Genomic DNA, 112,706 nt, shown 5'->3' with positions numbered 1-112,706 from the left:
TGGCGGCTGACCATCGCCACAGTCATCGAGGCGGCCTGGGAAATCGTCGAAAACTCCGAAGCGGTGATCGAACGCTATCGTTCGGTGACCATCTCGCTGGATTATTACGGCGACAGCGTGATCAACGCGGTGGCGGATATCCTTGCCATGGTAGTGGGGTTCTTTCTCGCCCGCGTCTTGCCGATCTGGGCTTCGGTCGCGCTGATCGTGGTGTTCGAGGCGGCGACGATGTGGATTATCCGCGATGGCCTGCTTTTGAACATCCTGATGCTTGTTTCGCCGCTGGATGCGGTCAAGGAATGGCAGGCGGGCGGGTGATCAGCCCTGCGCCACCTCTGCGCTGATCCGGCGCAACAGGATCAGCGCAATCGCCGCCGTCACCACCGTGACCACGGCGATCACCTGAAAGAACCCCCGTTCGCCCAGACCCGCCAGCAACTGGCCAAGCAGCACAGGGGATGAAATCCCCCCCACCAGCCCGGCGGCTATGATCGTCGGCGTCACGCGCGGGTCATCCCCCATAAGGCGCGATGCGGTGACGAAGAAGCCCGGAAAGAACAGCCCGGCAAAAGCCCCCATCGCAATGAAGAACGGCACCGCAGGCAGGATCGTGGCAGCAACGGCGCAAAGCGCGGCCCCGGCCATGGCCCCGGTGTAAATCGCAAAGGGTGGCAGGACATGCGCCGTAAACACCAGTGCGGTCCGTGCGATCAGGAAGGCCACAAAGAACCCCGACAGCGCCCGTGCCGCTGTCTCTTCGCTTGCGCCCGTGGCAATCAATGCGGTCGGCCCCAGCCCGATCAGGCAAGCCTCCACCCCGATGCAGACCACACCAAAGAACAACAGCCCCAGTCGCACACGATAGGGCTTTGATGCCGCTGCCGTCGCGCCTTCTTCGGCCCGCCCCGAAGTTCCCGCTGCCAGCCAGATCACCGCACACAGCCCCGCCACGATGGCAAAGCAAAGATGCGGGTTCGAACCCAATGCCACAAAGATCAACGGCGCGGCAATCGCGCCAACGGCGAACATCGCGTTCAGCAGGCTCACCATCGATGGCCCTTTCACGCCAAAGGCGCGCAGCACGCGCGGATTGAACACCACCGTGGAAATCCCGTATCCGGTGCCAAATATCACCGATCCCACCAGCGTCGGCACCCAGCCGAACCCCGCCGCGATCAGCGCCGATCCCACCACCATTGCCCCCAGCGCATGGCGCGGGGTGATGGCGCGGCCGCGAAAGAACATCACCGCGACGCCCACCGCCGACCCTATCCACAAGGCAGAGATCAGCCACCCCGCCTGCGCCACCGTCAGCCCGAATTCCCGCGCAAAGGCGGGCAGGGCTGGGCCATAAAGCGACTGCCCCGCCCCCATCAGCGTGAAGGTCGTGACCCCGGCAAAAAGCAGCGCGGCATGGGTGCGAATAAGGCTGTTCAATTTCGTCTCACGGAAAAGGGTGCGCGTCGGGTGTCCCCCGCCCATGCGGCACTGTCAACCGCCCGCCGCGCCTGTCACCCGCGAAACCCCGACGCCACGTCAGTGCTGCACAAACCCGCCGCCGCATGGCACGGTGCGCCGAAAGCAGGAGCCGTGACATGACCGATATCTTCATCCTCTCAGGTGCCCGCACCGCCATTGGCAGCTTTGGCGGTTCCCTTGCCAGCATGGCCCCCATCGACCTTGCCATGATCGCTGCCAAGGCCGCCCTGTCGCGTGCAGGGTTGGAGGGGGCGGCGATCGGCACCACAGTTTTTGGCCATGTCATCAATACAGAACCCCGCGACATGTATCTGTCGCGTGTGGCCGCCATGCAGGCAGGCGTGCCGGAAACCGTGCCGGCGATGAACGTCAACCGCCTGTGCGGGTCTGGCGTGCAGGCCGTGGTATCGGGCGTCCAGGCCCTCCTTGCTGGCGATGCGGACACCGCCCTTGTCGGCGGCGCAGAATGCATGAGCCGGTCGCCACATACCCTGCCTGTCGCCCGCTTTGGCCAGAAGATGGGCGATACCCGTGCCATCGACATGATGACCGGCGCTCTGACCTGCCCCTTCGGGACGGGCCATATGGGCGTGACAGCGGAAAATGTGGCTGCTGCACATGGCATCAGCCGCGCAGATCAGGATGAATTCGCGCTGGAAAGCCAGCACCGTGCCGCGCGGGCGCTGGCGGAGGGGTGGTTTAGAGATGAAATCACCCCGGTCGAGGTTGCCTCACGCAAGGGGCCAGTGATGTTTGACCGCGATGAACATCCCAAGGCCACCACGCCGGAGGCGCTGGCCGCCCTGAAACCCGTATTCCAAAAGGACGGCACCGTGACCGCAGGCAATGCCAGTGGCATCAACGATGGTGCCGCTGCGCTGATCCTGTCGCGTGGCAAGCGTGACGGCGCGCGCGCCCGTATCCTTGGCTATGCCGTCGCGGGGGTTGATCCACGCGTCATGGGCCTTGGCCCGATCCCCGCCACGCAGGCACTTTGTGCCAAGCTGGGTATGCGGCCGCAGGATTTTGACCTAGTGGAATCGAATGAGGCCTTCGCCGCGCAGGCCATCGCCGTGACCCGTGCGCTGGGCCTTGATCCCGCAAGGGTGAACCCCGCAGGCGGGGCCATTGCGTTGGGCCATCCGGTGGGGGCGACCGGGGCGATCCTTGTCGTCAAGGCGCTGCACGCGCTGGAACGCTTGGGCCTGTCGACCGCGTTGATTACCATGTGCATCGGCGGTGGGCAGGGCATCAGTCTTGCCATCGAACGGGTTTAACCCTCACCGCAACCGAATACGCGCCCGCGCAGACCGCCCCTCGGCATCGATCACCGAAAGGGTCAGGAATCCCAATCCGTCAAGCGGCAACACCACCGCGCGGCTGCGCTCGGCCGTGACCATCGGCCTGCCATCCGCCAGCCAGGTAAATGGTGCGGTTCCGCCCTCGACCCGCACCAGCACACCTTCGGGCAGACGCTCCACCTCGGCGCCGTCGGGTGGAAAAGCGACCGCGGGCGCGTCTGCCGCTACCGCAAAGGCCGCGCTGCGCGACCTGAAGCGTTGCAGTGGCAGGGGCAATTGGGCATTCGCTACCAAAAGCGTCTCAGGCGGGGCAGGGGGCTGCGGGGCCAGCGTCGGTTTCAGCCGCGCGAAGGCCTGAAACAGCACGGGCGCCGCAAGGTCCGCGCCAAACACCCCCGGCACCGGCGTGCCATCTGGCCGCCCCAGCCAGACGCCCACAACATGCCGCCCGTCGAACCCGATGGCCCAGGCATCGCGGTGCCCGTAACTCGTTCCGGTCTTATAGGCCAAACGGTTCTCTGGCGCCCCCGGCGGCGGGGCCAGCCCACCCAGAATATCGGCCACCTGCCATGCCGCCACGCTCGACACGACCCGCGCGCCTTCGTCGCTGTCACCATCCGCCCGCCACCGCAGAGGAAGTGCAACACCTCCCCGCGCCAGCGTCGCGTAGAGCTGCACCATATCCTGTAAACTGATCCCGATCCCCCCCAGCGCGATGGCCAGCCCGGGCTGACCTGCAGGCAGCCGATACCCGATCTTCGCCTGATCCATCGCCACCAGCAGCCGTGCCGGACCCATCGCCTCGGTCAGTTGCACGACCGGGATATTCAGCGACATCTGAAGCGCCTGCCGCACCCGAACCGTACCGCGATACTGCCGGTCAAAGTTCTGCGGCGCATAGGTGCCGAACCGTGTCGGGCGGTCCTCCATCATGGTTTCCGGATGGGCCAGCCCCTCATCAAAGGCCAGCCCATAGACCAGCGGTTTCAGCGTTGATCCCGGCGACCGCAGCGCCTGCGTCATGTCCACGAACCCCTGCCGCGCATCGGCCCGGAACGCCGCCGACCCGACCGAGGCAAGGATTTCCCCCGTCGCGTGATCGGCGACCACCATCGCAACCTGCAACCGCTCGCCCTGATGCTGTACTGTGTCCGCCGCCAGCACCTCCAGCGCGACCTGCACCCCCTTGTCGATGGTCAGCCGATGCACCTGCGCGCCCGGCGCATCAACGCGCGCGCGGTCGGCCAGATGTGGCGCGATGGCGGGAACGGCCCTTCGCGCCACGGGCACGCCCTCGCCGCGCGCTGCCTGCGCCTGTTCGGCGTCGATGATGCCCTTCGCCACTGCCCGCGCCAGCACCCGATCCCGCGCGTCCGCCGCGCGATCCCGGTGGCGGTCCGGCCTGCGGCTTTCGGGGCTTTGCGGGATGGCCACCAGCAGCGCCGCCTCGGCCGGGGTAAGCCGCCAGGGTTCCTTGCCGAAATAGGCCAGCGTCGCCGCGCGCAGCCCTTCGATGTTGCCGCCATAGGGGGCCAGTTGCAGATACAGCCCCAGAATCTGAGCCTTGGTCAGCCGCCGTTCCAGCGCCAGCGCCACCCGCATCTGCCGCAGTTTGCCGTCCAGCCGCCCGGTGCCGCTTTCCTCAAGCAAGCGCGCGACCTGCATTGTCAGGGTGGACCCGCCCGACACCACGCCGCCGTTCCACACCGCCTGTGCCACCGCCCGCGCAAGGGCCCGCGCATCCACCCCGTCGTGATCCATGAACCGCCCGTCTTCATAGGCGATCAGCATGGCGATGAACAAAGGGTCCGCCGCATCCGGCGACAAGGCCAGCCGCCAGCGCCCATCCGCTACCGTATAGGCGCGCAGCAATTCGCCGTCGCGGTCTTCGACCAGCACCGATGTTTCCGGCACCAGTGGCGGCAACACCGTTGCCGCCACCCAATTGTCAAATCCGTCGCGTGCCGTGGCGGCAAGGAACAACCCGGCCGCTAGCGCGAAAACGGCCCGTGCGCCGATCACCGCGTCACTCCGTCACGACGACCCGGCCCGTTTCGCCCACCGCGCGGAAATCGGGGCGATACATGTCCTCGACCGACGGCGCAGGATGGTGGAACGAACCCGGCGATACCGCCCGCACGATATAGGCCAGCCGGAAGGGTTGATTGTCCATCCGGTCCACAGCGGCAAGGAAACGGTCTTGCCGATATTCCGCATGGGCCACGACATCCAACACGTCCAATCCCTCCAGCGCGGGCAGGGTGCCGCCGGTCATCAGGTTGGGGTTGTCGATCTCGAACCCGGCGGGCAGGGGATCGTTCACCATCAGCCGCGCTTCGCCACGGGCGAAGGGCGTCACCTCCAGCACCGCGATCATTCGCGTTCCGGTGGGCACCGAGCCGGGGTCAATCGCGCTGCCATCCATCGCCAGATAGCGCCGCGCAATTGCATAGCCGTTGCCCGACGCGGGTTCCGCAACCTCAGGCACGCCAAAGGTGGTGACAGTCAACGTCGTATCCGACCCGCCATTGGCGACCGCCACCGGGGCCGCCCCAAGCATCCGCATTTGCACAAGCGGCCCAGCGGCAGGCTGGCCGTCGATGGTCACACCCCCTGCATCGGGCGCGTCGATCAGCGCATTGGCCGCCAGCAGCGCCCATGTGCTTTCCTGTGTCGACAATGGCCCCGAAGTTGCGATCCGGTTTGTCAGCGCCTCACGATCCACGGCATTCGACCCAGCCTCCACCGCCAGTGTCAGCACCGCCGCTGCATCGCGGTAGGTGGTGCCGTAATCGGCGCGGAACAGCTGTTCCGTCTCGACTGTTGTTGCCTGCAACAGGGTGCCCGCCCGCGCGAACATCGCATCCGCCCGCGCCTGTTCGCCGTAAGCCGCAAGCGCCGCGCCGAGCTGTGCCATGGCTGTGGGCGTAGCAAAGGCATCGCCCTTCACATCGGCATAATAGCGCAGGTCACCAATCGCCGCTGCGCCTTCGCGTGCCAGCACCATCAGGGAATAAGCCAGCGCCTCACCGCCAAGGTCGAAATCGGGCGCGAAGTTCACCTGATTGCGCAGGTTGTCCAGCGCCATCCGCATCGCCCGATCCGGCACATCAAAGCCGCGCGCCTTGGCGCGTGACAGGAAGTCGGTCACAAAGGCATCCAGCCACAGGTCACCCGATCCCGGCCCCCACAGGCCAAATCCTCCTTCGCTGCCCTGATTGGTCAGGATCTCAGCCACCGCTTCCTGCACACGGCCCCGCACATCATCCGACCATGGCAGGTCCATCGCTTGCGCGACCTGATCGAAATACAGAAGCGGCATCGCTTTCGATGTCATCTGTTCCGTGCAGCCATAGGGATAGCGGTCCAGCGCCGCCAATATCCCCGGCGCGTTTAGCCGCGCCACAGGCCCGATAGCCAGCGTCGCACGCGCGCCGGGCGCATAGCCCGCCAGCACGGCATCATCAAAGCTGAAGACCTGCCCGGCTGCCAGATCAAAGCGCGACACCTTTACCACCTCGGGGTCGCCCCGTTGCACGGGCAGGGCGAGCGTCTTGGTCAGCACCTTTCCGTCCGGTGTGGTCAAGTTGACGGCAATCTCCTGCACGCCTTCCGCCCCCGCCGTGACCGGCACGGCGATGATCTGCTTGCCCTTCTCGGCCAGATCAATCGTTGCGGGAACATCACCCAGCGTCACGCCGTTGCCGGAAACTGCCAGCCCCATTGTGCCGAAAGGCCCCGTCGCATGGACAATCTCCAGCAGCACCCGGCTGTCATCCCCTGGCGACATGAAGCGCGGCAGGGATGCCGTCACCATCACCGGATCGCGCACCAGCACATCGGCACTGGCTTGCCCCACCCCGGTTTTCGACCAGACCACCGCCATCACCTTCACGCTGCCGTTGAAGGCGGGCAGGGTGAATTCCGTCCGGGCATAGCCATCAGCCCCCACTTCTACCGGCCCGGTGAAATAGGCGACCAGTTCCTCTGTCGGCGGCGGCGCTTGCAGCCGTGCCTGTGCGCCTGCATCACCGCCCGACCTGACGGTTCCTTCGGCCCCGTTCAGCCCGTCAATCAGCCGACCATAAATGTCGCGGATACCCACGCCCAGCTTGCGCTGGCCAAAGTAATGCACCTGCGGATCGGGCGGCGTGAAGGCGGTCAGGTTCAGGATTCCCTGATCGACCGCCGCGATGGTGACATAGGCCTTCTCCCCGGCCACAACGCCGTCCACCTTCACCGCAACGGGCAGCACCCCGCGTGGATCGGCTTCTGTTGCCACTTCTACAATAGCCGAAAGCGCCCGCGCCCCCGGATCAACGCCCGCATGTGCCAACCCCAGTGCCCGCGCCGGATTGCGCCCCGCCGCAACGTCCATAGGCCGCAGGACGGATGCCGTTACATAGACGCCCGCACCCCAATCATCGGTGACCGGCAGATCGATGACATTCTCGCCCTCCACCACATCCACTGCCTGCATGGCGACGAGACGGTTGGACAGCACCATCACCACCGCCTTGCCCGCAAAGCGCGGCACCAGCCGCAGCTTGGCGGTATCGCCCGCCGCATAGGCGGCTTTGTCCAGCGAAAGCTCCAGCGTATCGGGTGTAGATGCGGCATCCGCTGCCGCAAACCATCCCGCAGCAAAGGGAACCGTTGTCGCCGCCGTGCCATCCGTCTGCGTCACCGCAAGCTCATATTCACCCCATTTCACTGGCACCGCGATTTCGGTCGGCGTATCCAGTGCCACCTCGCCCTCGGCCACCCTTTCCCGCCGCGTGACGGGTTCCCACATCCAGTTGCCAAAGCTTTGATACCATTGATAGGTCGTCTCGACCCGCACCAGTTCCCAGCGCGAGGTTATTGCCGTGGCTTTGCCATCCGGCCCAATACCCGCCAGTGAAAAGCGAGCCTCGCCATTCTCGGCCACCACGCCATCGAACATCGGCTTCACGCCGATCATCGCGGTTGCGGGGGCCAGCGGCACCGTGGTCACCCGCTCTACCGGGCGACCTGATCCTTCGGCCACGCGCAACGCGATCCGCGCCTCCAACGGGCGGCCCGCGTCGCCCACATCGGGCAGCACCACAGCCACCGCCGCCAGCCCAGCCGCATCGGTGCGGGCGGGATCAAGGCTTTGCATCGCGCCATTGAAAGGCTCGTCATGGCGGCCAAAGAGGTAGCCATCCCAGCCAGCAAGGCTGTCAGCCGCGCGCACGGATACCTCGCCCTCAATGGCCAGATCTGCCCCCGGCGCGCCGAACAAGTAGCGCGCAGCGACGTTCATCTCGGCCACTTCGCCCGTACGCAGGGCATCTGGCACTGTCACATCAAAATCAATCCGTTCCGGCAGGAAATCCTCGACCAGAAAGGTCGTCTTGGCCAAGGGCGGGGCGTCCACATCGGCCAGCACCTCCAGACGCCACACGCCACGCGGAGCAGATCCCAGGATTTGCTGGCTGAACACATAGCCACCGCCCCAGTCATTGACCGACATCCGCGCATGTTCCACCCCATCGGGGCGCTTGACCACGGCGGTCAGGGGAAGCCCTTCAATCGCCGCCGCCCCGCTGTCGCGGGTCAGGGCCGTGGCATAGACGGTCTCTCCGGCACGATAGGCACCGCGATCAGTGGTCAGAAACACATCCACCGGCGGTGCAGCCTCGCGTCCCTCCACCCCGCGATCGGACAGATCGAACTCCGGGTCGTTCAGCGACAGAAAGGCAATGTCGGCGTCGCCCTCACGTGCGATCACCAGCGCAGGCGCAGCCCCGCCGACACCGCGCGCCAACCCGGCGTCAAAGCGGGCATAGCCCTGATCATCCGTCGTGGCGCTGTCTAGAACCTCATTCCCGTTCGACAGCAGATCGACCGTCACGCCCGCCTTCGCCGCGGCAGTGCCAAGGCCGCGCACAAAGACATGCAGGCCGTCCACCCCGGACAAAGTGGTGATCCCCAGATCGGAAACCGTGAACCACTGCCATCCGGCCGGCACCTCCCACGGCTGTTCCCCCGGAACGGACGCGCGCAGCGCGTAAACGCCCGCCGGTTGCCCCGCCAAGGCCTCTTCCATCGGCAGGCGGGTGGTCACATCGCGGTTGACCTCCATCCCCACCGTCGCGCTGCCTTTCCAGACTTCGGTTCCTGTCTGTGTGCTGAAATCGGCTTCCTGCCATTCCGCCATCGGGGATGACAGATAGCCGTTCTGGAACGCACGGATCAGGTTGCGGTCGGTTACGCGATACAGTGTCAGATCTAGTGCTTCAGTATTCACCGTTTCAACCGGCAGCGCCGCCCCGCCTGCCTTGGGCAGGACATAGGCCCGCCCCGGAAAACGCACGCCGGGATTGCGATCCCGGATATAGGAGGTGATGTCGACCGACGCGCCCAGAACCTGCCCATCCGCCGCAGGCAGGCCTTCCCGGAAGGTCACCGTCGCGCGCTGACCATGGGTCAGCCCTTCAACGCAGATATCGCGGAATTGCGCGCTGACTGTCAGGCCGGGATCATCCAGTTGCACGAAACTGGCGTAATCCACGCCTTTGCCTGCCAGATCCTCGGAAAAAGTCGCGCAAAGGCGCGGGCGGGCACTGTCGGATTCCACCCGGTTTTCGACGATGCGAAAGCCGTACTTTCCAGCAGCATCGGCCAGATAAACCGCCGTATCATCCCGTGATTGCAGGGATTGCGCCAACCGCAGCGCGCGCACCGTATCGCTGCCGCGATCAAGCCGTTCCAGAGCCTGCCCCATATAGACAAGGATTGTGTGGCGCTCTGGCGCGCTTTCGGCGCGCAAATAGGCATTCACAGCAGCAAAATAGGACCGCTCGCGATAACTGCGTTGATCAGGGCCCTCGGACTCGCCCGCCGCCAGCAACAGCCGGGCATATTCCGCCCAATCCCCCGCCGCATCCGTCAAGTTGATCGCCGCGCCGACATAGCGCGACGCGGTGTCGAAATCCCCCGACATCTCGGCATCCATAGCCGCCGCCATCAGATCAGGCGCGGTCCAGTCGCCGGTCATGTGATCGCCCGCAAGACCTGCCGCCTGCTGGGTTACCGAAGACAGTTCCCAATCCTGCACAAAGCCGATCTCGCCACGCCGCAGCCTTGCCCGATCAGCCGCACCATCGGCGGCACGCAGCACATAGGCCGAAATCGCCCCGGCATAAGGCGCGCCTTCGCCCGGCCCGGCCTTCAGAAAACAGCTTCCGTTCCGCCCGTTGAAAGTAAACGCCTCGCAGCTTGTATTGGCCAGACAGGCCCGTTCGCAGGCCTCTAGCGTGGTGTCAAAGGCTGATGCGAAATCGCCTCCCGGCAGGTCCATGTCCTGCGACAGAACCAGCCGTTTCGATGGCACAAGGTCCTGTGCCAAGGCGGGGATGCTGGAAAATGACAGAAGGGCGGAAATCAGAAGGGCATGGATACGCATGACGGCACCGTGGTTGGCTGGAACGCGTCCGATGCTGGCATGTCCACCTACCGGCTGGCAATGAGTCGTCCGGTTTCCACCGCCGTTTACCGCTGGTTTACCGACCTCGCAGATGCTGGCCAAAGGACCAGCAGGGAATCGCATAGGCCATGACATCGGCAGAAAGACTGGCTCAGGAACGCCGCGCCCGTATGGCGGCGGAGCGGCATCTGGAATGGAAAAGCCGCGAACTCGCCGCGGCCAATGAAAAGCTGGCCTTGCAGGCGCGCGCGCTTTCAGACCTCGTGGTCGAAGAACGCCAATCTGCCCGTGCCGCCCGGTCTGAGGCCGCACGATTGAAGGGGCAGAACGAACGCTATGTCGGCGATCTGGATCGCGCCCACACCACGGCCGTCATGGCCGAGCGCCGCCTTCGCACTTCGATCGACATCATTCGCGACGGCTTCGCCGTCTTTGATGCGGAGAACCGGCTTCTTTTGGCGAACCGCGCCTGGATGCATCCTTTTGCAGAAGGTGCCATCTCGCCCGGCATGGCCTATCGTGACCTGCTGGCCACCGTCGCGCCGCTGTTGCGGCTGGATCAGGAGGTTGACCTCTGGATCGACGCGATGTGTGACCGCATCGCCGGGGATGACATCCCGCCCGTGGAACTTTCCCTTCAATCGGGCCGCTGGATCCGGCTTGAGGATCGGCGCGCCCGCGACGGTGACCGCGTCTGCCTGGCTATCGACATTACAGCCGAAATGCGCCTGCGCGCGGCGGTTGAGGCGATCCCCGATGGATTCGTGATCTTTGACAGCCAGGATCGCCTGATCATGTGCAATCAGCGCTACCGTGATCTGTATGCGCTGTCACATGAACTGATCCGCCCGGGAATACGGTTCGAAGACCTGCTTCGTTCAAGCCTTGGCAACGGCCTGCATGCCGATGCCCTTGGTCGGGAAGAAGCGTGGATCACGGAACGACTGGCGGAGTATCGCGCTGCGTCGGGCGCGGTGGAGCAGCGCTTTACCGATGGCCGCTGGATCCGTGCGCAGGATCACATCACCCCCGATGGCGGCCGTGTCGGTTTGCGCAGCGACATCACCCCCGAACGCGGTGCACAGGAAACCCTGCTTGCTGCCCGCGCCGCGGCCGAGGCTGCAAACCGCGCCAAATCCGCCTTCCTTGCCAACATGAGCCATGAAATCCGCACGCCCATGAACGGCGTCGTCGGCATGGCCGAACTGCTGTGCGGCACCGACCTGACCGAAGAACAGCGCCTGTTTGCCGAAACCATCCGTTCCTCAGGCGAGGCGCTGCTGACGATCATCAACGACATTCTGGACTATTCCAAGATCGAGGCCGGTCATCTGGCATTGCGCCCGGAACCCTTTGATCTTGAGCGTTTGATCCACGAAACGGCCATCCTATTGCAGCCGCAGGCCCGCGCGAAGGGGATCGAACTGCTGACGGATTATGACATGTTCCTGCCAACCCGGCTTGTGGGCGATCCGGGCAGGTTGCGGCAGGTGCTGACCAATCTGATGGGCAATGCGGTGAAGTTCACCCAAACGGGTCATGTCCTTGTACGTGTCGTTGGGATTCAGCCTTTTGATGGCACGGCCCGGCTGCACGTCACGGTGGAAGATACCGGCATCGGCATTGCAACCGAACAGTTGGAACGCATCTTTGACGAATTCACCCAGGTCGATGATGCCGCCAACCGCCGGTACGAAGGCACCGGGCTGGGCCTTGCCATCACCCGCCGCTTGATCACGCGGATGGAAGGGGAGATGTGGGTGGAAAGCGAACCGGGCAGCGGGTCCTGTTTCGGTTTTGCGCTGACCTTGCCCGTGGCGGAAGAGGCGCTTCCGGCCCGAGTGCCCACCAGCCTGCGCCGCCTGCTGCTTTGTGCCGGAAATCCGACCAACCGTACGATCATTGAACGCCAACTGTCCCCGTTCGGCATAGACCTGACCGCCTGCCGCAGCGGGGATGAGGCGCTGGATCGTGCCCTGTCCGGTGTGGATGCCGCCATCCTCGTGGATCACGGAGCGGACAGTCTGGACGGCCTTGCCCTGTGTCGGGCCCTTGCGCATAGGGGCGCGGCACAGCCGCGGATCCTGATGGTCACGCCCGACCACCTGCCCGAGGCCGAGGCCGCAAGGCAGGCGGGTATCCTGCACGAAATCCTTGTCAAACCTGTACTGCGGGCCGATCTGTACCGCGCCCTGACGCGGCAGACGGGCAGCACGATCCCGCTTGCGGCAACCGCATCGCCAGCAACCCGCCGCATGCGCGTGCTGGCCGCCGAAGACAATAAGACCAACCAGCTTGTCCTTGCCAAGATGGTGCGCGACCTGGATCTTGATCTGCGCTTTGCCGACAATGGCCGTCAGGCAGTGGATGTCTGGCAGGACTTCCATCCTGACCTGATCTTCATGGATATCTCTATGCCCGAACTGGACGGCTGCGCCGCATCAAGCGAAATTCGCAGCATCGAGAGCGGGCGCGCCAGGGTGCCGATCATCGCCCTGACTGCGCATGCGATGGAAGATGACAGCGTTCGGTTTCTTGCCGCCGGGATTGACCGCCACCTGACCAAACCATTGCGCAAATCCGCGCTGGTGGAGGTGCTTTTGCATTTCTGCCCGCCTGATGCCGTGCTTGGCCCTGTCGCTGCACAAAGCACCGCAGCCTGACCGGTGTTTCAGGCGGCGACCTCTGCCACCTGATCGCGCAGAAACACCATCCGGTCGACCGTAGACCGGTCCGGCGCAAAGGCATAACCGCCGGTGTCAAATCCGCGCAGATCATCGGCATTGGTCAGTCGATGTTCAGCGATGAACCGCGCCATCGCGCCCCGGGCCTTTTTGGCAAAGAAGGAAATCACCTTTGCCTCTGCCCCACGCCCTTCCAGGAAGACAGGCGTGATTACCCGAATTTTCAACGCCTTGGCGTCCACCGCCCCAAAGTATTCCTGCGAGGCACAGTTCACAAGAATATCCGTTCCCGCTTCGGCCGCTGCGGCGTTCAGCGCCCGCGCGATCCGGTTGCCCCACCAGGCGTAAAGATCGGCGCCTTTGGGGTTTGCCAGCTTGCTGCCCATTTCCAACCGGTAGGGCTGTATCAAATCCAGCGGGCGCAGCAGACCGTAAAGGCCAGACAGGATCCGCAACCGATCCTGTGCCCAGCGCAGCGCATCTGCATCCAGCGACCGCGCTTCCAGTCCGGCATAGGTATCCCCGTCAAAGCAAAACGCCGCAGGCTTCACCGCCGCGGTATCGGGTTTGGCCGAAAAGGCAGCGAACCGTTCCGCGTTCAGTTTGGCCAGCGGTTCGGAAATCGCCATCAGCTTGCGCAGATCGGCCACGCTCAGCCCGCGCGCGATCCGCGCCAGCTTTGCGGCATCGGCGGCAAAGACAGGCTGTGTGGGCTCCAGACCCGCAGGCAGGGCGCGGGGTTCTTCATCCAGCCGTTTCGCGGGGGAAATCACGGTCAACATTGCAGGCTCCTTTACCGAACCATCTAGTTTTGCTCACGCCTCGCGCAAGACATCCAGAAACGCCTGCCCGAACCGTTCAACCTTCTGCTCACCCATGCCTTGAATCCGTTCCAGATCGGATAGGCTGGCAGGTCGCCGTTCGGCGATCAACCGAAGGGTGGAGTGTGTCACGGACAGAAACTTCCCCGTCCCATCTTCGCCCCGCGACAGCGCCAGTTGCGCGTCGGCCAGTCGGTCGAATACTTGCCCGGCAGGCCGCCCGGCAAGCCGCATCCGTTGCGGGTGCAGAATTTCAGCTGCGCCGTTGATCACCTCTAGGAAGGCGGCACCATAGCTTTCCAGCTTTTTCGCCCCCACCCCGGTGATCCCGGCCATCCCATCCAGATCGGCAGGGCGTTTTTCGGCCATCTCGATCAGGGTGCGGTCTGGAAAGATCACATAGGCAGGCACGCCCGCCGCCTCGGCCAGCGCACGGCGCTTGGCCTTCAGGGCCGACAGAAGCGGCGCATCCTCATCGGCCACCAGCGCCCGCACGGCCACCCGTGGCTGAGCCGAGGTGATGGTATCCCGGCGCAGGGTGATGCTTTCCTCCCCCCGCAAGATCGGCCGCGCGGCATCGGTCATCCGCAGCGCGCCATGGCGTTCCGTATCCGGGCGCACCAGATCGCGGCCCATCATTTGCCGGAACACCGCTCCCCATGCGGCCTTGGTCAGATCGCGCCCGACGGCAAAGGTCGGCAACTTGTCATGCCCGCGTTCGCGAACCTTTTCCGTCGCGCTGCCGGTCAGGATGTCGATCAGATGCCCTGCGCCGAACCATTCCCCCGTCCGAAGGATGGCCGACAAGGCCTTTCGCACCGCCTCAGTCGCGTCGAATAGGTCGGCCGGGCGGTCGCAGAGATCGCAATTGCCGCAGGGCGCGGCAGTTTCGCCAAAATAGCCCAGCAGAACCTGACGGCGGCATTTCATCGCCTCGGCCAACCCCAGCAGCGCATTCAGCCGCGCGTGATCGGCGGCCTTGCGGTCGGGTGGGGCAAGGCCTTCGTCAATCTGGCTGCGGCGCAGGCGAATGTCGTCCGGGCCATATAGCGTCATGGTTTCCGCCGCCGCGCCATCGCGGCCTGCGCGACCAATCTCCTGATAATACCCCTCGATCGACTTGGGCAGGTCGGCATGGGCGACCCAGCGGATATCGGGTTTGTCGATCCCCATCCCGAAGGCCACGGTCGCGACCACAATCAGCCCATCCTCGCGCTGAAAGCGCATCTCGACCTGTCGGCGCTCGTCCGGGTCCATCCCACCGTGATAGAAGCAAGCGGCATGCCCCTCTTCGCGCAGGGCCTGTGCCAGCGTTTCGGTCTTGGCCCGCGTGGCGCAGTAGACAATCCCCGATTGCCCCTTTCGCGCAGCGGCAAAACGCAACACTTGCGTACGAGGATTGTCCTTTACCGCAAAGGCAAGGTGGATGTTGGGCCTGTCGAAACCGCGCAGAAAGGTTTCCGGCATCATTCCGTCGAAGAGGCGCGTCACAATTTCGGCCCGCGTTTCCTCATCTGCGGTGGCTGTGAATGCAGCCAACGGTACTCCCAGACTGCGCCGCAACTCGCCGATGCGCAGGTAATCAGGGCGGAAGTCATGGCCCCACTGGCTTACGCAATGCGCTTCATCCACGGCGATCAGGGTGGTTTTGATCCGCCGTAGCATCGGCAGGGTGGCGGCAGAGGCTAAGCGTTCCGGCGCCATGTACAAAAGTTTCAGCCGGCCTTCATCCAGCGCGGCGAAAACCTCTTCCGTCTCGGACTCGGTATTTCCGGATGTCAGGGCCCCCGCTTCAACCCCCGCTTCGCGCAGGGACCGGACCTGATCCCGCATCAGCGCGATCAAGGGGGAGATCACGACCGTAACCCCGTCACGGCACAGGGCGGGCAGTTGAAAGCACAGCGACTTGCCGCCACCCGTGGGCATGATCGCCAACGTGTTCCGCCCGGCGAGAACGGCATCCACAATCTCTTCTTGGCCGGGGCGAAAGCCCGGAAAGCCAAAGATCGATTGAAGAAGCGTCTGCGGTTCAGTCATGGGCCCGGAATCATCAAGCGGCGGGCCAAGGATCGCCCGCGCGCGGTTTACGCAATATCAAGATCAGACGAAGGCCGAGGCGTTGTTGATCAGGATGATCCGCAGCGCATAAACCCCAATCAGCACAACCAGCGGCGCAAGATCCAGCCCGCCCATCTGCGGCAGAACCGACCGGACGCGGGAATAGATCGGCTCCAGGATGCGGTTCAAACCATCCCAAATCTGGGCCACAATCGGCTGGCGCAGGTTAAGCACCTGAAAATTGATCAGCCAGCTCATGATGATATGGGCCAGGATGATCCATTGGGCGATATCCAGGATCAGAAGCAGAATTTGCAGGATCGAGGTCATTCCGGGGCCTCCGCATACTATGGGTTGTGTGCAGAGGTAGCGGCTGGATCGCAAAAGGGCAACGGCCTTCCGCAGCGTTGTGGGTTGACCTTGGCTGTTGCACGGGGCAACCGGGGCCAAGACAGGAGAGTGACCCATGTATCCTTTCTTCCGCATGGCAAAAGAGTTGTGGAAGTTCCGCAACGCGCCGCAGTTGCCGCTGCTGGGCACCCATGTCAGCACGCATCGTTGCTGGCCATGGGATCTTGACCCCTGGGTCGAACTGAACAATGGCCGCACGCTCACGATCTATGACCTTGGGCGCATTCCGCTTGGGATCAGGACCGGATTGAAAGCTGTTCTGCAGGCAAATCGCTGGGGCCTGACGGTGGCGGGAAACACTGTCCGCTATCGTCGCCGCATCCGCGCCTTTGATGTGGTCACGATGCACAGCCGCTGTGTCGGCTGGGATCATCGCTTTCTTTATCTGGAACAGTCGATGTGGAAGGGTGATGACTGCACCAGCCACATGATTTTGCGGTCGGCCATCACATCGCCCGATGGGATCATCGCACCCGAACGCGTGCTTGCCGCGCTGGGCCAGCCCACCGAAAGCCCACCCTTGCCCGCGTTTGTGCAAGCCTGGATCACAGCCGAAGCTACCCGGCCCTGGCCCCCAAATCGCTGATTTATCCCACGGCCATGCAAAGGCTTGGCTTGCGTGACGGGCCATTTCACGATTGACTCTGCGCAAAGACCGCAGGGCAGGGGGCAGGGATGGCAACGGCAGTCAGCGCGAAACGGCGCATCTGGGGTTGGTTCTTTTTCGATTGGGCCAGCCAGCCCTATAACACACTGTTGCTGACCTTCATCTTCGGCCCCTATTTTGCCGAAATCGCCCGTGGCTATTACATGGGCGAGGGCCTGGATGCCGAGGCCGCGGGTGCCGCCGCACAGGCCTATTGGGGTGCCGGGCTTGCCATCGCGTCCGTTGTCGTGGCGATCATCGCTCCGCTCTTGGGTGCGATTGCCGACAGTACGGGTCGTCGGCTGATCTGGGTCTGGTTCTTTTCCGCCTTCTACATCTTTGGCTCTTACGCGCTGTGGTACATCGCGCCGGGCGGCGACAACCTGTTCTGGGCGGTGCTGTTCTTTGGCCTTGGCTTCATCGGGATGGAGTTTGCCACCATCTTCACCAACGCCCTGATGCCCAGTCTGGGTGACCATGACGATCTTGGCGCTGTCAGCGGAAGTGGTTTTGCCTTTGGCTATCTGGGTGGCGTGCTGGCCTTGGCGATCATGCTGGCATTGTTTGCCGAAAACAGTGCGACAGGAAAAACCCTGATCGGGATTGATCCGCTTTTCGGGCTGGATCCCGAGGCACGAGAAGGCACCCGCGCCGTCGGCCCATTCACGGCGATCTGGTATCTGGTTTTCATGATCCCGTTCTTTCTTTGGGTGAAGGAACCGCATACCGAACGCCGCCCGCTGAACTTGTCGGCCGCTTTCTCCAGCCTGCGTGATCTGCTGGCATCCTTGCGGTATCGGGGCAGCCTTTCGGCTTACCTCGCCTCATCGCTGTTCTATCGCGATGCGCTGAATGCCCTTTACGGCTTTGGCGGGGTCTATGCCTCGGGCGTGCTGGGGTGGGAGATCACGCAGATCGGCGTCTTTGGCGTGGTCGGGGCCGTCACAGCCATGATCGCCTCATGGATCGGGGGAAAGGCGGACCGTCGCTTTGGTCCGAAACCGGTGATCGCGTTCTGCATCGTCGTGCTGATCTGCGTCTGCATCATCATCGTCGGCATGACCCGCGAAAGCCTGTGGGGCATCTCACTGGATCCGGCAGGTGGCATGTCTGACCAGATCTTTTTTGCTTGCGGTGCGCTGATCGGCGCGGCGGGTGGTGCGCTACAGGCGGCGAGCCGCACGCTGATGGTGCGCCACACCACCCCTGACCGCGCGACCGAGGCGTTCGGACTTTATGCCTTGTCGGGCAAGGTGGCCAGCTTCATCTCGCCCGCTCTGATCGCACTGGTAACCGCGGTCAGCGGATCGCAGCGCATCGGCATCTCTCCGCTGATCGTGATGTTCCTGATCGGCCTTGTTCTGCTATTCTTCGTACGCGCAAGGGGCGAACAGATATGATTTTCAGGCTTTTGACAGTGCTTGTTCTTGCCGTTTCGGCTGCGCTGTCCGTGCAGGCGGAAACCAAGGCGAACCAGTTATTCGGCGCTGTCAGCACTGCATCCGATAGCCGACCCATGCCCTATGGCAGCTATGCCAAGGGCTGTGCGGATGGTCTGGTCCAACTGCCCGAAACCGGGCCGACATGGCAGGCCATGCGCCTGTCGCGCAACCGCAACTGGGGCCATCCGGTGATGATCGACTTTTTGGTCGAACTCAGCCAATCCGCACGTCAGATCGGTTGGGCTGGCCTTTACATCGGTGACATCAGCCAGCCACGCGGTGGCCCGATGACAAGCGGCCATGCCAGCCACCAGATCGGGCTGGATGCCGATATCTGGATGCTGCCTCCCCGTCGCCTTGACCTAAGCCGCGCCGAGCGGGAAGAGATTTCGTCGATCCCCGTGCGGTCCGCCGATCAGCGTAGCATCACGGAAAACTGGACCCCCCGGCATCAGGCCGTGATGCGGGCCGCTGCGTTGGACCCGCGTGTGGACCGCGTCTTTGTGGCGGCTGCCGTGAAGATCGAGATGTGCCGCACCGCGACGCGGGCAGATCGCAAATGGTTGCAGAAGATCCGTCCGATCCAAGGCCATGACACGCATTTCCATGTCCGTCTGAAATGCCCCCGTGGCGCGCGGCACTGCGAAACGCAGACCCCCACGGTCAGCGAACTTTCAAATGGTGGCGATGGCTGTGATGACACGCTGATGTGGTGGGTGTCGGAAGAATATCTGAACCCCAAACCCGACCCAAATGCTGAACCCGCGCCGCGCCAGCGTGGCGCACGCGATTACACTCTTGCCGATTTGCCCAGACAATGCCGAAACGTCCTCACCTCGCCCTGATGGCGGGGGCGTTTCTGGTTCTTGGCCTGCAGGGCAGCGCCAGCCAGACCTTGCCGGCAGGATTGGTCGGCGCGTTCCCCTGGCGGATGGATGACCCGAATTTCGGCGGATTGTCGGCCATCGAACTGGCAGAAGACGGCATGTCCTTCATCGCCCTATCGGATCGGGGGGCCTGGACACGGGGGCAGATCACCCGCGACGACGTGGGGCGCATCACCGCGGTCGACGCCCGCCCAATGCGCTTTTTGCGCGGCCGGTTTGAGGCGCCGCTGGATCCCGGTCGCAATGACTCCGAAGGTATGGCCGTCGCGGCGGATGGCACGGTCTATGTGTCTTTTGAAAACATCGCCCGTGTCCTGCGATATCAAGCGATCGACGGTCCGGCCCAGAATCTGATCACCCCGCGCGAATTTGGCCGAATGCAGCGCAACTCGGCGCTGGAGGCGCTGGCCATCGGCCCGGACGGGACACTCTATACCCTTCCCGAACGGTCCGGCGAACTGGAACGTCCCTTCCCCATCTGGCGTTATCGTGATGGCGTATGGGATCAACCCTTTGGCCTGCGCCGCGATGGTGGGTATCTTGCCGTTGGGGCGGATTTCGGCCCGGATGGGCGCCTTTACCTGCTGGAGCGTGAGTTTCACGGTCTGGCCGGGTTTTCCAGCCGCGTCCGCAGCTTTGCAGTGTCAGAAACGGAACTGTCAGACGAGCGGACCGATCTGGAAACCCAGCCCGGTCAGCATGACAATCTGGAAGGCATTTCTGTCTGGCGCGGTCCGGATGCCGCGATCTGGCTGACGCTGCTCGCCGATGACAATTTCAACTTCTTTCAATCAACCGAAATCGTTGAATATCGGCTGACCGATTGACGCGGTCGCCATAGCACCCCTGTTGACAGCGGGATGGCCGGGGCGTAGGGGGCGCGCGTCCCCCGATGCGCGGGGGGCCAAGTCTCCGCGACCTTGTCAAAACGGAAAAACAGACATGACCCGCATTTCGCTTTATGGCGTGCTCGCCATGGCCATCGTCGTGGTGGCCTCTAACATCCTTGTCCAGCATCCTATCGGCACCTGGCTTACTTGGGGTGCCTTTACCTACCCGCTGGCCTTTCTCGTCTCGGATATCGTGAACCGCCTCGAAGGCCCGGCTGCCGCGCGTCGCGTGGTCTATGCGGGCTTTGTTGTAGGCCTTGCCTGCTCTGCTGTTGGCACGCAAATCATGGGTGAGTTCGGCCCTCTGGTCACCCTGCGCGTTGCTATCGGATCGGCCATCGCCTTCCTGCTGGCACAGCTTCTGGATATCGTCATCTTTGATCGCCTTCGCCGTCAGGCGTGGTGGAAGGCGCCGTTCATTTCCACCTTCGTAGGCTCCACGCTCGACACGGCGATCTTTTTCACCATCGCATTCTCGGCCTCGCTCAGCTTCATCGAGCCGGGCAATGATGTGTCTTGGGCTGCCGAAGCCGTGCCGCTTCTGGGGGTGGGAACTTCGGTCCCGTTCTGGGTGTCGCTGGGCGTTGCGGACTGGTGCGTGAAGATTGCCGTTGATCTGATCGCCCTGTTGCCGTTCCGCTTTGCGATCCGCCATATAGGCGCAAGGGTAGCGTGATTTGTTTTGACAAACACAAAATCTGTGTCACGTTTGCCCTACTAGCAACCCATTTGAAAGGAGGTGATCCAGTGTCTAGAGCTACATTGGAGAGAGGTGTCGGGACAGTCAGGGGGCGTGTTTTCTGAAGGCAGCCCTTCAGTCGACAAACCATCTGATTGGGCTTGAAACCTAACTGGCCCATCTCCTTGGATCTCGGAAAGGGTCGCCGCGCAGGCGACCCTTTCTCTTGTGAAACATCAGCCAAAAACCGCGCCCATGCTTCGCATCACCGACGACATCGCTATCGCCGATTGGGAGCTGTCCGAACAGTTCATGCGCGCCTCGGGGCCGGGCGGGCAGAATGTGAACAAGGTATCAACCGCCGTCGAATTGCGGTTTGAAGCCGAGCGATCCCCGCAGCTTTCCGGCCCGGTCAAAACCCGCCTGAAGCGCCTTGCAGGCCGAAAGTGGACGACCGAAGGCGCCATTGTTATTCAGGTCGATGAAACCAGGTCACAGGCCCGAAACCGTGAAATCGCCCGTGAAAGGCTGGCCGATCTGATCCGTCAGGCGCTCGTCGCCCCAAAGCGGCGGATCGCCACCAAGCCGACGCTGGGCAGCCAACGCCGCCGCCTTGCCGCCAAATCAGTGCGGGGCGAGGTTAAATCGCTGCGCGGCAAGATTGACGGCGAGAATGACTGATCCTATGCGTGAAGATGCGGAAGAGGCCGCCGCGCTTTGGGATGCCCGTCTGCTGCGCCTGATTCTGGCGCGTGAGAATGCCGTTTTCGAAATCGCACTTCCCGGCGGTGATCGTGCGGCGCTACGGCTGCATCGCAGGGGATATCAGGGTGCAGCGGCCATCGCGTCCGAGCTTTGGTGGTGCGCAGAACTTGCCACCTTGGGCTTGCCGGTTCCCCGACCAATCACGTCTTTGCAGAAGCGCGTTCTGGAAACCCTATCCTCTGGCCGCCACGCCAGCGTCGTGGCTTGGCTTGATGGTGTGGCGATGGGCACGGCGGGCCAACCCTTTGCCGACAGCATCGCGGAACAGATCGACCGGCATTTCCGGCTGGGGCAGCTTCTGCGCCGGGTACATGAGGCGAGCGAGGGTCTTGTATTGCCAGTCGACTTCACCCGCCCGCGCTGGGATGCCGACGGTCTGGTTGGCGAGCTGCCCTTCTGGGGCCGTTTCTGGGACCACCCCGCCGCACAACCTGACCAATCTGCCGTGCTGATCGCCGCGCGTGACGTCCTGCGCATGGAACTGCCCCGCCACGCCGCGGCAGGTGGCAAAAGCGGGCTGATCCATGCTGATGTGCTACGTGAGAACGTGCTGCTGTCAGAAGCGGGCCTGTCCCTGATCGACTTTGACGACAGCGGTTTCGGCTTTCATCTTTATGATCTGGGCACCGTCCTTTCGCAGAACCAATACGAACCCGCCCGCGATGATCTGCGTGATGCGCTGATGGCGGGATATGGGACCGATGCCGTAGACATGGTCGAGCTTTTCACGATGGCGCGCATCATGGCCTCGGTCGGTTGGACCATGCCGCGACTTGCCCCGGATGACCCGATCCATCGCAGCCATCTGGCCCGCGCAGTGATGTGCGCCCGCCGCGTTCTGGGCTAGGCTACACCGTCACCGCCATCGCCGCCTGCTCGCCAACGCCAAAGATCCGCTTATATCGCGCGATCTCGTCCTGCGGGCCCATCGCCTTGTTGGGGTTGTCCGACAGCTTCACTGTCGGGCGGCCATTTGCCGAAACCGCCTTGCAGACAAGGCTGAACGGCGCAAGCCGGTCACCCGCCAAGCCCCGGAAATCATTCGTCAGCATCGTGCCCCAGCCGAAACTGACCTTGACCCGCCCGTGAAACTTGCGGTGCAACTCTTCGATCTTTTCGACATCAAGACCATCGGAAAAGATCACCAGCTTTTGCGTCGGGTCCTCGCCCCGTGCTTTCCACCAGCGGATCGCGGTTTCCGCCCCGGCGGCAGGATCGCCCGAATCGATCCGTATCCCCGTCCAAGCCGCCAACCAATCGGGTGCATTGCGCAAAAAGCCTTCGGTCCCATAGGTATCGGGCAGAATGACGCGCAGATTACCGTCATGCTCTTCATGCCAGTCGGCCAGCACTTGGTAGGGGGCTTGGGCCAGTTCCGCGTCACTGTTGGACAGGGCCGAATAGACCATCGGCAATTCATGCGCGTTCGTGCCGATCGCCTCGATATCCCGCTTCATCGCGATGCGGCAATTCGAGGTGCCGATGAATTTCTCGCCCAACCCTTCCTGCATGGCCTGAACGCACCAATCCTGCCACAGGAAAGAATGCCGCCGCCGCGTGCCAAAATCCGCGATCTTCAGCGTATCCAGTGCCTTCAGCCGCTCGATCTTTTCCCAAAGCCGGGTCATGGCGCGCGCATAGAGCACTTGCAGTTCAAACTTGCCCATCCCTTTCAGCACGGCGCGCGACCGCAATTCCATCAGAACCGCCAGCGCCGGGATTTCCCACAGCATCACCTCGGGCCACTTGCCTTCAAAGGTCAGCTCATACTGACCATCGCGCTTTTCAAGATGATAGGGCGGCAGAAGCAGCCCTTCGAACCATTCCATGAAATCGGGCCGGAACATCTGGCGCTTGCCATAGAACATGTTCCCGCGCAGCCATGTGCTTTCGCCGCGCGACAGGGACAGCGACCTGACATGATCCAGCTGTTCGCGCAATTCGCCTTCGTCGATCAGTTCCGCAAGGCGCACACTTGAGGACCGGTTGATCAGCGAAAAGGTGACGGTCGTTTCCGGCTTGTTCCGGAAAATCGACTGACACATCAGCAGTTTGTAGAAATCGGTGTCGATCAGAGACCGGACGATCGGATCGATCTTCCAGTTATGGTTGTGCACCCGAGAGGCAATATCGACCACGTCAGTCCTCCAACGCGACGCCGGCTGCGCGCAAGTCATTCACCATCCGTGCCAGCGATCCGCCAAGGTCAATGCCCCGGCAAGCCCCCAGCAGAACCGTCGCTGCAAAACCCAGACGGGCGGCATCCAGTGCGGAATAGGCAACGCAAAAGTCGGTAGCAAGGCCAACAAACGTGACGCCCGCCACGCCACGGCTGCGCAGATAGCCTTCTAGGCCGGTGGGTGTTGTGCGGTCATTTTCGAAGAATGCGGAATAGCTGTCGATCGCGGGGCGAAATCCCTTGCGGATGATCAAGTTTGCTGGATCCGTCCGCAGTGCAGGGTGAAACAGGGCGCCATCGCTGCCTTGAATACAGTGGTCGGGCCACAGTGTCTGTTCCCCATAAGGCATTGTCACGGTGTCGAATGCAGCCTTGCCGGGATGGTTGGAGGCAAAGGAGGAATGCGTAGGCGGATGCCAATCCTGTGTGAGCACCACAACCGAAAACTCGGCCATCAGGGTATTCACGCGCGGAATGATCACGTCCCCCTCGGCCACCGCCAAGGCACCGCCGGGGCAGAAGTCATTCTGGATGTCGATCACGATCAGCGCTTGATCTGCGGCACGCATGGCGGTCCTCGCGGCGGTATATTCAACCCTGCGTAGGAAACCCCCGCCCTTGCGTCAATGGGAGGCGCTTGAATTCGCGGGGAAATGGGGGCATCCCCCGGATATGCTGATCGTCGCCGCCCTGTATCACTTCACCCGATTTGCCGATCCGGCCGCTCTGCGCGCGCCGCTGCTGGACTGCGCTTTGCGCAATGGCGTCAGGGGATCACTTCTGCTGGCGAGTGAAGGCATCAACGGCACCATCGCCGGAACGCGGCTGGGGATTGATACGGTTCTGGCCCATATCCGCACCTTGCCCGGCTGTGCCGATCTGGAATGGAAGGAAAGCCCCGCATCCGAGATGCCTTATGGCAAGATGAAAGTCCGCCTGAAGCGCGAGATCGTGACAATGGGCCAGCCCAACGTAGACCCGAAATCGCGTGTGGGCCATTACGTCGATGCGGCCGATTGGAATGATCTGATCGCATCGCCCGATGTTGCGGTGATCGACACGCGGAATGACTACGAGGTGGCCATCGGAACTTTTGCCGGTGCCGTCGACCCCGGCACCCGGTCCTTCAGCGAATTTCCGCAGTGGTGGGAAGCCAACCGTGACCGTTTTCACAACAAGCGGATCGCGATGTTCTGCACGGGCGGCATCCGCTGCGAAAAATCCACAAACTGGCTGCTGCAACAGGGCGTGTCAGAGGTGTTCCACCTGAAAGGTGGCATCCTGAAATACCTTGAAACTGTCCCCGAGGATCGCTCGCTCTGGCAGGGGGAGTGTTTTGTTTTCGACAAGCGGGTTTCTGTCGGTCACGGTCTGTTGCCCGGCGATCTTTCGGCTTGCGGGGCCTGCCGTCGCCCCGTCACGCCGGAGGCGCGTCTGGACCCTGCCTATGAGGAGGGTGTTTCCTGCCCCGCCTGCAAGGATGAATACAGCGCTGCAGATCGTGCGCGTTTTCGCGAACGCCAGCATCAGATGAAATTGGCCGAGGCACGGGGAGAGCCGCACCTCGGCGCGTGATCACCGAAGGCGTTTGCCATCGGCATCAAAGAACAGCGCGTCCTTGGCATCAAAGGCAATCCCGACGGTGCTTCCCATCGGCGGTGTGACATCCCCTTTCGTTTCGATCACCAGCTTTTCGCCAGTGGTGGCCGAAACGTGAATGAAGCTGACGCCACCCAGCGCCTCGGTCATTTCCACCCGGTGGGAAGTGCCTTCGGTCACCCGCAGGTGTTGGGGCCGCAGGCCGATCTCGACGCTGGAACCGGTAGAGGGGAGCCCGCCAGAAAAAGCCACGGTTGCGCCCAAGGCTGGCGCGTTCGCACCGTGTGCGCCGTCCACCTTGGCTGCGACGAAATTCATCGCAGGGCTGCCGATAAACCCGGCCACAAAGCGGTTGTCCGGGTTGTGATACAGTTCCAGCGGCTTGCCGACCTGTTCCACCCGCCCTTTGCGCAGCACAACGATCTTGTCGGCCAGCGTCATCGCCTCGACCTGATCATGGGTCACATAGATCATCGTCGCGCCAATCTCGCGGTGCAGGCGGGCGATTTCCACCCGCATCTCCACCCGCAATTCAGCATCTAGGTTGGACAGCGGTTCATCGAAAAGAAACACCTCTGGCCCGCGCACGATGGCGCGTCCGATGGCCACGCGCTGGCGTTGCCCACCAGACAGTGCCTTGGGCTTACGCGACAAAAGCTCTTCCAGCTTCAGAATCCGCGCCGCTTCGGCGACCTTTTTATCCGTTTCGGCCTTGGGATGGCCGGTCATCTTCAGGCCAAAGCCCATGTTTTCGGCCACTGTCATATGCGGGTAAAGTGCGTAGGTCTGAAATACCATCGCCACGCCGCGTTCGGATGGGTCCACCTGCGTTACATCCCGGTTCCCGATCCGAATGGCGCCGTCCGACGTTTCCTCCAGCCCGGCTACCATGCGCAACAAGGTGGACTTGCCACAGCCCGACGGGCCGACAAAGACGCAGAACTCGCCGTCTTCGATTGTCAGATCGACCCCGTGGATGACCTGTGCCTCGCCGAATCGTTTGACGACCTTCTGTAGAACCACTCCCGACATCCGCGTCCCCCCTTGAATTCCGTTAAGTCTGTTCTGGAAAGCGCCAGCTTTCCGCTTCGGCAGCGATGCGTGCTGCCGTTTCCTTGATCTGGTCTGACCCGGTTTCCAGTTCCGCAATCGACGTGCGTGCCGTGGTCGATGTAACTGACAACGCGCCGATCACGCGCCCTGTGCGCGTCAGAATCGGCACCGCGCAGCAAATGATTCCCGGTTCATGCTCTTCGCGGTCGAAGGCGTGGCCGCGCTGGCGAATCGCCTCCAACTCGGCCTTCAGCTTGCTTTCTGTATCCAATGTCTGCGTCGTGAACCGGTGAAAACTTTGCCGCTGGATCGCGCGTTCCAAAGCTTCGGCCGACAGGTAAGCCAGCATCGCTTTGCCAACCCCGGTGCAGTAGGCAGGCCCCACCTTTCCGGCCTGTGCGAACATCTCAACCGGCTTGGCCGCATTGCGTTTGTCGACATACAGAACCTGGCCATTGTCCATCTGCGCCAGATGGATGGTTTCGCCGGTTTCTTCTGCAAGTTCATCAAGATAGGGCCGCGCAATCGGGGCCAGGGACGAGGTTGCCCAAGCCGCATGTGCAAGCCGAACCAGCCTTACGCCAAGCGCGTAGGTCTGACGGTCGGCGTCATAGGCCAGCATCCCCTGATGGGTCAATGTCTGGATCAAACGGTACAGGGTTGCTTTGGGATAAGCCGACACTGTGAGCAGTTCCGAAAACCGCACAGGGTGTCCGGCGGCTGCGACCATGTCGAGCACATCCAGCGCCTTGCCTACCGTTCCGTCACCCTGTTCTGCCGACATCGCGTTCCCATGCGTTCCTGTTGACAGCTTAAACGATAGGCAGCATAGTTTTCAATATTCAAGACTAAGTTTCACATAATGGAACCAACCGGGAGGAAACCATGGTCCATAGAAAAGCGGGCGCGGCAGCGCTGGTGGCGGCATTGCTGATGTCGACATCGGCCATTGCGCAGGACAAACGCGTCGTCACCTGGAATGCGGACTACGATCCGATTCCGCTTGCGGCCACCGAAGCGCTGATTGCTGATTTCGAGGCCGCAAACCCCGAGATCGACGTCCAGCTGACGAATTTCGATCACGAAGGGTACAAGAACGCGATCCGCAACTTCCTGACCGCCGATCCGCCGGATCTGGCCAACTGGTATGCCGCAAACCGGATGCGCCCCTTCGTCGAGGCCGGTCTGTTTGCCGACATCTCTGATGTCTGGGCTGCAAATGGGCTGAACGAAGCGCTGGCGTCTTCGGTGCCTTCGTCCACGATTGACGGCAAGCAGTATGCAATCCCCTACACCTACTATCAGTGGGGCATCTACTATAACCGCGACGCTTACGCTGCTGCAGGCGTCGAGCCGCCGGCCGCTGACGCAACCGTTGATTGGGCGACCTTCATCGCCAACTGCGAAAAGTTCAAAGCCGCAGGCATTGACTGCGTGACCACCGGTTCGGTCGCAAAGTGGCCGGTCGCGGGCATCTTCGATTACCTGTCCCTGCGCACCAACGGCTATCAGTTCCACGCTGACCTCGCCGCTGGCAAAATCTCGTGGACTTCGCCCGAAGCACGCGCCGTGTTTGCCGAATTTGCCAAGTTGCAGCCCTATGTCACCGAAAATCATGCTGCGATCGACTGGCAGGATGCGGCGGCAATCTTCACGCAGGGCAAGGCTGCGCACTACGTCATGGGCAACTTCGCCGTTGGCGTCTTCAAAGAAGGCGGGATGACGAACGACAATCTCGGCTTCATGGTTTTCCCGGAAATCACCCCCGGTATCGCACGGGCCGAAGAAGCACCGACGGACACCATCCACCTGACTTCGGGCGCCAAGAACCCGGAAGATGCAAAGCTGTTCCTTGCCTACATGGCCTCGGCAGAAGCGCAGTCCAAGTGGAACGCAGCGGTTGGCCAACTGCCGACCAACGCGAACGCAACCGTCGATGCGGCTGACCCCTTCCTGACCGAAGGCTTTGCCTCGCTTTCCACGGCAACGGGTGGCATTGCCCAGTTCTGGGATCGTGACGCAGATGCCGAATATGCCAGCCTTGGCATGGACGGCTTCCAGCAGTTCCTTGTTCAGCCTGAAGAGCTTGAGGCGATCCTTGAGCGGCTGGAACAGGCACGTCTGCGCCTCTTCCCGCAGTGATCTGATACCCCGGGCGTCCCCATCCTGTGGGGGCGCCCGTTTTCCGTTTTGCAGGGGGGTGACTTATGGCGAACGCATCAGGCACGCTGACGGCGGCCACGGCTATGCACAGCAGACGACGCTGGAACCAGCGCACCCTGGCACCCTGGCTGTTCCTGTTGCCGGGCACCTTGATGTTCGCCGTCTATGTGTTGTGGCCGATCTTCCAAAGCATTTCCCTGTCGTTCTATGACTGGAACGGCTTGTACAACCGCGAGGGCGAATTCACCGGCACCTATATCGGCCTTCAGAATTACCGCGAGCTTGGCAATGACCCGGCTTTTGAAACGTCACTCTGGAACAACCTCAAATGGTTGGTTCTGTACATGCTCGCCCTGCCCATCGGGCTGTTCCTGGCGATCTTCCTGAATCAGACCGTGCGGGGAATCCGGCTGTACAAGTCATTGTTCTTCTTCCCCTTCGTCATCAGCCAGGTTGTCGTTGGTCTGATTTTTGCCTGGTTCTACGCGCCAAACTTCGGCCTGTTTTACCTTTTGACGGAGTGGATCACCGGCGATGGCACGGCCATTCTTGCCGACCCCGATCTTGTGACCTACGGAATCATCGCCGCGGGCCTTTGGCCGCAGATCGCCTATGTGATGATCCTGTATCTGACTGGCCTGAACAACGTCGCACCCGACCAGATCGAGGCGGCGCGTCTGGACGGGGCAAAGGGTTGGAAGATGCTGTGGTACGTCGTGCTGCCGCAACTGCGCCCGGCCACCTTCATCGCCGTGATCGTCACCGTCATCGGCGCGCTGCGGTCGTTCGACCTTGTGTCGATCATGACAAGCGGTGGCCCCTTCGGATCAAGCCGCGTGCTGTCGTTCTACATGTACGAAATGGCGCTGGGTGAGATCGGACTGCGTATGGGCTATGGTGCGGCCATCGCGGTTGTCCTGTTTGCCATCATGATGATCTTCATTTCGGGCTTCATCTGGAAGATGTGGCGCGACGAGAAGGAGCGCTGATCCATGTTCCCGCGTCCCATTCAGAAAACCAGCCAGCCGATGCAATGGCTGTATTCCATCGCCCTGCCCATCGCGCTCTTGATCTGGCTGTTCCCGCTTCTTGGCGTGGCCCTCACCTCGCTGCGGCCTGCATCCGATCTGGCGCAGGGAAACTACTTCGGCATGCCCTCGGGGATTGCGTGGGAGAATTACGTCTACATCTTCACCGAAACGCCTATCGGGCAGTACATGGTGAACTCGCTTTGGGTGACGATCCCCACCGTGATCGGTGCGGTCAGCTTGTCGCTGATGACAGGCTTTGCGCTGGCGGTTTACGGGTTCCGGGCGAACATTCTAGTGTTCTTCATGTTCGTGGCAGGCAACTTCGTGCCGTTCCAGATTCTGATGGTGCCGGTGCGCGATATGACGCTGCAACTTGGCATGTATGATACCTGGTATGGGTTGGCGCTGTTTCATATCGCGTTCCAGACCGGGTTCTGCACCCTTTTCATGCGCAACTTCATCAAGGCCCTGCCTTACGAGCTGATCGAAGCCGCGCGAGTGGAAGGCGTCTCCGAATGGCGGATCTTCTGGTTCATCGTGCTGCCGCTGATGAGACCTGCCATCGCAGCGTTGTCGGTGCTGGTATTCACCTTCATCTGGAACGATTTCTTCTGGGCCACGGTGCTGACCCAAGGCGTAGACAGCCAGCCGATCACGGCAGGGTTGTCCTCGCTGAACGGCCAATGGATTGCGCAATGGCACCTTGTGTCCGCCGGGTCGATCCTTGCAGCGTTGCCGCCGGTCGTGATGTTCTTTCTGATGCAGAAGCATTTCATCGCGGGGCTGACGCTGGGGGCGGTGAAGTGACCGAATTTCGTCTGGACGCAGGAACAGGGGCCACAGCGCAGACCATCGCGCTTACAACCTCGGGCGGGATTCCCGAAGTGATCTGGTGGGGCGCGGCCCTGCCCGCCGGCGAGGATCTTGTGCACCTCGCCGCCGCATCACGCAATGATCTGACCGGTGGGATGCTGGATGCTTTGCCCGCGCTTTCGCTGTCGCCCGAAGCGGGCCGCGCCTTTCAGGGCCAACCGGGCCTGGTGCTTGCGGCGGCGGATGGCATGCCGATGCAGCCTGCCTTTGTCTTTGACCGGGCCGAGCAAAGCGCGGGATTTCTGCGCCTGACCAGCGTGTCAGCCGGGTTGCGGCTGATCCATGAACTGACAGCCCATGCCACGGGTGTGATCGAACTGCGCAGCATTCTGGAGGCGGACACTCCCGTACGCCTGCACTGGCTGGCCGCGCCGGTTCTGCCCGCCCCGCAGGATGGCGAGATCATCGATATCCACGGCAAATGGACGCGCGAGTTTCACCTGAACCATGTCGCATGGACCCCCGGCATCCGCCTGCGTGAGGCGCGGACTGGCCGATCGGGGCATGAGCATCCGCCCTATGTGATCTTCGCTGGGCGTGGCGCGACCAACACCCAAGGCGAGGTGCGGGCCCTGCATTACGGCTGGTCCGGCGGGCACCGCATGGTTGCCGAGGAACTGCCCGATGGCCGCCGTCAGGTGCAGTTCGGCCATCCTTGGGGGGCGGAAACCCAGCCCCAAACACGGTTTGAAACCGCGCCGCTGCTGGCGCTTTGGTCGGGTCACGGGTTGAACGGGATTGCCGCGACTTTCCAGCACGACCTGCGCGACAGAGTGATCACCTGGCCCGATGCAGCCCGCCCGCGCCCGGTGCATTACAACTGCTGGGAAGCCATCTATTTCAACCACAACCTTGCCGATCTGTCCGCCATCGCCGACCGCGCCGCTGCTATGGGGGCTGAGCGGTTCGTGCTGGATGACGGCTGGTTCGGGCGGCGGGATGATGACACGACCAGTCTGGGCGACTGGACCGTGGACCGGCGCAAATGGCCCGAAGGTCTGCATCCGCTGATCGCGCATGTCCATAAGCTGGGCATGACCTTCGGCCTGTGGTTCGAACCTGAAATGGTCAACCCTGACAGCGATCTGATGCGCGCCCATCCGGATTGGATGTTGGGCCCCGCTGATCAGGTGGCGGGCCGCAACCAGATGGTGCTGGACCTGTCCCTGGCTGACGCGCGGGAGTATCTGTTCCACGCTGTGTCTGAAGTGCTGGCCGAATATCCCATTGATTACATCAAATGGGATCACAACCGTCTGCTGCCGGTGGTGGATGCCGCGCAGACGCGGGGGATTTACGAACTGCTGGGGGCGTTGCGAAAAGCGCATCCGATGGTGGAAATCGAAAGCTGCGCCAGCGGTGGCGGGCGGATCGATGCAGGCATTCTGGCGCATACCCAACGGGTCTGGCTGTCCGACAGCATCGATGGGATCGAACGGTTGCGGATGCAGCATGACGCCGCGCTTTTCCTGCCAGCGGCGGTGACCGGAAGCCATGTTGGCGCGCGGCGCAGCCACACAGCGGGGCGCGTTCTGCCTATGTCCTTCCGGGCCTGGGTCGCGGCGCAGCGGCATTTCGGGTTCGAGATGGATTTGCGGACGCTGACTGATGATGAGGCTGCCGTTCTGAAGGCCGTGACCGACTGGTGGAAGGCCAATCGTGCGTGGATGATGGCAGGCACGATCTGCCGCGTGGACAGCGACGATCCCGCTGTGGTGGCCGAGGTGCAGGTTGCCGCCGATGGCGGGCGCTTTGTGCTCTTTGCCGGGCAGGGTGAGACGAGCGTGCAGATGCTTCCCCGCCCCCTGCGGCTGGCGGGATTGGATCCCGACGCGACCTACAGGCTGCGGCTTGTGAACCCTGAAGACGCGCCGCCTCAGTCACGCGGTCCCAATGCGCTGAAATCCGGGGGCTTGACGCTTTCAGGGCGTGTGCTCATGCAGCGGGGGCTGCTTTTGCCGGTGGCTTGGCCCGCAACGATGTGGGTCGTGGAAGGTGAACGTGTCTGACAGGCGACCCTGCGAGAAGGCGGAACAATGACGGTGGAATGGATCGCGGTCGATTGGGGGACAACCAACCTGAGGGTTTGGGCCATGGGGCACCGCGGTGTTCTGGCAGAGGCCGTGTCGGATGATGGCATGGGGCGGCTGGATCGTGACGGGTTTGAACCTGCGCTTTTGCGGTTGATTGCACCTTGGCTGGTCGACGGAACGCGGACAGAAGTGATCGCCTGCGGGATGGTGGGCAGCCGTCAAGGCTGGTTCGAGGCGCCCTATCGCACGGTCCCTTGCACCCCACTGGATCCTGCGGCGACAGTTGCCGCGCCGACGCGGGACGCACGGATATCGGTTCGGCTGGTGCCGGGCCTGAAGCAGGCCGCGCCCGCCGATGTGATGCGGGGAGAAGAGACGCAGATCGCCGGGGTTCTTGCCCTTAGCCCCGGTTATGACGGGATCATCTGCCTGCCCGGCACGCATTCCAAATGGTCGCATATCAGCGCGGGCGAAGTGGTCAGCTTCCAGACCTTCCTGACCGGCGAGATGTTTGCGCTGCTGTCGCAAGCCTCGGTCTTGCGGCATGGCATGGTGGGCGAGGGTTGGGACGACGCCGCCTTTGACGAAGGCCTGTCGGATGCGTTGTCGCATCCCGAACGGATCGGGGCGAAGCTGTTCGGCATTCGCGCGGAAGGCCTGATCGCGGGGCTCTCTGCGGCGGCAGCGCGGGCGCGGCTGTCCGGGTTGCTGATCGGGATGGAACTGGCTGCGGCGCGGCCCTATTGGCTGGGTCAGGCGGTCACGCTGGTGGGGTCCGAAGGGCTGGCGAAGTCCTATGCACGGGCATTGCGGACCCAGGGCGTGGAACCGCGCATGGTTTCGGGAACAGAGGCTGTGTTGGCAGGTTTGCAAGCGGCACGGACAAGGGTAACGGCATGACGCATCGCAACATCATCGCCATCCTGCGGGGGATCACGCCCGATGAAGCGGTTCCCGTGGCCGAGGCTTTGGTCAGGGCCGGGATCACCCGGATCGAAGTGCCGCTGAACAGCCCGCATCCGATGACGTCCATTGCTGCGATGGCCAAGGCCTTGGGTGAACACGCGCAAATCGGGGCGGGTACTGTGCTGACAGTGGCCGAAGTTGCCGAAGTGGCCGAGGCTGGCGGGCGTCTGATCGTGTCGCCGAACTGCGATCCGGAAGTCATCCGCGCGACCAAGGCGCGGGGGCTTGCCAGTTGGCCAGGTGTAATGACGCCAACCGAATGCTTTGCAGCGCTGAAGGCCGGGGCGGATGGGTTGAAGATCTTTCCCGCCAGCCTGATCGGGCCGGATGGGGTAAAGGCCATGCGTGCCGTCCTGCCGAAAGACTGTCAGGTTTATGCCGTCGGCGGCGCGGGGCCGGACAACTTTGCCCAGTGGGTAAAGGCCGGAGCAAGCGGCTTTGGCATTGGAACCGCGATCTACACACCGGGCCTGTCGGTGGCAGACGTGGCCGCGCGGGCGGCGCGCATCGTTGCCGCGCATGACGAGGCCTTTGCATGATCCATGATGGCCGTGTCTGCGAACTGGGCGAGGGTGCGCTCTGGCATCCGCTGCGCCGCCAGTTGTTCTGGTTCGATATTCTGGGAAAGCGCCTGCACAGTATCGAGGATGGCGTGCCGCGCAGCTGGAGCTTTGTCGAGATGGTCTCGGCCGCGGGCTGGGTCAGCCGGGATGTGCTGCTTATCGCGGGTGAGCGGGATCTTTTCCTGTTCGATCTGGAAACCGAAGAGATCGAAACGCTGGCCGAGCTTGAGGCCGATGATCCGGGTACCCGGTCGAATGACGGGCGGGCGGATCGGCAGGGTGGGTTCTGGATCGGCACGATGGGCAAACGCGGCGGCGATGATCCGGGCCGCGGGTCGATCTGGCGCTGGTATCGCGGCGAGTTGCGGCGGTTGTATTCCGGGCTGACGATCCCGAATTCTATCTGCTTTTCACCAGACGGGCGCTTTGCCCATTTCTCGGACACACTGACTCATCGCATCCAGCGGGTGGCGCTGGATCAGGATGGCTGGCCTGCGGGTAACGCTGAAACCTTCGTCGACCTTGGCGATGAGGGGCTTTTGCCGGATGGTGCCACCGTGGATGCTGCGGGCAACCTATGGAACGCGCAATGGGGGGCGGGGCGTGTGGCCTGTTACGGCCCCGACGGCCGGTTCCTGAAGGCAGTCCCCATGGGCGCAGGCCAGACCTCCTGCCCGGCATTCGGGGGAGAGGGGTTGTCGACCCTGTATTGCACATCCGCCCTTGAAGGCATGGATGCAGCCGCCCGTGCGGCCGACCCCGATGCCGGAAAAACCTTTGCCGTGCCAAGTGTTGGCACAGGCCTTCCCGAACCGCAGGTGATGATTTGAAACGGTCCCTTGGCGTTTGCTATTACCCCGAACACTGGCCCGAAGCGCAATGGGCCGAGGATGCCGCCCGCATGGTGGCGCTGGGTTTGACATGGGTGCGCATCGGCGAATTCGCCTGGAGCCGGATGGAGCCGGAGCCGGGCCGCTTCGATTGGGAATGGCTGGACCGGGCGATTTCCGTGCTCGGCGGGGCCGGGTTGCAGGTGGTGCTTGGCACACCCACGGCGACGCCGCCGCGCTGGATGCTGGACAAGCATCCCGACATGCTGGCGGTGGATGCGCAGGGACGCGCGCGCGGGTTCGGGTCGCGGCGGCATTACTGTTTTTCCCATCGCGGCTACCGCACGGAATGCGCGCGGATCGTTACAGAACTTGCGCGGCGCTATGGGCACAACCCGCATGTGGCGGCATGGCAAACTGACAACGAATATGGCTGCCACGATACAGTGCTGAGCTATTCCGATGCCGCCCGTGATGCCTTTCGCGAATGGTTGGCGCAGCGGTATCAAAGCCCGCAGGCGCTGAACCGGGCATGGGGCAACGTGTTCTGGTCGATGGAGTATTCCTCGTTTGATGAGATTGGTCTGCCCAACCTGACCGTGACCGAGGCGAACCCGTCGCATGTCATGGCCTTTCGCCGATTTGCCAGTGACGAGGTGGCCGGTTTCAACCGGCTGCAAACCGAAATCGTCCGCAAGCATTCGGACGCGCCGATCGCCCATAACTATATGGGCCGTATCACGGAATTCGATCATTTCGCCGTGGGCGCGGACCTCGATATCGCGTCGTGGGACGCCTATCCGCTGGGCTTCCTGTCCGACCGTCTGGAGGTGACCCCCGAACACAAGCGTCGCTTCGTACGGCAGGGCGATCCTGATTTTCAGGCGTTCCACCATGACCTTTACCGCGCCGTTGGCCGCGGTCGGTGGTGGATCATGGAACAGCAGCCCGGGCCGGTGAACTGGGCCCCGTGGAATGCCGATCCGCTGCCGGGTATGGCGCGGCTTTGGGCGTGGGAGGCCTTTGCCCATGGCGCCGAAGCCGTGTGTTATTTCCGCTGGCGGCAAGCGCCCTTTGCGCAGGAACAGATGCATGCGGGGCTGTTGCGTCCCGACAGCGCACCGGCACAAGCCTTTGAAGAGGCCGGAAAAGTGGCAGCTGAGCTGGCAGCGATGCCGGATGTCGGCACCGCGCGCGCAGATGTGGCGCTGGTGTTCGACTATGCCAGTGCATGGGCTTGGCAGACGCAGCCGCAGGGGCGGGATTTCGATTACTTCCGGCTGGCCTTTGCCTTCTATCGCGGGCTGCGGCGGTTGGGGCTGAATGTGGATATCCTGCCGCCGGATATGGCGGACCTGACGGGGTACAAGCTGGTGCTGGCGCCGGGGGTGGCAACCTTGTCTGCACCGTTCCTGACCGCGCTCACGGGCTTTGACGGGACGGCCCTGATCGGGCCGCGCAGCAATGCCAAGACGGTGGAGTTTGCCACGCCGGTGCCACTGCCGCCCAATCTGCCGGGGCTGGATGTCGTGGTGGCGCGGGTGGAAAGCCTGCCGCCTGATGTTCCCGTGCCACTGGAGGCGGGCGGTAACCTGTTGCATTGGCGGGAAAAGATCGAGGGCGGGGCCGAAGTGGTGGAGCGTGCCACCGATGGCTGGCCTGCGCTTCTGCGCGCGGGGGGCATGCACTATCTGGCGGGGTGGCCAGAGGATGCGGTGCTGGACCGGATGCTGATTGCCCTGTGCAAGGCGCAGGGGATTGCGGTTGAGGTGCTGCCCGAAGGGTTGCGGCGGCGCGACAGCGACACGCACCGCTTCTGGTTCAACTACAATCCGTTTGCGGTGGAGTGGGATGGCGTGACCATCCCCGCCGCTGGGGTGCATTGGGAGCCGCTCTGACCTGTCAGAGCGGTCCGGATGCCGTGGCGAAAGCCGCGCCGTTGGGGCCGAGGGTAAGGGTGTCGCCTGCAAGGTTCGCGTCCAGCGAGGGGCCTGTCAGGCCGTTCAGACCTGCGATGTTCAGGGTGACTGGCGCGGGCGACAGGTTGAAAAGACAGGCCATACCGTCGCCGCGCAGGAAGCCAAGCACTGGATCGGGCAGATCGATAAAGCGGGTTTTCCCATGACGCAGAGCCGGGCTTTCGCGCCGGAAGGCCAGCATCTTGCGATAGAAATTCAGCACGGAATCAGTATCTTGCACCTGTGCTGCCACGTTGCGGGACAGTTGCGGGGCCTTGACCGGAAGCCATGGTCTGCCTGTGGTGAACCCGCCCTCTGCGCTGCTGTCCCAGACCATCGGGGTGCGGGTGTTATCGCGGCCGACGGGTTCGGGCCAGAAGGCGATGCCTTGGGGATCGGTGAGTTCGTTGAAACTGAGGGTCGTGTCGGTCTGACCCAGTTCCTCGGCCTGCCAGAGGCAGATGGAACCTTCAAACGACAGGATCAGAGCGGCGGCCTGTTTGGCGAGGGCGTCTTGGGTGATGCCGTGCTTTGCCCAGCGGGTGGCGTGTCGGGGGACATCGTGGTTCGAGAAGGCCCACATCGGCCAGCCTTCCGGCGCGCCGGCGAAGAAGTCCCTGATCCGGCTACGGAAAAATTCGGGCGTGTAGTCGTAGCCCATCATTTCAAAGCTATAGCATTGGTGCAGGCGGCCCGGGGCGGTGTAGTCGCCCATCATGCGGATGGCGTGGTGGCTTTCACCCATTTCGCCCACCGAAGTGCGGTTGGGGAATTCGTCGAGCAGGGCGCGGATGCGTTCGATCCATGCCAGGTTTTCCGGGCGGTTCTTGTCGAACAGGTGATACTGCATCCCGTAAGGGTTTGCTTCTGCTTGGGTTTTTTCGCGGTAATCGGCGGGGTTGTCGCGCAGAAGTGGGTCGTGGAAAAAGTAGTTCACGGTATCCAGACGGACCCCATCTACCCCCCGTTCGAGCCAGAAGCGCATGTTGGCGAGGTGCCAATCCTGCACGGCGGGGTTGTGAAAGTTGAAGTCGGGCTGTTCGGACAGGAAGTTGTGCAAGTAGTACTGCTTGCGCCGAGCGTCCCATGTCCAGGCGCTGCCGCCGAAGACGGAAAGCCAGTTGTTTGGGGGTGATCCGTCGTGTTTCGGGTCGGCCCAGACAAACCAATCAGCCTTTGGATTGGTGCGGTCAGCGCGGCTTTCGCGGAAGAAGGGATGCTGGTCCGAGCAGTGCGACAGCACCTGATCGACGATCACCTTCAGGCCAAGATCATGCGCTTTTTCAATGAGTTGCGCAAAGTCTGACAGGGTGCCGAAGGTGGGGTCGATATCGGTGTAATCGGACACGTCATAGCCCATGTCGAGCATCGGCGAGGTGAAGACCGGCGAGAGCCAGATCGCTTCGACGCCTAGATCGGCAATGTAGGGAAGGCGGCGGGTAATGCCCGGAATATCACCGATCCCGTCGCCGTTCGTGTCCTGAAAAGAGCGGGGATAGACCTGATAGGTGACAGCACCTTTCCACCAATCCGATGCTGACATCCGTCCCCCCAGAATATGCCGCCTTGCCCAAGCGTTAGCGGGAACGGGGGGGCTTTGACAGGGGGAATGGCGGAATGGACTGTGCAGCAGGCGGTGCAGATGATGGTGCAGACAACTGTGCATACAAATTCAGAGAGATTGGGGGCGGTTTGGTGATTTTCTGTGCGTGAATGCGCGGAGGTGGCGACTGTGCCTTGGGCGTTTGTTCGGGTGGCGAGGTCCGGATTTTGGGTATTTGGGCCAAGATGAAATGGCAGGGTCGGTGTGGCGTGATGGGGGGGGCAGGTCCGGGGCGAATTGTCTGCATCACAAATCTGCATTTGACCTTCGGGGGTGGCGGGCAGAGAAGAGTGCGGATCAGTCAAGGTGATCCCGCATGACAACCAAAGCCCCCCTCATCACCCCGGTTCTGGTTGCGGGGTGTTTCATCCTGATGCTGGGCTTTGCCATCCGCGCGAGTTTCGGGGTGTTCCAGATCCCGATTGCCGAGGAGTTCGGTTGGGCGCGGGCGGAGTTTTCGCTGGCCATCGCCATCCAGAACCTTGCCTGGGGGATCGGACAGCCCTTGTTCGGCGCGGTGGCAGAGCGGTTCGGGGATCGCAAGGCGATTGTCGCCGGGGCGTTGATGTATTCGGCGGGGCTGCTGTTGACGGCTTTTGCCATCACGCCGGGGCAGATGCAGCTTTTGGAAATCCTCGTTGGCTTTGGCGTGGCGGGAACGGGGTTCGGTGTGGTGCTGGCCATCGTGGGCCGCGCGGCGAGCGCGGAGAACCGGTCGATGGCGCTTGGCATTGCCACGGCGGCGGGGTCGGCGGGGCAGGTGTTCGGGGCGCCGGTGGCAGAGTTCCTTTTGCAATCCTATAGCTGGCAGATCGTTTTCATCATCTTTTCGGTTGTCGTGCTGGGCACGCTGTTCGCGCTGCCCTTCATCCGGTCGCCCCGGGTGGCAACCAAGGCCGAGCTTGAGGAAAGCATGGGGGTGGTGCTGACGCGGGCATTCAAGGACCCGTCCTATACGCTGATCTTTCTGGGCTTCTTTTCCTGCGGCTATCAGCTGGCCTTCATCACCGCGCATTTCCCGGCCTTTGTAACAGAGCTGTGCGGGCCGATTGATCCGGGCGGCATGATCGCGGGAATGGGGATCACGACGACCAGCGCGCTTGGGGCGGTGTCGATTGCCACCATCGGATTGTTCAACATCGTCGGCACGATCACGGCGGGGTGGCTGGGCAAGCGATACACCAAGAAATACCTGCTGGCGGGCATCTATACGGGCCGGACGATTGCGGCGGCGGTGTTCATCCTGTTGCCGATCACGCCGGAAAGCGTGCTGATCTTTTCGGCTGTGATGGGGGCGCTGTGGCTGGCCACAGTGCCGTTGACGAGCGGGTTGGTGGCCCACCTTTACGGGCTGCGCTACATGGGCACGCTGTACGGTGTGGTGTTTCTAAGCCACCAGATCGGCGGGTTCCTGGGCGTGTGGCTGGGCGGGATGATGTATGACATCACCGGGGGCTACACGATGGTGTGGTGGATCGGGGTGGGCGTGGGTGCGTTTTCGGCCATCGTGCATCTGCCGATCAAGGAGCGTGAGGTGCGCGCCCCCGCCGCCGCCTAACCGGGAGGCGGGGTCACGATCAGGATCTCCAGATCGCGGTCGGGCGTGTAGGTCTGCTTTTCGATCACGAAGGTGGTGGGGCCGGTCTTTTCCACGCCGCTGGCGCAGAGCGAAATGACGTTTTGCGCGGCACCCTTATCCAGCGTCAGGCGGAAGCTGCCGATGGGGCCCGCCCATGAGTTGGCGGTTCTGAGGACATAGGCGAGGTTGTAGGCGATGCCGTAGCCATCAGGCCCGAGCCGTTTGGCGATGGCGCGCGAGGTGCCGTCGTCGATGCAGTAGCGGGTTTCGTAGTCCTGCGCCCATTCGTCTGTGGGGGGATGCTGCCAGCCGAACAGGCCCCCCGGCGGGCGGTTTTCGTATTCGTGCGAGATGTTGACGGTTTGGCCTGCGGGGAAGGTTTGTGTCCAGTGATAGCGCAGGATGATGGACCAGAGCGGCCAGATTTCCATGGGGATACCGGCGGCGGGATCGCCGTCGTAGACATCAATCAGGCCTTGGGCGATGAGGGGGGCGCGTTCCTCGGGCGTCATGACATGAAGCCAGTCTGTCACGCTCTTTATGTCGATCGTCATGGGGATGTTGGCGGCGCGCAGTGCGGCGGTGACGTCTGTTCCGGGGGTGTCGTATTGTTCTGACAGGGGCCGGTCGGCGGACCATTCGGGTTCGATCACGGCGATGCGGTCGATGGTCAGGGGCACGGATTGGCCGTTCACGGTGGCGGTGAAGTTCACGAGGTTTTCACGGTCGCCTTCGTGGATGTTGAAATCCGAGGTCATCAACGCCGCAAGCGGGATCGGGGGGAGGGGGAAGATCACCTCGCCCGTGACATCCCGGTCTGTCAGGTTGCGGAAGGTGTAGGTGACGCGGATGCGGTCGAGGCCGATGAACAGGTCTTCGGTTTCCATCGCGATGGCGTCGGTCTGGGCGAAGTGCAGGCCGGTGGCGGCGATGCCGCCGAAGCCGTCATTCGCGAAGGTTGGGGTGGCGAGAAGGAAAAGCGCGGTGAGGGGGGCACGGAACATGGGGGCACTCCTGACAGGTGGGGGAAGTGTGCAGGGGCAAGGGGCGTTGTGGCAAGCGGGTTGAGAGGCCGGGCTTGCGCCGGGCAGTCGGGATGGGCAGGAAGTGCCACGGGTGGAGGAATTTCCGTGCAAGAGCGGGCAGAATGAGAGCGGGCATCGCGGTGCTGGTGGCGGCCTATGTGCTGAGCCAGTTCTACCGGGCATTTCTGGCGGTGCTGGCGCCGGTGCTGGCGGCCGAGATTGGCGCGGGGGCGGATGATCTGGCGGTGGCGTCGGGGGTTTGGTTTCTGGCCTTTGCGTTGGCGCAGATCCCGGTGGGCTGGGCGCTGGACCGGATCGGGCCGCGGATGACGGCGGCGGTGTTGTTGGGGATTGGGGGCGCGGGCGGGGCGGCGGTCTTTGCCATGGCGCAGGGGCCCGGTGCGGTGACGGTGGCGATGGCCTTGATCGGGGTGGGCTGCGCGCCGGTTTTGATGGCGGCCTATTACATCTTTGCGCGGACCTATGCGGCGGCGGTGTTCGGCACGCTGGCCGGGGTGATGATCGGCCTGGGGTCGATGGGGAATATCGCGGCGAGCCTGCCCTTGGCCGCGGCGGTGGAAGCGATGGGTTGGCGGCAGACGTTGTGGGTGCTGGCGGGGGTGACGGGCGTGGTGGCGGTGGCGCTGGGCGTTCTGGTGCGCGATCCGCCGAAGGTGACGGGATCGGGGGGCGGGTCGCTGATGGACCTGCTGCGGATGCGGGCGCTGTGGCCGGTACTGGTGATGATGGCGGTCTGCTATGTGCCGGCGGCGGGGCTGCGGGGGCTGTGGGTGGGGCCGTACTATGCCGATGTGTTCGGCGCGGATGCGGCGGTGATCGGGATGGCGACGCTGGTCATGGGGGTGGCGATGGTTTTGGGCAGCTTTGCCTATGGACCGTTGGAGCGGTGGCTGGGCACGCGGAAATGGCTGATCCTGGGCGGGAATGCCGGGGTGTTGCTGGCCCTGATCGCGCTGGCGCTGTGGCCCGCGGCGGGGGGAGGGGTCACGCTGGCGCTGCTGGCGGGGATCGGCTTCATGGGATCGTCCTATGCCATGGTGATCGCGCATGGCCGGGCCTTTGTGCCGCCGCATCTGGTGGGGCGGGGGGTGACGTTGCTGAACCTGTTCGGGATTGGGGCGGTGGGGATCGCGCAGGTGGTGACAGGGCGGATTCACGCGGGGCTGGCCGCGCAGGGCGGGGCGGCGGCGGTGCCCTATCAGGGGCTGTTTGCCTTTTTCGCGGTGGTGCTGTTGGCGGGGCTGGTGGTTTACGCCTTTTCACAAGATCGGACGGACTGATCCCGACAGGCGGAATTCCCTTTCGCGACTGGCCGGGTTGGGGTAACAGGCCCCGTCTTTCGCTGAAGAGGACGGGTACAAGGAGAACCCCGATGGGCTACAAGGTCGTTGTCGTCGGTGCCACGGGCAACGTTGGCAAAGAAATGCTGAATATCCTCGCGGAACGCGAGTTTCCGGTCGATGCGATTGCGGCGCTGGCGTCGCGTAAATCGCTGGGGACGGAGGTCAGCTTTGGCGATCGAACTTTGAAGACCCTCGATCTGGATACCTTTGATTTCACCGGCTGGGATATTGCGCTGTTCGCCATCGGGTCGGACGCGACAAAGATCTATGCGCCGCGCGCGGCTTCGCAGGGCTGTGTGGTGATCGATAACTCGTCGCTGTATCGCTATGATCCGGATATTCCGCTGATCGTGCCGGAAGTGAATGCGGATGACGTCGTCCGCTACAAGAACAAGAACATCATCGCCAACCCGAACTGTTCTACCGCGCAGATGGTGGTGGCGCTGAAGCCGCTGCATGACCGCGCGCGGATCAAGCGGGTGGTGGTGGCGACCTATCAATCCGTGTCGGGCACCGGCAAGGAAGCGATGGACGAGCTGTGGAACCAGACCAAGGGCATCTTTGTGCCGGGTCAGGAAGTGGCGCCGAAGGTGTACCCCAAGCAGATCGCGTTCAACGTGATCCCGCAGATCGACGTGTTCCTCGATTCGGGGGATACCAAGGAAGAATGGAAGATGGTCGCCGAGACCAAGAAGATCCTTGATCCCAAGATCAAGGTGACGGCGACCTGCGTGCGGGTTCCGGTCTTCGTGGGCCATTCCGAAGCCATCAACATCGAGTTCGAGGATTTCCTCGACTGGGAAGAGGCAACCGACATTCTGCGCGAGGCACCCGGTGTGCTGGTGATCGACAAGCGCGAACCCGGTGGCTACATCACGCCGATCGAATGCGTGGGCGAATATGCGACCTATGTCAGCCGCATCCGGCAGGACAGCACGATCGAGAACGGGCTGAACCTGTGGTGCGTGTCCGACAACCTGCGCAAGGGCGCGGCGCTGAACGCGGTGCAGATCGCCGAAGTTCTGGGAAGCCGCTGCCTGAAGAAGGGCTGATCCGGGTTCCGAAATTTGGAGAGGGCCGCCCCGGATGGGGCGGCCCTTTTGCATTTCAGCGCCGGATGAGCGACGTCCCAGCAAGAATGAGCCAAAGCGTCAGGGCGAGGTAGCCCGCGATGGCTGCCAGCGCGAAGATTTCGCCCGACAGGCCCAAGGCGAGGGCCGGAGTTTCGAAGCTGCCCATGGTGATCAGCGCAGCGGTGAGCCCGCCAGCGATGGGAAGCGCGCGGTGACCTTCGCCCCGGTGGATGGCGGCCATCAGCCCCACATGCAGTGCGGTGGCAAGCTGGCCCAGATGTTCGCCGATAACCGCGCCGCCAAAGGCATGCAGGGCGGTGAAGGTGGTGGCTGCATCGGGCATTTCCGCAAGGGCGGGCATCACCAGCACCCAGCGTAAAAGCCCCATGGCTTGCAGAATGCCCGCGAAAGCGCCGGCAATGGCGGCGGCGATGGCCAGGGCCGGGGCGCGCTGCGCCCGGCCTTGGCCCAGCGCCTGCGCCATCGCGAGCGGGGCAAAGATCAATGCGCAGGCAGCAAAGGCATACCATGTGGCGATGAGGCCAGACCCACCTGCCGCAAGGGAAGCGAGGATGGTTTCAGGCGTTTCGCGCAGGATTGCCGGATAGTCGAACGTTGCGGCGAGACGTGCATAGGGAAGGTTGAAGGCAAGAGCGAGCGCGATAAGCGCCATACCGAGGGAGCGGTTGGGATTGACGGGGGGCATGGGGTTCTCCAATATGTCACTGAGTGGTGACATATGACCGCGATGTGAGTCGTGCAAGCAAAATGTCACTGATCGGGGACATCAGGGTGGGGCGATGGTGAAAGATCGGGAACTGACGGCTGCGCGACTGGTCGAGGCGGGGTTTGTCGTGCTGGGGGCAGAAGGTCTGGCCGGTTTCGGCGTTAATGCCGTTGCGCGGGCGGCGGGATGCGACAAGAAGCTGATCTATCGCTATTTCGATGGGCCTGAGGGATTGCTGGCCGCCATGGGGGCGTCATCGGGGCGTGCCATGGCAGAGGCGCTGGAAGCGGTTCCGGTCGATGGCGCGGGCTATGGCCATGGCGTGCTCAGGCTGCTGGAGGCGCTGGCGGCGCATCTGGCGGGTGATCCGGTGGCGCGTGAGGCGGCGCGTGTTGCGCTTGCGGCGCCCGAGGCGGAGGCGGCGCCGTTTCGGGCGGCGCGAGCAGCCGTGCTGCGCGACTGGTTCATTCAGGCCCGGCACCGCATGGGGATGGCGGCGCCGGAGGGTGTAGATGCGGCGGCGGTGAATGCGGTTCTGATCGCAGGGATCGAGGCGTTGGCCGTTGCGGGCGATTATGCCGGGATCCGCCTGGCCGAGCCGGAAGGGCGCGCGCGGGTAGAGACTGCCTTGGCACGGCTGGTGCAAGGGGCCTATGGGGGGCGGTAATGGCGCCGCGCTGATCTGGCAGTGCCGTGGCACGGCGGCGAATCGGCGGCTTTCGGGAGTTTGCATGTGACTGGAAGTCGCCAGGATATTGCCATGGAAAAGCCATGATGCCCGCCCCACGGCCATGGAATGGCCCCGATGACATATGCGTAAGGGTAGTGGACTTACTCGATAGGGGTGAGGTGACATAGCTGAACGGATGGCAGGCATCCGTTTGACAGCCTGCGATTGATCGGGACTGAATTGAGATTTTGCCGCGGATGCGTTCATTAACCTTTGTGTACGAGTAACGAAGTTCAGTGAGTTGTGTGCCATGTTCCAGATTCTGGGAGTGATGTTCCGTAAGTCTGCTGCGGAAAGCATCAAAACCGTATCGCCGCCCGCCTTGGGCCGCGCCGAGTTGCAAAATCTGTTTCGCGATGATTTTGCCGACCTCTCCGTCATCGAAAAACGCGTAAGGTGTCCGGCCTCTGCGGCGCAGTAACCGGTAGGGAATCGGTTGATTTGCCGTGGCGACAGGCGGGCGGATCCGGCCTGTCAAATGCCCGCGAAAAGCCAAGATCCCTGTGCCTTTGCCACGGTCCTGCCTGATCTTCCCGCACCAAGGGCCACCCGCGCCACACGATGGGGTGGGCGGGGCACAGACCAAGGTATTGGCTTCATCCCTGTGCGGTTCACAGAAATGCCCAAGTCAGGTTGAGGTTAACGCGCCGATGCCGTCTTTAAAGAATAGTTAAGTCGATCAGATGAGTGCTGAAAAATGATGAAGGTTCTTGCTGTGACCATGCTGAAAAAGACCGCTGAACCCACCGTGGTTACCGGGCCGCAGATTCTGGGCCGCGCGGAACTGGAGGATCTTTTTCAGGATGATTTCGCCGCCCATGCGATGCTGATCAAGTCGCGCAAAGCCGCACGAGCAGCACAGGGCCGTCTGGCCGCCTGAGGGTGGTCTGTCTGATGTTTGTTGCGCGGCCCTTTTGGCAGGTGGGGCCGCGGATGGTGTCAGAAACGTTCGGCGCGTAGGACCTGAGTGTCTGTTACGCTGACAACGCCGATATGGCGTTCAACCACGGTAAAGGCGGCGTCGAGCAGGGCGTCCAGCCGTTCGGGGCGGATGAGGCAGATCACAGCGACCATGCCCGCCCGGCCGACCTGACCTTCACGTGTCCAGCGGCCCGAGCGGCCCGATCCGCCAAGGACGGGCAGGACGGTGAAACCCGACACGCCCGCACGGGTGAGGGCGTCGGTCAGGCGGTTCTCCATCGGGGCTTCGATGATGATTTCCACGCGTTTGGCCTGATGGGTTTGCATGTCAGCCTCCGGAAAGGGCGGTGGCCACGGCGACATAGGCCGGGATGCCAAGGGTGAGGTTGAAGGGGAAGGTGATCCCCAGCGAGAGGGTCAGGTAGATCGACGGGTTCGCATCCGGCAGGGCCACGCGCATGGCGGCGGGCACGGCGATGTAGGAGGCGGAGGCGGCCAGCGTCATCATCAGCGCTGTGCCGCCCGGTGACAGCCCGAGGATCAGGCCAGCAGCAAGGCCCGTGGCGGCCCCGATGACGGGCATCAGAAGGCCGAAGGCCAACACGCCGGGGGTGAGGATGCCGCGCGCGCCGCGCAGGCCGCGCCCGGCCACAAGGCCCATGTCCAGCAAGAACAGGCAAAGCACGCCCTGGAAGGGCGAGACGATGAAGCTTTCGATGCGGGCCATGCCTTCGGCCCCGGTGATGAGCCCGATGGCGAAGGAGCCGACGAGAAGGACGATAGAGCCGTTGAGCAGAATCTCGCGCCACAGTTCTGCATCCATGCCTTCGCTTTTGCCGCCCGCGCGTGTGACGATGAAGAGGGCGGAGATGATGGCCGGGGCCTCCATCGCGGCGGCGACGGCGACCATGTAGCCTTCGGCCGCGATCCCTTGGGATTGCAGGACGGACGTGGCGGTGACGAAGGTCACGATGGAGATAGAGCCGTAATGCGCGGCGACGGCGGCGGCATCGGTGACCGACAGGCGGGTGAGCGCCTTGAGGAGCGCGAAGGCCGCGAAGGGCAGGGCGAAGGACAGGATCACCCCGGCCACGAGGGCGGCGAGGAGGTTGACGTCAAGCCCGTGATCGGCGACCGCGACGCCGCCTTTGAAGCCAATCGCAAAGAGAAGGTAGATCGACAGGGCTTTGGCGGCGGCTTCGGGGACCGAAAGTTCTGACCGGGCAAGTGCGGCGGCAAGGCCGAGGGCGAAGCACAGGATCATTGGCGTCAGCAGGTTCGCGCCTGCCAGCGTCAGGATGTCTTGCATGGATCGGCCCCCTGTTGGTTGGTCTGGAATATAGACGCGTTCACGGCGCTGTGAAGATGCTGCGCTGCGGAAAAGCAACAGGTGTTTATCGGGGGCGTGGCGCAGGTGGATGGGGAAGATTGGGTATTTGGGCCAAGGTGAATGGGCAGGTTCGGCTTTTTCCTAGACCGGGACGAAGCCCGCGCGGGTGGGATCGAACTGTTCGAGACCGCCTTCGCCTGTATCCGTCCACAGACCGTGCAGGGTGAGGCGGTCATCTTCGACGGCGGCGCGCACGAAGGGGAAGGTCATCAGGTTTTCGAGGCTGACAAGGACGGCTTCTTTTTCCAGCGCGCGGAGGGGGTCTTCGGGTCTGGTCAGGGTGACGCGTTCGTATCCGGGGCGGAGGATATCCATCCAGCGGCCGACGAAGGAGGATTTCATCTCAAGCTCCGGCGCGTGGCCGGAGCACATGTCATGGCAGCCCTTGACGCCGCCGCAGTTGGAATGGCCCAGCACGACGATATGCGCCACGCCCAGCGAGGTGACGGCGTATTCCACCGCCGCTGAGGTGCCGTGATATTCGCCATCCGGGTTGTAGGGCGGCACAAGGTTCGCGACGTTGCGGTGAATGAAGAACTCGCCTTCATCCGCGCCGAAGATCGAGGTGACATGAACACGCGAGTCGCAGCAGGAGATCACCATGGCGCGGGGATGCTGGCCGCTTTGCGCAAGGCGGCGGAACCAGGCCTTGTTGTCCTGATAGGTCGTGGCGCGCCAGCCATGAAAGCGGCTGATCAGATAGGCGGGAAGGGGCCGGGCCTGTTGCATGGGGCATCCCTTTTGCAGTGCTTCGAGCGGCCTTGGTAGGATGAAGTATAGGAAAATTCGAGTGTTTATTTCCTTGGACGGCAACCTTTCGTTCAATGGCATGAAACATGCTGTCCCCGGGTGTGATACGCGTGGGGGAAGTGATGACGAGCGGGGTGGTGACCTTGCATCCGCAAGAGCGGGTGGATGAGGATGAGGGGGCAATCCTGGCGATCTTTGATCGGCTGGGCCCTGATCCCGGGGCAAAACTGGTGACCCGGGCGGTGGGTGAACTGGCGATGGCGGTGACCGTGATGTGCGCGCAGGTGGATCGGCATGAGCTGGACAGCCTGCCACGGGCGTTGAAGCGGATGCAGGCGATGGCGGCTGGGGTTGGGCTGGTGAGCCTTGCGCAGGTGGCAGAGGATGCGCGCGAGGTGTTGCTGCGCGGGGACGCCACGGCCTTTGCCGCCGTCTGGGCGCGGCTGATGCGGGTGGCGGAACGGTCGCTGGTGCGCTGAGCGGGGCGTTGCGCGCCGTGGTGGCCTTGCCCTGCGGGGCGGGCGATGTGACCCCCCGTGCCTTTGCCCGATATGTGTGACGGGCTGTGACTGCCCTTGCGGGTGCGGGGCGGCGTTCTTAGGGTTCTGCGGGAAATCACCTGTGGAACCGATGCCATGACCGATGCCGTGCTGCCCTATCTGACGCCCGCTTTTGCCGATCCCGCCGCCGTGGCCTTGCCTTTGCACGTGGTGCCGTCTGACGGGATCGAGGCGATCAAGGCGCAGTTGGGGCCGGAGGCGGCGGGATGGCTGGCGGCAACCGGGTTCAAGGGGGAATTGGGCGAGGTGCGGCTGTTGCCCGCTGCGGGGGGCGGGTTGGCCGGGGCGGTGGCAGGCTATGGCACGGCCAAGGCGCGGCGGCGTATGCGGTTCGGGCTGGCCAAGGCGGTGGCGGGGCTGCCTGCGGGTGCATGGCGGATTGAGGGAGCCTTGAGTGTTGCCGAGCGGGAAGAAGCGGCGCTGGGCTGGGTTCTGACGCAATATCGTTTTGGCCGATATCGCGCGGCGAAGGCCGAGGCCGGGGCGCTGCTGGTTTGCCCGGACGGGGTGGATGCTGCGCGGGTGATCGCCATGGCGCGGGGCGAATTTCTGACGCGCGACCTGATCAACACGCCCGCGCAGGATATGGGGCCGGGGCAGCTTGAGACGGCCTTTGCTGCGCTGGGCGCGCGGTTTGGCGCGGCGGTTGCGGTGGTGCGGGGGGAGGACCTGCTGGAGCAGGGCTTTCCCATGGTGCATGCCGTGGGGCGGGCCAGCCCGCGCGTGCCGCGCATCATGGAGATGCGGTGGGGGGATGCGGGGCCTGCGCTGACGCTGGTGGGCAAGGGCGTGTGTTTCGATACCGGGGGGCTGAACCTGAAGCCGTCATCAGGGATGAACCTGATGAAGAAGGATATGGGGGGTGCCGCCACGGTGATGGGGCTGGCGCAGATGATCATGGAGCTGGGCCTGCCCGTTCGGCTGCGGGTGATCGTGCCAGCGGTGGAGAATGTGGTTTCGGGCAATGCGTTGAAGCCGAAGGATATTCTGACCAGCCGCAAGGGATTGACCGTGGAGGTGAATGACACCGATGCCGAAGGGCGGCTGGTGCTGGGCGATGCGCTGGCCTGGGCGGGGGAGGAGCCTTGCGATCTGCTGGTGTCGATGGCCACGCTGACCGGCGCGGCGCGGGTGGCGGTGGGGCCGGACCTTGCGCCGTATTACAGTGATGACGCGGGGGTTGTGGCGGCGTTGGAGGCCGGGGCCGTGGCGGGGTTTGATCCGGTCTGGCGGTTGCCATTCCATGATGCCTATGAGGCGGTGATCGAACCGGGGATTGCGGATCTGGACAATGCGCCGGGGTTTGGCTTTGCCGGGTCGATCACGGCGGCGCTGTTCCTGCGGCGGTTTGCGGAACACCCGCGCTATGTGCATTTCGACATTTACGGTCACACGCCGAGCGAAGCGCCGGGGCGGCCCAAGGGCGGGGTCGGGCAGGGTGCGCGGGCGCTGCTGTGCGGGTTGCCCGCGATGCTGGGGCTGTGATGGACCGGCGTTTGACGGCCTTTTCGGGGCGGGTGGCTTTGGAGGGTTTGCGCGGGCAGGTGGCGGCAGAGGTCTTTGTCGCGGGGGAGCGGGGCGCGGTGGCGGTGCCGCTGGCCGATCTGTGCGCAAGCCCGGGCGGGGCACGGGACCGACAGGTAAGCTTTGGCGCGGCGCTGCTGGTGGTGGAGCGGCGGGACGGGGGAGTGTTCGTGCAGATGGGCCGGGATGGCTATTGCGGGTGGCTGGAGGCGGGGGCGGTGGGGCCTGCGGTGGCAGCGACGCATTGGGTGGCGGCGGTGGGAACGCATCTTTACCCCGAGCCACGGGTGCAGGCGCGGGAACGCGCGGCGCTGCCTTTTGGCGCGCGGGTGGCGGTGCTGGAGGATGACGGGAAATGGGCGCGGGTGGCGGGGGGATATCTGCCATCAGTGCATCTGCGACCGGATGGGGAGTGGTTTGACGACCCGGTGACGGTGGCAGAGATGTTTCTGGGGACGCCCTATCTGTGGGGCGGCAACAGCCGGGACGGGATTGACTGTTCAGGGCTGGTGCAGGCGGCGTGGCTGGCCTGCGGGCGGGACTGTCCTGGGGATAGCGACATGCAGCAGGGGCTGGGTGTGGCTTTGGCGGAAGGCGCGGTGCTGCGACGGGGCGACCTGATCTTCTGGAAGGGGCATGTGGCGATCGTGGTGGATGGGGACCGGATGATCCATGCCAATGGCCACAGCATGGATGTACGCCATGAGGGGATACCGGCGGCCATCGCGCGCATCGCGGCGCAGGGGGGCGGCCCAGTGGTGGCGCGGCAGCGGGGGTGAGGCTTGCCGCTGGCGGCGGCGGCGGGCTATGGTCCGCGCCTGGGAAAGGTGGTCGGGATGGATGAGGCAGGCGAACAAGTCCGGGTGGAACCGGCGCGTGATGGGCTGATCCGGCGGGGGCGGAAGTTCGATCAGGTGCTTGCAGGCGCGCGCGAAGTGTTCCTGCGCGACGGGTTCGAGGGCGCGTCCGTCGATGACATCGCCCGCGAGGCGGGAGTGAGCAAGGCGACGCTGTACAGCTATTTCCCGGACAAGCGGCTGCTGTTTCAAGAGGTTGCGCGGGCCGAATGCCGCCGCGCGGCGGATGAGGCGGAGGCGCTGATCGATGATCAGGCCCCGGTGGCGGATGTTCTGCGGTTGGCGGGCGAGCGGATCGTGGGCTTTGCGCAATCGGATTTCGGGCAACGGATGTTTCGCATGTGCGTGGCCGAAAGCGACCGGTTCCCGGCGCTGGGGGCGGCGTTCTATGAAAGCGGGCCGCTCCTGATCCGGGAGCGGCTGGCGATCTATCTGGCCAAGGCAGTGGCGCGGGGGGAATTGCGGATCGACGATCTGAACCTCGCCGCTGACCAGTTTGCGCAACTGTGCAAGGCTGATCTGCATGACCGGGCCGTTTTCGGCATCGACGCCGCCCGCCAACCGCGCGAGGTGACGCGAGTGGTGGAGGGGGCAGTGGCGATGTTCATGGCGCGGTATGGAGTTTGAGGGGGGACGTCACTTCTTCAGGCGTACCCGAGCCAGTGGCCCCTTCGGATCGCAATGGAAATGCTCTGGGCGGGCGCGTAGCCAAGCACGCCAGTTCTTTTCGGGTTCCTGCGAAATTCTTACGCCCTGACGGTGCAGCAGGGGATTGAGCGCCTCGATCTTGATGCCATCCGGGCCGCCATGTCCTTTGATAGCGGCGCGGACCTTGGCAAGTAGCGTGCACGTGGCCGGATCCTCGGTCACGGGAGCGGCGGAATGGGGCGGCGCGGACTGTGTCGGTGGTGCAACGGGTTTGGGCGTGGGTGGCGGTGCCAGTGTCTTGACTTGGTTGGCGGTGCATCCCAAGCGGCGGAGGTGGCGGGTGAGCGGTTCGAAATCCCGGTCGTTCGATGCGATCAAGAAAGCGGTGGCAAGCCCGCGATAGGCGAGGTCGAGCGCCGCGATGCACAGTGACATGTCGGCGCTGTTCTTGCCGGGGCGGCCCTTGCAATGGGTCACGTCTATCCCGGTTTCTGAGGCCCAGTCAGGCCGGAGCGAGAGATCGCAGAAAAGCTGCGTCGATATCACCTCGCCGAGTTTCGCCGCTTCGGTAGAGATGTTGGTGCGGAACGATGCCGGGATATGGTCGCCGTCGATCAGCACGGCAACGCGAGTCAGGACCTGAGATGAGACCGGGGAAAAAGCAGTCATTCGAATAGTGCTCGCGTGGAAATGTCCTGCGAGCGTTGTCGAGGATTGGGGCGCAAGTTTGGCTGGGGTGGGGAGGGGCGATTTTTCTGCGAAAAATCGGGAGTGTTCGGGGAACACTCCTTGTCGGCTTTGCGGTGCGGCGGATCAGCCGTTTTCGCGCAGGATGTGCCCGGCGAGGTAGAGGGAGCCGCAGATCAGGACGCGGGCTTGGGGGGCGGTGGCGGTGATGGTGGTGAGGGCCTCGGCCACCGAGGGGGCGGTGGTGGCGTCGATGCCTGCGGTCAGGGCGGCGTCGCGTGTGGCCTCGGCCGGGAGGGTGTTCTTTTCGCCGGGGATGGAGACGGCGTGGAGGCGCGTGACCTGGGGCGCGAGGGGGCGCATGTAGCCCGTCACGTCCTTGGTGTTGAGCATCCCGCAGATCAGATGCGTGGGGCGGGCGGGCATGCGGGCCAGCGTGGCGGCGATGGCCTCACCCCCGGCGGGGTTGTGGCCGCCGTCGAGCCAAAGCTCGACCTGCGGGGCAAGGTCGATCAGCGGGCCGTGACGCAGGCGCTGCATCCGGGCGGGCCATTCGGCGCGGGTGACGGCGGCCTCACACGCGGCGGCGTCATAGCCCAGATGGCGCAGGGCGGTGATGGCGGCACCGGCGTTCTGGATCTGATGGGGGCCGGGCAGGTTGGGCAGGGGCAGATCAAGCAGGCCGGTTTCATCCTGATAGATCAGACGGCCGCGTTCTTCCCAGACATGCCAGTGTTGGCCGAAGGCCAGAATCGGCGCGCCGAGGCGGGCGGCGGTGGACTCAATCACTTCCAGCCCGTCAGGGTGCTGGGGGCCGACGATCACGGGGATGCCGCGCTTGATGATCCCGGCCTTTTCCGCGGCGATCTTGGCGATGGTGTCGCCGAGGAAGGATTCATGGTCCATCGAGACGGGCGTGATGATCGACAGGCGCGGGGTGATGACGTTGGTGGCATCAAGCCTGCCGCCGAGGCCGACTTCGAGAAGTGTCCAATCGGCCGGGGTGCGGGCGAAGGCAGCGAAGGCGGCGCAGGTTGTGATCTCAAAAAACGTGATCTCATCCGGGCCGTTCTTTGCGACGCATTCATCAAGCAGGGCGGTGAGGGCTGGTTCGCTGATCAACTGCCCGGCCAGCCGGATGCGTTCATGGAAGCGCGCGAGGTGGGGAGAGGTATAGGCGTGGACGCGTTGCCCGGCCTGTTCTAGCCCGGCGCGGATCATGGCTTGCGTGCTGCCCTTGCCGTTCGTGCCTGCGATATGGATCGCGGGGGGGATGGCGCGTTCGGGATTGCCCAGCAGACCCAAGAGACGGTGGACACGGTCCAGCGTGAGGTCGATGACCTTGGGGTGCAGGGTCATCATCCGGTCGAGCAGGGCGTCGGAGGTGAGGGCGGTCACGGGTTCAGGTCTTTGCGGATCAGGCTTCGACGGGCTGCGCGGTCAACTCGCCCTTGATGGCCGGGGGTTGGCCGGTCAGCAGGCGGATGATCGTGACCAGTTCTTCACGCAAGGCTTTGCGGTGGGTGACGCGGTCGAGCATCCCGTGATCGAGCAGGTATTCAGCGCGCTGGAACCCTTCGGGCAGCTTTTCGCGGATGGTCTGTTCGATCACGCGGGGGCCGGCAAAGCAGATCAGCGCGTTGGGTTCGGCCAGTTGCACATCGCCCAGCATCGCATAGGAGGCGGTGACGCCGCCCGTGGTGGGGTGGGTGAGGACAACGATATAGGGAAGGTGCGCCTCACGTAGCATCTGCACGGCGACGGTGGTGCGTGGCATCTGCATCAGGGACAGGATGCCTTCCTGCATGCGGGCGCCGCCTGCGGCGGAGAACAGCACGAGGGGGCGCTTGAGTTTCACCGCGCGTTCGGCTGCGGCGAGGATGGCATTGCCCACATACATACCCATGGAGCCGGCCATGAAGGAGAAATCCTGCGCGACGGCGACAATGGGGGTCTTGGCGATTTCGCCTTCGGCGACGAGCATCGCCTCTTTCTCTCCGGTCGCCTTTTGCGCGGCCTTGAGGCGTTCTGGGTATTTCTTTTGATCGCGGAAATGCAGCGGGTCGGTGACGGCGTCGGGGACCTTCACCTCGGTGAAGATGCCGCCGTCGAACAGGGCGGAGAAGCGGTCACGCGGGCTGATGGCCATGTGGTGATCGCAGGAGGTGCAGACGTTCAGGTTGGCGGCGAGTTCGCGGTGGAACAGCATCGTCCCGCATTCGGGGCATTTCGTCCAAAGATTTTCAGGCACTTCCCGGCGCGAGAAGAGCGAGTTGATCTTGGGGCGGACGTAGTTGGAAATCCAGTTCATGCGGGCGTGGCCTTTGCGGGTCGCGTCGGATGGCAGACAGATATGCCGGGGGGGTGGGAAATGCAATCGCCGGGCGGTGGGGAGCAGGTGGCGGTGGCGTGGTTTGGCCGGGGCGAGCCTGCGGCGTGGTGCGTGTGGCAGGGGTGGATTTGGGTATTTGGGCCAAGATGAAGCGGCAAGGACAGGGTCAGGTGGTGGGGAGGGAGTAGAGGATGAAAGGGGTACGGGGGGCGTAGCTGTCATAGAGCGTGCGGGCGGTGGTGTTGTCTTCGGCCGTGAGCCAACGGACATTGGGCAGGCCGTGGCTGCGGGCGAAGGCGAGGACATGGTCGATCAGGGCGCGGCCGGTGCCCCGGCCCCGGGCGGCGGGGGTGGTGAACAGGTCTGACAGGTAGCAGACCATGGAGCCACCGAGGGAGCGGTGCATGAGTTGGTATTGCACGAAACCGAGGGGGGTGCCGCTGTCATCAAGGGCGAGGTCGCACCAGAAGGGGTTGGTGGGATCGTGGATCCAGGACCAGACGGTATCGAGCGTCTGTGGGGTGAGGGGGGTGTTGTAGAAGGCGGCGTAACCTTCGAACAGCGGCTGCCAGAGGGCGCGGTCATCCGGGGTGGCGGGGCGGATATGTGACTGGATCGGGGGCATGGGGATCAAACCGTGAAGCTGTGCGAGGGAAGGCGCATCAGGAGGTTGGGGTCGGGGCTGATGTTGGACCAGACATCGTGCAAGCTGGCATGGCCCACGCCAAAGAAGTTGCCCCCTGTTTGGGCCAGAAGATCGGTGATGATCTGGAAATGGATATGGGCGGCCCAGCCGCCGTTTTCCGGCCAGTCGCCCAGATGGGCGATGAGTTGGCCGGGTTCGACCGTGCCGGTTGGGTGCAGGCCGGGCAGGGTGGCGGCAAGGTGGCCGTAAAGGGTGTAGACCGTCGCGCCACCGAGATCATGTTCAAGGATCAGGGTATGGCCGTAATCCAGCGGATCGGCGTTATAGGTGAGGTGTTTCACCCGGCCCGGCAGCGGGGCGAAGACGGGCGTGCCAGCAGGGGCGAAGACGTCGATGCCGAGGTGGATCGTGCGCCGTTCCGGGCTGGCGGCATCAGCGAATTGCGGCGTGGCATAGACGGTACGGTTTTCGCCGTAGAGGCCGAGGCCGTAGCGGATGCCCTGCGATTGGTGTTCGGCGAACCACGGATCAAAAGCGGGGTTCGAGAAGGCGGGCATGTCGGGGCGTTGGCCGGTGGTGGGCAGGGCCATAGTGGCGCCTGTGGCCGGATCGGGCAGAAACAGGGGATGGGCCGGGGTGGCGGCGAGGGTGTCGCGCAGGGTGGCGGCGCCGGGCGTGGCCGTGCCCGTTGTGGCCTTGCGCGCGATGGCGGCGAGAAGACCGGCATCGACGCTTTCCAGCCGGGCGCGGGTCGGGGCATCTGTGGCGGCGATGAGGGCGGGAATATCGGGTGCGTGGTCGCTTGGAGCGAGGGCCTGACGCAGGGCGGTGTAGAGATCGGCCTGCCCGTTCAGGCGGGCGGCGAGGTCGGAAAGACGGGTCATGCGGGGCCTGTGGTTCGGGTTTGGCTTTGCGTGGAGTGAAGCGGTTTGGCGGGGCGGATGCAATGGTAGCTTGGGGGAGCTTGGGGCGCGTGCGTGGGCGGCGTTGCGCCTTTGGGGGGCGGGGCGGTGGACGGTGGCGGGTGGGGGCGCTATGCAACCGGGAAGAGTTGGTCTGGCGCAAGGGGATGGGTGTGAAGAGTTTGGGGTTGATCGGTGTTCTGGTGCTGGCCGGATGTGTGGCGACGCAAGGCGCAGGGATACGGCAGGTGGCGCTGTTGGACGGCGCGGTGGTGGCGGCAGCCCCGGCGGGCTATTGCATCGCGCCGGGGGCGGGGCAACGTCAGGCCGACAGTGCCGTGGTGATCATGGGCCGCTGTTCGGCGGCCGGGACAGCGGAGCCTGCGGTGCTGACGCTGACTGTGGGTCAGGCGGGATCGGCCGGGGCGATGGCCGGGGGCGGCGAGGCGTTGGCGGCCTATTTCACATCAGAGGCGGGGCGGGCGGCGTTGAGCCGGTCGGGGCGCGCCGGGGATGTGCAGGTGATTTCGGCGACCGGGGTTGATGGGGCCTTTCTGGTGCAGGTGCGCGACCGGGTGGCGGGCGAATACTGGCGCGGAATTGCCGGGCTGCGGGGGCGGTTGGTAACGGTGACGGCGGCAGGGCCTTCGGAAGACGCGCCATTGCCTGCCGCCAAGGGGCGGGCGCTGGTAGAGGCGGCGCTGGCGGCCTTGCGGCGGGCCAATGCGGGCGAGGCGGTGGTGCGCGCCAACCAGACTGGTGCTAACCAGGCCGGGACTAACCAGACCGGGACTGGGGGCTGAGAACTTCGCTTTTGAGGTGAAAAGTCGGTGGCGCGGTGCGCCCTTTCCGGCAATAGATAGGGCGTGTGGTCCGCGCCTTTGCGCGGGGCCTTAGGCGGTATTCGGGACGCGGAATGGTGGGCAAGATCGAGGGCGTGCTGGACAAGCTGCTGCAGAAGCGGGTCGTCCGGCGCTGGGAAGAGATCGCGGAGGCGTCGGCTGTGGCCGATCCGGATGTGCTGCGCGGTTGGCGTTCGCGGGCGCGGTCGCTGCGGCGGCAATTGGACCGGGTGATCCATCAAGCGGAACATCGGTTGGCGCTGCCGGTGATCGGATCGAATGCGATGCGCAAGCCACTTGGCACGGATTGGGCCTGGCGGCCCGATCTGTGGCGCGGGCCGATGCCGGTGCCGGGGCAGGCATCGGTGCCGAACCGGATGTTGTTCTGCGAAGGGGCAACTGTCTTTCACGACTGCCGGGTGAGCGAGTTGACGGTGCGCCAGATCCGCAATGAGCGGGAAAGCGACGTGGCGCCGTTCGGATTCCGAATGGATGTGTTCCGGTTCGACGGATCCTTCTTGTCGCTGGTGGTTGACCTGCCGGATGAAGCGGCGCGGGGGTTGAAGCTGCGCCATCTGATCCGGCTGGATGTGATCGTGGAGCTGGAAAAACCGCTGGAAATCTTTGCGCGGCTGAATGTGAAGCATGGACCGAACACCGAGCAGCTTGTGCTGGAACTGCCGATCGGGGCGGAAGAGGTGATGGTGGAATTCGACCTGACCTACACCAAGATCAACGAAAAGCGGATCGAAAAGCTGTGGATCGACCTGATCTTTGAAGGGCCGGAGATGAATCAGATCATCCTGCGTGACGTGACCGTGAGCCGCAGGCCACGGGCCGAGATGTGAGGGCATGGGGATGGACGGGGTAAAGCTGACCAAGACGCGCATCCGGGCCGGGGTCTGGGAAGGGGTGTTGTCGGGGACCGACAAGCCCGCGCTGGAGGTGCGGCATCTGGAGGCCGAGGTGCCGGGGGTGACGGTGACGTCGATCCCGGACCGGGCGGGCGAGTGGGCGGTGCGGGTGCCTGTGCCGGTGGCGGCGCTGAGCGAGGGGGTGCAGAGCTTTCTGATCCGCAACCGGGGTACGGGCGAGACGCTGGCGCATTTCACCATCATCACCGGGGTGCCGATGGAGGATGACCTGCGCGCCGAGGTGGATCTGTTGCGGGCGGAACTGGATATGCTGAAGCGGGCCTTCCGGCGGCATTGCGTGGAAACACTGGGCTGACGCAGTGCCGGGGGCGGCGTTGCAGGGGGCGTTCCGCCCCCTCGGAGCTCACGCTCCTCACCCCCTGAGGATATTTTTCAGAGAAGAGAGGGCTTTGAAGGAGTGCTGCGTCTGGGGCGTGGCCACGATCCGCGCATGACGTTGCGTTGTCCGTGACAGGCGTGCGGGGCTGCGGCAGTGTCGCGGTCCGGAGGACCATCATGACGCTTTATCCCAATCTGCTTTCGCCGCTGACCCTTGGCCATGTCACGCTGCCCAATCGGGTGCTGATGGGGTCGATGCATACGGGGCTGGAGGAGCGGGGGGATTGGAACCGGGTGGCCGAGTTCTATGCCGACCGCGCGCGGGGCGGGGTGGCGCTGATGGTGACGGGGGGGATGGCGCCTAATGCAGAGGGCGGCGTGTTTCCCGGTGCGGCGGGGCTGTATTCGGCGCTGGATATTGCCAATCACCGGGTGGTGACGGACCGGGTGCATGCGGCGGGCGGGCGGATCGCGATGCAGATTCTGCATGCGGGACGCTATGCCTATGGCAAGGATTGCGTGGCGCCGAGCGCGATCCGGTCGCCGATTTCGCCTTTTGCGCCGCGCGAACTGGATGCCGCGGGGATCGAGAAGCAGATTTCAGACATCGTCACTGCGGCCGTGCGGGCGCGTGAGGCGGGGTATGACGGTGTGGAGGTGATGGGGAGCGAGGGGTATTTCCTGAACCAGTTCCTTGTCGCCCATACCAACCGCCGAACGGATGACTGGGGCGGGAGCTATGAGAACCGGATGCGCCTGCCCGTTGAGGTGGTGCGTCGGGTGCGGGCGGCGGTGGGGGCGGATTTCATCGTCATCTATCGCATCAGCCTGATTGACCTGGTACCCGATGGGAGCACCTGGGATGAGGTGGTTCTGCTGGCGAAGGCGGTGGAGGCGGCGGGGGCGTCGATCCTGAACACCGGGATCGGCTGGCATGAGGCGCGGGTGCCGACGATTGCCACATCGGTGCCGCGCGCGGCGTTCGCGCATCTGACCGGGCGGCTGCGGGGGGAGGTTGCGATCCCTGTGATCACATCGAACCGCATCAACACGCCGGAAGTGGCCGAGGGGCTGCTGGCGGATGGGATGGCGGATATGGTGTCGATGGCGCGGCCCTTTCTGGCGGATGCGGATTTCGTGGCCAAGGCGGCGGCGGGGCGGGCAGAGGAGATCGCGCCCTGCATCGCCTGCAATCAGGCCTGTCTGGACCATACGTTCAGCGGCAAGCTGACAAGCTGTCTGGTCAATCCACGCGCCTGCCACGAGGTGGAACTGGTCTATGCGCCGGCGGAAGTTGCGAAGTCGGTGGCCGTGGTGGGTGCGGGGCCTGCTGGCCTTATGGCGGCGGCGGTGGCGGCAGAGCGGGGGCACCGTGTGACGTTGTTTGACCGGGCGGACCGGATCGGCGGGCAATTGAACCTGGCCAAGATGGTGCCCGGGAAGGAAGAGTTTCACGGGCTGGTACGTTGGTTCGCGGCGCGGGTGGCGCGGGCGGGGGTTGAGTTGCGGCTGGGATCGGAGGTCGGGGTAGGCGACCTACGCGGTTTTGACGAGGTGATTGTAGCGACGGGCGTGATCCCGCGTGATCCGGCTATTCCGGGGCAGGAGGCGGCGCTGGGCTATATCGAGGTGCTGAACGGCGCGCCGGTCGGCAAACGGGTGGCCATCGTGGGCGCTGGCGGCATCGGGTTTGATGTGGCGGAGTTCCTGGCCCATCGTGGGGCGAGCCCTGCGCTGGATGCCGCGCTGTGGCGGCGGGAATGGGGTGTGGGCGATCCGGCAGAGGTGCGGGGCGGGCTGGTGGCACCGGAACCGGAAGCGCCTGCGCGCGAGGTCTGGCTGTTGCAGCGCAAGGCGGAAAAGCCGGGGCGCGGGTTGGGCAAGACGACGGGATGGATCCACCGCGCCGCGTTGGCGGCGAAAGGGGTGAAGATGATCGGCGGGGTCTCTTATGAGCGCATCCTGCCCGAGGGCCTTGTCGTGCGGCGCGACGGGGTGGAGGAGTTGATCCCGGTTGATTCGGTGGTGCTGTGCGCGGGGCAGGTGCCGGCGCGGGGGCTGGCCGATGAGCTGGCGGCGGCTGGGATCGGGTGCCATGTCATCGGCGGGGCGGATGTGGCGGCCGAATTGGACGCAAAACGCGCGATTGATCAGGGTGCGCGGCTGGCGGCGCGGCTTTGAGCCGGGTGCCGGGGTGGGGATTTATGTTTCCCTGATATCAACGATCCCATGGAAAACCCCGGATCGGCCCCGTCTGCGCCCCGATCCTGCCTGAATTCGCGGTCAATCCTCGGCAATACGACCTCATAGCTTGCCAGAGGGTAACAATGGACCGACTGACGGAAATGGAAGCCTTTGCCATGGTTGTAGACCAGGGCGGCTTTACCGATGCGGCCAAGAAGATGGGAATTTCGAAGTCTGCGGTGTCAAAACATGTATCGGCACTGGAGGCGCGGCTGGGGGCCCGCCTTCTGAACCGGACGACACGCCGCGTTTCGCCCACCGAGATTGGCCTTGCCTATTACGACCGCGCCCGCCGCGTGCTGAATGATGCAGGCGAAGCGGATGCGCTGGTCACATCCATGCAGTCGGCCCCTTCGGGCCTGTTGCGTATCAGTGTCGCCACCGATTTCGGGGTGAACCTCTTGTCGCCGATCCTTGGGGATTTCCTGCTGGAATACCCGGATATCACGGTGAACATGGTGCTGAACAACCGCTATGTCGAGTTGATCAGCGAAGGGTTCGATATGGCGATCCGGGTGGGGGAACTGGAGGATTCCAGCCTGCGCGCGCGGAAGCTGACTGAGACGACGAAGCGGATGATCGCGTCGCCTTCGTATTTCCAGAAGTTCGGTCGGCCGATGAAGATCGACGATCTGAATGAGCACAAGCTGCTGCATTATTCGAATCAGGCCAACGGCAATGTGTGGAAGATCACCGCGCCGTCGGGGGAAAAGCGGCAGGTGCGGTCGGTTGGCTGGTTGACGGTGAATGACGGCCAATCGCTGCTGAATGCCGCGATTTCGGGGTTGGGGATCGCCTATCTGCCGAGCTTCCTATATGCCGATGCAATGCGGCAGGGTCTGGTGGAAGAGGCCATTCCGGGACTGCCTGTGGAATGTCTGGGCATCTATGCGGTTTATCCGCCGGGGCGGTTCACGCAGCCCAAGGTGCGGGCGTTCATTGATTTTCTGGCGCGGCAACTGATCGACAAGGGGCCGGACAGCTGGTGATTTCGCCGGTTTCCCGAAAGGGGGACTGCCTACTCCTGGGGGAGTTCAGAGGGTCGGGGTCGTAATGACCTCGACCCTTCGGTTTTGGGCGCGGCCTTCGGCTGTGTCGTTGGTGGCGATCGGTTCAAGCGGGCCTGCACCGCGCGTGGTGATGCGGGAGGGGTCGATGCCGAATTGTGCGATCAGGGCGGCGCGGGTTGCTTCGGCCCGGGCCAGCGAAAGCGCGGTGTTGGCCTGCGCGTTGCCGGAGGCATCGGTATGGCCCACGAGTTCGACCGAGGCGGTGGGATTGGCGGTGAGCCAATCGGCCAGCCGCGCCAGCGAGGGATAGCTGCCGGGGGCGAGGTCGGCCTGCGCGGAGGGGAAAACGAGATCGGCCAGAGTGGCGGGCTGACCGGCGGTCAGCGCGGCGGTCAGATCATCCTGCGGCAGGGCGGTGGGCAAAGTGTTTGCCGTTGGCGCGGCTGGGGTGGGTGAAAAGGTCGATTTCGACGAAAGGCTAAGATCGGGGACGCCGGGGGTTTCCGCCCCGATTCGGGTGAGTTGGACAAAGCCAGTATCGGCAGAGCGGCTGACGATCAGGGTGAGCCAGTCACTGCCATCCGGGCCATCGCGGCGGGCGGCGAGAAAGCGGTAATCGCCAAGGTCCACATGCATCTGCGGTTCCGGCAGAATGTCGGTGCCGTAGCGGAAATCAAAGCCGCCACAGGCCGAGGTGGCGCATTCGAAGACAGTTTCAAAGCCCTGTTCGGCGACCTGCGCGCGCAGCGGTTGCAGGATTTGCAGCGTCGACAGATCGGCGGCGTCGATTTTCCATGCTGTCTGGGCGAATGCGCCTTCGGCGGTGGTGGTGGGGATGACCCCGGCCTGCCACGGACCGGTGGGGATGTTGTAGGAAGTGACCGCCTCGCGCCGTTCGCCGGAGGTGGCGGCGGGGGCGGGAAAGCGCAGGTCCAGCGCCTGCGCGGGCAGGGCAACGGTCAGGATCAGCGCAGCCATGGCCATAGGGCGGCCAAGCCGGTGAAGGTGTTGCGGGCGCGGGTCTGTCAACTGCTCAGCCTTCTGCGGGGCCATGTTTTCGATAGTGATACTGTCCCACAACGGCGAAGTTCAGGGAAGCATAGAGCGCGCGGGCGGCGGCGTTCCGCTCAGTCACAAGCAGAGAAATCGTGTCGGCCCCGTGATTGCGGGCCCAGATGGCGGCGGCCCGCAAGATGTTGTGTGCGCAGCCCTTTCTGCGCTGATCCGGCGCGGTTTCAAGCGCGTGAAGCATTGCAACATTGCCGTGGATTGCCGTGAAGGCGATGCCTGCGGCGCGGTCGCCCGCGCGGCCGAGGATCGCGGTTTTCGGACCGGCGACGCGGTCCATCACGGCAATGCGGGCGGGGCCGATTCCGCCCTGTTCCCAGATCTGGCGCGCGACGGCGAGGGGGGGCCAATGCGGAAAGCTGGTGAGGAAGGCCGGTTCCGTGGCCGCAAGATCGGCCACCGGGGCGGCATAGGCGACGACGGGATCGTGATGGGCATAGCCGCGCGCGGCGAGGGCCTGATCGAGCGCGATGTCCGAGGGGCGCAGGACGAAAAGGGGGGATTGGCCAAGCGCGCGCATGGCGGTTTCGGCGGTGGGGATGTCAGCCTCGGCCCAGTCGCCGATGGCGGAGGCGGCAGAGACGCGCTGGCCGCCGCCTTGGCCTTCGCGGATGAGCCAGGGGCCGTGGCGAAGGGTGGCCGCGGGGGGCCATGTCGCCTCGGTCACCTCGGCCAGCAGGTCGGGGGTCATGGGAACAGCGATGCGAGGCGGGTCATGGCGGCGTCGATCCGGGCGGGATCGGTGCCACGGATGACAAGGTTGGTGCCGTAGACGCCATTGGTGTTGAACGGGTAGCTGCCCATGGAGAGATCGGGGAAATCAGCGGCGAGCGCGCCAAATTCGGCGGCAATCTCGCCTTCGCCCCGGTTGACGCGCAGCGATTGCGACAGAAGCGGTGCCCCGCCCGTGAGAGTGGGCAGAAGGCCTGCGAGCATTGCTTCGAAGATGCTGGGGACGCCCGCCATGACATGGACATTTCCGAGCGTGAAGCCCGGCGCGGTGGAGATGGGGTTTTCGATCAGGATCGCGCCATCGGGGATGCGGGCCATGCGCTGGCGCGCGTCGTTGAAGGGCAGACCCGCGCGGTCGTAATGCGCCTGCAGGAGCGCCATCGCGTCGGCGCGGTGGGTGATGGGGGTGGCGAAGGCGGCGGCGATGGCATCGGCAGTGATGTCATCATGGGTGGGGCCGATGCCGCCCGAGGTGAACAGGTGGTCAAAGCGCGCGCGCAGATCGTTGACGGCGGCGATGATGGCGGGCTGTTCATCGGCCACGACGCGGACCTCGGTCAGGCGGATGCCGTGCTCTGTCAGGCGTTGCGCGAGGTGGTGCATGTTCGAGTCGCGTGTGCGGCCGGACAGGATTTCGTCGCCGATCACCAGCATGGCGGCGGTGGGATTGGGCATGGGCGACTCCTTATTGGGCAGGTGGATGGGGTATAGGCCGCGAGAAGGCGGTTTCAAAGGGGGCGCTGCGGGGCGGGTCTGGCCTTTGCGGGCGGCTATGCTTATTTAGGCGGAAAAGCGAGAAGGAAGGTCGGGCGGTGGACGAAACGCGCGGGCGCATCACCAGAGACGGGATCCGTATCCATGAGGATGCGGATTTTGCAGGCATGGCCCGTGCGGGGCGGATTGCGGCCGAGATACTGGATGCCGTGGGGGCGCTGGTGGTGCCGGGGGCGACGACGGGCGAGATTGACGCCTTCATCAATGCCGAGGTGGAACGGCACGGGGTGACATCGGCCACCATCGGCTACAAGGGATACCAGCATGCGTCGTGCATCAGCGTGAACCACGTGGTCTGCCACGGGATTCCGGGGGCAAAGATTCCGGGACGCAGCAGCGATGTGTTGCAGGCGGCCGATATCCTGAACGTCGATGTGACGGTGGTTGTGGATGGCTGGTTTGGCGATAGCAGCCGGATGTATGTGGCGGGAACGGCCAAGCCCTTTGCGCAGCGCCTGATCAATGTGACGCATGAGGCGCTGATGCGCGGGATCGCGGCGGTGAAGCCGGGGAATACCTTTGGCGATATCGGCCACGCGATCCAGAGTTTCGTGGAAAGTCAGCGGATGAGCGTGGTGCGCGATTTCTGTGGCCACGGTCTGGGCCGGGTGTTCCATTCGCCGCCGAATGTGCTGCATTACGGGCGGCCGGGATCGGGGCCGGTGCTGGAAGAGGGCATGTTCTTCACCATCGAGCCGATGGTGAATCTGGGCCGGCCCGAGACCAAGGTTCTGGCCGATGACTGGACTGCGATCACGCGGGACAAGTCGCTGAGTGCGCAGTTCGAGCATTCGGTGGGCGTTACGGCCACGGGATGCGAGATCTTTACCACCTCGCCCGCGGGAAAGTTCCATCCGACGCAATGATTGGGTGCGGGCTAGGGGGAATTCGCGCCTCCGGCCCCCCCCGCATGATCCCCCGCTGTGGTGCCATGCGGGCAGGTCGAATTGGGTATTTGGGCCAAGATGAAGGGGCAGCGGGTTGCATCCTTTTGCGGGGCATGGAACCTTGGCCGCCACAGATGCGAGGTGCGTGATGAAGACCCTTTCCGAGAACCGTGCTTTTGGCGGCGTGCAGGGGGTTTACACCCATCCGTCCGATGTGTGCGGCACCGATATGACCTTTGGGCTGTTCCTGCCCGATCAGGCCGAGGACGGGCCGGTGCCGGTGCTTTGGTATCTGTCGGGGCTGACCTGCACGCATGAGAATGCGATGGTGAAGGCCGGTGCGCAGCGCTGGGCGGCCGAGGCGGGGATCGCGCTGGTATTTCCCGACACATCGCCGCGCGGGGAGGGTGTGGCGAATGACCCGGCCTTTGACCTTGGCCAGGGTGCAGGGTTCTATGTGAACGCGACAGAGGCACCTTGGGCGCAGCATTTCCAGATGTGGGATTACATCACGGATGAATTGCCCGATGTGCTGTTTTCGGCCTTTCCGCTTGCCGAGGCTGCGCAGGCGATCACGGGCCATTCGATGGGCGGCCATGGCGCGCTGACGATCGCGATGAGCTTTCCGGGGCGCTTCCGGTCGGTTTCGGCCTTTGCGCCGATCTGCAATCCGGTGGCGAGCGAGTGGGGGCGCAAGCAGTTCACCGCCTATATGGGCAAGGATGAGACGGTCTGGGCGGGCTATGATGCGACGCTGTTGATGCGGCGCTATGGGTTCGACGGGCCGATGCTGATTGATCAGGGGACGGCGGATCAGTTCCTTGATCTGCTCAAGCCCGAGGCTTTGGCCGAGGCGATGGCCGTGCGGCGGCAGGGCGGGGCCTTCCGGATGCAGAAGGGCTATGACCACAGCTATTTCTTTGTATCCACCTTCATGGAAGAGCATGTGGCGTTCCATGCAGCGGCGCTTCATGGCTAGGATCTTCGTCGATGCAGATGCCTGCCCCGTGAAGGAGGAAACCGAGCGGGTTGCGGTGCGCCATGGGCTGCGGATGCTGATGGTGTCGAACGGTGGCATCCGGCCCAGCCAGAACCCGCTGGTGGAAAGCGTGTTCGTCGCAGCGGGGCCGGATGAGGCGGACAAGTGGATCGCCGATAAGGCCGGGCCGGGCGATGTGGTGGTGACAGGGGATATCCCGTTGGCGGCACGAGTCATCGCGGGCGGGGCGGTGGTGGTGAAGCACAATGGCGATGTGCTGACCGACCGCAACATCGGCAATGTGCTGGCGACGCGTGATCTGATGGCCGACCTGCGCAGCGCCGATCCGTTCCGGCAGGGTGGCGGGCGGCCCTATTCCAAGGCTGACCGGTCGCGATACCTTGAGGCGCTGGAGCGGGTGGTGCGCGCGGCGGTGGCGGCGGGCTGATCCGGCGGAGGAGGCGGGCGGGACAATCCGCCACGACGATGTCGCGGGCGGGACAGAACAGATGCGACGGCAGGGGTTTTCTGCACCCATGACGACCGAGCCTTCCTCGCGCAGCGCCTTGACCGGCATCCTTCTGGCCATTGGCGGCAGTGCCATGCTGTCGATCAACGATGTGGCGATCAAGTTCCTGTCGGGTGATTATGCTCTGCATCAGGTGATCCTGATCCGGGCCGGGGTGGGCATGATCTTTCTGCTGGGATTGATGCATTTTTCCGGCACGGGCTTTCGGCAGATTTTGACCCGGCGGCGGCGGGATCATCTGATCCGCGTCGGATTCGTGATGGTGTCGAATGTCTGTTATTTCCTTGGGCTGGCGGCGTTGCCGCTGGCAGATGCGGTGGCGATTGCCTTCATCTCGCCCTTGCTGGTGACGCTTCTGTCGGTTGTCGTGCTGGGCGAGGTGGTGGGGCCGCGGCGATGGGCTGCGGTGGCCGTGGGGATGCTGGGGGTGGTGGTGATGCTGCGGCCCGGCAGCGGGGTGATCCAGCCGGCGGCGATCTTGGTGCTGATTTCGGCCTTTTGCTATGCGTCCAGCCATATGATGACGCGGCGGATGAAGGACACGGAAAGCGCGATGACGCTGTCGTTCTATGTGCAATGCGGGTTCATCGTGGTGAGTTCGACCATGGGGCTGTTTGTGGGCGACGGGCATCTGGCGGGGTCGTCGGATGCGTCGCTGGCGTTCCTGTTCCGGACCTGGGTCTGGCCGCCGGTGGCGGATTGGCCGTGGTTTCTGGCGACCGGGTTGTCGGTGGCCATTGGCGGGCTGATGGTGAGCCAGGCCTATCGCACGCTTGAGGCAGCGCTGGTGGCGCCGTTTGAGTATACGGCGATGCCGCTGGCGATCCTGTGGGGGGTGGTGGTGTTCGGGACATGGCCGGATATCTGGGCGGCGCTGGGGATTGCGCTGATCTGTGGGGCGGGGCTGTATACGCTTTGGCGCGAGACGGTGCGGCGGAAGAAGGATGTGACAGGTGATCCCAGAAGCGGTGGTCTTTGACATCGGCAATGTGCTGCTGGAATGGCAGCCGGAGCGGTTTTACGACAGCGTGATCGGGCCAGAAGCGCGGGCGCGGCTGTTTGCCGAGGTGGATCTTGCGGGGATGAATGCAGGCGTCGATCTGGGCAATCCCTTTGCCGAGTCCGTGGAAGCGCTGGCCATGGCGCATCCTGAATGGGGGCCGGAGATCCGGATGTGGCGGGAGCGGTGGTTCGAGATTGCGCATCCGCCGATCGACGGGTCGATCCGGCTGTTGCGCGCCTTGCGGGCGCGGGGGGTGCCGGTGCTGGCTCTGACGAATTTCGGGCGCGAAACCTTTGATGCGGCGGTGGAGCGGTTGCCTTTCATGGCCGAGTTCGACCGGGCCTGGGTGTCGGGGAAGATGGGTGTGATGAAGCCCGATCCGGCGATCTATGCCGCGCTGGAGGTGGAAAGCGGCGTCGCGCCGGGGCGGCTGCTGTTTGCCGATGACAAGGCCGAGAACATCGCGGCGGCGGCGGCGCGGGGCTGGCGGACGCATTTGTTTGACGGCTGGGAAGGCTGGGCGCAGCGGTTGGTGGATGAGGGATTGCTGGAACGCGGGGAGGCCGGGCTGTGAGCATTGATTTCGTACCGTTCGAGGCCGAGCGTCTGCTGGACTGGAAGGGGCTTCTGGGGGCCTTCGAGGCGGGGCATCGCCTGCCCAAGCCCGATATCAAGGACCTGTTCTGTTATCGCGGCGCGGATACGATCCTTGACCGGGCGACGTGGATCGATGGGCTTGGCGCGCTGGTCAAGGTGGCGACCGTGGTGCCGGGGAATGTGGCCATCGGCAAGCCCACGGTGAACGGGTCGGTCACACTGTATGACGACCAGACCGGAGAGTTGACCGGGCTGGTGGATTTCCATCTGGTGACCAAGTGGAAGACGGCGGGCGACAGCCTGTTCGCGGCCTCGCGGTTGGTACGCCCAGGCGCGCGGCGGTTCCTGCTGGTGGGGGCGGGGAAGGTGGCACAGTCGATGGTGGAAGCCTATGGGGCGGTGTTTCCGGAGGCGGAGTTCACCGTCTGGAGCCGCAGCCGGGACAGTGCCGAGGCGATGGGTTTGCCAGTCGCGGATGATCTGGAGGCGGCGGTGCGGGGGGCGGATGTGATCTGCACCGCGACGATGGCGACAGCGCCCCTGATCAAGGGGGCATGGTTGCAACCCGGCCAGCATCTGGACCTGATCGGTGCCTACAAGCCCAGTATGCGCGAGGTGGATGATGAAGCCATGGCGCGGGCGCGGGTGTTTGTGGATGCACGGGCGACGACAATCCATCACATCGGGGAATTGATCGACCCGCTGGCATCGGGGGCGATCACCGAGGGCGATATCGTGGCGGATTACTATGACGATCCGGCGCTGTTCGCGCGGCAATCGGATCATGAGATCACGATTGCCAAGAATGGCGGCGGCGCGCATCTGGACCTGATGACGGCGATGTATATCCAGAAGGCCTGGGCCGGGCGGTAGCGCGGTCTTTTCCTGATGACAGGCTGATCTGCATTTCCGATACTCGGGCAGTGCCTGCGCGAGGCGGGGCTGGTGTGAGGGTGATCTGTCCATGTCCTATGCGTCGCTTCCGGATGAATGTTTCTGGCGGCGTTGCCTGTCGGCCCCGGATTTTCGCCTGAATGATCTGTATCGGCCGACCGTCCTGATCGGACGGGATGATGCGGTGGCGACGGCGGGAAGCTGCTTTGCGCAGAAGATCGGGCGCGAATTGCGCCGGTCTACGGCGCGGTTCCTGGATCTGGAGCCGGTGCCGCATGGCATGACAGAGGCGACGGCGGCGGGGCTGGGATTTGGCCTGTTTTCGGCGCGGTACGGGAACATCTACAGCACGGCGCAGATGGTGCAACTGGCCGAAGACGCGCTGACCGGGCATCTGCGAGACGAGGCGTTCTGGGAAAAGAACGGCCGGTGGTATGATGGGCTGCGCCCACGGCTGGAGCCGGGGGGATATGCCACGCTGGATTTGGCAGGTGCGGCGCGGCTGGCGCATCTGGCGCAGGTGCGGCGGCTGTTCACCGAGGCGAGCGTGTTCATCTTTACACTGGGTTTGACCGAACGGTGGGAGGATGCGCGGGGCGGGACGGTCTATCCGCTGTGTCCGGCGGCGGTGGACCCTGCCTTTGGCGACCCGGCGCATCGGTTTCACAACGCCCGCGTGGGCGACGTGGTGGAGGAGCTGTGCCGCATGGTCGGGTTGCTGCGGCAGGGCAATCCGGAGCTGCGGTTCATCTTCACCGTGTCACCTGTGCCGCTGATGGCGACGGCCACGGGCGGGCATGTGCTGGGCGCGACGGCGCGGTCAAAAGCGGTGCTGCGCGCGGCGGTGGATGAGGTGATCACCCTGCTGCCGGGATGTGACTATTTCCCGTCCTATGAGATCGCGACGCAAAACCCGCTGATGCGGGATGCCTTTGGCCCCGACCAGCGCGAGGTGCGGGAGGAGGTGGTGGAGACAATCATGCAGGTCTTCTTTGCCGGGCAGGAAGGCATCCTGCGCGATGGGCGTGGAGCGGCGGTGCCGGAGGACAAGGGCATCGAGGTATGTGACGAGACCTTGCTGGACGCGGCGCGCGGATGAAGGTTCTGGTATTCGGCAATTCGCATGCGGCCTGCCTGATGGAGGCCTGGCGCGAAGGCGAGGTCGCGGCGGGGCATGAGGTGGCTTTCTTCGTGCGGTCGGGCAGCGGGGTGACGGATTACGCGTTGGACGGAACGCGGATCGCGGCGTCAGAGGCGATGGCGTCTTTTCTGGATCGGCTGGGGCTGGCGGTGGAGCAGGACCTTGCCGATTTCGACGCGCTGGCGGTGGTGGCCAGCGAGGTGAGCATGTTCCCGTTGGTGCAGGTTTTGAACACCTATCGGGTGCTTGACTGGCCGCAAGGATCGCGGGCAGAGCGGCCTGCATTGACCGAGGCGGTGCTGCGCATCGCCCTGTCCGAGGCGCTGATGGGGACGAGCGCGGCGCGATTGATGGCGCATCTGCGGGCGGTGCCGGGGTTGGCGGATCGGCCTATCCACCTGCTGCCGCAACCCTATCCGTCGGAACGGCTGATGCAGATGGGGCGCGTTCCTGCCGGGGCGGGGTTCCGGCGGCTGTTGCGCGAGGGGTTGGGGGCGCAGGCGGCGGCGGTGTATGGCGAGGAATTGGCCCGGTTCGCGGCGAAGTTCGGGGTGGTGCTGCATCCCCAACCGGCCGGGACCATCACGCAGGATTGCCTGACGGCGCAGGCCTATTCCACCAAGGCGCGCAGGCTGTTCGACCTGAACCGCTATCAGCCGCAGGAGGATATCCTGCATGCCAATCTGGCCTATGGGCGGCTTGCGCTTGCGCAGGTTCTGGGCTGACGGGCGACCCTAAAACCATAGCATTTTCATAGATTTGTCAGTTCTTTGCGCGCGCCCTTGCGGGTGCGGGCAACCTTCTGGTTACCCAAGGGGTGGCAGCATCGCCGGATATTCCGGAGGTGACCATGCCCAATATCTATATCATCGCGGGCCAGAGCAATGCGACCGCCATGACCGCCGCCTTGCGCAGCCAATTGCAGGCGCGCGATCCGGGGGCCATCGTGATTGCCGTCAGCAGCGCAGGCGCGCCTTTGACATGGGGCCGTCGCGGGGAGGACTGGTATCAACCCGGAGAGATGCAGAACAGGGTGGTGACCGAGGCTGCCCGCGCAATGCAGGCCAATCCCGGCGCGGTGCTGCAGGGGATGATCTGGGTGCAGGGCGAGGCGGATACCTATGATTTCGCGCGAGCGCCCAGTTACGCAAGCCAGTTTCAATCGCTGCTGGCGGGCATTGACGCGGGATTGCGAGCGGCGCTTCCCGGCGTGGCGCGGTCGGCGCTGAACTTTGACGTGGTGATTTCCAACCTTTCAGACGTTGCGCCGGCGGCACCGGGCCGGGCGTTCTGGGACACGATCATCGACCAGCAGCGCCGTCTGGATGCGGGATCGGACCGGATCAGCGCGGTTGACCCGGATGCGGTGGCACGGGCGGGCGGGTTCTCTGCATCCGGGATGTTCAGGGATGCCCTGCATTATTCGGAAGGCTTCATGGGCCGTCTGGCCGCAGCGCTGGTCGATCGGGTGGTTCCGGCATCGGCGGGAGAGCCGCCGCAAGCGCTGGTCTTGCAGGGGACGGATGCCGCAGAGGTGCTGACCGGGCGGGACGCCGACGATTTTGTCCGCGCGGGGCATGGCGCGGACAGCATCTTTGGCGGGGCGGGCAATGACAGTGTCAGCGGCGGCTGGGGGGACGACCTGATCTTTGGAGGTGCGGGACTGAACAGCCTGTGGGGCGTGAACGGCAATGACACGATCACGGGTGGGGCGGATCGGGACGTGATCTTTGGCGGGGCGGGGCGCGACCTGATCATGGGCGGGGCGGGCGATGACGTGATCGACGGCGGCAATGCGGGCGATGTGATCTCTGGCGGTGCGGGGCGCGACCGGCTGCGGGGCGGGGGTGGAGCGGACGTGATCAACGGCGGGGCGGGCCGGGATACGATGGTCGGGGGGGCGGCGGCGGATGTCTTTGTCTTTGGTAGCGCGGCGGATATCGGGATCGGGGCCGGGCGCGACAGGATTGCCGATTTCGTATCGGGCGAGGATCAGATTGATCTGCGCGGCATGGGGCTGATCTTTTCGCCCACCGGCTTTGCGGGGGGTGGGCAGCGATCGGTGACCTTTGATCCGTCGCGCGGGCTGCTGCTGGGTGACAGCAATGGGGACCGGGTGGCCGACTGGATGGTGGAACTGGCGGGAGTGGACCAACTGGTGCCGCGCGATCTGATCCTGTAGCAGTTTTCGGATCGCAGGGTGGCCGCGCACTTGCGTGATGCGTGCAGTGTCCGGGCTGCGTGAGGCGGCCCTGCGGGGCTGATCTGCGGCAGGGGCAGGGGGTTGGCTGCATGGACATTCGTTGGTTGCAGGATTTTCTGGCGCTGGCCGAGTTGCGGAATTTCACCCGCGCGGCCGAATTTCGCAACCTGTCGCAGGCGGCGTTTTCACGACGCATCCAGTCGTTGGAACATTGGGTGGGCACGGCGCTGGTGGTGAAGGGGTCGCAGCCTGTGCGGCTGACCGAGGCGGGCGAGCAGTTCCGCGAAGGGGCAGGTGCTTCGGTGGAACGGCTGCTGGAGACGCGGGCGGCGATCCGGGGCAGCCAGTTCGAGGTGATGAGCCAGATCCGGCTGGCGATGCCCAATGTGTTGGCGCGCAGTGATTTCCGGCGCATTCTGGCGGCCATCGGGCCGAAGGTGCGCAGTTCTTTTTCGGTGATTGTTGGAACAACGGCCGAGGTGACGGCGCGCTATCTGGCGGGGGATGCGGATATCCTGCTGGCGCATGATTGCCCGGCGCTGCCCAGTCATGAGGCACTGGCCACGCAAGAGCGGGTGGTTCTGCGGGCGGATCGGTTCCTGCCCTATGCGGCGCGGGGGCAGGAGTTCGGCTTTCCCGGCACGCCCAAGGAGCCATTTCCGCTGATCGCCTATGCACAACGGGCCTATTTCGCGCGGCTGTTCGAGCATGTGATCGAACGGGGTGGTGGGGTGCTGTCCTATCGGTTGTCGGTGCAATGCGACATGTCGGATGTGCTGAAAGAGGTGATCGCTGCGGGGCATGGCGTGGGCTGGCTGCCGGAAAGCGCGGTGGAGGCAGGGGCGGATATCGTGCCGTTGGGCGGGGTGGAGTGGGAATTGCCGCTGGAGATCTGCGCCTTTCGCCCGCGGCGCGCTGCGGGGCCAAAGCTGGATGCGCTGTGGGCGGCGTTGAAGGCCTAGGCGGTCCAAGGGTAGGCAAGGCCTGCATGGGCCATGCAGGATTTGCATTGGACCCTTGGGCGGTATCAGGGGCAGGTGTCGGGCCACAGCCATGGCCAGAGGACCAGCCCGATGATGATGCACGACATGCGCCGCGAAGAAGACAGTCTTGGCACGATGGACCTGCCGCGCACCTGTCTGTGGGGCATCCATACCCAGCGGGCGATTGAAAACTTTCCCATCTCGGGGATTCCCTTGTCGCTTTTTCCGGAGTTCATCCGATCGCTTGCTTGGGTGAAAAAGGCGGCGGCGCGGGCCAATCTGGCGCTGGGCGTGCTGTCGGCGGAAAAGGCACGGGTGATCGAGGAAGTTTGCGACGAGATCATTGCCGGGCGGTGGCATGACGCGTTTCGCGTGGACATGATCCAGGGCGGGGCCGGCACATCGACGAACATGAACGCCAATGAGGTGATCGCCAATCTTGGCCTGCTGAAGATGGGCCACCGCGCCGGGGATTACGCGCATCTGCACCCGAATGATGATGTGAACCGGTCGCAATCGACCAATGACGTTTATCCCACGGCGATGCGGCTGGCGATTGTGAGCCAGTGCGACGCCTTTCGCGCGGCGCAGTCGCGGCTGGCGGATGCCTTTGGCGAACGGGCGGTGGCCTTTGCGCAGGTGCGCAAGATCGGGCGGACGCAGTTGCAGGATGCGGTGCCGATGACGCTCGGCCAAGAGTTCGCTGGTTTTGCCGTGACGATCCGCGAGGATGTGGAAATCATCGGGCGGTTGTCCAACCTGCTGTTGGAGGTAAACCTTGGCGGCACGGCCATCGGAACGCGGGTGAACACCCCCGACGGCTATGCCGAGGCGGTGGTGGCCGAATTGGCGCGGGTGGCGGGGCGGCCGGTGAAGCTGGCCGGTGATCTGATCGAGGCGAGCAGTGATTGCGGGGCCTATGTCACCTTTTCCGGCATGCTGAAGCGGATCGCGGTGAAGCTGTCGAAGATCTGCAATGACCTGCGGCTGCTGTCTTCGGGGCCGCGGTCGGGGTTCAATGAAATCCGGCTTCCGGCAGTGCAGGCGGGATCGTCGATCATGCCGGGCAAGATCAACCCGGTGATTCCGGAGGTGGTCAACCAGGTCGCGTTTCAGGTGATTGGCAATGATCTGACGGTCACCATGGCGGCAGAGGCGGGGCAGTTGCAACTGAATGCCTTTGAGCCGGTGATCGTGCTGAACGTGCTGCAATCCATGCGCATTCTGATGCAGGCGATGGATACGCTGGCCACCCGCTGTGTGGCGGGGATCGAGGCCAATGTCGCGCAATGCGAGGGGGCGCTGGAGAACAGTCTGGTGCTGGCCACGATGCTGGTGCCGCATATCGGGTATGGCAAAGCGGCGCTGGTGGCCAAGACCGCGCTGTCCGAGGGGGCATCAGTGGCGGCAACGGTGGTGAAGCTGGGCTTTGCGGATGAGGCCGGGGTGGCGATGATGCTGGCCGATGCAGGCTGAGCCTTTGGTGTGAGGGGTGTGGGTGGCCTTCGCAGGTCTGGCGCGCGTCTAGAGGCATTCCCCGCCGTCGATGACCAGCGCATGACCTGTCATGAAGGCCGACCGGTCCGAAGCAAGGTAGACGATGCTTTCGGCGATTTCGGTTTCCGATGCCCAACGCCCCATGGGAATGGATTGGGCGACATAGGATTCCAGCGCGGCACGCCCGCCCATCTGCGCCTCGAACCCGCGGTTGAAGGGCGTGTCCACGAAGCCGGGGCAGAGCGCGTTGCAGCGGATGTTGTCTGCGGCATAGTCCACCGCGATCTGGCGGGTCATGGCGATGACGGCGTGTTTTGTTGTGCAATAGGCGATCATCCCACGGTCGTATTGCACGCCGGAATTTGACGCCGTGATGATGATGGATCCCTTTCGTTGTTGCTGCATTTGCGGCATGGCTGCGCGCGCGGCCACGAAATGCGCGCGCACGTTCAAACGCCACGAGGCATCCATGGCATCGGTGGCGATCTCGGTCAGTCGACCCGGAACCTGAATCCCGGCATGGGAATGCAGGATGTCGAGCCGGCCGCGCGCTGCGACAGCCCTGATTGCTGCCGTGACAGCCGCATCGTCGGCGGCGTCCAGCGCCAACGCCTCGGCCGTGCCACCGGCGGCGCGGATTTCATCGGCCACAGCGCGGGCGCGGGCGCCATCCAGATCGGTGACGGTGACGATGGCCCCTTCGCGCGCAAGGGCCAGCGCGCCCGCCCGTCCGATGCCGGACCCTGCCCCCGTCAGAAAGGCGACGCGCCCTGCAAGCTGCATCACTTGCTGCCCTTTCTGGTGCCGCTGCGCAGGATGAATTGCGCGACTACCAACAGCAGCAGCGACACGGCCAGAACCATGGTGCCGATGGCGTTGATCTCGGGCGTGACCCCGCGGCGGATGGATGAGAAGACATAGATGGGGAGGGTCGTTTCGGACCCGGCGACGAAGAAGGCGATGATGAAATCATCGAAGCTGAAGGTGAAGCTGAGGAGGAAGCCCGCAAGGATGCCCGGAAAGATCAAGGGCAGCGTGACCTGCCGGAAGGTGGCGAAGGGGGGCGCGTAAAGATCGGCCGAGGCTTCGAGAAGGCTGCGGTCCATGCCCGACAGGCGGGCGCGCAGGATGATGATGACCAGCGCCATGGAGAACAAGGCATGGGCCGCGATCAGCGAGCCATAGCCCATCGACAGTTGTGGGGCCTGTCCTTCGGGGGCCAGCCGGGCGAGCAGTGGGTTGATCCAGCCAAACAGGGTGACCAGCGCGATCAAGGTGGCGATCCCGATGACGATGCCTGGCACCATGATGGCCACATAGATCAGCGCATCCGCAACTGCGCGCAGGCGGCCTTTCATGCCTTGCAAGGCCAGCGCTGCCATGGTGCCAAAGACGCTGGCGATCAGGGCCGAGCTGAGGGCGACGATGAAGCTGGTCCAGAGCGCCTCCATCACGAAGGGGTTGGACAGCGCCTTGCCATACCATTGGACGGAGAAACCCGTGAACTGGCTGGCATGACGGCCTGCGTTGAAGCTGAAGACCGCGATGATGGCGATGGGCAGGTAGAGGAAGGCGAAGACGGCAAAGGCATAAAGGCGCATGGGTCGGTCCTACATCAGGGCCACATCATCGCGCTGGCCCCCCATGCGGCGCATCAGCCACATGTAGACCGTCACGGTGATGAGCATGATGACAACCAGCGTCACTGCGACGGCGGCCCCGAAGGCCCAGTTGCGCGATTGCAGGAAAAGATCGACCAGCGCGTTACCTATGAAGAAGACCTTGCCGCCACCCAGCATGGCGGGGATCAGGAATTCGCCCATCAGCAGGATGAACACGAGCAGGCATCCCGTGGCCACGCCCGGCAGGGACAGGGGCAGCGTCACTTGCAGGAAACTGCGCAGGGGTGGTGCGCCAAGATCGGCGGATGCCTCCAGCAACCGTTTGTCCAGCCGTTCGAGACTGACATAGATCGGCATCACCATCAGGGGCAGATAGCCATAGACGATGCCCGTCAGCACCGCGAAAGGCGTGTTGATCAGCCGGACCGAGCCGAGACCCAGCCATTCGATCACTGCAGGCAGGCCCTGACCGCCAAGGATGAAGATCCACGCATAGCTGCGGATCAGGATGGAGGTCCAGAAGGGCACGATCACAAGGATCAGCAGCAATGTCCGCCATTTCGGATCGGCCCGCATCGCAAGAAAATAGGCCAGCGGATAGGCGATCAGCAGCGAAAGTGCCGTGCCCAGCGGGGCCAGCAGCAGGGTGTTCAGGAAGGCCGTCCCGCGGGCGGGCAGATTGGCGTATTGTTCGAGGGTGAAGGCGGGCACATAGCCGCCTGCCGGTGCCCGTTCGCCAAAGCTGAACACCAGAACGAAGCACAGCGGCAGCACGAGCATGACTGCAAACCACACCCCGGCGGGTGCGAGAAGCAGCCATGATGCGCGCTGCCGCTGCATGACGTCAGGCCGACTTGAAGCGGGCCATCAGCTCGGCCCGGTTCGGATCGGTGAGTGTCGCCGCCGCGCCGAACTCCAGCGCGTTCAGCAGATCGGCGGCAGGGTAGAGGATCGGGTCATTCAGAATCTCGGCCGGCAGTAGGGCATCGACGCGGCTGTCTGCCACCGGATAGCCGTGGAAGAGCGCCTCTTTGGCGTTCACCTCGGGTTTCAGCAGGTAGTTGATCAGCGCATAGGCGGCATCGCGATGCGGCGCGCCCTTGGGGATGGCATAGAAATCCGACCACAGCTCGCCGCCTTCGCGGCCAAGGACAAAGGCGATTTCCGGCATGTCGCGGTTCAACTGCTTGCCGTCGCCTGTCCAGCAGATTGTCATCCAGGCATCGCCCGACCGCATGGAGGGCTGGTAGTCCGAGCTGATGGCGAAAAGGTGCGGCTTGGCGGCCAACAGCAGTTCTTCGGCCTTGGCCAGTTCTGCCGGGTCGATCGAGTTGAAGGAATAGCCATAGTATTTCAGCGCATTGCCGATGGTTGTCAGCTGATAGTCATGCACCATGGTGCGGCCCGAGAAGGTGGTCTGGGTCAGATCCCAGAATTCCTTCCATGTGGCGGGCGTGGTGCCTTCGGTGTGGTTTGTGTTCACCGCAAAGCCCGTGGTGCCCCAGTTCTTTGGCACGGCATAAAGTTTGCCATCCACCGTTCCCGGCCCGGCAAAGCGGGGATCGAAACTTGCCGCGTCGTAATTGGGCAGGAGCGAGAGATCGAGCGGCTCGATCAGGTCTTGTTCAACATAGGTGGTGATCGTGTAGTTCGTCGGGACGAACACATCCCAGCCGCTGCCGCCAGCCTGCAATTTGGCGAGCATTTCCTCGTTCGAGCCGAACACGTTCACCTGCACCGCAGCGCCGGTTTCCGAGGTGAAGGCATCGAAGTTCGCCACATCGTGGTAGTTGGGCCAGGTCGCAAGGGCGACGCGATCGCCGATGGCCGTTTGAGCGCGGGCGGCGCGGGGCAGAAGGCCCGGCATGGCGGCACCCAGAACGGCGGTCGCCGCGCCAAGGCCGGTGACCCCAAGGAAATGCCGCCGCGTCACCGATCCTTTCTGGTAGCGCCGCAGTTCCTCCATGAATTTCTGACGTGAGATATGGTCGATCTTGTCGGTCATTGCTGAAGTCTCCCGGTTGGTTTTTTCTTTGTTCAGTCTTGCGCAAGTATCAGGCCGGCGTCGGGCGCCCATGTCATGAACCCCGCATCGCCCGGGGCGAAGCTGCCTTCGGCGGCTTCGGCCTGGCGGGCGACGAGCACCAGAAGATCGCCAAGGGCGGCATGGCGGACGAGGTATTCGGTGTGTTCGCCCAGAAAGATGCGGTTGATGACGGTGACAGGCGCTGCCCCGTCGCGGGCATGATGGCCCAGTTCGATCTGTTCCGGGCGTATGCTGAGCGACACCTTTTCGCCCAGGGTCAATGACCCGGACACCCGCCCCGAAAAGCCGGGACCGGCGGGGGGTTCGATCCGCCCTGTCGTGCCAGAAAGCGCGGTTAGGGTGCCGTCGATGAAGTTCGACTTGCCCACGAAATCCGCGACATAGCGGCTGACGGGTTGGTCATAGAGGGCATTGGGTGATCCAGATTGGACGATCCGCCCGCCACGCATGACGCAGATGCGGTCCGACATCGACAGCGCCTCTTCCTGATCATGGGTGACCAGAACAAAGGTGATGCCAAGCTGGCGTTGCAGGGTTTGCAGTTCGATCTGCATTTCGCGCCGCAGCTTGCGGTCGAGCGCGGCCAGCGGTTCATCCAGAAGCAGGACCTTGGGTTCGTTCACGATGGCGCGGGCCAGTGCGACGCGCTGCTGCTGGCCGCCCGACATTTCCCAGATGCGGCGGCGGCCAAAGCCCGAAAGACGCACCATTTCCAACGCGCGGTCCACCTTGCGCGCCACCACGCCCCGGTCTGGCCGGGGGCGGCGCTGCATCAGGCCATAAGCGATGTTGTCGGCGACAGTCAGATGCGGAAACAGGGCATAGTGTTGAAACACCATGTTGACCGGGCGCTGATGGGCGGGAACGTCGGTCACCCGTTCGCCATCCAGAAAGACATCGCCCGATGTCGGGGTTTCAAAGCCGGCCAGCATCCGCAGCGCCGTCGTCTTGCCGCAGCCGGAAGGGCCAAGGAAGGACAGGAACTCACCCCGCCCGATCCCGAAGGTCAGCGCATCCGCGGCCAGAACATCGCCATAGCGTTTCGTGGCCGCACGGAATTCGGCGATCAGCGGAGTGCCGGCCCGTTCACCCGTTTCGCCATTGTCTAGGAGGCTGTGCATGGGACCGCATCTATCCTATGAAACATGCCAAAGCGTAGGGGAGGGTCCATTGGCTGTATATATCACAAATGGGGTATTTCAGCGCGGTTGGACGGGCAGATGATCCCGCCCGGTTGGGCCGCGCTTGCGGGGGCGGTGGTGGCGGCGCTTGACAGCCCCGGTCTTCCAAAGGGGTTGGCCGACCTGCTGCGCCATACCGCGCCCTTCACCTATACGGTCGTGTTCGGCTATCGCGGGCCGGACAGGCCCATTGATCTCTACGACGATTTCCCGCCGAACAAGCGCAAGATATTCGTCACCGATTATCAGGCGGGGCCCTATCTTCTGGATCCCTTCTACCTTGCCGCAGTGCGGCCTGTTGCGCCCGGCCTGTATCGGCTGCGCGACATGGCGCCGGACCGGTTTTATCAGGGCGAGTATTACCGGAATTACTATGCCCAGACGGGGCTGGCCGAAGAGATTGCCTATTTCGTCAGCCTGCCGGATCGGGCGATGATCGTGCTGTCGTTGATGCGGGCCGAGAAGCCGTTTTCGCAAAAGGAACTTCTGGCGCTGGAGTCGTTGTTTCCCTTTGTGGCCGCCGCCGTCCAACGCCATTGGGCGGCGTTTGGGGTGGATGCTGGGCAGGGCGGGGCGCGGGTCGGGCTGCGCGGGGAAAGGCGCAGCGTGGCCCATGATTTTGGCAGCTTTGGTGTGGGCATCCTGACCGCGCGCGAGCGGGAGGTGGCGGAATACACCCTGAAGGGCCATTCGGCCGAGTCGGCGGGGCAGATCATGGGGATTTCGCCGGGGACGGTGCGAATCCATCGGCGCAACATCTATGCCAAGCTGCGCATCAATTCGCAGGGCGAACTGTTCTCGCTGTTCCTGGAAACGCTGGACGCCGCGGTGTTGAAGACATTGCAGCGAAGCTAGGCGCAGCGCTGACGGAATGCCCTGTGGTCGGGTTGTTCAGGTTAACGGGATTTTCGGGGGGTGATGATTTGGTCGGAGCGAGAGGATTCGAACCTCCGACCCCCTGCTCCCGAAGCAGGTGCGCTACCAGACTGCGCTACGCTCCGACCATTGCGGCGTGGGTTACAGCCCCGTGGCGGCATTTGCAAGGGGCATGGTCGGCGAAGGGGGCCGGAATCAATCCTGACGTTCGGGGATGCCCATGCGCCGCATCATCACGCTGACGCGGGGCATGGCGCCGGTTTCCGCGCGGCCTTTGGTGGCCAGCACGGGGCGGTTCTCGGAGACGCTGGGCGTTCCTTCGCGCAGGACGATGTAGATCCCCGAGGCGATGATGATGGCGCTGCCGATGGCGGTGTAGAGATCGACCGTTTCATCGAACAGGACCGAGCCGAAGAAAGCGGCCCAGAGGATTTGGGAATACTGCATCGGGGCGACGATGATGGCGGGCGCGGTGCGGTATGCCTTGATCACCAAAAGCCCGGCCACGAAGCCGAACAGGGCAATGATTCCCATCAGCCCCAGATGGGCCACCGGCATGGGGACATAGACAAACGGCAGGACCGCCCCCATTGCCAGCACGTTGCCCAGCATCGGAAAGAGCATCAGGACGGCAGAGCGTTCGACGGCACCGATCTTGCGCACGATGACTGAGGTGAGCGCGCCGGTCACGGCGGCAGAGAGAGCGGCCAGGTGGCCCAGGCTCAGGTCGGCCTCGCCGGGGCGAAGGACGACAAGCACGCCGATCAGGCCAACGACCACGGCGATTCCGCGGCGCAGGCCCACACGTTCGCCCAGCATCGGAATGGCCATCAGCGTGATCAGAAGCGGCATGGCAAAGAAGATGGCGTAGGCCTGTGCCAGGGGCAGTTGCGAAAAGGCGAAGAAGCCTGCCACCCCGGTCAGCACGGCCGAGACTGCGCGGGCAAGGCTCCACCACGGGTGGCGAGGAACGAGGTTCTCGTCGCGCCTGTCGCCAAGCAGCATGAAGGTGACCAGCGGAAAGCTGAGCAAGCCCGAGAAGAAAATGATCTGCACGGCAGAATAGTCGCTGCCCAGAAACTTCACCACCACGTCATGGGTGGCGTAGATGCCGAAGGCCGCGAGCGAAAGAAGCGCGCCGCGCAGGTTGGGGGACATGTGGCAGAATCCTTGGGGGCGCGCGGGGACGCAAAGGGCTGGCTGGAATGATGCTGATAGTGTCGCGCGAAGTGGCGGCGGGTGCAAGCCGGGATGGGCGGTCAGGTGGGCACTGTCGGCGGCGGAACGCGGGCGGCCTTGTCCTGACGCGCGACAACGATGATGCCTGCCAGCGCGATCAGGACGATGCCGATCAGGGTGCGGGTGCCGATGGCTTCGTCAAACAAAAGGCTGCCGAAAATGGCGGCCCAGAGGATTTGGGAATACTGCATCGGGGCCACGATGATGGCGGCGGCGCGGCGATAGGCTTCGACGATGGCGACCATGCCCACCATCAGCACCACGGCCATCAGGGCCGAAATGCCAAGGTCGGCGGTGGCCATGGGGCGGTAGACCCAAGGCATGGTGGCGGCTACCACGGCAAAAAGCACGATCTGCGGCCAAAGCAGCATGACGGCGGTGTTTTCCACCGCCCCTGTCTTGCGGATCAGGACATAGTTCATCGCCCCTACCAGCGCGCCGGTCAGGGCCAGCGCATGACCGATGCCCAAGGGCGTGGCGACGGGGTCCAGCGCCACGATGACGCCCGCCAGACCCAGAAGCACGGCGATACCGCGCACGGGATCGAAGCGCTCGCCCAGCACCGGGACGGCCAGAAGCGCGATGAAGAGGGGCATGGTGAAGAAGATCGCATAAGCCTCGGCCAAGGGCAGCATGGTGAAGGCCGACACGCCGGCAATGAAATTCACCACCGTGCCGGCGCAGCGCAGGACCATCAGGCCAGGGCGGTTGGGCCAAAGGCGGCGGGCGTTGCCGGAATAGAGGATGTATGCGCCAAGCAGCGGCAGGGTCAGCGCGCCGGCGGCAAAGATGACTTGCAGGGGGTGGTAGGTGGCCCCCAGCAACTTGGCCGAGATGTCATAGGTTGCGTAAGTCCCAAAGGCCAGAAGTCCCAGCCCGGCGCCTGACAGAGTGGGGGAAAGCGCCATGCTGGACCATCCGCGATGTGGGTTGGCGGCGCGGGATGCGCCGCCGCAGCGTCAGAGGCTGGCGTCGAGGGCAGCGATGACGGCATCGCCCATCTGGCTGGTGGAAACCGGCACGCCGCCTTCGGGGCCCATCAGATCGGCGGTGCGGACGCCATCGGCCAGCACCTTTTCCACGGCCTTTTCGACGCGGGTGGCATCGTCGCCCATGTCGAACGAATAGCGCAGCGCCATGGCGAAGGACAGGATGCAGGCGATCGGGTTGGCCTTGCCCTGACCGGCGATGTCGGGGGCCGAACCGTGGACGGGTTCATACAGCGCCTTGGGCCGGCCATTGGCCATGGGCAGGCCGAGGCTGGCCGAGGGCAGCATGCCAAGGCTGCCGGTCAGCATCGCGGCCATGTCCGACAGCACATCGCCGAACAGGTTGTCGGTGACGATCACGTCAAACTGCTTGGGCCAGCGGCACAGCTGCATCGCGCCGTTGTCGGCATACATATGGGTCAGCGCGACATCGGGGTATTCCTTGTCATGCACTTCCTGCACGACCTGGCGCCAGAGGATGCCGGATTCCATGACGTTGGCCTTCTCCATCGAGCAGACCTTGTTGTTGCGGCGACGGGCGAGTTCAAACGCCGAACGGGCGACGCGGGCGATTTCGGATTCCGTGTAGCGCTGGGTGTTGATGCCGACGCGTTCATTGCCTTCGGTGAAGATGCCGCGCGGTTCACCGAAATAGACACCCGAGGTGAGTTCGCGGACGATCACGATATCAAGGCCTGCGACCACATCGCGTTTCAGCGATGAGAAATCGGCCAGCGCGTCAAAGCACTGGGCGGGGCGCAGGTTCGAGAACAGGTCCATCTCCTTGCGCAGGCGCAGAAGGCCGCGTTCGGGTTTTACGCTGAAATCGAGGTTGTCGTATTGCGGGCCGCCGACAGCGCCGAGGAGCACGGCATCGACGGATTGCGCCTTTGCCATGGTGTCATCATGCAGGGGGGTGCCGTGCTTGTCATAGGCGCAGCCGCCGACAAGATCTTCGCTCACATCGAAATGGACGCCGCGCTTGGCGCCGAACCAGCCGATGATCTTTTTCACCTCGGCCATGACTTCGGGGCCGATGCCATCGCCGGCGAGGATGAGAAGGGAGGGATTGGCCACGGTGGCGCTCCTGCAGGACAAGGGAATTATTGGGGGTGGCGTATCGGCTTGGGTCGGGCGGGTCAAGCGGGCAGGGGGCGGCGAAAGACTGAGAAAAACGATACGTACGTATAGTTACATGATTTTCTCTGTGGCCGTTCTTGTCGTTGTAACAGGTCATGCTTTATCCTTGCCAAGTAACGGTTGGGGTATGCGTGCCAGTACTGGAATCGAGTGACGACGATGCCGCGATTGACGGATCTGCCCGTGATTGACGGAGGCGGCCGATCAGGGCGTCTTGAGCCGGCACTCGATCTTCGATTGCTGAGCGGCAGTCAGCTTTTCATCAACATTGGCGAAGTGCGGCGCGTGGTGCGGCATCGCTATATGCTGGCGAATTTTGTCGGACTGACGATCCCGGGGATTGCTTTGCTTTATGCGCTGGATAGCAAGCGAATCCCGATTGACATGCAGGTGCCTGCGGTCGTGGTGGGGCTGGTGGCAGCACAGGCCTTGCTGATGGTTTATCTGCGATCTGTGGTCGCCGTCGCGCGGGTGTTCCACAGGGAGGCGCGGATCATCCGGATATGGGTGACGCCGGGGATGATGCTGGGTGCCGCTGCGCTGCTGGCCGCGGTAAGCATCATGCATCATGTGTTGGAGGTGCAGCAGGATTGGACGGAACTGCAATCGAAACTGATCCCGTTCTTTTGCGTGCTGTATCTGGAGCTTTGCGCAAGTTTCATCTTTCGCGGTGCGTTGCCACGGGCGCTGGCGGATTTGCGCGGTGGAGTGGACCCGTTCGCGGATATGGCGGATGGCCCGTTACAGGACGATGGTCCGGTGGCTGAGGCTGCTGGGGCGGTTACGGAGAGGCCGAAGCTGCCACAGGGTGGCGATCTGCTGATCCGGCTGGGAATTGCCCCTGCCGATATCCTGCGGGCAGAGGCAAGCGGGAATTATGTGACCATTGTCACGCGGACCGGCCGGCATCTGGTGCCGGGGCCGTTTTCGGGGGTGGTGGCGCAGATGCCCGCAACGCTGGGCCGGCAGGTGCAGCGGTCGCATTGGGTGGCGCTGGCTGCGGTTGAGGGGGTGAGGAAACAGGGGCGTGAGATTTGGCTGGATATCGCGGGCGGCGGGCGGGTTCCGGTGTCGGCGGCCTTGAAATCCGAAGTGCAGGCCTGGCTGGATGGGCGGGACAATGCCCGTCCTGTGGCATTGCGTGACCTGCCGGATCGACCTGCACAGGACAAGGTGGCCTGATGCGATCCGCGCAGCCCGCAGAGACGAGGGTTGAGGTCACCATGTTTTCCGGTGACGTGGTCCGCTTTGGGCCATTCGAATTCGTTTCGACACTGTTTCATCGCTATATGATCATCCATTACATCCTGCTGTATTTCTTTGTGATCACCTTCGACACGCGCTCGGATCATGCCAAGCTTTTCGTGGATGAGCGGGCGCGCAACATTGCCCTGAGCATCCTCTGTGGTGTTCTGATGCTGGTGCTGGTCGCGCTGATCGTTGAATACATCTCCTATCGGTGGGGGACGGTACGCATCAAGGCATCGCCCTACCTTTTGGCGGCGGTGACGATCGGTATCGGGGTCGACCTTGTGATATCGAAGGATTCGATGATGCCAACGCCAAAGCTGTTGGTGCTGGTGATCTATTATTTCGTCCTGATCGAGGCCTTTGCGCATATGTTGATGCTGGTCGTCGTCCCGCGGGTGTTGGGCGATCTGCGCGGGCGAAGGCCCGGTGCTCTGCCCAAGACGGTGGTGCCTGTGGCCGAACCGCAAAGAGTGTGGGAGGCGGACCATGTCGAGATCGGGGGCAAGCGGATCAAGCCTGACACGCTGATCCGGATCATGGCAGAGGGCAATTACATTCGGATCATCACCAAGGACGAGCGGATATATCTGCCCGGCCCCTTTGGTGCGGTGGTCGATCCCCTGCCGGAATGGCTGGGTGTGCGGGCGTCGCGGTCGGATTGGGTGGCGGCACGGGCCGCGCAGGCCATTCGCCGCGACGGGCGCGACATGTTCGTCGACATGGAGGATGGCACGTCGGTGCGCGTGGCCAATTCACGCCAGAAGGTGGTGCTGTCCGTGCTGAAGCTGCCGGTCGATCGGGTCCGGTTTGACGCGGTCGATCAGGGGCCGGGAGTGGCGGCCAACACCGACAGGTCGATCCAGACCGGGTAGTGATGCGAGGCGGTTGCCAGCGTGGCGGCGAAAGGGTCACCGTCGGGCGGCCAGAGGACGCCACTGGCATGGATGACAAGGTCGCCGGAGGGCAGCAGGTAATCCAGTCGCAGACCGCCCAGATCGGTATAGATCGCGGTGTCCAGCGCAGGGTCGCCCCGATGCGCCGGTTCCGTTCGGCCATGGGTGCCGCGCGGCGCGGGATCGGTCAGCGCCGGATGGTTGAGCAGGGCGCGCAGGGCGTCGGGGCGGCCATCGCCATCCTCGGGATCAAGGTTCGCATCGCCCAGCAGGATGAAGGGTGGTGCAGGGGGCGGGATGGCCAGACGGCTATTCAGCAGATGCAGCCAGAAGCCCGCCTCATCCGCATTGCGGCGGCCATTGCGATCCTCGGGCCCGTCAAAGGCAGGCGGGGTGGCATGCCAGATCAGCAGGGAAAGACGCGCGCCACCCGGCAGCAGGACCGGCAGGATCAGGTGGCTATGCGACGACAGGCGCTGAATCTCGGCAAGGCCGGGGTCCATGTCCGGGGGAAGATTGGCCTGTGGCAGGGCACGCCAAAGAAGGCCGCTGAAATCCTGTGCCTGTTCGGTCAGAAGCGGCAGGCGCGACAGGATGGCGGTGCCGCCCGCGCCGGGGAAACGGCCCCAGCCTTGGGCATCTTCCGGCTCATTGACGCGGCCGTCACCATCGACATCAAAGCCGGTCGGCTGGCCCGCGTTGGGGCGCGGGGCGTAAAAGTGCGGATAGGGGTGACCCGCCGCCTGTAACCGCAGGGCAAGGGCGGACAGGGCGTGAAGGCCGGGGTCATGGTCCACCCCGGTGAGGACAAGGATATCGGCGTCCAGCCGGGCCAGAACGGCGAGGATTGCCGCGATCTGGGCATCTTTGCCCGCCTCGATATCGCGCAGCAGCAGGCCGGGGCCGCGCCGTTCCAACCCGACATTCCAGAGAGCAAGGCGCAGCGGTTCTGAACGGGCCAGCGTGGCCGTCAGGCAGAGGGCCGCCAGCGCCAGGATCAGGCGGGAAGCAACGCCTCGGACGCGGTACCGGCGCTTTCGCGGCGCTTGTCGCGGATCATCTGCGCCACGCGATACATCGCGATCCCGCGCATGAAGAGGCTTGCCGGAAGAAAGGCCCATGCTGTCATCGTCCAGATCAGGCTGTGCGATCCGGTCAGACTGGCGGCATCAATCCCGCCCATGAACAGCCGCACAACAACCGGGGCCAAGAATGGCAGCAGGAACCCTAATGAAATGTTAATGCGCGCGTCCCGCTCCAGCCGGGCGACGATGTCGCTGCCGCTGGTAGGATCGAAGGTCGGCAGGTTGATCCAGACATTAAACACCCGTCCCTGACGCGGCCAACTGCCCAGCCGCATGTGGAAGGAGAAGTAGAACAGTCCCAGTAGCGAGGTCAGATAGGCCGTGCCGGCGGCGGTGCGCAGGATGGCGATATCGGCTTCGGTCGCGCCGGTTGTCAGAACCTGAGTGGCCAGACGGACCGGGCTATACGGGAAATCCATTGCCTGCCCGATAAGCGCGCCCACGGCTTCGACCAGTTGGGTCAGCGTCGAGGGGTCGGTGCGACCCCGTTCGATCAGGGCGAGGGCCAGCAGCGTTGCGGCCAGCAGCAAAAAGCGGATGCGGTTGAAGGGCGGTGCGTCGCGGAATTCGATCAGACCCGGCGCTTCGCCATTATATTCGACAAAGGTAAGGAGACCGGCAAAGAGGGCAACGAGGGCGACCGTTTGCTGTGCATCCGTGGCCAGGCCCGGTACGAGCATGGACGGTGCAACAACCAGCACCACGATCATAACTGCGCGCAAAAGCGCCCCGGCAAGCCGCGAACCCACTGCCCTGTTTCCTTCCCGCCAGCCGACCCAGGGTTTGCCCTTGGTGCCGCTTCCAGCGAATACCCGCACATTGTGGCGGACTGCCTCAATCTTGCCCAATTTGTGCCTTCTTTCGTGTACCGTTACAACACCCGTTCGTATGTATGCAGGGCTTTGCGGCCATTTCGCGGACAAGGTGTCGCTGGATTGCATCAAGATTCCGGCAAGGAAAAGGCCGCCCCGAGGGGCGGCCCAAGATGTTGTGGTTGCTTGGTTTTTGGCATCTAGTCGGCAGCCAAGGCCGGTTTCAGGCCCAAGGACGCAGGGTTGCCAGCGATTTTTCGTAGCTGTCGATGGCGGCGGCCTTTTCCAAGGTCAGGCCAATGTCATCCAGACCGTTCAGCAGGCAATGCTTGCGGTGCTGGTCGACCTCGAACGAGAAGACCTGCCCGTCCGAGGTGGTGACGGTCTGGCTGGGCAGATCGACCGTGACGCGGGCATTGGCGCCTTTCTTGGCATCGGCCATCAGCACATCGACCACTTCTTGCGGCATGACGATGGGCAGGATGCCGTTCTTGAAGCAGTTGTTGTAGAAGATGTCGGCAAAGCTGGTGGAGATCACGCAGCGGATGCCGAAATCCAGAAGCGCCCAAGGCGCATGTTCGCGCGACGAGCCGCAGCCGAAATTGTCGCCTGCGATCAGGATTTCAGTCTTGCGATAGGCGGGCTGGTTCAGGACGAAATCGGGGATTTCCTGCCCGTCCTGCGTATAGCGCATTTCATCAAACAGGTTCTTGCCGAGACCCGAGCGCTGGATCGTCTTCAGGAACTGTTTGGGGATGATCATATCGGTGTCGATATTGACCAGCGGCATGGGGGCCGCGATGCCGGTGAGGGTGGTGAATTTCTGCATCGGTCTGTTCCTTACACCTGTTCCGACATCACATCGCGCACATCGACCAGATGACCGGCGATGGCTGCCGCCGCCGCCATGGCGGGCGACAACAGGTGCGTGCGGCCACCGCGGCCTTGGCGGCCTTCGAAGTTGCGGTTGGAGGTGGCGGCGCAGCGTTCGCCGGGGGCCAGCTGATCGGGGTTCATGGCAAGGCACATGGAGCAGCCCGCGAGACGCCATTCAAAGCCCGCGTCGATGAAGATCTGGGCCAGACCTTCCTCTTCCGCCTGTGCGCGCACGAGGCCCGAGCCGGGAACGACCATCGCGCGTTTCACCGCGATCTTCTTGCCCTTCAGGATGGCCGCCGCGGCGCGGAGGTCTTCGATGCGGCCATTGGTGCAAGAGCCGATGAAGACTGTGTCGATGGCGACATCGGTCAGTTTCTGACCGGGGGTCAGGCCCATGTATTCCAGCGAGCGGCGGGCCGCTTCGACCTTGCCGCCGGTGAAATCTTCGGGCGCGGGGACGGTGCCGGTGATGGGCAGAACATCTTCGGGCGAGGTGCCCCAGGTCACGACGGGGGCGATGTCTTCGCCACGGATCGTGACGACCTTGTCAAAATGCGCGCCTTCATCGGTGAAGAGGGTTTTCCAATAGGCGAGCGCGGCCTCCCACTTTGCGCCTTTCGGCGCGTGGGGGCGGCCCATGCAATAGGCAAAGGTCTTTTCGTCCGGCGCAATCAAACCGGCGCGGGCGCCGCCTTCGATGGCCATGTTACACACGGTCATGCGGCCTTCCATCGACAGTTCGCGGATCGCCTGGCCGCAATATTCGATGACATAGCCGGTGCCGCCAGCGGTACCGGTTTCACCGATCACCGACAGGGTGATGTCCTTGGCGGTGACGCCGGGGCGGAGCGAGCCGGTGATTTCCACCTTCATGTTCTTGCCCTTGCGCTGGATCAGCGTCTGGGTGGCGAGGACATGTTCCACTTCGGAGGTGCCGATGCCATGCGCCAGCGCGCCGAAGGCGCCATGGGTGGCGGTGTGGCTGTCGCCACAAACCACGGTCATCCCCGGCAGCGTCCAGCCCTGTTCGGGGCCGACGATGTGGACGATGCCCTGACGGATGTCGGAGACGGGATAGTAGTTGATCCCGAAATCCTTGGCGTTCTTGTCGAGCGCGGCCACCTGAATCCGGCTGTCTTCGGTCATGGTCGCGGCATTGGCGCGGTCCAGCGTCGTGGGGACGTTGTGATCGGGCACGGCGATGGTCTTTTCCGGGGCGCGGACGGTGCGGCCCGTCATGCGCAGGCCTTCGAATGCCTGCGGCGAGGTCACCTCATGCACGAGGTGGCGGTCGATATACAGCAGGCAGGTGCCGTCTTCGGCCTGATGGACGACGTGATCATCCCAGATCTTGTCATAAAGGGTGCGCGGAGCGGTCATGGCTCATCTCTTTCGGATATGGCTGTGGGTGTGGCGCGGCTGCGCCGGGATGACGGGAGGCGCGTCAGGAAAGGCGTGCGAGAACCGACCGGCTTTCGCGGGTAAAGCGCCAAGGCAGGCGCGCGTGGTCGGCCATGTCGAAGAAGCGCATCATGCGCGACTGATTACGCGCGAATCTGCTGTGAGGCAAGACGCGGGTTCGGGGCGGGGTGGAGTGACGGGCCACGCAAGGCGGGTTTCACCGCCAACACATGGAACGTCGCGACAAGGTGATGGTTAGGGTTACGCAACAGAGCGGTGCTTGGGCCATTGCGGGGATTTGCCGGGCTGTTCGGAATGGGTTTGCTGTGCGGGTGGGTAAGGCGTGCTAGGTCAGGATCAGACAAAGGGTGATGTGCATGGGATGGGTTCAGAAGCGGGTTGTATTGGCGCTGCTGGCAATGGGTGTCGCGGGCGGGATGGCAGGGGCGGGGATGGCTGAGAGTTATAAAGGCACTGAAACCCCGGCCTATGTGGTTGAGGATAGCGATGGCGCGGTGGAGGTGCGGGCCTATCCGCCGCATCTGGCGGCAGAGGTGACAGTCGAGGGAAGCCGGGATGCGGCTGTGGGCGCGGGGTTCCGGGTGCTGGCGGCCTATATCTTTGGCGGGAACGAGGCGAAGGCGAAGGTCGCGATGACCACACCTGTCGCGCAATCGGAAAAGATCGCCATGACTACGCCTGTGGCGCAAAGCGGCGCGGGGTCGACATGGACGGTGCAGTTTTCGATGCCGTCAGAGTTCACGATGGACACCCTGCCGCGCCCCAAGGACCCGCGAATCCGGCTTGTGACCAACCCGGCCAAACGCATGGTGGTGCTGGAATTTTCAGGCGTTCCAACGACTTCGTCGCTTGAGGCGCGCAGTGCAGAGTTGCGGGAATGGGTGGCGCAGCGCGGGTTGGCGGTGGAAGAGCCACCGCAGTTCCTGTTCTACGATTCACCCTTCACCCTGCCGTGGAACCGCCGCAACGAGGTGGGTTTCGTGCTGCGGTGACGGTTCTTCTTGCGCTTTTCGCCGCCGGGGGATATCGCGCGCGCTTCGCGTGCCGTTGAGATACGGGCGCGGCAATGTTACCCTGTTGGTCAAGCCCCGCGCCGGGGCGATGCGGCGCGCCATTTCGGGAGGACTATGTCCTGTCTCATTCAGACCCAACGACCGGGCTGCCGGTCGGGCCAAGGGCGGCGCGCATGACGGCGACCGCCACGGCGAATGCGGGAACCTTTTCTTCGGAAGACGTTCTGGCGGCAGTGCTGAAATCCGTCGATGACGACAAGGCCGAGGATATCGTGCAGATCGATCTGCGCGGGCGGTCGGACGTGGCCGATTACATGGTCATCTGTTCGGGCCGGTCGTCGCGTCAGGTGGCGGCAATCTCCGAAAAGCTGGTTGATCGGCTGAAGCAGGATCTGCGGATCATCAGCAAGATCGAAGGCAAGGAAACCGGTGACTGGGTGCTGATCGACGCGGGCGATGTGATCGTCCATGTCTTCCGGCCCGAGGTGCGCGAGTTCTATCAGCTTGAAAAGATGTGGCTTCCCGGAAGCGCCCATCGCGGGGCCTGAGGGCCGTGCGGGTGCATGTCTGTGCGGTGGGGCGCATCCGGGCGGATCAGCCCGAGCGTGCGATCTTTGAAGATTACCACATGCGGTTCAACCGCACAGGAAAGCCGCTCGCGCTGGGCCCGTTGTTCGAGACCGAGGTTGAGGACAAGAAGGGCGGCGGGATGGAGGCCGAGGCAGAGTTGCTGGCGCGGGCTGTTCCCGCAGGGGCGCTGCTGGTGACGATGGATGAGCGCGGCAAGGTGATGTCATCGCCGGAGTTTTCGGCGCAACTGGCGCGGTGGCGCGATGAGGGGCGGCAGGATGTGGCCTTTGTCATCGGCGGGGCCGACGGGATTGCGCCGGGGTTGCGCGACCGGGCCGCGTTTTCGATCAGTTTCGGGCGGATGGTCTGGCCGCATATGCTGGTGCGGGTGATGCTGGCCGAGCAGTTGTATCGGGCGGCGACGATCCTGTCGGGCGGGCCGTATCACCGGGCGTGATTTTCTTCTAACCATCTGGGAACGCTGCATTAACCGGGGGCATCCGGCCCAAAAGGCTGTGCCGCTGTCGGTGCAGATGGTGGTGCAGACGGCTGTGCATACGCACGGGGGGCTTACCGGGCGTTAAGGTTAACGTTGGAGTAGGGATTGGTGCGATTCCGGGGTGGATTGGAGACGGGCCGATCCGGACGCTGATGAGGGTTGTGGCGGAAGATTCTGGGCCGGGGCAACCTTGGACAGGAAAGCCAAGGCGGAAAACTTGATGCCAGCGCTGCGGGGTGCGTTGCCGGATGGGGCCGGGGGCGGTATTGAGCTTGCAAGACCAAGAAGGGGTATCCTGCCATGACTGTTCCAAAGCCCGTCGTGCTGTGCATTCTTGACGGCTGGGGGCTTTCGGAGACGCGAGAGGGCAATGCCCCGGCGCAGGCGCATGTGCCGAATTTCAACCGCATCTGGGCGAGTTGCCCGAAGGCCACGCTGATCACGCATGGCCCGGATGTGGGCCTGCCGCGCGGGCAGATGGGCAATTCCGAGGTGGGCCATACCAATATCGGCGCGGGCCGCGTGGTGGCGATGGACCTTGGGGCGATTGATCTGGCGGTGGAGGACGGGTCTTTTGCCGAGAATGAGGCGCTGGGCGCGTTCATCGCCAAGGTAAAGGCTGCGGGCGGCGTGGCGCATCTGATGGGCGTGGTGTCGGATGGCGGGGTACATGGGCATATCACCCATGTGATCGCGGCCTGTCGGGCGGTGACGGCGGCAGGGGTACCGGTCTGGCTGCACGCGATCACCGACGGGCGGGATGTTGCGCCATCGTCAGCGGCGGGGTTTGTGGCGGATCTGGTGGCCAAGCTGCCGGTGGGCGCGCGGATTGCCACGGTGACGGGGCGCTATTGGGCGATGGACCGGGATAACCGCTGGGAGCGGGTGTCGCGCGCCTTTGCGGCGATGGTGCGGGGCGAGGGCGAAGTGGCAGCGGATGCCGTGGAGGCCGTGGCGCAATCCTATGCCAAGGGTGAGACGGATGAGTTTCTGGCCCCCACGGTGATCGGCGGCTATGCGGGCGCGCGGGATGGGGACGGGCTGTTCTGCCTGAACTTCCGGGCGGATCGGGCGCGGGAGATATTGGCCGCGCTGGGACAGCCGGGGTTTGACGGGTTCGATACCGGCAGGCGACCGGCATGGTCGGCCATGCTGGGGATGGTGGAATATTCCGAGGGCCACAACGCCTATATGGCGACGGCTTTTCCGAAGCGGTCGATCCCCAATTCGCTGGGGGAATGGGTGGCGGCCCATGGGCGGACGCAGTTCCGGTTGGCCGAGACCGAGAAATATCCGCATGTGACCTTTTTCCTGAATGGCGGGCGGGAGGAGCCGTTCGCGGGCGAAGATCGGGACATGCCGAAATCGCCCAAGGTGGCGACCTATGACCTTCAGCCGGAAATGAGCGCGCCCGAGGTGGGGGCGGCGCTGGTGGGCGCGATCCGGCATGGCTATGACCTGATCGTGGTGAATTTCGCCAATCCCGATATGGTGGGCCATACCGGCGATCTGGCCGCCGCGATGCGCGCCTGCGAGGCGGTGGATGCCGCGCTGGGCGATGCGCTGGCGGCGCTGGACGTGGCGGGCGGCGCGATGATCGTGACTGCCGATCATGGTAATTGCGAGCAGATGATTGATCCGGTGACGGGCGGGCCGCATACGGCGCATACGACAAACCCGGTGCCGGTGATCCTTGTGGGCGGGCCTGCGGGGGCGCGGCTGCGGCAGGGCCGGCTGGCCGATCTGGCGCCCACTGTGCTGGCGTTGATGGGGTTGGAGCAACCGCCGGAAATGACGGGGCAGAGTCTGATCGTATGAGGCTGCGCGTCGCCCTTTGCCTTGGCCTTGGCCTGATGCTGGCGCAGCCGGTGCTGGCCGATACCGCCGCCGAACAGGCAGCGCAGGCGGCGGGTGACCTGATGGCCGCCGTGACGGCAATGGAAGAGGCCGAGGGCGCGCGGGACCGGGTGGCCGCGCTGACCCAGACGATCCGCGCCTATGAGGATGGGCTGGGCGCGCTGCGCGAGGCGCTGCGGCAGGCATCGCTGCGCGAGACGGCGCTGAGCCTGCAATTCAACGCGCAGCGGGACCGGATTTCGCAATTGGTGGGCGTGCTGGGGCAGTTGGAGGCGGAGCCGGGGCCGTTGTTGCTGTTGCATCCGACGGGGCCGGTGGGAACGGTGCGGTCGGGGATGATGCTGGCCGATGTGACGCCCGCCTTGCAGGCCGAAGCGGCGCGGTTGCGGGCGGAATTGCAGGAGTTGCGCGATCTGCGCGCCTTGCAAGAGGCGGCGGGCGAGACGCTGGCGCGCGGGTTGAGCGTGGCGCAGACCGCGCGGACGGCGCTGAGCCAGGCGATCAGCGACCGGACCGAACTGCCCCGGCGGTTCACCGAAGACCCCGAAGTGTTGCGCGGGCTGGTGGAAAGCGCGGATACGCTGGAGGCCTTTGCCACGGGGCTGGCCCCTGATGCGACGGATGGCGAGGATTTCGCCAGCGCCATGGGGCGTTTGCCGCGCCCGGTGCTGGGATCGGTGCTGCGCCGCCCCGGCGAGGCAGATGCGGCAGGGGTGCGTCGGCCGGGGCTGACGATTGCCACAAGACCCCGTGCGCTGGTCACTGCACCGTGGCCTGCGACGATCCGGTACCGGGGGCCGCTGCTCGACTACGGAAATGTGATGATCCTGGAGCCGGGAGGGGGCTATCTATTGATCCTCGCGGGGCTTGGTTCGGTATATGGAGAAGTGGGCGAGGTGGTGGCACAGGGTGCGCCGCTGGGCCTTATGGGGGGCGCAGAGCCGGAACTTGCAGACATCCTTGCCGCGTCACAAGAAGGTGGTGGCGCACGCGAGACGGAAACGCTTTATTTGGAATTGCGGCAGGGTGCCGATCCGGTGGACCCGGAACCTTGGTTCACCGAAGGAAGGGAATGAGATCGAGATGAAGAAGTTCGTCATGGCCGCAGTGGGCGGCACGGTGGCCGGAGCCATTCTTACCTTGCAGGTGGCGGGACCGCTGATCGCGCAAGAGACCGAGCGGAACGAGAATGTCTATCAGCAGCTTGATCTGTTCGGGGACATCTTTGAACGCATCCGGTCGCAATATGTGGAAGAGGTCGACAGCGAGCAGCTGATCGAAGCAGCGATCAACGGGATGCTGACATCGCTTGATCCGCATTCCAGCTATCTGCCGCCGGAAGATTTCGACGACATGCAGGTGCAGACGCGTGGCGAATTCGGGGGCCTTGGGATCGAGGTCACGCAGGAAGAGGGTTTCGTCAAGGTGGTGTCGCCGATGGACGACACGCCCGCCGATGCGGCGGGGATCGAGGCGGGCGATTTCATCACCCATGTGAACGGCGAAAGCGTGCTGGGCCTGACGCTGGATGATGCCGTGGAAATGATGCGGGGGCCGGTCGGTTCCGAGATCATCATCACCGTGGTGCGCGAAGGTGTGGATGAGCCGTTTGACGTGTCGATCATCCGCGACACGATCAAGGTGACGGCGGTGCGCAGCCGTGTTGTCGGCAAGACGGTGGTGCTGCGGATCACGACGTTTAACGACCAGACCACGCCTGGGCTGGAAGAGCAGATGAAGAAATCCATCGACGAGCTGGGCGGGATGGAGAATGTCGACGGTTTTGTTCTGGACCTGCGCAACAATCCCGGCGGTCTGCTGACCGAGGCGATCAGCGTGTCGGATGCTTTCCTTGAGAAGGGCGAGATCGTGTCGACCCGGGGCCGCGAGGCATCGGATGGCGAGCGGTTCAACGCGACGCCGGGCGACCTGACCGAAGGCAAGCCCATCGTCATGCTGATCAATGGCGGCTCTGCCTCGGCATCCGAGATCGTGGCGGGGGCGTTGCAGGATCATCGCCGGGCGATCGTGGTGGGGACCAAGAGCTTTGGCAAAGGGTCAGTGCAGACGGTGGTGCCGCTGCGCGGGGACGGCGCGATGCGGTTGACGACGGCGCGCTATTACACGCCGTCGGGCCGGTCGATCCAGGCGCTGGGCGTGATGCCGGATATCGTGGTGAACCAGCCGGTGGTGACGCCGCCGGTCGAGGGGGAGGAAGCCGCCTCTGCCGCGCAGAACCCGTCTTCCGAGGCGGATCTGCGGGGGATCATCACCAATGATTCCATGAGCGAGGATGAGCGCAAGCTGCTGGAAGAAGAGCGGGCGCAGATCGAAGAGGCGGCCAAGCTGCGCGATGAGGATTACCAGCTGGCCTATGCCGTGGACATCCTGCGCGGGCTGAACGCCGTGGCCCCGGCAATGGCCGAGCAGAACTGAAAGGAGCGGGGCCGCGCTGCGGCCCCGACATGCCATGACAGATACGGCGAATTTGCCCTACCGGCCCTGCGTGGGTGTGGTGCTGATCAACGCGCAGGGCGAAATCTTTGCCGGGCAGCGCATCGATTCCCCCCATCCCGCCTGGCAGATGCCGCAGGGCGGGATCGACGAGGGCGAAAAGCCCCGCAAGGCGGCGCTGCGCGAGTTGTGGGAAGAAACCGGGGTAACCGCCGATCTGGTGGAGTTCGTCGCCAAGACCGAGGATTGGGTGACCTATGACCTGCCGCCTGAACTTTTGGGCAAGGTCTGGGGCGGCAAGTATCGCGGGCAACGGCAGAAGTGGTTCCTGTTCCGCTTTCTGGGCAGGGATGACCAAGTGCGGATCGATAGTGAACACCCGGAGTTCAGCCGCTGGCGGTGGATCGGGGCGGGGGAAATGATCGCCTCGATCGTGCCGTTCAAGCGGCAGGTTTATGAAGAGGTCGTTGCGGACTTTCGGCCGCATCTGGCCCCCTGAGACGGCGCTGCGTGAGCGGGTGCGCCGCCCTATTGGGCGGCGACCTTGGCCCCTGCGACCATGTCCTTGACCATTGGAATGACCTGTTCGCCATAGAGGCGGATGCTTTCGCAAAGCTGGTCATGCGGCATTGGGCCGGTTGAATATTTCATATCAAACCGGTCGACCCCCAGCGCGGTGACCGCTGCCGCGATCTTGCGGGCCACGGTTTCCGGGCTGCCTACATAAAGCGAGCCGTTGCGAATTTCGCCCATGAACCGGTCGGGTGTGACCGGGGGCCAGCCGCGTTCAGCCCCGATCTGATCGAACATCGCCTTGTAATGCGGCCAAAGCTGTTCGGCGGCCTGTTCATCGGTGGCGGCGATGTGACCCGGCGAGTGGATGCCCACGGGTTTGACCGTGCGACCCATCTGGGCGCAGGCGCGGTGGTAAAGATCGACATAGGGTTTGAACCGGCGCGGGTCGCCACCGATGATGGCCAGCATCAGTTGCAGATCGTGGCGCACAACGCGGACCACGGATTCCGGGCTGCCGCCGACGCCGACCCAGACCTGAAGGCCGGGGCCAAGGGTGGGATAGACGCGCTGGTCATAGAGCGGCGCGCGGGTTTCGCCCGACCAGGTGATCGCCTCATCGCGGATGAGATGGGCAAAGAGATCGAGCTTTTCTTCGAACAGGCGTTCGTAATCCTGAAGCTCATACCCGAAGAGGGGAAAGCTTTCGGTAAAGGAGCCGCGCCCAAGGATCACCTCGGCCCGGCCAGTGCAGATGGCGTTCAAGGTCGAGAAGCGCTGAAACACGCGGACCGGATCATCCGAGGACAGGACCGTGACCGCCGAGCCGAGCCGGATGCGGCTGGTGCGGGCGGCGATGGCCGAGAGCACGATTTCCGGGGCCGAAACCGCGAAATCCGCGCGGTGATGTTCGCCGATGCCAAGGAAGTGGATGCCGACCTGATCGGCAAGGATGCCCTGTTCGACGACATCACGCAGCACGGCGTCATGCGGTTTGAGATGCCCATCCGGGCCGAGGCTGGTGTCACCGAAGGTGTCGAGGCCGAGTTCGATCTGCATGGTGGTCCCCCATACGTTGCTGAGGGGAGAATAGGGGTTTCGGTGGCGGGGCGGAACCCCGCGCCGGTGCAAGGCGGCTGCGCGTGGGCGCACGGATGCCGGTTTTGCGGGGGTGGGGTTGTACTGTGCCCCGGTCACGTCCTATTTGCGGAAGATGCGCCGGGCTGTGCTGGCGCGTGTGTTGGTGGGGCGATGGGCGGGATCGGTGCGGTCTTGATGCGGGTAGCGGCGATGCTGGCGCTTTTGGCGCTGGTCGTTGCCCCTGTGGCCGATGCAGCGACGCACGGGCCTGCCGCCGTGATGGCACAGGCGGAACATGCCGTATTGCATGGTGGGGCGGGTGATCATCTGGATCATCACGGGCATCATCATGGGCATGACCATTCCCACGGCCACCACGACGCGACCGACCATGACCATTCGGCCAGCGTGATCTTGTCCGCCGCGCCTGTGCTGGCCCTGCCGCAGGGCAAGGCGCAGGGGGTGGCCCTGGCGCGGGAGTTTGCCGGAACAGCGTCCGAGGGGCCGCGACGGCCACCGAGGGCCTGACCTGAGACTTGCGAAGCCGGCCAGATCCGCCCAAGGGCGGCGATGGCCTGACCGTCGTTTCAGGACAGGACATGATCCATGGACATCTTCCTCCGGACGCCGCCGCGCGTCTGGCTTTTGGCGGCCACGCTTGGCCTTGCCCTTGTTTGGGCAGGCGGGGCGCTGGCCCATGCCGTCACCCTTGGCGACAAGGGGTATATTCAAGAGATCACAGGACCGCAGGTGATCCCGTTCCTGTACCTTGGCGCCAAGCACATGGTGACGGGGTATGACCACATCCTCTTTCTTTTCGGGGTGATCTTCTTTCTGTACGGGATGCGCGAGATCGCGCTTTACGTATCGCTTTTCGCGGTGGGCCATTCGGTGACGATGGTGCTGGGCGTCTGGTTCGACTTTGGGATCAACGCCTATATCATCGACGCTATCATCGGGTTTTCCGTCGTCTACAAGGCGTTGGACAACCTTGGTGCGTTCCGCGCGTGGTTCGGGGTGCAGCCGGATACGCGGGTGGCGACGCTGGTCTTTGGGTTGCTGCACGGCTTTGGGCTTGCGTCGAAGATCATCGAATACGACATCTCGGCCGATGGGTTGCTGGTCAACCTGCTGGCTTTCAATGCGGGGGTGGAGATCGGGCAGTTGACCGCGCTGGCGGTGATCCTGCTGGTCATGCAGCGCTGGCGGGCAAGCCCGTCCTTCGCTGCGCAGGCCTACCGCGCCAATGTCATCATGATGGGTTTGGGCTTTTATCTGACAGGCGTGCAGCTTGTCGGGTTCGCCATGGCCTGAGGGAGTTTTCCATGAACAGGACGAATGAAGGCGCACAGGTGCGCGGGGTCAAGGCGACGTCGGGCGGGTTGATCCGGTCCACGCTTCTTTCCGGGGCGGCGGCGCTGGGTGTGTTGGGGGTGGTGTATCTGCCCGCCGAATACGGGATGGACCCGACGGGGTTTGGCGCCGTACTGGGGCTGACGGAGATGGGGCAGATCAAGCAGCAGCTTTACGCCGAGGCCGAGGCGGATGCCGCCGCCGCGCCGGTGGTGCTGGACCCGGCCGTGATGGCGCGGTTGGAGCGGATGGAGGCGCAGTTGGCCGATATTGCGGCGATCGTGGGGGCTGATGTGCTGCGCGATGGCGGGGCTGACTTGACGGACGTGGCGGCTGCCCCCGAGGCTTCGGTGCCTGTCGAGGCAGCTCCTGCCGAGGCGGCGACGGCAGAGCCTGCACCGGTCGCGGCTGCGCCCACAGAGGCCGTGGCGGAAGCCGCCCCCGCAGCGCCGGAATGGCGCGACGAGGTGAGCTATACGCTGCCCCCCGGCGAGGGGATCGAGGTGAAGCTGGTGATGGAAGAGGGCCAGACCGCCCGGTTTGAATGGACCGCGAACGGGGGTGTCGTGAACTATGACACCCATGGCGATGGCAGCGGGCAGAAGGTCAGCTATGAGCAGGGCCGTGCCGTGCCGGAGCAGGCGGGCGAACTGACCGCCGCTTTCACCGGCAATCACGGCTGGTTCTGGCGCAACCGGACGGATGCGCCTGTCACCGTGACGCTGCGGACGGGCGGGGACTATGCCGAGATGAAGGCCCCGTAAGCGCGGGCGGGCGGTCCCTTGCGGGGCCGCCCTCTTCAGGCCACGTCGCGCATCTGCAACTGGCCGCTGGGGCCGGGGCGCACCTCGAAGCGGGAAATCTTGCGGACGAGGTCCGAGAGCTTCGCGCTGCCATAGGTGCGGGTGTCGAAGTCGGGATTGCCTTGGGTGATGAACTGGCCGACCTGACCCAGCGAATACCATTCGGCATCGGGGTCTATGGCGCGCATGGCGGCGATGATGAAGGGGATGGCCTTGGCCGGGGCTTCCTTGGCGCCGGGTTTTGGCGTGGCCTCAACCGGTTCGGCGCGGGTGGTGCCACGGGCGGGGGGGGCCTCGGGGATTTCCTCGGCGGTGCCGAGGTTTTCAACATAGATGAAGCGTTTGCAGGCCATGCGGAAGGCTTCGGGCGTCTTCTTTTCGCCGATGCCATAGACATCAAGGCCCTGCTCGCGGATGCGGGCGGCGAGGCGGGTGAAATCGCTGTCGGAACTGACGAGGACGAAGCCGTCGAACAGGCCGGAATGGAGGAAATCCATCGCGGCGATGACAAGGCCGATGTCCGAGGCGTTCTTGCCCTTGGTGTTGGAAAACTGCTGATCGGCGACAAGGCCAAGGGCGGCCACCTGCTTGGCCCAGCCGGCAAGGCGCTGGGCGGACCAGTCGCCATAGATGCGGCGGACGGAGGCTTCGCCGAGGCTGGCGATTTCCTCGAAGATCGCTTCGGCATAGCCGGAGGGGACATTGTCGGCGTCGATCAGGACGCAGAGGCGCGGGGCGCGGGGTTCGGGCATGGGGTCGTCCTTTTTCTGCCCCTAGGGTGCGCCTTTGCGCGGGGAAGGGAAAGGGGGAAAGGTCAGGCGATGAGGGGGGCGGCTGTGGCCGGGATGGCGGCGAGCGCATCATTTGGCGCGATGCCGAGGAGCAGGCCGCGCTGGCCTGCGTTGATCCAGACTTTGGGAGAGGTGGTCGCGGTCGCCTCGATCACGGTGGGGACGGGGCGGCGTGGGCCAAAGGGGCTGATGCCGCCGACCTTGTAGCCGGTGAGCTTTTCGGCCTTGGCCGGGGGCATCATGGCGGCGGATTTGGCCCCGAAGGCGGCTGCCACACGTTTCATGGAAAGCTGGCGGTCGGAGGGGATGACGCAGCAGGCGGGTTTGCCGTCCACCTCCACCATCAGGGTCTTGAGGGTGAGGGCGGGGTCGAGACCAAGCGCCTGCGCGGCGGCAAGGCCCACCGCATCGGCGCAGGGGTCATAGGCGTAGGGGTGGAGGGTGAACGCCACCCCCTTTGATTTCAGAAACAGCGTTCCGGGCGTTGCGGCCATGGCGGGACGGGCAGGGTGGGGCCGAACCCCACCCGCCGGATCAGAATACCACGACAGCGCGGATCGACTTGCCCGCGTGCATCAGATCGAAGCCTTCGTTGATGCGGTCGAGCGGGAGGACGTGGGTGATCATGCTGTCGATCTCGATCTTGCCGTCCATGTACCAGTCCACGATTTTTGGCACATCGGTGCGGCCGCGGGCGCCGCCGAAGGCGGTGCCTTTCCAGACGCGGCCCGTGACCAGCTGGAAGGGGCGGGTTTCAATCGTGGCGCCTGCGGGGGCCACGCCGATGATGATGGACTGACCCCATCCGCGATGGGTGCATTCCAGCGCGTCGCGCATCACCTTGACGTTGCCGGTGCAATCGAAGGAGTAGTCGGCCCCGCCGATCTTGTCGAAGGGGGTTTTGGTCAGGTCGACGATGGCCTGCACGACCGTCATGCCTTCGGGCAGTTTCTTTGGGTTGACGAAATGGGTCATCCCGAACTTTTCGCCCCATTCTTCCTTGTCGTCGTTGATGTCGACGCCGATGATCATGTCGGCCCCGGCCATTTTCAGGCCTTGGATCACGTTCAGGCCGATGCCGCCCAGACCGAAGACAACGGCCTTGGCCCCGATTTCCACCTTGGCGGTGTTCAGCACCGCGCCGATGCCGGTGGTGACGCCGCAGCCGATGTAGCAGATCTTTTCGAAGGGGGCGTCATCGCGAACCTTGGCCAGCGCGATTTCGGGCATCACGGTGTGATTGGCGAAGGTGGAGCAGCCCATGTAGTGAAAGATGGGCGTGCCATCGAGCATGGAGAAGCGGGTGGTGCCATCGGGCATCAGGCCCTGGCCCTGCGTGGCGCGGATGGCGGTGCAGAGGTTGGTTTTCTGCGACAGGCAGGAGGGGCATTCGCGGCATTCGGGCGTGTAGAGCGGGATGACGTGATCGCCGGGTTTGAGCGATTTAACCCCGGGGCCGCATTTGATGACCACGCCTGCGCCTTCATGGCCGAGGATTGCGGGAAACAGGCCTTCGGGATCGGCGCCCGAGAGGGTGAATTCATCGGTGTGGCAGATGCCGGTGGCCTTAATCTCGATCAGCACCTCGCCTTCTTTCGGGTCTTCGAGGTTCACTTCCATGACTTCGAGCGGCTTGCCGGGGGCAAGGGCAACGGCGGCGCGGGTACGCATCAAATCCTCCACATTCAGTGATTTGGGTGCAGGCTGGGGGAAAGCGGCGCGAATTGCAACGCGGGAAACGGCGGGTGTTTGCCGGTTCGCGTCAGCGGGCTTGCCTTGGCCCCTGTAGGCGGAAAGGGTGCAGTGGGGATGGCGTGACCATCCGTCCCGATGGCGGCCTGACAGGAGAAAGACGATGCAGAAACTTGCAAGGATGGTGGCAGGGCTTGGCTTTGCGCTGGCGGCAGCGGCCTGCGTTCCGGTTTCAGACCCCTATCCGGGTGATCCCGGCCCGGTGCCGGGGGGCGTGAACCAGTGCGGGGCGCTGGATCTGCAATACCTTGTGGGCGCGCCTGCCAGCGATCTGGACAGGATGCGGTTCAACAAGCCGGTGCGCGTGATTTATCCCGATACGGCGGTGACGATGGATTACAGCGCGGATCGGCTTAATTTCGAGGTGGACCGGACGGGCCGCATCACGCGCGTGAATTGCGGGTGACGTGACGCGTTAAAGCAAAAGGCCCCCGCAGCGGATGCGGGGGCGGTTTTCTTTGCAGGATTCAGTCTGATCAGGACGGGATGCGATAGGTGGTGTGGCAATCCTTGCACGACCCACCGATGCCGCCCATGCCAGCCTGCACACCTTCGACGGTGGTGGCATCGAGGCCTTCGGCTGCGGCTTTCAGGGCGTCGGCCTTTTTCAGGTAATCTTCCCAGTTGGTCCAGATATCCGCCTTGGCGGTGGATTTCGGATCCGTGGCCTGCGGTTCGAACTTGACCGCGATTTCGCCGGCCGCCGTGACGAGGGCGGTTTTCGCGGCTTCGGCGGCAGCGGCGTCGAAGGGGGTTTCGCCCCCGGCCATCTTGCCCAGAATACCGGTGTTCATGCCGATCGTGTCCATCAGCTCTTGCCGGGCCTTGACCGTGGGATCGGTCGCTTCGGCGGCGATGGCGACGCCTGCCACCATCATCAGGCCCGCGACGAGGGCTTTGGCTGCAAATTTCATTCGTTTGGCTCCCTACTGGAAATATCCTGTCACTGTATGGGACAGAATGACGCAGTGAAGTGACGTTGTCACGGTGTTGATGGGGCAAATTCCGCAATTCACGGAAAGTTGCCATTTGCGGCTGGACTTGTGCCCTTTGTTTGCCAATTTAAGGAACAAAGGAGGAACATTTGTGGTGGAGCCGAGTCGCCGTCGTATTCTTTCGCTTTGGTTTCCGCGCCTTGCGGCCGAGCGGGTGCTGCGCCATGCGCGGGGTGGTGCGGCGGGGCTGGCCGGGCCTTTGGCGGTGGTGGCGGATCGGGCCGGGGCGCAGGTGATCGTGTCGCTGTCGGCGGCGGCGGAGGCGGCGGGACTGGCTGTGGGCCAGCCGCTGCGCGATGCCACGGCGATGTGCCCCACGCTGGTGACAGCGCCCGCCGATCCGGTGGCGGAGGGGGCGTTTCTGACCGGGCTGCGCCGCTGGGCGGGCAAGTTCAGCCCTTGGGTGGCGGAAGAGCCGCCGGCGGGGCTGGTGGTGGATCTGACGGGCTGCGCGCATCTGTTCGGCGGTGAGGCCGCGCTTCTGGCGCAGGTGGAGACGGAATGCGAGGCGCTGGGATTGAGCCTGCGCGCCGCGATTGCCGATACGCCGGGGGCGGCCTGGGCGCTGTCGCGCCATGCGGGGCGCGGGGTGCAGGTGGCGCGTACTGGCGATGCCATCCAGCAGGAGGCCCATGCGACGCGGTCGCGCGCGGCAAAGCGGCGGGGGTGGGAAAAGGGCGGCAGCCTGCCTGTGGCTGGGGCCTTGGGGGATGCAGGCCCGCGTGGCGTGATCGCGCCCGAGGGAAAGATGCGGCAGGCGCTGGGGCCGCTGCCGGTGGCGGCGCTGCGGCTGGAGCCTGAGGCGGTGGAGGGGCTGGTGCGGCTGGGGCTGCGCCGGATCGACGACATTGCCGTGCTGCCGCGCGCCGCGCTGGCGCGGCGGTTCGGGGCGGCGGTGCTGAAGCGGCTGGATCAGGCGCTGGGGCTGGAATCCGAGCCGGTGACGCCAGCGGGGGCGCCCTTGCATTTCGCGGCGCGGATCAGCCTGCCCGATCCCATCGGGCTGCTTGCGGATGTGGAGGCGGCGGTGGACCGGCTGCTGCCGGTCCTGTGCGCGCGGCTGGCGCGGCAGGGGCGGGGGGCGCGGCGGATACGCTTGCAGGCCTTTCGCAGCGATGGGCGGGTGGAGGTGGCCGAGGTGGGGCTGGCCCGCGCGTCGGACCGGGTGGACCGGATTCGTCCGCTCTTGTGGATGAAACTGGGCGATCTGGATGCCGGTTTCGGGATCGACATGCTGCGGCTGGAGGCGGTGGAGGTGGAGGCGATTTCGCCCGTGCAGCATCGCGGTCCGGTGGGGGAGGCGGCGGCGACGCTGGCGCGCGATGCGGCGATGGATGATCTCTTGGGCAAGCTGGGTGTGCGGCTGGGAACCGAGGCGGTGACGCGGTTCCATCCGGGCGAAAGCCATCTGCCGGAAAAGGGGGCGCAGGTGCTGGCGGCGGCGTGGTCGGAGGCGTTTGTGGGGGAATGGCCCCGGCGGGGGGCGCGGCCGTTGCGGCTGTTCCGGCCCGAACCGGTGGGCGCGCCCGAGGATGACCCGACGCCCCCCGCCCGGTTCCGCTGGCGGCGGCGCGATCTGGTGACGCGGATGGCGGTGGGGCCAGAGCGGATTGCCCCGGAATGGTGGCTGGACGATCCCGACTGGCGATCCGGCCCGCGCGATTACTGGCGGGTGGAGACGGAGGGGGGCGAACGGCTGTGGCTGTTCTATGCCCATGGCGGCGATGTGACGGGCGGGTGGTTCTGTCACGGGGAGTAGGGTGCGCGATGGCGCACCCTACGGTGTTGCGGGGTGCGGCGTGGCGGTCCATGATACGGGGTGGGATGCGGTAGGGTGGTGTGTTGGGCTGGTTTCGGCGGAACGGTGTGGATGCGCGCTTCCTCGGCTTCGTGCTGGTCACGATGGCGGGGAGCGTGGTCTTTGGCGGATGCGTCGCCGGATTGGTGGCTGGGCTGATGCGGGGGGAGGTTGCGAGTTTCCTTGCCGTGGCATTCTTCGCCATGATCGGGGCCGGGTTCGCGATTCCCTTCGCGTTGGTGGCATGGTACCTTCCGTCGGCCGTCGTCTTTGCCCTCGTGATGCAGGAGCTCGTTCCGCGTTTCGGAGAGATCTGGGCGACCCGCTGCGCCGGCGTAGTGACGGCGATGGTCGCTGCCTTGGCGGCGACGGCGGTCATGACGGGGGGCGGTCGGGATTTCGACGGGATCGGCGGGCTGATGCTGTTCGTCGGGCCGGCCGCCGTGCTTTTCGCGCCGCTGGCGGTGCGGTGGTTCTATGGTGAGGGGCGCTAGGGATGATGCGGCTTGCCGTTAACGACTCCGTTTGCATCCCCCACGGGAAGGGCTCCGGCCACGTGATCTGGACGGATTGTCCCGAAGCGTTGCGTCAGGCGTTGGACCTGAATCGGGGCCATGCCGTCCAAGGCGAGGTGATCGAGGCGGGGCGGGTAGTCTTTTCCGGCGCGCTCTTGCTGAAACGACGGCTGAACCGTCCGTGGGTTCCCGGGGTCGATTGCATCGTCTTTCTGGTCCCTGATGTGGATCTGGGACGCTTGGCGGGAGAGGTCTGGGTCGAATTCGATGCCATTACGATACGACGGTGGGACGAGGGGTCATCCGCTCAGCGCGATGAATAGGCCCCGTTCCGGGTCGAAGACCGCAACCTTGCCGTTGCTGCTGAAGGTGTTGAGCACGGTACCTTTGGAAAGGAGGCTGTCCTGATCGGTGGAACCGGCGGCTGCCACGATCGCCCGGGTCCAGCATTGCTGCGCGTTAGACAGCACACGGAATTCGATCGCCGTGTCGGGCAACCTCTGCGTGATCGCGAGGTCTGACCAGGGCGCGAAATTGGTCAGGGTGGCGGGTGGCGATGAGCGTCGTGGGATTAGGTAGACTGCAACGACGCAGTGGAAGGACTGGGCGCCCGACGCGAGAAGGGAGACGGATGCCGCGCCTTCCGCCGTCAGGAAGAGGGGGGCAATGTCCGTGTCCAAGCAACCAGAGACGAAGCAGGCAGCGCCGAGAAGAAATCTTCTCATATACCGCTCTCCGTTCCGCTTCGGGGGAGAGTATTGGGCGGGCGAGCGCTTTGTCACTCTGCATCATGTGGTGCGTAGGGTGCGCCTTGGCGCACCCTACGGTGCGGCACTGTCGAGGGTAGCGGTAGGGTGGGGTTCAAACCAACCTACATCCTCACTGCGCCGTGAGTTCCTGCACCTGTTCCAAATGGTCTTGCAGTTTGGGTGGCGTCGCTTCGACGAAGTTCGCCAAATTGCTTTCGTCGCCGACCATCTAAACACAGCGCGACGTTTGGGTCTGGTCCGTGGCCAAGCCACGACTCGCGCCCGACACTCGCTGCCCGCCCACAGCGCGGGCGTTTGGCTAGAAAATCGTCCATTGGGCGATTTCTCATGTCGCCTCACCCCCACCGGGTCGTGCGCGGCCCTAAAGGCGGAAGGCCCGATGGCTCCACTGGAACCGTCGGGCCTGCCTTGCATTGGGGCTGATCTGTCTTGGTTCGTGGGGTGACTTCCCTCCCCGGATCAGATCGCCTTGAGCAGCGATTCACCGGCGGAGATTTCGCAGGCGCCGGGGCTTTCCTCGAGGTGGAGGGCCTTGACCACGCCATCTTCGGCATAGAGCGCATAGCGTTTGGAGCGAGCGAGGAGGCCCACGGGGGGCGCGTCGAAGGCGAGGCCCATCGCCTTGGTGAAGCTAGAGTCCGCGTCGGCCAGCATGGAGATGCCGGCGGTGGCGGCGCCGGTGGCTTCGCCCCAGGCTTTCATCACGAAGGGATCGTTGACGGAGACGCAGATGATTTCATCCACGCCCTTGGCGGCGAAGGCATCCTTGGTGCGGATGAAGCTGGGGACATGGGCGGAATGGCAGGTGGGGGTAAAGGCACCCGGCACCGCGAAGATCACCACTTTGCGGCCTTTGGCGGCCTCTTTCACGGAAACAGCCTCGGCCCCGGCATCGCCCATCCGGATCAGGGTGGCGTCGGGCAGCGTCTGGCCTACGGAAATCGTCATATCTCGTCCCTCTTCGCGTTGCGTTCCAATAAGGCAGGGATATAGGGTCCGGCCCTGAATTCGGCCAGAGAGATTTGGCCTTTGGGCGGCGGAAGGGGATGGCATGGCGCATGTGGTGATCGTGGGGGCGGGGCAGGCCGGGGCGGCCTGTGCGGCGAAGCTGCGCGCGCTGGGCTTTGACGGTGCGATCACCATGATCGGCGAGGAGCCTGCGCCTCCCTATCAGCGGCCACCGCTTTCCAAGGCCTATCTGATGGGTGAGATGGAGGAAGAGCGGCTGTGGCTGCGATCATCCGATTTCTATGCGGATCAGGGGATTACGCTGCGTTTGGGGCAGCGGGCCGAGGCCTTGGACACCGCCGCGCGGGTGGTGACGGTGGGGGGCGAGGCGATCGCGTATGACGATCTGGTGCTGACCACGGGATCGGTGCCGCGCCGGTTGCCTGCGGCCATCGGGGGTGATCTGGGTGGTGTGTATACCGTGCGGATGCTGGCCGATGTGGATGCGATGCGGGCCGAGTTCGTGGCGGGGCGGCGGCTGGTGATCGTGGGGGGTGGCTATATCGGGCTGGAGGCGGCGGCGGTGGCGGCCAAGCTGGGGCTGGATGTGACCGTGCTGGAAATGGCGCCGCGCATTTTGCAGCGGGTGGCGGCACCGGAGACATCGGACCATTTCCGCGCGCTGCATGCGGCGCATGGGGTGAAGATACTGGAATCCACCGGGCTGGAGCGGTTGCTGGGCGCGGGACGGGTGTCTGGGGTGCGGCTGTCGGACGGGCGAGAGTTGCCAGCGGATTTCGTGATTGCGGGGGTGGGGATCGTGCCCGGCACCGCGTTGGCCGAGGCGGCGGGGATCGCGCTGGACAACGGGATTGCGACGGATGCGCTGGGGCGGACATCGGCGCCGCATGTCTGGGCGGCGGGGGATTGTGCGTCTTTCCCGTGGCAGGGCGGGCGGTTGCGGCTGGAATCGGTGGGCAACGCGATTGATCAGGCCGAGGTGGTGGCGGAAAACATCCTTGGCGCAGGGCGGGATTATGAAGCGAAGCCGTGGTTCTGGTCGGATCAGTATGACTGCAAGTTGCAGATCGCCGGGCTGAACACCGGCTATGACCGGATTGCCACGCGGCCGGGTGAAGGCGGTTCGGTGTCGTTCTGGTACTATCGGGGGGATCGGCTGCTGGCGGTGGATGCGATGAATGACAGCCGCGCCTATATGGTGGGCAAGCGGTTGATCGAGATGGGAAAATCACCCGATGCCGCGGTGGTGGCTGACCCGGCGACCGAGTTGAAGGCGCTGCTGAAAGGATGAGGATCATCGGCGGCCAGTTCCGGGGGCTGCACCTTGCGCCTGTGGGTGAGGGGGATGCCAAGGCGCATCTGCGCCCGACATCGGACCGGGTGCGGGAGTCGATTTTCAACCTGTTGATAAATGGGGGATATGGCGACCCGATCAGCGGCGCGCGGGTGCTGGACCTGTTTGCCGGGACGGGGGCGCTGGGGCTTGAGGCGATCTCGCGCGGGGCTTCCGGGGCGGTGTTCGTGGATGATGGCGTGGCGGCGCGGGGGCTGTTGCGGCGCAACATCGAACTGACCCGGACGGAGGGGGCGACGGAAGTTTTGCGGCGCGATGCCACGCGGATGGGGCCTTGCCGGGAGGGGGGCTATGACCTTGTTTTCCTTGATCCGCCCTATGGGAAGGGGTTGGGGGAGAAGGCGTTGGCGTCTTGTGCCGAAGGCGGCTGGCTGGCCCCCGGCGCGATGATCGTCTGGGAAGAGGGGATGGCCCCGGTGATCCCGCAAGGCTTTGAAATGCTGGACCAACGCCGCTATGGCGACACGCTGGTCACGATGCTGCGGGCGCCGGAATGAAGCCTGCAGCGGTGATCTTTGATTGCGATGGCGTGGTGGTGGACAGCGAGCATCCGACGCTGGTGATGGTGCGCGATGATCTGGAACGATACGGGCTTTGCCTGACGCTGGAGGATCTGGAGCGCGACTATATCGGTGGCACGGTGGAGACGGTGGCGGCGAAGGCGCGGGCCAATGGCGCGCGGTTGCCGGAAGGATGGGTCGCCGATTTCTATGACCGGATGTATGCCATGCTGCGCGCCCATGTGCCGCTGGTGCCCGGTGTGGTTGGCGTGCTGGATGCCCTTGATAAGGCAGGGATTCCCTATGCGATGGGGTCCAACGGCACGCCCGAGAAGATGCAGATCACGCTGGGTCAGCACGGGCTGGTGGAGCGGTTCCGGGGGCATCTGTATTCCGGGCAGGCGATGGGGCGGCCCAAGCCTGCGCCGGACCTTTACCTGCATGCGGCCGGGCGGTTGGGGGTTTCCCCTGCGACCTGCGTGGTGATCGAGGACAGCGCTGCGGGCGCGCGGGCGGCGCGGTTGGCCGGGATGCGCTGCTTTGGGTATGCGCCGAAGGGAGCGCATCCGGGGTTGGTCGCGGAGGGGGCGATTTTGTTTAACGACATGCGGGAATTGCCAGCGCTGCTGGGGGTTTAGGCCAAGGCGGACGTGCAGCGCGTGGTGCAGATGGTGGTGCAGACGGCTGTGCATACAAATTCGGGCAGAGTCGGGGTGGGGATCCTGGTTAAGGGTGCGGTGGTGCAGAGCGGCAAATTCCCGTTGAAGGAATTTGGCACAATGCTTTTCAAGAGTTTTGCGCCGGGCCCGGGTGGGTTTCGGGTGCGACGTCAGTCACAGAGTGTGGGACCGTTCTTGCCACGAGACTTGGCGGAGGCGCGTGCGCGTGACGCGATTTGGCGCAAACTCCGGCAAACGTGATCACGGGATGATTGACCACGGCCATCAGTAATGCGTCAAGGGTTCGACCAGACATCGAGGCCTGCCATGCTGACCCGCCGCCATTTCATCGTGACGACTGCCGCGCTCTTTTCGCCGGCAATATCCCTGCCGGCCTTTGCGCAATCGCAGGAGGCGCAATGGGCCGCCTGGGATGCGATGGTCATGCCGCCGAATTTCGATCCGGCGACATCAAACCCCTGGGGTGTGCATCCGCGGCTTTTGCCGACACGGGTAGAAGCGAAGGACAATCTGAAGCCGGGCGATATCCATGTCGATGCCATCGCCCGCTATTTGTATCACGTCCAGTCCGACGGAACGGCGACGCGCTATGGCGTGGCGATCGGGCGCGGCGGGCTTTATGAGCCGGGCTTCTTTACCATCCGCCGCAAGGCGAAATGGCCGCGCTGGACGCCGACCGCGAACATGATCGAGCGGGAACCGGAGATCTATGCGCAATATGCCGATGGCATGGAGCCGGGGCCGAACAATGCTTTGGGTTCGCGGGCGCTCTATCTCTATGTCGGCAATCGCGACACGATGCTGCGTATCCACGGCACGCCCATTCCCCGATCCATTGGATGGCGTGCAAGTTCGGGCTGCGTGCGGATGATCATGGCCCATATCAATGTGCTGTATGATCAGGTTGAGACCGGGGCATCCGCCTTTTTGTATCCGGCGGAAGAAAGCATCACCGCGCGCAGCTGATCTGACCTAGCCGGCAGAACAGATCGGGCGCCCTTCCGCTGTGCGCAGCGGGAGCAGGGTGGTTTCGACCGGGCCCTGATGTTCGTACCAATAGCAGTTGTCTTCTGGCATCAACCGCGCTGTGGCGACGTTTTGCCAAGGTGCCGCAACGGCCATCACCCGTTCCGGCAGGGGCGGAAGTTCCGCTTGCCCGTTGCCGCCTGATCCGGTTGACACACAACCGGCGATCAGAAGGGGCAGGGCGAGGGCGGCGGTGCGTGTCATGTCTTTGATTCCATTAGGCCGCGCGATGTAATCAGTATGGCGCGCAAGGCTCAACCATTTCTGCCGCAGAAGGCGGCTTTGCACGCGCCTGTGATGAACACTGCCAGCAGGGAGATTCGGACTGCGGGCAGGTTATACCGGAGTTGACTACGCCTTCGAGAGGCTTGCGCCGGACAGATGCCGATCGGGCAATGGCGGCTCTGCCGGATCGGCGGGCGCGTGTGCTGCCGTCAGACCGATTGCCGCCCCAGCATCAGGCGCGGAAGGTGGTCAGGATCGTGTCGAGCGGTTTCTTGCGTTTGGCCACTGCGGGGACGGTGGCATCTTCAGCAGGCCAGCCGACGGGCAGGATCATCACGGGCTTTTCGTGATCAGGGCGGCCAAGGAGGGGGCCGAGGAATTTCATCGGGTTGGGCGTGTGTTCGAGGCAGACCAGACCCGCGTGATGCAGGGCGGCGATGAGAAAGCCGGTGGCGAGGCTCACGCTTTCGGGGACGTAGTAATTCTTGTAGCGCGCGCCGTCATCGGTGACGCCGTAACGCTGGGCGAAGACGACGATCAGCCAAGGCGCATCGGTCAGATGCGGTTTGCTGACCCCGGTGCCGATGGGTTCCAGCGCGGCCAGCCATTCATCGCCCGCGGCGCCGGAGTAGAAGGCGCGTTCTTCCTCTTCCGCGCCGTCTCTGATCCGGGCCTTGAGCGCGGGGTTTGCGATGGCCACGAAATGCCACGGCTGGTGGTTCGCGCCCGAGGGGGCGGTGCCTGCGGTGGCGATGCAGGTGGTGATGATGTCTTCGGGGACCGGGCGGGTGGAGAATTGGCGGACAGAGTGGCGTTTGCGCATGTAGGCGAGGAAGGATTGCGCATCCGACAGCGCCTGATCATCGGGTTTCTGCACGCGGTCGGGCAGGGGGAGCGGTTGATAGGTCACCTCGCCCTTGCGGTACATGTCGTGTCCCTTTCGATGCCTGCGCTTGTAGTGGAGAGGAGAGCATTGGCGGGCGCGGTCTGCAAGGCGGGGCGGATGGGGGGGTGAAGATCACCCGCCCTGGATTT

At 64.2% G+C, this 112,706-nt stretch carries 111 protein-coding genes and 1 tRNA gene (1 of these 112 running past the window's edge); 66 read left to right on the top strand and 46 right to left on the bottom strand.

What is annotated here, in order from left to right:
- Positions 1–318: the 3' portion of a DUF2585 domain-containing protein gene (locus RSE12_20495; protein WRH62702.1), read on the top strand. 246 nt of this gene lie to the left of the window's left edge; 318 of the gene's 564 nt are visible here — the last part of the coding sequence; its start codon lies beyond the left edge, outside the window; the stop codon is at positions 316–318.
- On the opposite strand, the gene RSE12_20490 is transcribed toward RSE12_20495, so the two are convergent.
- Positions 319–1,437: a hypothetical protein gene (locus RSE12_20490; protein WRH62701.1), complete on the bottom strand. Its 1,119-nt coding sequence runs from the start codon at positions 1,435–1,437 to the stop codon at positions 319–321.
- Positions 1,438–1,595: 158 nt separating this feature from the next.
- Here RSE12_20490 and bktB point away from each other — a divergent pair, with 158 nt between their 5' ends.
- Positions 1,596–2,756, top strand: a complete 1,161-nt coding sequence (bktB, locus tag RSE12_20485; GenBank protein ID WRH62700.1) for a beta-ketothiolase BktB — start codon at positions 1,596–1,598, stop codon at positions 2,754–2,756.
- Between the two features lie 3 nt (positions 2,757–2,759).
- Here the strand turns inward: bktB and pbpC are convergent, their stop codons facing one another.
- Complete coding sequence (gene pbpC / locus RSE12_20480; GenBank protein ID WRH62699.1) at positions 2,760–4,802, bottom strand: penicillin-binding protein 1C; 2,043 nt, start codon at positions 4,800–4,802, stop codon at positions 2,760–2,762.
- A 4-nt stretch (positions 4,803–4,806) separates the two neighbouring features.
- On the bottom strand, positions 4,807–10,212 hold the full coding sequence (locus RSE12_20475; GenBank protein WRH62698.1) for an alpha-2-macroglobulin family protein: 5,406 nt from the start codon (positions 10,210–10,212) through the stop codon (positions 4,807–4,809).
- Between the two features lie 149 nt (positions 10,213–10,361).
- Here RSE12_20475 and RSE12_20470 point away from each other — a divergent pair, with 149 nt between their 5' ends.
- On the top strand, positions 10,362–12,896 hold the full coding sequence (locus tag RSE12_20470; GenBank protein WRH62697.1) for a PAS-domain containing protein: 2,535 nt from the start codon (positions 10,362–10,364) through the stop codon (positions 12,894–12,896).
- 8 nt (positions 12,897–12,904) lie between these two features.
- On the opposite strand, the gene yaaA is transcribed toward RSE12_20470, so the two are convergent.
- From yaaA to RSE12_20455, 3 genes are all read right to left on the bottom strand, one after another.
- The gene (gene yaaA / locus RSE12_20465; protein WRH62696.1) at positions 12,905–13,699 is read right to left on the bottom strand and encodes a peroxide stress protein YaaA; all 795 of its coding nucleotides are present in this window, start codon (positions 13,697–13,699) and stop codon (positions 12,905–12,907) included.
- A gap of 33 nt (positions 13,700–13,732) precedes the next feature.
- A complete protein-coding gene (gene recQ / locus RSE12_20460) occupies positions 13,733–15,775 on the bottom strand; it encodes a DNA helicase RecQ (GenBank protein WRH62695.1) in 2,043 nt (680 codons plus the stop codon).
- A 63-nt stretch (positions 15,776–15,838) separates the two neighbouring features.
- Positions 15,839–16,126, bottom strand: coding sequence for a YggT family protein (locus RSE12_20455; protein WRH62694.1), 288 nt, complete (start codon positions 16,124–16,126; stop codon positions 15,839–15,841).
- Positions 16,127–16,262: 136 nt separating this feature from the next.
- Between RSE12_20455 and RSE12_20450 the strand changes: the two genes are divergently transcribed.
- The 7 genes from RSE12_20450 to RSE12_20420 all read left to right on the top strand — a co-directional run bounded on the left by RSE12_20450 (position 16,263) and on the right by RSE12_20420 (position 22,363).
- Positions 16,263–16,793, top strand: a complete 531-nt coding sequence (locus RSE12_20450) for an acyl-CoA thioesterase (protein ID WRH62693.1) — start codon at positions 16,263–16,265, stop codon at positions 16,791–16,793.
- An 89-nt stretch (positions 16,794–16,882) separates the two neighbouring features.
- Positions 16,883–18,253 carry an MFS transporter gene (locus RSE12_20445; protein WRH62692.1) on the top strand — a complete coding sequence of 457 codons (1,371 nt, stop codon included), beginning with the start codon at positions 16,883–16,885 and terminating at the stop codon, positions 18,251–18,253.
- The gene (mepA, locus tag RSE12_20440; GenBank protein WRH64886.1) at positions 18,253–19,140 is read left to right on the top strand and encodes a penicillin-insensitive murein endopeptidase; all 888 of its coding nucleotides are present in this window, start codon (positions 18,253–18,255) and stop codon (positions 19,138–19,140) included. Before RSE12_20445 ends, mepA begins: the two co-directional genes overlap by 1 nt.
- Entirely contained in the window at positions 19,113–20,009 is an 897-nt protein-coding gene (locus RSE12_20435) for an esterase-like activity of phytase family protein (GenBank protein ID WRH62691.1), read from the top strand. Before mepA ends, RSE12_20435 begins: the two co-directional genes overlap by 28 nt.
- A gap of 115 nt (positions 20,010–20,124) precedes the next feature.
- Positions 20,125–20,748, top strand: coding sequence for a queuosine precursor transporter (locus RSE12_20430; protein WRH62690.1), 624 nt, complete (start codon positions 20,125–20,127; stop codon positions 20,746–20,748).
- A gap of 258 nt (positions 20,749–21,006) precedes the next feature.
- Entirely contained in the window at positions 21,007–21,432 is a 426-nt protein-coding gene (arfB, locus tag RSE12_20425) for an alternative ribosome rescue aminoacyl-tRNA hydrolase ArfB (protein WRH62689.1), read from the top strand.
- Positions 21,425–22,363 carry a phosphotransferase gene (locus tag RSE12_20420; GenBank protein ID WRH62688.1) on the top strand — a complete coding sequence of 313 codons (939 nt, stop codon included), beginning with the start codon at positions 21,425–21,427 and terminating at the stop codon, positions 22,361–22,363. Before arfB ends, RSE12_20420 begins: the two co-directional genes overlap by 8 nt.
- Before the next feature lies 1 nt (position 22,364).
- Here RSE12_20420 and pncB read toward each other — a convergent pair whose 3' ends face one another.
- Both pncB and pncA read right to left on the bottom strand, forming a co-directional pair.
- Positions 22,365–23,654 (bottom strand): nicotinate phosphoribosyltransferase, encoded by a 1,290-nt coding sequence (gene pncB / locus RSE12_20415; protein ID WRH62687.1) that lies wholly within the window; start codon positions 23,652–23,654, stop codon positions 22,365–22,367.
- 1 nt (position 23,655) lies between these two features.
- On the bottom strand, positions 23,656–24,264 hold the full coding sequence (pncA, locus tag RSE12_20410) for a bifunctional nicotinamidase/pyrazinamidase (protein ID WRH62686.1): 609 nt from the start codon (positions 24,262–24,264) through the stop codon (positions 23,656–23,658).
- A 103-nt stretch (positions 24,265–24,367) separates the two neighbouring features.
- Here pncA and RSE12_20405 point away from each other — a divergent pair, with 103 nt between their 5' ends.
- Complete coding sequence (locus RSE12_20405; GenBank protein WRH62685.1) at positions 24,368–25,270, top strand: rhodanese-related sulfurtransferase; 903 nt, start codon at positions 24,368–24,370, stop codon at positions 25,268–25,270.
- On the opposite strand, the gene ugpC is transcribed toward RSE12_20405, so the two are convergent.
- The gene (ugpC, locus tag RSE12_20400; protein ID WRH62684.1) at positions 25,271–26,326 is read right to left on the bottom strand and encodes a sn-glycerol-3-phosphate ABC transporter ATP-binding protein UgpC; all 1,056 of its coding nucleotides are present in this window, start codon (positions 26,324–26,326) and stop codon (positions 25,271–25,273) included.
- Between the two features lie 22 nt (positions 26,327–26,348).
- Positions 26,349–27,131 carry an IclR family transcriptional regulator gene (locus RSE12_20395; protein ID WRH62683.1) on the bottom strand — a complete coding sequence of 261 codons (783 nt, stop codon included), beginning with the start codon at positions 27,129–27,131 and terminating at the stop codon, positions 26,349–26,351.
- Positions 27,132–27,232: 101 nt separating this feature from the next.
- On the opposite strand from RSE12_20395, the gene RSE12_20390 reads away from it, so the two are divergent.
- From RSE12_20390 to RSE12_20355, 8 genes are all read left to right on the top strand, one after another.
- Positions 27,233–28,489 (top strand): extracellular solute-binding protein, encoded by a 1,257-nt coding sequence (locus RSE12_20390; protein WRH62682.1) that lies wholly within the window; start codon positions 27,233–27,235, stop codon positions 28,487–28,489.
- Positions 28,490–28,554: 65 nt separating this feature from the next.
- On the top strand, positions 28,555–29,499 hold the full coding sequence (locus RSE12_20385) for a sugar ABC transporter permease (protein WRH62681.1): 945 nt from the start codon (positions 28,555–28,557) through the stop codon (positions 29,497–29,499).
- A gap of 3 nt (positions 29,500–29,502) precedes the next feature.
- Positions 29,503–30,348 (top strand): carbohydrate ABC transporter permease, encoded by an 846-nt coding sequence (locus RSE12_20380; protein WRH62680.1) that lies wholly within the window; start codon positions 29,503–29,505, stop codon positions 30,346–30,348.
- The gene (locus RSE12_20375; protein WRH62679.1) at positions 30,345–32,423 is read left to right on the top strand and encodes an alpha-galactosidase; all 2,079 of its coding nucleotides are present in this window, start codon (positions 30,345–30,347) and stop codon (positions 32,421–32,423) included. Before RSE12_20380 ends, RSE12_20375 begins: the two co-directional genes overlap by 4 nt.
- A gap of 27 nt (positions 32,424–32,450) precedes the next feature.
- Positions 32,451–33,347 (top strand): 2-dehydro-3-deoxygalactonokinase, encoded by an 897-nt coding sequence (locus RSE12_20370; GenBank protein WRH62678.1) that lies wholly within the window; start codon positions 32,451–32,453, stop codon positions 33,345–33,347.
- Entirely contained in the window at positions 33,344–33,952 is a 609-nt protein-coding gene (locus RSE12_20365) for a 2-dehydro-3-deoxy-6-phosphogalactonate aldolase (GenBank protein ID WRH62677.1), read from the top strand. The genes RSE12_20370 and RSE12_20365 overlap by 4 nt, the downstream gene beginning before the upstream one ends.
- Positions 33,949–34,806 (top strand): SMP-30/gluconolactonase/LRE family protein, encoded by an 858-nt coding sequence (locus RSE12_20360; GenBank protein ID WRH62676.1) that lies wholly within the window; start codon positions 33,949–33,951, stop codon positions 34,804–34,806. Before RSE12_20365 ends, RSE12_20360 begins: the two co-directional genes overlap by 4 nt.
- Positions 34,803–36,704 carry a beta-galactosidase gene (locus RSE12_20355; GenBank protein WRH62675.1) on the top strand — a complete coding sequence of 634 codons (1,902 nt, stop codon included), beginning with the start codon at positions 34,803–34,805 and terminating at the stop codon, positions 36,702–36,704. The genes RSE12_20360 and RSE12_20355 overlap by 4 nt, the downstream gene beginning before the upstream one ends.
- Positions 36,705–36,708: 4 nt before the next feature.
- Here RSE12_20355 and RSE12_20350 read toward each other — a convergent pair whose 3' ends face one another.
- Entirely contained in the window at positions 36,709–38,307 is a 1,599-nt protein-coding gene (locus RSE12_20350) for an alpha-amylase family glycosyl hydrolase (GenBank protein ID WRH62674.1), read from the bottom strand.
- Between the two features lie 376 nt (positions 38,308–38,683).
- On the opposite strand from RSE12_20350, the gene RSE12_20345 reads away from it, so the two are divergent.
- Positions 38,684–39,925 carry an MFS transporter gene (locus tag RSE12_20345; GenBank protein WRH62673.1) on the top strand — a complete coding sequence of 414 codons (1,242 nt, stop codon included), beginning with the start codon at positions 38,684–38,686 and terminating at the stop codon, positions 39,923–39,925.
- Here the strand turns inward: RSE12_20345 and RSE12_20340 are convergent.
- Positions 39,922–40,950: a DUF4424 family protein gene (locus tag RSE12_20340; GenBank protein WRH62672.1), complete on the bottom strand. Its 1,029-nt coding sequence runs from the start codon at positions 40,948–40,950 to the stop codon at positions 39,922–39,924. The genes RSE12_20345 and RSE12_20340 overlap by 4 nt on opposite strands.
- A 143-nt stretch (positions 40,951–41,093) precedes the next feature.
- On the opposite strand from RSE12_20340, the gene RSE12_20335 reads away from it, so the two are divergent.
- A complete protein-coding gene (locus RSE12_20335) occupies positions 41,094–42,272 on the top strand; it encodes an MFS transporter (GenBank protein ID WRH62671.1) in 1,179 nt (392 codons plus the stop codon).
- Between the two features lie 92 nt (positions 42,273–42,364).
- On the top strand, positions 42,365–43,387 hold the full coding sequence (locus RSE12_20330; protein ID WRH62670.1) for an aspartate-semialdehyde dehydrogenase: 1,023 nt from the start codon (positions 42,365–42,367) through the stop codon (positions 43,385–43,387).
- A gap of 55 nt (positions 43,388–43,442) precedes the next feature.
- Here RSE12_20330 and RSE12_20325 read toward each other — a convergent pair whose 3' ends face one another.
- Positions 43,443–44,114: a DUF4386 family protein gene (locus RSE12_20325; GenBank protein WRH62669.1), complete on the bottom strand. Its 672-nt coding sequence runs from the start codon at positions 44,112–44,114 to the stop codon at positions 43,443–43,445.
- Positions 44,115–44,208: 94 nt separating this feature from the next.
- Here RSE12_20325 and RSE12_20320 point away from each other — a divergent pair, with 94 nt between their 5' ends.
- From RSE12_20320 to RSE12_20310, 3 genes are all read left to right on the top strand, one after another.
- On the top strand, positions 44,209–44,802 hold the full coding sequence (locus tag RSE12_20320; protein ID WRH62668.1) for a helix-turn-helix domain-containing protein: 594 nt from the start codon (positions 44,209–44,211) through the stop codon (positions 44,800–44,802).
- 313 nt (positions 44,803–45,115) lie between these two features.
- Complete coding sequence (locus RSE12_20315; GenBank protein ID WRH62667.1) at positions 45,116–45,286, top strand: hypothetical protein; 171 nt, start codon at positions 45,116–45,118, stop codon at positions 45,284–45,286.
- A 276-nt stretch (positions 45,287–45,562) separates the two neighbouring features.
- Entirely contained in the window at positions 45,563–45,745 is a 183-nt protein-coding gene (locus tag RSE12_20310) for a hypothetical protein (GenBank protein WRH62666.1), read from the top strand.
- Positions 45,746–45,804: 59 nt separating this feature from the next.
- Here RSE12_20310 and RSE12_20305 read toward each other — a convergent pair whose 3' ends face one another.
- The 3 genes from RSE12_20305 to RSE12_20295 all read right to left on the bottom strand — a co-directional run bounded on the left by RSE12_20305 (position 45,805) and on the right by RSE12_20295 (position 47,905).
- Positions 45,805–46,113 carry a DUF3240 family protein gene (locus tag RSE12_20305; protein WRH62665.1) on the bottom strand — a complete coding sequence of 103 codons (309 nt, stop codon included), beginning with the start codon at positions 46,111–46,113 and terminating at the stop codon, positions 45,805–45,807.
- Position 46,114: 1 nt separating this feature from the next.
- Positions 46,115–47,095 carry a sodium-dependent bicarbonate transport family permease gene (locus RSE12_20300; protein ID WRH62664.1) on the bottom strand — a complete coding sequence of 327 codons (981 nt, stop codon included), beginning with the start codon at positions 47,093–47,095 and terminating at the stop codon, positions 46,115–46,117.
- Positions 47,096–47,257: 162 nt separating this feature from the next.
- Positions 47,258–47,905 (bottom strand): carbonic anhydrase, encoded by a 648-nt coding sequence (locus tag RSE12_20295; GenBank protein ID WRH62663.1) that lies wholly within the window; start codon positions 47,903–47,905, stop codon positions 47,258–47,260.
- Between the two features lie 107 nt (positions 47,906–48,012).
- Here RSE12_20295 and RSE12_20290 point away from each other — a divergent pair, with 107 nt between their 5' ends.
- The 4 genes from RSE12_20290 (at position 48,013) to RSE12_20275 (ending at position 51,494) form a co-directional block, all read left to right on the top strand.
- Positions 48,013–48,405: a hypothetical protein gene (locus RSE12_20290; protein ID WRH62662.1), complete on the top strand. Its 393-nt coding sequence runs from the start codon at positions 48,013–48,015 to the stop codon at positions 48,403–48,405.
- A gap of 180 nt (positions 48,406–48,585) precedes the next feature.
- On the top strand, positions 48,586–49,971 hold the full coding sequence (locus RSE12_20285; GenBank protein ID WRH64885.1) for a leucyl aminopeptidase family protein: 1,386 nt from the start codon (positions 48,586–48,588) through the stop codon (positions 49,969–49,971).
- Positions 49,971–50,789, top strand: coding sequence for an NlpC/P60 family protein (locus RSE12_20280; GenBank protein ID WRH62661.1), 819 nt, complete (start codon positions 49,971–49,973; stop codon positions 50,787–50,789). The genes RSE12_20285 and RSE12_20280 overlap by 1 nt, the downstream gene beginning before the upstream one ends.
- 57 nt (positions 50,790–50,846) lie before the next feature.
- Positions 50,847–51,494 (top strand): TetR/AcrR family transcriptional regulator, encoded by a 648-nt coding sequence (locus RSE12_20275; GenBank protein ID WRH64884.1) that lies wholly within the window; start codon positions 50,847–50,849, stop codon positions 51,492–51,494.
- A 9-nt stretch (positions 51,495–51,503) separates the two neighbouring features.
- Here RSE12_20275 and RSE12_20270 read toward each other — a convergent pair whose 3' ends face one another.
- From RSE12_20270 to RSE12_20250, 5 genes are all read right to left on the bottom strand, one after another.
- Positions 51,504–52,184 (bottom strand): NYN domain-containing protein, encoded by a 681-nt coding sequence (locus RSE12_20270; protein ID WRH62660.1) that lies wholly within the window; start codon positions 52,182–52,184, stop codon positions 51,504–51,506.
- Positions 52,185–52,328: 144 nt separating this feature from the next.
- The gene (locus RSE12_20265) at positions 52,329–53,600 is read right to left on the bottom strand and encodes a folylpolyglutamate synthase/dihydrofolate synthase family protein (GenBank protein WRH62659.1); all 1,272 of its coding nucleotides are present in this window, start codon (positions 53,598–53,600) and stop codon (positions 52,329–52,331) included.
- Between the two features lie 19 nt (positions 53,601–53,619).
- Complete coding sequence (accD, locus tag RSE12_20260) at positions 53,620–54,513, bottom strand: acetyl-CoA carboxylase, carboxyltransferase subunit beta (GenBank protein ID WRH62658.1); 894 nt, start codon at positions 54,511–54,513, stop codon at positions 53,620–53,622.
- A 187-nt stretch (positions 54,514–54,700) separates the two neighbouring features.
- Positions 54,701–55,159 (bottom strand): GNAT family N-acetyltransferase, encoded by a 459-nt coding sequence (locus tag RSE12_20255; protein ID WRH62657.1) that lies wholly within the window; start codon positions 55,157–55,159, stop codon positions 54,701–54,703.
- A gap of 5 nt (positions 55,160–55,164) precedes the next feature.
- Positions 55,165–56,064 carry a peptidoglycan DD-metalloendopeptidase family protein gene (locus RSE12_20250; GenBank protein ID WRH62656.1) on the bottom strand — a complete coding sequence of 300 codons (900 nt, stop codon included), beginning with the start codon at positions 56,062–56,064 and terminating at the stop codon, positions 55,165–55,167.
- A 185-nt stretch (positions 56,065–56,249) separates the two neighbouring features.
- Between RSE12_20250 and RSE12_20245 the strand changes: the two genes are divergently transcribed.
- The 5 genes from RSE12_20245 (at position 56,250) to RSE12_20225 (ending at position 61,410) form a co-directional block, all read left to right on the top strand.
- Positions 56,250–56,885, top strand: coding sequence for a cation transport ATPase (locus tag RSE12_20245; protein WRH62655.1), 636 nt, complete (start codon positions 56,250–56,252; stop codon positions 56,883–56,885).
- Between the two features lie 113 nt (positions 56,886–56,998).
- Positions 56,999–57,772, top strand: coding sequence for a DUF6478 family protein (locus RSE12_20240; GenBank protein ID WRH62654.1), 774 nt, complete (start codon positions 56,999–57,001; stop codon positions 57,770–57,772).
- Between the two features lie 4 nt (positions 57,773–57,776).
- Positions 57,777–58,154: a hypothetical protein gene (locus tag RSE12_20235; GenBank protein WRH62653.1), complete on the top strand. Its 378-nt coding sequence runs from the start codon at positions 57,777–57,779 to the stop codon at positions 58,152–58,154.
- A 200-nt stretch (positions 58,155–58,354) separates the two neighbouring features.
- A complete protein-coding gene (locus tag RSE12_20230; GenBank protein WRH62652.1) occupies positions 58,355–60,358 on the top strand; it encodes an NADPH-dependent 2,4-dienoyl-CoA reductase in 2,004 nt (667 codons plus the stop codon).
- 146 nt (positions 60,359–60,504) lie between these two features.
- The gene (locus tag RSE12_20225) at positions 60,505–61,410 is read left to right on the top strand and encodes a LysR family transcriptional regulator (GenBank protein ID WRH62651.1); all 906 of its coding nucleotides are present in this window, start codon (positions 60,505–60,507) and stop codon (positions 61,408–61,410) included.
- Positions 61,411–61,455: 45 nt separating this feature from the next.
- On the opposite strand, the gene RSE12_20220 is transcribed toward RSE12_20225, so the two are convergent.
- The 3 genes from RSE12_20220 to RSE12_20210 are packed head-to-tail and all read right to left on the bottom strand — an operon-like array spanning position 61,456 to position 63,906.
- Positions 61,456–62,409: an OmpA family protein gene (locus RSE12_20220; protein WRH62650.1), complete on the bottom strand. Its 954-nt coding sequence runs from the start codon at positions 62,407–62,409 to the stop codon at positions 61,456–61,458.
- Positions 62,410–62,464: 55 nt separating this feature from the next.
- Positions 62,465–63,190, bottom strand: a complete 726-nt coding sequence (locus RSE12_20215; GenBank protein ID WRH62649.1) for a GNAT family N-acetyltransferase — start codon at positions 63,188–63,190, stop codon at positions 62,465–62,467.
- The gene (locus RSE12_20210) at positions 63,187–63,906 is read right to left on the bottom strand and encodes a molybdopterin-binding protein (GenBank protein ID WRH62648.1); all 720 of its coding nucleotides are present in this window, start codon (positions 63,904–63,906) and stop codon (positions 63,187–63,189) included. The genes RSE12_20215 and RSE12_20210 overlap by 4 nt, the downstream gene beginning before the upstream one ends.
- 137 nt (positions 63,907–64,043) lie before the next feature.
- On the opposite strand from RSE12_20210, the gene map reads away from it, so the two are divergent.
- From map to RSE12_20155, 11 genes are all read left to right on the top strand, one after another.
- Entirely contained in the window at positions 64,044–64,871 is an 828-nt protein-coding gene (gene map / locus RSE12_20205; GenBank protein WRH62647.1) for a type I methionyl aminopeptidase, read from the top strand.
- Positions 64,872–65,040: 169 nt separating this feature from the next.
- A complete protein-coding gene (gene fghA / locus RSE12_20200) occupies positions 65,041–65,871 on the top strand; it encodes an S-formylglutathione hydrolase (GenBank protein ID WRH62646.1) in 831 nt (276 codons plus the stop codon).
- Positions 65,864–66,319, top strand: coding sequence for a YaiI/YqxD family protein (locus RSE12_20195; GenBank protein WRH62645.1), 456 nt, complete (start codon positions 65,864–65,866; stop codon positions 66,317–66,319). Before fghA ends, RSE12_20195 begins: the two co-directional genes overlap by 8 nt.
- An 88-nt stretch (positions 66,320–66,407) precedes the next feature.
- Positions 66,408–67,379, top strand: a complete 972-nt coding sequence (locus tag RSE12_20190; GenBank protein ID WRH62644.1) for a DMT family transporter — start codon at positions 66,408–66,410, stop codon at positions 67,377–67,379.
- A complete protein-coding gene (locus tag RSE12_20185) occupies positions 67,354–67,977 on the top strand; it encodes an HAD-IA family hydrolase (GenBank protein ID WRH62643.1) in 624 nt (207 codons plus the stop codon). Before RSE12_20190 ends, RSE12_20185 begins: the two co-directional genes overlap by 26 nt.
- Positions 67,974–68,873 (top strand): ornithine cyclodeaminase, encoded by a 900-nt coding sequence (locus RSE12_20180; protein WRH62642.1) that lies wholly within the window; start codon positions 67,974–67,976, stop codon positions 68,871–68,873. The genes RSE12_20185 and RSE12_20180 overlap by 4 nt, the downstream gene beginning before the upstream one ends.
- 91 nt (positions 68,874–68,964) lie before the next feature.
- Positions 68,965–69,993 carry a GSCFA domain-containing protein gene (locus RSE12_20175; GenBank protein WRH62641.1) on the top strand — a complete coding sequence of 343 codons (1,029 nt, stop codon included), beginning with the start codon at positions 68,965–68,967 and terminating at the stop codon, positions 69,991–69,993.
- On the top strand, positions 69,990–70,760 hold the full coding sequence (locus RSE12_20170) for a hypothetical protein (GenBank protein WRH62640.1): 771 nt from the start codon (positions 69,990–69,992) through the stop codon (positions 70,758–70,760). The genes RSE12_20175 and RSE12_20170 overlap by 4 nt, the downstream gene beginning before the upstream one ends.
- 125 nt (positions 70,761–70,885) lie before the next feature.
- The gene (locus RSE12_20165) at positions 70,886–72,217 is read left to right on the top strand and encodes a sialate O-acetylesterase (protein ID WRH62639.1); all 1,332 of its coding nucleotides are present in this window, start codon (positions 70,886–70,888) and stop codon (positions 72,215–72,217) included.
- A 110-nt stretch (positions 72,218–72,327) separates the two neighbouring features.
- Entirely contained in the window at positions 72,328–73,200 is an 873-nt protein-coding gene (locus RSE12_20160) for a LysR family transcriptional regulator (GenBank protein WRH62638.1), read from the top strand.
- A gap of 33 nt (positions 73,201–73,233) precedes the next feature.
- A complete protein-coding gene (locus tag RSE12_20155; GenBank protein ID WRH62637.1) occupies positions 73,234–74,697 on the top strand; it encodes an aspartate ammonia-lyase in 1,464 nt (487 codons plus the stop codon).
- Between the two features lie 48 nt (positions 74,698–74,745).
- On the opposite strand, the gene RSE12_20150 is transcribed toward RSE12_20155, so the two are convergent.
- Genes RSE12_20150 through RSE12_20130 form a run of 5 tightly spaced genes read right to left on the bottom strand, consistent with a single transcriptional unit; the run spans position 74,746 to position 79,508 of the window.
- The gene (locus RSE12_20150; protein WRH62636.1) at positions 74,746–75,501 is read right to left on the bottom strand and encodes an SDR family oxidoreductase; all 756 of its coding nucleotides are present in this window, start codon (positions 75,499–75,501) and stop codon (positions 74,746–74,748) included.
- Positions 75,501–76,319 carry an ABC transporter permease gene (locus RSE12_20145; protein WRH62635.1) on the bottom strand — a complete coding sequence of 273 codons (819 nt, stop codon included), beginning with the start codon at positions 76,317–76,319 and terminating at the stop codon, positions 75,501–75,503. The genes RSE12_20150 and RSE12_20145 overlap by 1 nt, the downstream gene beginning before the upstream one ends.
- A 9-nt stretch (positions 76,320–76,328) precedes the next feature.
- Entirely contained in the window at positions 76,329–77,180 is an 852-nt protein-coding gene (locus tag RSE12_20140; protein ID WRH62634.1) for an ABC transporter permease, read from the bottom strand.
- A 4-nt stretch (positions 77,181–77,184) separates the two neighbouring features.
- Positions 77,185–78,345, bottom strand: coding sequence for a spermidine/putrescine ABC transporter substrate-binding protein (locus tag RSE12_20135; GenBank protein WRH62633.1), 1,161 nt, complete (start codon positions 78,343–78,345; stop codon positions 77,185–77,187).
- 32 nt (positions 78,346–78,377) lie between these two features.
- Positions 78,378–79,508 (bottom strand): ABC transporter ATP-binding protein, encoded by a 1,131-nt coding sequence (locus RSE12_20130; GenBank protein ID WRH62632.1) that lies wholly within the window; start codon positions 79,506–79,508, stop codon positions 78,378–78,380.
- 99 nt (positions 79,509–79,607) lie between these two features.
- Between RSE12_20130 and RSE12_20125 the strand changes: the two genes are divergently transcribed.
- Complete coding sequence (locus tag RSE12_20125) at positions 79,608–80,423, top strand: helix-turn-helix transcriptional regulator (protein ID WRH62631.1); 816 nt, start codon at positions 79,608–79,610, stop codon at positions 80,421–80,423.
- Positions 80,424–80,492: 69 nt separating this feature from the next.
- Here RSE12_20125 and RSE12_20120 read toward each other — a convergent pair.
- The 4 genes from RSE12_20120 to leuB all read right to left on the bottom strand — a co-directional run bounded on the left by RSE12_20120 (position 80,493) and on the right by leuB (position 83,749).
- Positions 80,493–80,569: transfer RNA gene (locus RSE12_20120), tRNA-Pro, on the bottom strand.
- Between the two features lie 70 nt (positions 80,570–80,639).
- On the bottom strand, positions 80,640–81,602 hold the full coding sequence (locus tag RSE12_20115) for a DMT family transporter (protein ID WRH62630.1): 963 nt from the start codon (positions 81,600–81,602) through the stop codon (positions 80,640–80,642).
- Between the two features lie 101 nt (positions 81,603–81,703).
- Positions 81,704–82,591, bottom strand: a complete 888-nt coding sequence (locus RSE12_20110; GenBank protein WRH62629.1) for a DMT family transporter — start codon at positions 82,589–82,591, stop codon at positions 81,704–81,706.
- Between the two features lie 51 nt (positions 82,592–82,642).
- Positions 82,643–83,749 (bottom strand): 3-isopropylmalate dehydrogenase, encoded by a 1,107-nt coding sequence (gene leuB, locus RSE12_20105; protein ID WRH62628.1) that lies wholly within the window; start codon positions 83,747–83,749, stop codon positions 82,643–82,645.
- Positions 83,750–83,971: 222 nt separating this feature from the next.
- Between leuB and RSE12_20100 the strand changes: the two genes are divergently transcribed.
- On the top strand, positions 83,972–84,994 hold the full coding sequence (locus tag RSE12_20100) for a LytTR family DNA-binding domain-containing protein (protein ID WRH62627.1): 1,023 nt from the start codon (positions 83,972–83,974) through the stop codon (positions 84,992–84,994).
- On the top strand, positions 84,994–85,935 hold the full coding sequence (locus RSE12_20095) for a LytTR family transcriptional regulator DNA-binding domain-containing protein (protein ID WRH62626.1): 942 nt from the start codon (positions 84,994–84,996) through the stop codon (positions 85,933–85,935). Before RSE12_20100 ends, RSE12_20095 begins: the two co-directional genes overlap by 1 nt.
- On the opposite strand, the gene RSE12_20090 is transcribed toward RSE12_20095, so the two are convergent.
- The 4 genes from RSE12_20090 to leuC form a co-directional block, all read right to left on the bottom strand.
- Positions 85,884–86,849 carry an endonuclease/exonuclease/phosphatase family protein gene (locus RSE12_20090; protein ID WRH64883.1) on the bottom strand — a complete coding sequence of 322 codons (966 nt, stop codon included), beginning with the start codon at positions 86,847–86,849 and terminating at the stop codon, positions 85,884–85,886. The genes RSE12_20095 and RSE12_20090 overlap by 52 nt on opposite strands.
- 104 nt (positions 86,850–86,953) lie before the next feature.
- Complete coding sequence (locus RSE12_20085; protein WRH62625.1) at positions 86,954–87,790, bottom strand: hypothetical protein; 837 nt, start codon at positions 87,788–87,790, stop codon at positions 86,954–86,956.
- Positions 87,791–88,076: 286 nt separating this feature from the next.
- The gene (leuD, locus tag RSE12_20080) at positions 88,077–88,682 is read right to left on the bottom strand and encodes a 3-isopropylmalate dehydratase small subunit (protein ID WRH62624.1); all 606 of its coding nucleotides are present in this window, start codon (positions 88,680–88,682) and stop codon (positions 88,077–88,079) included.
- An 11-nt stretch (positions 88,683–88,693) separates the two neighbouring features.
- Positions 88,694–90,112 (bottom strand): 3-isopropylmalate dehydratase large subunit, encoded by a 1,419-nt coding sequence (gene leuC, locus RSE12_20075; protein WRH62623.1) that lies wholly within the window; start codon positions 90,110–90,112, stop codon positions 88,694–88,696.
- Positions 90,113–90,510: 398 nt separating this feature from the next.
- Here leuC and RSE12_20070 point away from each other — a divergent pair, with 398 nt between their 5' ends.
- From RSE12_20070 to RSE12_20040, 7 genes are all read left to right on the top strand, one after another.
- A complete protein-coding gene (locus tag RSE12_20070) occupies positions 90,511–91,146 on the top strand; it encodes a heme-binding protein (protein ID WRH62622.1) in 636 nt (211 codons plus the stop codon).
- Between the two features lie 194 nt (positions 91,147–91,340).
- The gene (gene rsfS, locus RSE12_20065; GenBank protein WRH62621.1) at positions 91,341–91,715 is read left to right on the top strand and encodes a ribosome silencing factor; all 375 of its coding nucleotides are present in this window, start codon (positions 91,341–91,343) and stop codon (positions 91,713–91,715) included.
- Between the two features lie 5 nt (positions 91,716–91,720).
- Positions 91,721–92,194 carry a 23S rRNA (pseudouridine(1915)-N(3))-methyltransferase RlmH gene (gene rlmH, locus RSE12_20060; GenBank protein WRH62620.1) on the top strand — a complete coding sequence of 158 codons (474 nt, stop codon included), beginning with the start codon at positions 91,721–91,723 and terminating at the stop codon, positions 92,192–92,194.
- 342 nt (positions 92,195–92,536) lie between these two features.
- Positions 92,537–94,054, top strand: a complete 1,518-nt coding sequence (gene gpmI, locus RSE12_20055; GenBank protein WRH62619.1) for a 2,3-bisphosphoglycerate-independent phosphoglycerate mutase — start codon at positions 92,537–92,539, stop codon at positions 94,052–94,054.
- A gap of 2 nt (positions 94,055–94,056) precedes the next feature.
- Entirely contained in the window at positions 94,057–95,169 is a 1,113-nt protein-coding gene (locus RSE12_20050; GenBank protein WRH64882.1) for a peptidoglycan DD-metalloendopeptidase family protein, read from the top strand.
- A gap of 7 nt (positions 95,170–95,176) precedes the next feature.
- Positions 95,177–96,529 (top strand): S41 family peptidase, encoded by a 1,353-nt coding sequence (locus RSE12_20045; GenBank protein ID WRH62618.1) that lies wholly within the window; start codon positions 95,177–95,179, stop codon positions 96,527–96,529.
- Between the two features lie 34 nt (positions 96,530–96,563).
- Positions 96,564–97,046 (top strand): RNA pyrophosphohydrolase, encoded by a 483-nt coding sequence (locus RSE12_20040; GenBank protein WRH62617.1) that lies wholly within the window; start codon positions 96,564–96,566, stop codon positions 97,044–97,046.
- Between the two features lie 29 nt (positions 97,047–97,075).
- Here the strand turns inward: RSE12_20040 and RSE12_20035 are convergent, their stop codons facing one another.
- On the bottom strand, positions 97,076–98,119 hold the full coding sequence (locus RSE12_20035) for an LLM class flavin-dependent oxidoreductase (protein ID WRH62616.1): 1,044 nt from the start codon (positions 98,117–98,119) through the stop codon (positions 97,076–97,078).
- A gap of 192 nt (positions 98,120–98,311) precedes the next feature.
- Here RSE12_20035 and RSE12_20030 point away from each other — a divergent pair, with 192 nt between their 5' ends.
- The 3 genes from RSE12_20030 (at position 98,312) to RSE12_20020 (ending at position 100,257) form a co-directional block, all read left to right on the top strand.
- Positions 98,312–98,668 carry a hypothetical protein gene (locus RSE12_20030; GenBank protein WRH62615.1) on the top strand — a complete coding sequence of 119 codons (357 nt, stop codon included), beginning with the start codon at positions 98,312–98,314 and terminating at the stop codon, positions 98,666–98,668.
- Between the two features lie 78 nt (positions 98,669–98,746).
- Complete coding sequence (locus RSE12_20025; GenBank protein WRH62614.1) at positions 98,747–99,454, top strand: HupE/UreJ family protein; 708 nt, start codon at positions 98,747–98,749, stop codon at positions 99,452–99,454.
- An 11-nt stretch (positions 99,455–99,465) separates the two neighbouring features.
- On the top strand, positions 99,466–100,257 hold the full coding sequence (locus tag RSE12_20020) for a hypothetical protein (protein WRH62613.1): 792 nt from the start codon (positions 99,466–99,468) through the stop codon (positions 100,255–100,257).
- Between the two features lie 35 nt (positions 100,258–100,292).
- Here the strand turns inward: RSE12_20020 and RSE12_20015 are convergent, their stop codons facing one another.
- The 3 genes from RSE12_20015 to RSE12_20005 form a co-directional block, all read right to left on the bottom strand.
- Complete coding sequence (locus RSE12_20015; GenBank protein ID WRH62612.1) at positions 100,293–101,048, bottom strand: NYN domain-containing protein; 756 nt, start codon at positions 101,046–101,048, stop codon at positions 100,293–100,295.
- A 62-nt stretch (positions 101,049–101,110) separates the two neighbouring features.
- Positions 101,111–101,581 carry an aminoacyl-tRNA deacylase gene (locus RSE12_20010; protein ID WRH62611.1) on the bottom strand — a complete coding sequence of 157 codons (471 nt, stop codon included), beginning with the start codon at positions 101,579–101,581 and terminating at the stop codon, positions 101,111–101,113.
- A 40-nt stretch (positions 101,582–101,621) separates the two neighbouring features.
- Positions 101,622–102,758: an S-(hydroxymethyl)glutathione dehydrogenase/class III alcohol dehydrogenase gene (locus RSE12_20005; protein ID WRH62610.1), complete on the bottom strand. Its 1,137-nt coding sequence runs from the start codon at positions 102,756–102,758 to the stop codon at positions 101,622–101,624.
- Between the two features lie 184 nt (positions 102,759–102,942).
- On the opposite strand from RSE12_20005, the gene RSE12_20000 reads away from it, so the two are divergent.
- Entirely contained in the window at positions 102,943–103,245 is a 303-nt protein-coding gene (locus RSE12_20000) for an I78 family peptidase inhibitor (GenBank protein ID WRH62609.1), read from the top strand.
- 70 nt (positions 103,246–103,315) lie between these two features.
- Here the strand turns inward: RSE12_20000 and RSE12_19995 are convergent, their stop codons facing one another.
- Positions 103,316–103,753, bottom strand: coding sequence for a cytochrome c (locus RSE12_19995; protein WRH62608.1), 438 nt, complete (start codon positions 103,751–103,753; stop codon positions 103,316–103,318).
- Positions 103,754–103,928: 175 nt separating this feature from the next.
- On the opposite strand from RSE12_19995, the gene RSE12_19990 reads away from it, so the two are divergent.
- From RSE12_19990 to RSE12_19980, 3 genes are all read left to right on the top strand, one after another.
- Positions 103,929–105,593 (top strand): DNA polymerase Y family protein, encoded by a 1,665-nt coding sequence (locus RSE12_19990; GenBank protein ID WRH64881.1) that lies wholly within the window; start codon positions 103,929–103,931, stop codon positions 105,591–105,593.
- An 83-nt stretch (positions 105,594–105,676) separates the two neighbouring features.
- Entirely contained in the window at positions 105,677–106,126 is a 450-nt protein-coding gene (locus RSE12_19985) for a hypothetical protein (protein WRH62607.1), read from the top strand.
- 2 nt (positions 106,127–106,128) lie between these two features.
- Positions 106,129–106,470 (top strand): hypothetical protein, encoded by a 342-nt coding sequence (locus RSE12_19980; GenBank protein WRH62606.1) that lies wholly within the window; start codon positions 106,129–106,131, stop codon positions 106,468–106,470.
- Here the strand turns inward: RSE12_19980 and RSE12_19975 are convergent.
- Together RSE12_19975 and RSE12_19970 are read right to left on the bottom strand one after the other, a co-directional pair.
- Positions 106,447–106,872, bottom strand: a complete 426-nt coding sequence (locus RSE12_19975; GenBank protein ID WRH62605.1) for a hypothetical protein — start codon at positions 106,870–106,872, stop codon at positions 106,447–106,449. The genes RSE12_19980 and RSE12_19975 overlap by 24 nt on opposite strands.
- Before the next feature lie 504 nt (positions 106,873–107,376).
- A complete protein-coding gene (locus tag RSE12_19970) occupies positions 107,377–107,865 on the bottom strand; it encodes a peroxiredoxin (GenBank protein ID WRH62604.1) in 489 nt (162 codons plus the stop codon).
- 103 nt (positions 107,866–107,968) lie between these two features.
- Here RSE12_19970 and RSE12_19965 point away from each other — a divergent pair, with 103 nt between their 5' ends.
- From RSE12_19965 to RSE12_19950, 4 genes are all read left to right on the top strand, one after another.
- A complete protein-coding gene (locus RSE12_19965) occupies positions 107,969–109,177 on the top strand; it encodes an FAD-dependent oxidoreductase (protein ID WRH62603.1) in 1,209 nt (402 codons plus the stop codon).
- Positions 109,174–109,737, top strand: coding sequence for a 16S rRNA (guanine(966)-N(2))-methyltransferase RsmD (gene rsmD, locus RSE12_19960; GenBank protein ID WRH62602.1), 564 nt, complete (start codon positions 109,174–109,176; stop codon positions 109,735–109,737). Before RSE12_19965 ends, rsmD begins: the two co-directional genes overlap by 4 nt.
- Positions 109,734–110,378, top strand: a complete 645-nt coding sequence (locus tag RSE12_19955) for an HAD-IA family hydrolase (GenBank protein WRH62601.1) — start codon at positions 109,734–109,736, stop codon at positions 110,376–110,378. The genes rsmD and RSE12_19955 overlap by 4 nt, the downstream gene beginning before the upstream one ends.
- Before the next feature lie 348 nt (positions 110,379–110,726).
- Positions 110,727–111,386 carry a L,D-transpeptidase gene (locus tag RSE12_19950; protein WRH62600.1) on the top strand — a complete coding sequence of 220 codons (660 nt, stop codon included), beginning with the start codon at positions 110,727–110,729 and terminating at the stop codon, positions 111,384–111,386.
- Between the two features lie 6 nt (positions 111,387–111,392).
- On the opposite strand, the gene RSE12_19945 is transcribed toward RSE12_19950, so the two are convergent.
- Both RSE12_19945 and RSE12_19940 read right to left on the bottom strand, forming a co-directional pair.
- Positions 111,393–111,650, bottom strand: coding sequence for a hypothetical protein (locus tag RSE12_19945; GenBank protein WRH62599.1), 258 nt, complete (start codon positions 111,648–111,650; stop codon positions 111,393–111,395).
- A gap of 253 nt (positions 111,651–111,903) precedes the next feature.
- Entirely contained in the window at positions 111,904–112,599 is a 696-nt protein-coding gene (locus RSE12_19940) for a nitroreductase family protein (protein ID WRH62598.1), read from the bottom strand.
- Positions 112,600–112,706: the final 107 nt, after the last annotated feature.

The organism is Fuscovulum sp., assembly GCA_035192965.1.
In the GTDB taxonomy this organism is placed as follows: Bacteria; Pseudomonadota; Alphaproteobacteria; order Rhodobacterales; family Rhodobacteraceae; genus Paragemmobacter.
The sequence above is the reverse complement of the archived record's forward strand: the minus strand, read 5'-3'. Positions and strand labels throughout refer to the sequence as shown.

Bases quoted from the DNA above. Each gene is read 5' to 3' on its own strand.
- bktB (WRH62700.1), top strand. From the start codon at position 1,596: ATGACCGATATCTTCATCCTCTCAGGTGCCCGCACCGCCATTGGCAGC.
- RSE12_20475 (WRH62698.1), bottom strand. From the start codon at position 10,212: ATGCGTATCCATGCCCTTCTGATTTCCGCCCTTCTGTCATTTTCCAGC.
- RSE12_20470 (WRH62697.1), top strand. From the start codon at position 10,362: ATGACATCGGCAGAAAGACTGGCTCAGGAACGCCGCGCCCGTATGGCG.
- yaaA (WRH62696.1), bottom strand. From the start codon at position 13,699: ATGTTGACCGTGATTTCCCCCGCGAAACGGCTGGATGAAGAACCCCGC.
- recQ (WRH62695.1), bottom strand. From the start codon at position 15,775: ATGACTGAACCGCAGACGCTTCTTCAATCGATCTTTGGCTTTCCGGGC.
- RSE12_20455 (WRH62694.1), bottom strand. From the start codon at position 16,126: ATGACCTCGATCCTGCAAATTCTGCTTCTGATCCTGGATATCGCCCAA.
- RSE12_20450 (WRH62693.1), top strand. From the start codon at position 16,263: ATGTATCCTTTCTTCCGCATGGCAAAAGAGTTGTGGAAGTTCCGCAAC.
- RSE12_20445 (WRH62692.1), top strand. From the start codon at position 16,883: ATGGCAACGGCAGTCAGCGCGAAACGGCGCATCTGGGGTTGGTTCTTT.
- RSE12_20435 (WRH62691.1), top strand. From the start codon at position 19,113: ATGCCGAAACGTCCTCACCTCGCCCTGATGGCGGGGGCGTTTCTGGTT.
- RSE12_20430 (WRH62690.1), top strand. From the start codon at position 20,125: ATGACCCGCATTTCGCTTTATGGCGTGCTCGCCATGGCCATCGTCGTG.
- arfB (WRH62689.1), top strand. From the start codon at position 21,007: ATGCTTCGCATCACCGACGACATCGCTATCGCCGATTGGGAGCTGTCC.
- RSE12_20420 (WRH62688.1), top strand. From the start codon at position 21,425: ATGACTGATCCTATGCGTGAAGATGCGGAAGAGGCCGCCGCGCTTTGG.
- pncA (WRH62686.1), bottom strand. From the start codon at position 24,264: ATGCGTGCCGCAGATCAAGCGCTGATCGTGATCGACATCCAGAATGAC.
- RSE12_20405 (WRH62685.1), top strand. From the start codon at position 24,368: ATGCTGATCGTCGCCGCCCTGTATCACTTCACCCGATTTGCCGATCCG.
- ugpC (WRH62684.1), bottom strand. From the start codon at position 26,326: ATGTCGGGAGTGGTTCTACAGAAGGTCGTCAAACGATTCGGCGAGGCA.
- RSE12_20395 (WRH62683.1), bottom strand. From the start codon at position 27,131: ATGTCGGCAGAACAGGGTGACGGAACGGTAGGCAAGGCGCTGGATGTG.
- RSE12_20390 (WRH62682.1), top strand. From the start codon at position 27,233: ATGGTCCATAGAAAAGCGGGCGCGGCAGCGCTGGTGGCGGCATTGCTG.
- RSE12_20385 (WRH62681.1), top strand. From the start codon at position 28,555: ATGGCGAACGCATCAGGCACGCTGACGGCGGCCACGGCTATGCACAGC.
- RSE12_20380 (WRH62680.1), top strand. From the start codon at position 29,503: ATGTTCCCGCGTCCCATTCAGAAAACCAGCCAGCCGATGCAATGGCTG.
- RSE12_20370 (WRH62678.1), top strand. From the start codon at position 32,451: ATGACGGTGGAATGGATCGCGGTCGATTGGGGGACAACCAACCTGAGG.
- RSE12_20365 (WRH62677.1), top strand. From the start codon at position 33,344: ATGACGCATCGCAACATCATCGCCATCCTGCGGGGGATCACGCCCGAT.
- RSE12_20360 (WRH62676.1), top strand. From the start codon at position 33,949: ATGATCCATGATGGCCGTGTCTGCGAACTGGGCGAGGGTGCGCTCTGG.
- RSE12_20350 (WRH62674.1), bottom strand. From the start codon at position 38,307: ATGTCAGCATCGGATTGGTGGAAAGGTGCTGTCACCTATCAGGTCTAT.
- RSE12_20345 (WRH62673.1), top strand. From the start codon at position 38,684: ATGACAACCAAAGCCCCCCTCATCACCCCGGTTCTGGTTGCGGGGTGT.
- RSE12_20340 (WRH62672.1), bottom strand. From the start codon at position 40,950: ATGTTCCGTGCCCCCCTCACCGCGCTTTTCCTTCTCGCCACCCCAACC.
- RSE12_20335 (WRH62671.1), top strand. From the start codon at position 41,094: ATGAGAGCGGGCATCGCGGTGCTGGTGGCGGCCTATGTGCTGAGCCAG.
- RSE12_20330 (WRH62670.1), top strand. From the start codon at position 42,365: ATGGGCTACAAGGTCGTTGTCGTCGGTGCCACGGGCAACGTTGGCAAA.
- RSE12_20325 (WRH62669.1), bottom strand. From the start codon at position 44,114: ATGCCCCCCGTCAATCCCAACCGCTCCCTCGGTATGGCGCTTATCGCG.
- RSE12_20320 (WRH62668.1), top strand. From the start codon at position 44,209: ATGGTGAAAGATCGGGAACTGACGGCTGCGCGACTGGTCGAGGCGGGG.
- RSE12_20315 (WRH62667.1), top strand. From the start codon at position 45,116: ATGTTCCAGATTCTGGGAGTGATGTTCCGTAAGTCTGCTGCGGAAAGC.
- RSE12_20310 (WRH62666.1), top strand. From the start codon at position 45,563: ATGATGAAGGTTCTTGCTGTGACCATGCTGAAAAAGACCGCTGAACCC.
- RSE12_20305 (WRH62665.1), bottom strand. From the start codon at position 46,113: ATGCAAACCCATCAGGCCAAACGCGTGGAAATCATCATCGAAGCCCCG.
- RSE12_20300 (WRH62664.1), bottom strand. From the start codon at position 47,095: ATGCAAGACATCCTGACGCTGGCAGGCGCGAACCTGCTGACGCCAATG.
- RSE12_20295 (WRH62663.1), bottom strand. From the start codon at position 47,905: ATGCAACAGGCCCGGCCCCTTCCCGCCTATCTGATCAGCCGCTTTCAT.
- RSE12_20290 (WRH62662.1), top strand. From the start codon at position 48,013: ATGCTGTCCCCGGGTGTGATACGCGTGGGGGAAGTGATGACGAGCGGG.
- RSE12_20280 (WRH62661.1), top strand. From the start codon at position 49,971: ATGGACCGGCGTTTGACGGCCTTTTCGGGGCGGGTGGCTTTGGAGGGT.
- RSE12_20275 (WRH64884.1), top strand. From the start codon at position 50,847: ATGGATGAGGCAGGCGAACAAGTCCGGGTGGAACCGGCGCGTGATGGG.
- RSE12_20270 (WRH62660.1), bottom strand. From the start codon at position 52,184: ATGACTGCTTTTTCCCCGGTCTCATCTCAGGTCCTGACTCGCGTTGCC.
- accD (WRH62658.1), bottom strand. From the start codon at position 54,513: ATGAACTGGATTTCCAACTACGTCCGCCCCAAGATCAACTCGCTCTTC.
- RSE12_20255 (WRH62657.1), bottom strand. From the start codon at position 55,159: ATGCCCCCGATCCAGTCACATATCCGCCCCGCCACCCCGGATGACCGC.
- RSE12_20250 (WRH62656.1), bottom strand. From the start codon at position 56,064: ATGACCCGTCTTTCCGACCTCGCCGCCCGCCTGAACGGGCAGGCCGAT.
- RSE12_20245 (WRH62655.1), top strand. From the start codon at position 56,250: ATGGGTGTGAAGAGTTTGGGGTTGATCGGTGTTCTGGTGCTGGCCGGA.
- RSE12_20240 (WRH62654.1), top strand. From the start codon at position 56,999: ATGGTGGGCAAGATCGAGGGCGTGCTGGACAAGCTGCTGCAGAAGCGG.
- RSE12_20235 (WRH62653.1), top strand. From the start codon at position 57,777: ATGGGGATGGACGGGGTAAAGCTGACCAAGACGCGCATCCGGGCCGGG.
- RSE12_20230 (WRH62652.1), top strand. From the start codon at position 58,355: ATGACGCTTTATCCCAATCTGCTTTCGCCGCTGACCCTTGGCCATGTC.
- RSE12_20225 (WRH62651.1), top strand. From the start codon at position 60,505: ATGGACCGACTGACGGAAATGGAAGCCTTTGCCATGGTTGTAGACCAG.
- RSE12_20220 (WRH62650.1), bottom strand. From the start codon at position 62,409: ATGGCTGCGCTGATCCTGACCGTTGCCCTGCCCGCGCAGGCGCTGGAC.
- RSE12_20215 (WRH62649.1), bottom strand. From the start codon at position 63,190: ATGACCCCCGACCTGCTGGCCGAGGTGACCGAGGCGACATGGCCCCCC.
- RSE12_20210 (WRH62648.1), bottom strand. From the start codon at position 63,906: ATGCCCAATCCCACCGCCGCCATGCTGGTGATCGGCGACGAAATCCTG.
- fghA (WRH62646.1), top strand. From the start codon at position 65,041: ATGAAGACCCTTTCCGAGAACCGTGCTTTTGGCGGCGTGCAGGGGGTT.
- RSE12_20195 (WRH62645.1), top strand. From the start codon at position 65,864: ATGGCTAGGATCTTCGTCGATGCAGATGCCTGCCCCGTGAAGGAGGAA.
- RSE12_20190 (WRH62644.1), top strand. From the start codon at position 66,408: ATGACGACCGAGCCTTCCTCGCGCAGCGCCTTGACCGGCATCCTTCTG.
- RSE12_20175 (WRH62641.1), top strand. From the start codon at position 68,965: ATGTCCTATGCGTCGCTTCCGGATGAATGTTTCTGGCGGCGTTGCCTG.
- RSE12_20170 (WRH62640.1), top strand. From the start codon at position 69,990: ATGAAGGTTCTGGTATTCGGCAATTCGCATGCGGCCTGCCTGATGGAG.
- RSE12_20165 (WRH62639.1), top strand. From the start codon at position 70,886: ATGCCCAATATCTATATCATCGCGGGCCAGAGCAATGCGACCGCCATG.
- RSE12_20160 (WRH62638.1), top strand. From the start codon at position 72,328: ATGGACATTCGTTGGTTGCAGGATTTTCTGGCGCTGGCCGAGTTGCGG.
- RSE12_20155 (WRH62637.1), top strand. From the start codon at position 73,234: ATGCAGGATTTGCATTGGACCCTTGGGCGGTATCAGGGGCAGGTGTCG.
- RSE12_20150 (WRH62636.1), bottom strand. From the start codon at position 75,501: ATGCAGCTTGCAGGGCGCGTCGCCTTTCTGACGGGGGCAGGGTCCGGC.
- RSE12_20145 (WRH62635.1), bottom strand. From the start codon at position 76,319: ATGCGCCTTTATGCCTTTGCCGTCTTCGCCTTCCTCTACCTGCCCATC.
- RSE12_20140 (WRH62634.1), bottom strand. From the start codon at position 77,180: ATGCAGCGGCAGCGCGCATCATGGCTGCTTCTCGCACCCGCCGGGGTG.
- RSE12_20135 (WRH62633.1), bottom strand. From the start codon at position 78,345: ATGACCGACAAGATCGACCATATCTCACGTCAGAAATTCATGGAGGAA.
- RSE12_20130 (WRH62632.1), bottom strand. From the start codon at position 79,508: ATGCACAGCCTCCTAGACAATGGCGAAACGGGTGAACGGGCCGGCACT.
- RSE12_20125 (WRH62631.1), top strand. From the start codon at position 79,608: ATGATCCCGCCCGGTTGGGCCGCGCTTGCGGGGGCGGTGGTGGCGGCG.
- RSE12_20115 (WRH62630.1), bottom strand. From the start codon at position 81,602: ATGTCCCCCAACCTGCGCGGCGCGCTTCTTTCGCTCGCGGCCTTCGGC.
- RSE12_20110 (WRH62629.1), bottom strand. From the start codon at position 82,591: ATGGCGCTTTCCCCCACTCTGTCAGGCGCCGGGCTGGGACTTCTGGCC.
- RSE12_20100 (WRH62627.1), top strand. From the start codon at position 83,972: ATGCCGCGATTGACGGATCTGCCCGTGATTGACGGAGGCGGCCGATCA.
- RSE12_20095 (WRH62626.1), top strand. From the start codon at position 84,994: ATGCGATCCGCGCAGCCCGCAGAGACGAGGGTTGAGGTCACCATGTTT.
- leuD (WRH62624.1), bottom strand. From the start codon at position 88,682: ATGCAGAAATTCACCACCCTCACCGGCATCGCGGCCCCCATGCCGCTG.
- leuC (WRH62623.1), bottom strand. From the start codon at position 90,112: ATGACCGCTCCGCGCACCCTTTATGACAAGATCTGGGATGATCACGTC.
- RSE12_20070 (WRH62622.1), top strand. From the start codon at position 90,511: ATGGGATGGGTTCAGAAGCGGGTTGTATTGGCGCTGCTGGCAATGGGT.
- rsfS (WRH62621.1), top strand. From the start codon at position 91,341: ATGACGGCGACCGCCACGGCGAATGCGGGAACCTTTTCTTCGGAAGAC.
- gpmI (WRH62619.1), top strand. From the start codon at position 92,537: ATGACTGTTCCAAAGCCCGTCGTGCTGTGCATTCTTGACGGCTGGGGG.
- RSE12_20045 (WRH62618.1), top strand. From the start codon at position 95,177: ATGAAGAAGTTCGTCATGGCCGCAGTGGGCGGCACGGTGGCCGGAGCC.
- RSE12_20040 (WRH62617.1), top strand. From the start codon at position 96,564: ATGACAGATACGGCGAATTTGCCCTACCGGCCCTGCGTGGGTGTGGTG.
- RSE12_20035 (WRH62616.1), bottom strand. From the start codon at position 98,119: ATGCAGATCGAACTCGGCCTCGACACCTTCGGTGACACCAGCCTCGGC.
- RSE12_20030 (WRH62615.1), top strand. From the start codon at position 98,312: ATGGGCGGGATCGGTGCGGTCTTGATGCGGGTAGCGGCGATGCTGGCG.
- RSE12_20025 (WRH62614.1), top strand. From the start codon at position 98,747: ATGGACATCTTCCTCCGGACGCCGCCGCGCGTCTGGCTTTTGGCGGCC.
- RSE12_20020 (WRH62613.1), top strand. From the start codon at position 99,466: ATGAACAGGACGAATGAAGGCGCACAGGTGCGCGGGGTCAAGGCGACG.
- RSE12_20015 (WRH62612.1), bottom strand. From the start codon at position 101,048: ATGCCCGAACCCCGCGCCCCGCGCCTCTGCGTCCTGATCGACGCCGAC.
- RSE12_20010 (WRH62611.1), bottom strand. From the start codon at position 101,581: ATGGCCGCAACGCCCGGAACGCTGTTTCTGAAATCAAAGGGGGTGGCG.
- RSE12_20005 (WRH62610.1), bottom strand. From the start codon at position 102,758: ATGCGTACCCGCGCCGCCGTTGCCCTTGCCCCCGGCAAGCCGCTCGAA.
- RSE12_20000 (WRH62609.1), top strand. From the start codon at position 102,943: ATGCAGAAACTTGCAAGGATGGTGGCAGGGCTTGGCTTTGCGCTGGCG.
- RSE12_19995 (WRH62608.1), bottom strand. From the start codon at position 103,753: ATGAAATTTGCAGCCAAAGCCCTCGTCGCGGGCCTGATGATGGTGGCA.
- RSE12_19980 (WRH62606.1), top strand. From the start codon at position 106,129: ATGATGCGGCTTGCCGTTAACGACTCCGTTTGCATCCCCCACGGGAAG.
- RSE12_19975 (WRH62605.1), bottom strand. From the start codon at position 106,872: ATGAGAAGATTTCTTCTCGGCGCTGCCTGCTTCGTCTCTGGTTGCTTG.
- RSE12_19970 (WRH62604.1), bottom strand. From the start codon at position 107,865: ATGACGATTTCCGTAGGCCAGACGCTGCCCGACGCCACCCTGATCCGG.
- RSE12_19965 (WRH62603.1), top strand. From the start codon at position 107,969: ATGGCGCATGTGGTGATCGTGGGGGCGGGGCAGGCCGGGGCGGCCTGT.
- rsmD (WRH62602.1), top strand. From the start codon at position 109,174: ATGAGGATCATCGGCGGCCAGTTCCGGGGGCTGCACCTTGCGCCTGTG.
- RSE12_19955 (WRH62601.1), top strand. From the start codon at position 109,734: ATGAAGCCTGCAGCGGTGATCTTTGATTGCGATGGCGTGGTGGTGGAC.
- RSE12_19950 (WRH62600.1), top strand. From the start codon at position 110,727: ATGCTGACCCGCCGCCATTTCATCGTGACGACTGCCGCGCTCTTTTCG.
- RSE12_19945 (WRH62599.1), bottom strand. From the start codon at position 111,650: ATGACACGCACCGCCGCCCTCGCCCTGCCCCTTCTGATCGCCGGTTGT.
- RSE12_19940 (WRH62598.1), bottom strand. From the start codon at position 112,599: ATGTACCGCAAGGGCGAGGTGACCTATCAACCGCTCCCCCTGCCCGAC.